101 protein-coding genes, 1 tRNA gene and 1 pseudogene (1 of these 103 cut by a window edge) are annotated in these 114127 nt (G+C 68.8%); 40 read left to right on the top strand and 63 right to left on the bottom strand.

Translation table 11 applies throughout. The features are described 5' to 3' along the window. The 14 genes from lpxB to rpsB form a co-directional block, all read right to left on the bottom strand. Positions 1-556, bottom strand: partial view of a lipid-A-disaccharide synthase gene (lpxB, locus tag ML01_RS07815; protein ID WP_058554842.1) — the start only. Its footprint begins 605 nt before the window's first position; only the first 556 of its 1161 coding nucleotides appear in the window; it begins with the start codon at positions 554-556; its stop codon lies off the left edge, out of view. Then, positions 553-1323 carry an acyl-ACP--UDP-N-acetylglucosamine O-acyltransferase gene (lpxA, locus tag ML01_RS07810; RefSeq protein ID WP_058554841.1) on the bottom strand — a complete coding sequence of 257 codons (771 nt, stop codon included), beginning with the start codon at positions 1321-1323 and terminating at the stop codon, positions 553-555. The genes lpxB and lpxA overlap by 4 nt, the downstream gene beginning before the upstream one ends. A gap of 3 nt (positions 1324-1326) precedes the next feature. Continuing rightward, complete coding sequence (gene fabZ, locus ML01_RS07805) at positions 1327-1821, bottom strand: 3-hydroxyacyl-ACP dehydratase FabZ (protein ID WP_058554840.1); 495 nt, start codon at positions 1819-1821, stop codon at positions 1327-1329. Positions 1822-2004: 183 nt separating this feature from the next. Further along, positions 2005-3051: a UDP-3-O-(3-hydroxymyristoyl)glucosamine N-acyltransferase gene (gene lpxD / locus ML01_RS07800; protein WP_058554839.1), complete on the bottom strand. Its 1047-nt coding sequence runs from the start codon at positions 3049-3051 to the stop codon at positions 2005-2007. Between the two features lie 36 nt (positions 3052-3087). Next, positions 3088-3633, bottom strand: a complete 546-nt coding sequence (locus tag ML01_RS07795) for an OmpH family outer membrane protein (RefSeq protein ID WP_058554838.1) — start codon at positions 3631-3633, stop codon at positions 3088-3090. After that, complete coding sequence (gene bamA / locus ML01_RS07790; protein WP_082674055.1) at positions 3633-5900, bottom strand: outer membrane protein assembly factor BamA; 2268 nt, start codon at positions 5898-5900, stop codon at positions 3633-3635. The genes ML01_RS07795 and bamA overlap by 1 nt, the downstream gene beginning before the upstream one ends. 298 nt (positions 5901-6198) lie before the next feature. After that, on the bottom strand, positions 6199-7572 hold the full coding sequence (gene rseP / locus ML01_RS07785; protein WP_058554836.1) for an RIP metalloprotease RseP: 1374 nt from the start codon (positions 7570-7572) through the stop codon (positions 6199-6201). A 3-nt stretch (positions 7573-7575) separates the two neighbouring features. After that, positions 7576-8763, bottom strand: a complete 1188-nt coding sequence (ispC, locus tag ML01_RS07780; RefSeq protein WP_058554835.1) for a 1-deoxy-D-xylulose-5-phosphate reductoisomerase — start codon at positions 8761-8763, stop codon at positions 7576-7578. Beyond that, positions 8760-9587, bottom strand: coding sequence for a phosphatidate cytidylyltransferase (locus ML01_RS07775; protein ID WP_058554834.1), 828 nt, complete (start codon positions 9585-9587; stop codon positions 8760-8762). The genes ispC and ML01_RS07775 overlap by 4 nt, the downstream gene beginning before the upstream one ends. Positions 9588-9592: 5 nt before the next feature. Next, positions 9593-10360 (bottom strand): polyprenyl diphosphate synthase, encoded by a 768-nt coding sequence (gene uppS, locus ML01_RS07770; protein WP_256363624.1) that lies wholly within the window; start codon positions 10358-10360, stop codon positions 9593-9595. A gap of 41 nt (positions 10361-10401) precedes the next feature. Next, the gene (frr, locus tag ML01_RS07765; RefSeq protein ID WP_058554833.1) at positions 10402-10959 is read right to left on the bottom strand and encodes a ribosome recycling factor; all 558 of its coding nucleotides are present in this window, start codon (positions 10957-10959) and stop codon (positions 10402-10404) included. Next, positions 10956-11693: a UMP kinase gene (gene pyrH / locus ML01_RS07760; RefSeq protein WP_058554832.1), complete on the bottom strand. Its 738-nt coding sequence runs from the start codon at positions 11691-11693 to the stop codon at positions 10956-10958. Before pyrH ends, frr begins: the two co-directional genes overlap by 4 nt. 266 nt (positions 11694-11959) lie before the next feature. After that, positions 11960-12853 (bottom strand): translation elongation factor Ts, encoded by an 894-nt coding sequence (gene tsf / locus ML01_RS07755; RefSeq protein WP_058554831.1) that lies wholly within the window; start codon positions 12851-12853, stop codon positions 11960-11962. Between the two features lie 96 nt (positions 12854-12949). Then, the gene (gene rpsB / locus ML01_RS07750; RefSeq protein WP_173865161.1) at positions 12950-13711 is read right to left on the bottom strand and encodes a 30S ribosomal protein S2; all 762 of its coding nucleotides are present in this window, start codon (positions 13709-13711) and stop codon (positions 12950-12952) included. A gap of 598 nt (positions 13712-14309) precedes the next feature. Between rpsB and map the strand changes: the two genes are divergently transcribed. The 3 genes from map (at position 14310) to ML01_RS07735 (ending at position 18616) form a co-directional block, all read left to right on the top strand. Beyond that, a complete protein-coding gene (gene map / locus ML01_RS07745; RefSeq protein ID WP_058554886.1) occupies positions 14310-15089 on the top strand; it encodes a type I methionyl aminopeptidase in 780 nt (259 codons plus the stop codon). Between the two features lie 95 nt (positions 15090-15184). Then, positions 15185-17821, top strand: a complete 2637-nt coding sequence (gene glnD, locus ML01_RS07740; protein WP_058554829.1) for a [protein-PII] uridylyltransferase — start codon at positions 15185-15187, stop codon at positions 17819-17821. A gap of 330 nt (positions 17822-18151) precedes the next feature. Further along, complete coding sequence (locus ML01_RS07735; RefSeq protein WP_058554828.1) at positions 18152-18616, top strand: hypothetical protein; 465 nt, start codon at positions 18152-18154, stop codon at positions 18614-18616. A 277-nt stretch (positions 18617-18893) separates the two neighbouring features. Here the strand turns inward: ML01_RS07735 and ML01_RS07730 are convergent, their stop codons facing one another. Together ML01_RS07730 and ML01_RS07725 are read right to left on the bottom strand one after the other, a co-directional pair. Further along, positions 18894-19484, bottom strand: coding sequence for a hypothetical protein (locus ML01_RS07730; RefSeq protein ID WP_058554827.1), 591 nt, complete (start codon positions 19482-19484; stop codon positions 18894-18896). A gap of 16 nt (positions 19485-19500) precedes the next feature. Continuing rightward, complete coding sequence (locus ML01_RS07725) at positions 19501-20865, bottom strand: hypothetical protein (RefSeq protein ID WP_058554826.1); 1365 nt, start codon at positions 20863-20865, stop codon at positions 19501-19503. 219 nt (positions 20866-21084) lie between these two features. On the opposite strand from ML01_RS07725, the gene ML01_RS07720 reads away from it, so the two are divergent. The 4 genes from ML01_RS07720 to ML01_RS07705 all read left to right on the top strand — a co-directional run bounded on the left by ML01_RS07720 (position 21085) and on the right by ML01_RS07705 (position 23728). Continuing rightward, entirely contained in the window at positions 21085-21702 is a 618-nt protein-coding gene (locus tag ML01_RS07720; protein ID WP_058554825.1) for a DUF938 domain-containing protein, read from the top strand. Positions 21703-21931: 229 nt separating this feature from the next. Continuing rightward, positions 21932-22483, top strand: coding sequence for a DUF427 domain-containing protein (locus ML01_RS07715; protein WP_058554824.1), 552 nt, complete (start codon positions 21932-21934; stop codon positions 22481-22483). A 164-nt stretch (positions 22484-22647) separates the two neighbouring features. Next, positions 22648-23199 carry an aminoacyl-tRNA deacylase gene (locus ML01_RS07710; protein WP_082674054.1) on the top strand — a complete coding sequence of 184 codons (552 nt, stop codon included), beginning with the start codon at positions 22648-22650 and terminating at the stop codon, positions 23197-23199. A gap of 139 nt (positions 23200-23338) precedes the next feature. Continuing rightward, complete coding sequence (locus tag ML01_RS07705) at positions 23339-23728, top strand: RT0821/Lpp0805 family surface protein (RefSeq protein WP_058554823.1); 390 nt, start codon at positions 23339-23341, stop codon at positions 23726-23728. 348 nt (positions 23729-24076) lie between these two features. Here ML01_RS07705 and ML01_RS07700 read toward each other — a convergent pair whose 3' ends face one another. Then, positions 24077-25075 (bottom strand): phosphoglycerate mutase, encoded by a 999-nt coding sequence (locus ML01_RS07700; protein WP_156427603.1) that lies wholly within the window; start codon positions 25073-25075, stop codon positions 24077-24079. Positions 25076-25335: 260 nt separating this feature from the next. Next, positions 25336-26916 carry a peptide chain release factor 3 gene (locus ML01_RS07695; RefSeq protein ID WP_058554821.1) on the bottom strand — a complete coding sequence of 527 codons (1581 nt, stop codon included), beginning with the start codon at positions 26914-26916 and terminating at the stop codon, positions 25336-25338. A gap of 116 nt (positions 26917-27032) precedes the next feature. Here ML01_RS07695 and dauA point away from each other — a divergent pair, with 116 nt between their 5' ends. Beyond that, positions 27033-28769, top strand: a complete 1737-nt coding sequence (gene dauA, locus ML01_RS07690) for a C4-dicarboxylic acid transporter DauA (protein WP_058554820.1) — start codon at positions 27033-27035, stop codon at positions 28767-28769. A gap of 22 nt (positions 28770-28791) precedes the next feature. Here the strand turns inward: dauA and ML01_RS07685 are convergent, their stop codons facing one another. The 7 genes from ML01_RS07685 to ML01_RS07655 all read right to left on the bottom strand — a co-directional run bounded on the left by ML01_RS07685 (position 28792) and on the right by ML01_RS07655 (position 34120). After that, positions 28792-29775: a phosphatidate cytidylyltransferase gene (locus tag ML01_RS07685; RefSeq protein WP_058554885.1), complete on the bottom strand. Its 984-nt coding sequence runs from the start codon at positions 29773-29775 to the stop codon at positions 28792-28794. Beyond that, a complete protein-coding gene (locus ML01_RS07680) occupies positions 29766-30446 on the bottom strand; it encodes a lysophospholipid acyltransferase family protein (protein WP_058554819.1) in 681 nt (226 codons plus the stop codon). The genes ML01_RS07685 and ML01_RS07680 overlap by 10 nt, the downstream gene beginning before the upstream one ends. After that, positions 30443-31099 carry a CDP-alcohol phosphatidyltransferase family protein gene (locus ML01_RS07675; protein WP_173865160.1) on the bottom strand — a complete coding sequence of 219 codons (657 nt, stop codon included), beginning with the start codon at positions 31097-31099 and terminating at the stop codon, positions 30443-30445. Before ML01_RS07675 ends, ML01_RS07680 begins: the two co-directional genes overlap by 4 nt. Positions 31100-31170: 71 nt before the next feature. Then, complete coding sequence (locus ML01_RS07670; RefSeq protein ID WP_058554817.1) at positions 31171-31434, bottom strand: hypothetical protein; 264 nt, start codon at positions 31432-31434, stop codon at positions 31171-31173. Positions 31435-31619: 185 nt separating this feature from the next. Continuing rightward, positions 31620-32405, bottom strand: coding sequence for a molecular chaperone DnaJ (locus ML01_RS07665; protein ID WP_058554816.1), 786 nt, complete (start codon positions 32403-32405; stop codon positions 31620-31622). A gap of 73 nt (positions 32406-32478) precedes the next feature. Continuing rightward, complete coding sequence (locus tag ML01_RS07660; protein ID WP_058554815.1) at positions 32479-33189, bottom strand: hypothetical protein; 711 nt, start codon at positions 33187-33189, stop codon at positions 32479-32481. 358 nt (positions 33190-33547) lie between these two features. Further along, entirely contained in the window at positions 33548-34120 is a 573-nt protein-coding gene (locus ML01_RS07655; protein WP_058554814.1) for an NTP transferase domain-containing protein, read from the bottom strand. A gap of 145 nt (positions 34121-34265) precedes the next feature. On the opposite strand from ML01_RS07655, the gene ML01_RS07650 reads away from it, so the two are divergent. Continuing rightward, the gene (locus ML01_RS07650; RefSeq protein WP_058554813.1) at positions 34266-34952 is read left to right on the top strand and encodes a tellurite resistance TerB family protein; all 687 of its coding nucleotides are present in this window, start codon (positions 34266-34268) and stop codon (positions 34950-34952) included. Between the two features lie 213 nt (positions 34953-35165). Here ML01_RS07650 and ML01_RS07645 read toward each other — a convergent pair whose 3' ends face one another. Then, positions 35166-35333, bottom strand: coding sequence for a hypothetical protein (locus ML01_RS07645; RefSeq protein WP_216819134.1), 168 nt, complete (start codon positions 35331-35333; stop codon positions 35166-35168). Between the two features lie 415 nt (positions 35334-35748). Between ML01_RS07645 and ML01_RS07640 the strand changes: the two genes are divergently transcribed. From ML01_RS07640 to ML01_RS07615, 6 genes are all read left to right on the top strand, one after another. Then, the gene (locus tag ML01_RS07640) at positions 35749-36255 is read left to right on the top strand and encodes a transposase zinc-binding domain-containing protein (protein ID WP_058554811.1); all 507 of its coding nucleotides are present in this window, start codon (positions 35749-35751) and stop codon (positions 36253-36255) included. A gap of 437 nt (positions 36256-36692) precedes the next feature. Then, complete coding sequence (locus ML01_RS07635) at positions 36693-36923, top strand: hypothetical protein (protein ID WP_058554810.1); 231 nt, start codon at positions 36693-36695, stop codon at positions 36921-36923. Positions 36924-36927: 4 nt separating this feature from the next. Next, positions 36928-37254 (top strand): type II toxin-antitoxin system RelE/ParE family toxin, encoded by a 327-nt coding sequence (locus ML01_RS07630; RefSeq protein WP_058554809.1) that lies wholly within the window; start codon positions 36928-36930, stop codon positions 37252-37254. A 29-nt stretch (positions 37255-37283) separates the two neighbouring features. Continuing rightward, positions 37284-37598, top strand: a complete 315-nt coding sequence (locus tag ML01_RS07625) for a hypothetical protein (protein WP_058554808.1) — start codon at positions 37284-37286, stop codon at positions 37596-37598. 509 nt (positions 37599-38107) lie between these two features. Next, positions 38108-38332: an addiction module protein gene (locus ML01_RS07620; protein WP_058554807.1), complete on the top strand. Its 225-nt coding sequence runs from the start codon at positions 38108-38110 to the stop codon at positions 38330-38332. Positions 38333-38530: 198 nt separating this feature from the next. Further along, complete coding sequence (locus tag ML01_RS07615) at positions 38531-38788, top strand: hypothetical protein (RefSeq protein ID WP_058554806.1); 258 nt, start codon at positions 38531-38533, stop codon at positions 38786-38788. A gap of 281 nt (positions 38789-39069) precedes the next feature. On the opposite strand, the gene ML01_RS07610 is transcribed toward ML01_RS07615, so the two are convergent. The 9 genes from ML01_RS07610 to ML01_RS07570 all read right to left on the bottom strand — a co-directional run bounded on the left by ML01_RS07610 (position 39070) and on the right by ML01_RS07570 (position 48851). Next, on the bottom strand, positions 39070-42165 hold the full coding sequence (locus tag ML01_RS07610) for an efflux RND transporter permease subunit (protein ID WP_058554805.1): 3096 nt from the start codon (positions 42163-42165) through the stop codon (positions 39070-39072). Continuing rightward, entirely contained in the window at positions 42162-43331 is a 1170-nt protein-coding gene (locus ML01_RS07605; protein WP_254045168.1) for an efflux RND transporter periplasmic adaptor subunit, read from the bottom strand. Before ML01_RS07605 ends, ML01_RS07610 begins: the two co-directional genes overlap by 4 nt. Before the next feature lie 292 nt (positions 43332-43623). Further along, the gene (locus ML01_RS07600; protein WP_058554804.1) at positions 43624-45417 is read right to left on the bottom strand and encodes a complex I subunit 5 family protein; all 1794 of its coding nucleotides are present in this window, start codon (positions 45415-45417) and stop codon (positions 43624-43626) included. Beyond that, positions 45414-45788: an NADH-quinone oxidoreductase subunit K gene (locus ML01_RS07595; RefSeq protein ID WP_058554803.1), complete on the bottom strand. Its 375-nt coding sequence runs from the start codon at positions 45786-45788 to the stop codon at positions 45414-45416. Before ML01_RS07595 ends, ML01_RS07600 begins: the two co-directional genes overlap by 4 nt. Continuing rightward, positions 45785-46726 carry a hydrogenase subunit MbhD domain-containing protein gene (locus tag ML01_RS07590; protein ID WP_058554802.1) on the bottom strand — a complete coding sequence of 314 codons (942 nt, stop codon included), beginning with the start codon at positions 46724-46726 and terminating at the stop codon, positions 45785-45787. The genes ML01_RS07595 and ML01_RS07590 overlap by 4 nt, the downstream gene beginning before the upstream one ends. Beyond that, positions 46726-47064 (bottom strand): monovalent cation/H(+) antiporter subunit G, encoded by a 339-nt coding sequence (locus ML01_RS07585; protein ID WP_058554801.1) that lies wholly within the window; start codon positions 47062-47064, stop codon positions 46726-46728. Before ML01_RS07585 ends, ML01_RS07590 begins: the two co-directional genes overlap by 1 nt. A gap of 152 nt (positions 47065-47216) precedes the next feature. Continuing rightward, a complete protein-coding gene (locus ML01_RS07580; RefSeq protein ID WP_058554800.1) occupies positions 47217-47513 on the bottom strand; it encodes a hypothetical protein in 297 nt (98 codons plus the stop codon). Next, complete coding sequence (locus tag ML01_RS07575) at positions 47510-48043, bottom strand: Na+/H+ antiporter subunit E (protein ID WP_058554799.1); 534 nt, start codon at positions 48041-48043, stop codon at positions 47510-47512. The genes ML01_RS07580 and ML01_RS07575 overlap by 4 nt, the downstream gene beginning before the upstream one ends. 211 nt (positions 48044-48254) lie before the next feature. Then, the gene (locus ML01_RS07570) at positions 48255-48851 is read right to left on the bottom strand and encodes a DUF3611 family protein (protein WP_058554798.1); all 597 of its coding nucleotides are present in this window, start codon (positions 48849-48851) and stop codon (positions 48255-48257) included. Between the two features lie 415 nt (positions 48852-49266). On the opposite strand from ML01_RS07570, the gene ML01_RS07565 reads away from it, so the two are divergent. Then, positions 49267-51642 (top strand): PAS domain-containing protein, encoded by a 2376-nt coding sequence (locus tag ML01_RS07565; RefSeq protein ID WP_156427601.1) that lies wholly within the window; start codon positions 49267-49269, stop codon positions 51640-51642. A 331-nt stretch (positions 51643-51973) separates the two neighbouring features. Here the strand turns inward: ML01_RS07565 and ML01_RS07560 are convergent, their stop codons facing one another. Further along, positions 51974-53476: an ATP-binding protein gene (locus ML01_RS07560; protein ID WP_156427600.1), complete on the bottom strand. Its 1503-nt coding sequence runs from the start codon at positions 53474-53476 to the stop codon at positions 51974-51976. A gap of 29 nt (positions 53477-53505) precedes the next feature. Beyond that, complete coding sequence (locus tag ML01_RS07555) at positions 53506-54948, bottom strand: ATPase domain-containing protein (RefSeq protein ID WP_058554795.1); 1443 nt, start codon at positions 54946-54948, stop codon at positions 53506-53508. A gap of 722 nt (positions 54949-55670) precedes the next feature. On the opposite strand from ML01_RS07555, the gene ppsA reads away from it, so the two are divergent. The 6 genes from ppsA to ML01_RS07525 all read left to right on the top strand — a co-directional run bounded on the left by ppsA (position 55671) and on the right by ML01_RS07525 (position 64481). Further along, positions 55671-58049 carry a phosphoenolpyruvate synthase gene (gene ppsA, locus ML01_RS07550; RefSeq protein ID WP_058554794.1) on the top strand — a complete coding sequence of 793 codons (2379 nt, stop codon included), beginning with the start codon at positions 55671-55673 and terminating at the stop codon, positions 58047-58049. A gap of 61 nt (positions 58050-58110) precedes the next feature. After that, positions 58111-58707: an EF-hand domain-containing protein gene (locus ML01_RS07545; protein WP_058554793.1), complete on the top strand. Its 597-nt coding sequence runs from the start codon at positions 58111-58113 to the stop codon at positions 58705-58707. A gap of 15 nt (positions 58708-58722) precedes the next feature. Beyond that, on the top strand, positions 58723-59502 hold the full coding sequence (locus tag ML01_RS07540) for an SDR family NAD(P)-dependent oxidoreductase (RefSeq protein WP_058554792.1): 780 nt from the start codon (positions 58723-58725) through the stop codon (positions 59500-59502). 73 nt (positions 59503-59575) lie between these two features. Next, positions 59576-60526 carry a 1-phosphofructokinase family hexose kinase gene (locus tag ML01_RS07535; RefSeq protein ID WP_058554791.1) on the top strand — a complete coding sequence of 317 codons (951 nt, stop codon included), beginning with the start codon at positions 59576-59578 and terminating at the stop codon, positions 60524-60526. A gap of 71 nt (positions 60527-60597) precedes the next feature. After that, entirely contained in the window at positions 60598-61587 is a 990-nt protein-coding gene (locus ML01_RS07530; RefSeq protein WP_058554790.1) for a type I glyceraldehyde-3-phosphate dehydrogenase, read from the top strand. Between the two features lie 215 nt (positions 61588-61802). Continuing rightward, the gene (locus tag ML01_RS07525; RefSeq protein ID WP_058554789.1) at positions 61803-64481 is read left to right on the top strand and encodes a cation-transporting P-type ATPase; all 2679 of its coding nucleotides are present in this window, start codon (positions 61803-61805) and stop codon (positions 64479-64481) included. A gap of 54 nt (positions 64482-64535) precedes the next feature. On the opposite strand, the gene ML01_RS31005 is transcribed toward ML01_RS07525, so the two are convergent. From ML01_RS31005 to ML01_RS07515, 3 genes are all read right to left on the bottom strand, one after another. Then, positions 64536-64658, bottom strand: a complete 123-nt coding sequence (locus tag ML01_RS31005; protein ID WP_256363622.1) for a hypothetical protein — start codon at positions 64656-64658, stop codon at positions 64536-64538. Between the two features lie 475 nt (positions 64659-65133). Next, positions 65134-66369, bottom strand: coding sequence for a type II toxin-antitoxin system HipA family toxin (locus ML01_RS07520; protein WP_058554788.1), 1236 nt, complete (start codon positions 66367-66369; stop codon positions 65134-65136). Continuing rightward, complete coding sequence (locus tag ML01_RS07515; RefSeq protein WP_156427599.1) at positions 66370-67980, bottom strand: DUF262 domain-containing protein; 1611 nt, start codon at positions 67978-67980, stop codon at positions 66370-66372. Positions 67981-68125: 145 nt separating this feature from the next. Here ML01_RS07515 and ML01_RS30465 point away from each other — a divergent pair. Continuing rightward, positions 68126-68338 (top strand): annotated as a pseudogene (locus ML01_RS30465) (transposase zinc-binding domain-containing protein); the annotation flags it as partial. Between the two features lie 258 nt (positions 68339-68596). Continuing rightward, on the top strand, positions 68597-68845 hold the full coding sequence (locus ML01_RS30460; protein WP_256363623.1) for a cation transporting ATPase C-terminal domain-containing protein: 249 nt from the start codon (positions 68597-68599) through the stop codon (positions 68843-68845). Positions 68846-68921: 76 nt separating this feature from the next. Here ML01_RS30460 and ML01_RS30125 read toward each other — a convergent pair whose 3' ends face one another. Genes ML01_RS30125 through ML01_RS07500 form a run of 3 tightly spaced genes read right to left on the bottom strand, consistent with a single transcriptional unit; the run spans position 68922 to position 72128 of the window. Continuing rightward, entirely contained in the window at positions 68922-69299 is a 378-nt protein-coding gene (locus ML01_RS30125; protein WP_216819133.1) for a hypothetical protein, read from the bottom strand. Further along, a complete protein-coding gene (locus ML01_RS30120; protein WP_216819132.1) occupies positions 69293-69928 on the bottom strand; it encodes a hypothetical protein in 636 nt (211 codons plus the stop codon). The genes ML01_RS30125 and ML01_RS30120 overlap by 7 nt, the downstream gene beginning before the upstream one ends. Continuing rightward, positions 69912-72128: a DUF1156 domain-containing protein gene (locus tag ML01_RS07500; RefSeq protein ID WP_058554785.1), complete on the bottom strand. Its 2217-nt coding sequence runs from the start codon at positions 72126-72128 to the stop codon at positions 69912-69914. Before ML01_RS07500 ends, ML01_RS30120 begins: the two co-directional genes overlap by 17 nt. 544 nt (positions 72129-72672) lie before the next feature. On the opposite strand from ML01_RS07500, the gene ML01_RS07495 reads away from it, so the two are divergent. Then, on the top strand, positions 72673-73593 hold the full coding sequence (locus ML01_RS07495; protein WP_058554784.1) for a hypothetical protein: 921 nt from the start codon (positions 72673-72675) through the stop codon (positions 73591-73593). A gap of 405 nt (positions 73594-73998) precedes the next feature. Continuing rightward, positions 73999-74766, top strand: coding sequence for a VIT1/CCC1 transporter family protein (locus ML01_RS07490; RefSeq protein WP_058554884.1), 768 nt, complete (start codon positions 73999-74001; stop codon positions 74764-74766). A gap of 103 nt (positions 74767-74869) precedes the next feature. Here ML01_RS07490 and ML01_RS07485 read toward each other — a convergent pair whose 3' ends face one another. The 5 genes from ML01_RS07485 to ML01_RS07465 form a co-directional block, all read right to left on the bottom strand. Beyond that, positions 74870-77713, bottom strand: a complete 2844-nt coding sequence (locus tag ML01_RS07485; protein WP_082674050.1) for an AMP-binding protein — start codon at positions 77711-77713, stop codon at positions 74870-74872. A gap of 99 nt (positions 77714-77812) precedes the next feature. Further along, on the bottom strand, positions 77813-78010 hold the full coding sequence (locus tag ML01_RS07480) for a dodecin family protein (protein WP_058554782.1): 198 nt from the start codon (positions 78008-78010) through the stop codon (positions 77813-77815). A 94-nt stretch (positions 78011-78104) separates the two neighbouring features. Then, positions 78105-78302 carry a hypothetical protein gene (locus ML01_RS07475; protein ID WP_058554781.1) on the bottom strand — a complete coding sequence of 66 codons (198 nt, stop codon included), beginning with the start codon at positions 78300-78302 and terminating at the stop codon, positions 78105-78107. 57 nt (positions 78303-78359) lie between these two features. Beyond that, positions 78360-79847 (bottom strand): multiheme c-type cytochrome, encoded by a 1488-nt coding sequence (locus ML01_RS07470; RefSeq protein ID WP_254045167.1) that lies wholly within the window; start codon positions 79845-79847, stop codon positions 78360-78362. Continuing rightward, a complete protein-coding gene (locus ML01_RS07465; RefSeq protein WP_254045166.1) occupies positions 79844-80386 on the bottom strand; it encodes a NapC/NirT family cytochrome c in 543 nt (180 codons plus the stop codon). Before ML01_RS07465 ends, ML01_RS07470 begins: the two co-directional genes overlap by 4 nt. A gap of 290 nt (positions 80387-80676) precedes the next feature. Between ML01_RS07465 and ML01_RS07460 the strand changes: the two genes are divergently transcribed. Further along, positions 80677-81522: an FAD-dependent oxidoreductase gene (locus ML01_RS07460; protein ID WP_058554780.1), complete on the top strand. Its 846-nt coding sequence runs from the start codon at positions 80677-80679 to the stop codon at positions 81520-81522. Positions 81523-81626: 104 nt separating this feature from the next. On the opposite strand, the gene ML01_RS07455 is transcribed toward ML01_RS07460, so the two are convergent. The 5 genes from ML01_RS07455 to ML01_RS07435 all read right to left on the bottom strand — a co-directional run bounded on the left by ML01_RS07455 (position 81627) and on the right by ML01_RS07435 (position 87421). Continuing rightward, a complete protein-coding gene (locus ML01_RS07455) occupies positions 81627-82160 on the bottom strand; it encodes an acyl-CoA thioesterase (RefSeq protein ID WP_058554779.1) in 534 nt (177 codons plus the stop codon). Positions 82161-82287: 127 nt separating this feature from the next. After that, the gene (locus ML01_RS07450) at positions 82288-84756 is read right to left on the bottom strand and encodes a bifunctional diguanylate cyclase/phosphodiesterase (protein ID WP_058554778.1); all 2469 of its coding nucleotides are present in this window, start codon (positions 84754-84756) and stop codon (positions 82288-82290) included. A 3-nt stretch (positions 84757-84759) separates the two neighbouring features. Next, positions 84760-85857 (bottom strand): spermidine/putrescine ABC transporter substrate-binding protein, encoded by a 1098-nt coding sequence (locus tag ML01_RS07445; RefSeq protein WP_162267984.1) that lies wholly within the window; start codon positions 85855-85857, stop codon positions 84760-84762. A 225-nt stretch (positions 85858-86082) separates the two neighbouring features. Further along, the gene (locus tag ML01_RS07440; protein WP_058554776.1) at positions 86083-86517 is read right to left on the bottom strand and encodes a host attachment protein; all 435 of its coding nucleotides are present in this window, start codon (positions 86515-86517) and stop codon (positions 86083-86085) included. Between the two features lie 238 nt (positions 86518-86755). Next, positions 86756-87421, bottom strand: a complete 666-nt coding sequence (locus ML01_RS07435; RefSeq protein WP_058554775.1) for an exopolysaccharide biosynthesis protein — start codon at positions 87419-87421, stop codon at positions 86756-86758. A 391-nt stretch (positions 87422-87812) separates the two neighbouring features. Between ML01_RS07435 and ML01_RS07430 the strand changes: the two genes are divergently transcribed. Then, a complete protein-coding gene (locus ML01_RS07430) occupies positions 87813-88826 on the top strand; it encodes a CHAD domain-containing protein (protein ID WP_058554774.1) in 1014 nt (337 codons plus the stop codon). Positions 88827-89263: 437 nt separating this feature from the next. Here ML01_RS07430 and ML01_RS07425 read toward each other — a convergent pair whose 3' ends face one another. The 5 genes from ML01_RS07425 to ML01_RS29550 form a co-directional block, all read right to left on the bottom strand. Then, positions 89264-89521, bottom strand: a complete 258-nt coding sequence (locus tag ML01_RS07425; RefSeq protein WP_058554773.1) for a glutaredoxin domain-containing protein — start codon at positions 89519-89521, stop codon at positions 89264-89266. Between the two features lie 53 nt (positions 89522-89574). Then, on the bottom strand, positions 89575-90147 hold the full coding sequence (locus ML01_RS07420; RefSeq protein ID WP_058554772.1) for a hypothetical protein: 573 nt from the start codon (positions 90145-90147) through the stop codon (positions 89575-89577). A gap of 300 nt (positions 90148-90447) precedes the next feature. After that, positions 90448-91047: a hypothetical protein gene (locus ML01_RS07415; RefSeq protein ID WP_058554771.1), complete on the bottom strand. Its 600-nt coding sequence runs from the start codon at positions 91045-91047 to the stop codon at positions 90448-90450. After that, positions 91048-91404, bottom strand: a complete 357-nt coding sequence (locus ML01_RS07410) for a PIN domain-containing protein (protein ID WP_058554770.1) — start codon at positions 91402-91404, stop codon at positions 91048-91050. A 51-nt stretch (positions 91405-91455) separates the two neighbouring features. Next, complete coding sequence (locus ML01_RS29550) at positions 91456-91683, bottom strand: hypothetical protein (RefSeq protein ID WP_216819131.1); 228 nt, start codon at positions 91681-91683, stop codon at positions 91456-91458. 89 nt (positions 91684-91772) lie between these two features. Here ML01_RS29550 and ML01_RS29545 point away from each other — a divergent pair, with 89 nt between their 5' ends. The 8 genes from ML01_RS29545 to ML01_RS07370 all read left to right on the top strand — a co-directional run bounded on the left by ML01_RS29545 (position 91773) and on the right by ML01_RS07370 (position 103199). Beyond that, a complete protein-coding gene (locus tag ML01_RS29545) occupies positions 91773-92369 on the top strand; it encodes a CHAD domain-containing protein (protein ID WP_058554768.1) in 597 nt (198 codons plus the stop codon). Between the two features lie 560 nt (positions 92370-92929). After that, positions 92930-93253 (top strand): HGGxSTG domain-containing protein, encoded by a 324-nt coding sequence (locus tag ML01_RS31280; protein ID WP_082674046.1) that lies wholly within the window; start codon positions 92930-92932, stop codon positions 93251-93253. Between the two features lie 413 nt (positions 93254-93666). Beyond that, positions 93667-94572: an ImmA/IrrE family metallo-endopeptidase gene (locus ML01_RS07395; protein ID WP_162267983.1), complete on the top strand. Its 906-nt coding sequence runs from the start codon at positions 93667-93669 to the stop codon at positions 94570-94572. 358 nt (positions 94573-94930) lie between these two features. Then, positions 94931-96970 carry a class I SAM-dependent DNA methyltransferase gene (locus tag ML01_RS07390; protein WP_058554766.1) on the top strand — a complete coding sequence of 680 codons (2040 nt, stop codon included), beginning with the start codon at positions 94931-94933 and terminating at the stop codon, positions 96968-96970. Between the two features lie 4 nt (positions 96971-96974). Continuing rightward, a complete protein-coding gene (locus ML01_RS07385; RefSeq protein WP_058554765.1) occupies positions 96975-98246 on the top strand; it encodes a restriction endonuclease subunit S in 1272 nt (423 codons plus the stop codon). Positions 98247-98250: 4 nt separating this feature from the next. Beyond that, complete coding sequence (locus ML01_RS07380) at positions 98251-101403, top strand: type I restriction endonuclease subunit R (RefSeq protein ID WP_058554764.1); 3153 nt, start codon at positions 98251-98253, stop codon at positions 101401-101403. A 7-nt stretch (positions 101404-101410) separates the two neighbouring features. Next, the gene (locus ML01_RS07375; protein WP_058554763.1) at positions 101411-102196 is read left to right on the top strand and encodes a M48 family metallopeptidase; all 786 of its coding nucleotides are present in this window, start codon (positions 101411-101413) and stop codon (positions 102194-102196) included. Further along, on the top strand, positions 102186-103199 hold the full coding sequence (locus ML01_RS07370) for an Abi family protein (protein ID WP_058554762.1): 1014 nt from the start codon (positions 102186-102188) through the stop codon (positions 103197-103199). Before ML01_RS07375 ends, ML01_RS07370 begins: the two co-directional genes overlap by 11 nt. Positions 103200-103676: 477 nt before the next feature. On the opposite strand, the gene ML01_RS07365 is transcribed toward ML01_RS07370, so the two are convergent. The 3 genes from ML01_RS07365 to queC all read right to left on the bottom strand — a co-directional run bounded on the left by ML01_RS07365 (position 103677) and on the right by queC (position 105343). Next, on the bottom strand, positions 103677-104177 hold the full coding sequence (locus ML01_RS07365) for a thermonuclease family protein (RefSeq protein WP_156427596.1): 501 nt from the start codon (positions 104175-104177) through the stop codon (positions 103677-103679). 243 nt (positions 104178-104420) lie between these two features. Next, positions 104421-104496, bottom strand: a tRNA-Lys gene (locus ML01_RS07360). A 148-nt stretch (positions 104497-104644) separates the two neighbouring features. Further along, the gene (queC, locus tag ML01_RS07355) at positions 104645-105343 is read right to left on the bottom strand and encodes a 7-cyano-7-deazaguanine synthase QueC (RefSeq protein WP_058554760.1); all 699 of its coding nucleotides are present in this window, start codon (positions 105341-105343) and stop codon (positions 104645-104647) included. 347 nt (positions 105344-105690) lie between these two features. Here queC and ML01_RS07350 point away from each other — a divergent pair, with 347 nt between their 5' ends. The 3 genes from ML01_RS07350 to ML01_RS07340 all read left to right on the top strand — a co-directional run bounded on the left by ML01_RS07350 (position 105691) and on the right by ML01_RS07340 (position 109636). Next, positions 105691-106854, top strand: coding sequence for a hypothetical protein (locus ML01_RS07350; protein ID WP_058554759.1), 1164 nt, complete (start codon positions 105691-105693; stop codon positions 106852-106854). A gap of 300 nt (positions 106855-107154) precedes the next feature. After that, positions 107155-108456 carry a diguanylate cyclase gene (locus ML01_RS07345; RefSeq protein WP_058554758.1) on the top strand — a complete coding sequence of 434 codons (1302 nt, stop codon included), beginning with the start codon at positions 107155-107157 and terminating at the stop codon, positions 108454-108456. 328 nt (positions 108457-108784) lie between these two features. After that, positions 108785-109636 (top strand): hypothetical protein, encoded by an 852-nt coding sequence (locus ML01_RS07340; RefSeq protein ID WP_058554757.1) that lies wholly within the window; start codon positions 108785-108787, stop codon positions 109634-109636. A 16-nt stretch (positions 109637-109652) separates the two neighbouring features. Here the strand turns inward: ML01_RS07340 and ML01_RS29895 are convergent, their stop codons facing one another. Together ML01_RS29895 and ML01_RS07330 are read right to left on the bottom strand one after the other, a co-directional pair. After that, positions 109653-110549 (bottom strand): AEC family transporter, encoded by an 897-nt coding sequence (locus tag ML01_RS29895; RefSeq protein ID WP_058554756.1) that lies wholly within the window; start codon positions 110547-110549, stop codon positions 109653-109655. 131 nt (positions 110550-110680) lie between these two features. Then, entirely contained in the window at positions 110681-111697 is a 1017-nt protein-coding gene (locus tag ML01_RS07330) for a class 1 fructose-bisphosphatase (protein WP_058554755.1), read from the bottom strand. 302 nt (positions 111698-111999) lie between these two features. Between ML01_RS07330 and ML01_RS07325 the strand changes: the two genes are divergently transcribed. Further along, the gene (locus ML01_RS07325; RefSeq protein ID WP_058554882.1) at positions 112000-113979 is read left to right on the top strand and encodes an acetoacetate--CoA ligase; all 1980 of its coding nucleotides are present in this window, start codon (positions 112000-112002) and stop codon (positions 113977-113979) included. The last annotated feature ends 148 nt before the right edge of the window (positions 113980-114127 follow it).

The raw sequence follows: 114127 nt of genomic DNA, 5'->3' as shown, positions 1-114127 counted from the left end.
CGGCAGCGAAGCCCAGCTCCGCGCGTGCCGCCTGCCCCTGATCTTCGAGCGGGATCTCGTCGGCGAGCGGGTGGCCGATGTAGTGCGCGGCAACGCCATGCTCACGCAAGAAACCCTCCTCAAACGGGAAGATGCAGAGCATCAGGTCCACGGCGCGGCGGATGGCGGCAACCCGCCCCGGCCGCCACGCCCAGACCGTCGGGCTCACGAGGTGCACCGTCGGGATGCCGTGCGCCCGCAGGCGCCGCTCCAGGCCGAGGTTGAAGTCCGGCGCATCGACGCCGATGAAGACATCGGGCGGCTCGGCGGCGAAGTGCCGGACCAGCTCGGCGCGGGCGCGCAACAGGTCCGGCAGCACCGACAGCACCTCCACCAGCCCCATGACGGACAGGCGCTCCTGCGGCATCAGCGTGCGACAGCCCGCGGCCTGCATGCGCGGGCCGGCGACGCCGACCAGCTTGGCCGCCGGCATGAGCTCCCGCAGTGCCCGCACCAGCGCGGCGCCGAGGAGGTCGCCGGAGGGCTCGTTGGCGACGATGCCGATGCGGACCGTCACCGCACGATGCTGCGGTTGCTGTCGGCGAGGAAGTCCGCGAACCGCGTGAGCTCCGGCTCGGACTCGGCGAGCTCACGGATACTGGCGACCGCGTCCACCAGGCTCAGATTCCCGAGATACAGCAGCCGGTACGCCCGGCGCAGCGCGGCGATGGTCTCGGGCGAGAACTGCCGGCGTTTTAGCCCCTCGGTGTTGATCCCGCGGGGCACCGCCGGGTGTCCGCCGATGGTGACGTAGGGCGGCACGTCCTTGGCGATGACGCTGCCCATGGCGCTGAAGCTGTGGGCGCCGATCTGGCAGAACTGGTGCACGATGCTGAAGCCGCCGAGGATGGCCCAGTCCTGCACCTCGACATGGCCGCCGAGGGAGGCCGCATTCGCCATGATCACGTGATTGCCGATGACGCAGTCATGGGCGACATGGGTATAGGCCATCAGCAGGTTGTCGTCGCCGATACGCGTCTCGCCCTTGTCCTGCGCCGTACCGCGATGCACGGTGGCATACTCGCGAATGACGTTGCGCTGTCCGATGACGAGTGCGGTCTCCTCCCCTGCGTACTTCTTGTCCTGCGGGTCCTCGCCGACGGATGCGAACTGAAAGATCCGCGTACCGGCGCCGATGCGGGTCTGTCCGCGCAGCACCGCGTGCGGGCCGATGACACAGCCCGCCTCAATGACCACGCCGGGGCCGATGATCGTATAGGGACCAATCTTGACGTCGGCCGCGATCTCCGCCGCGGCATCGACGATGGCAGTGGGATGGATCAAGGGTCAGAAGTCCCGCGCCGTGCACATGATCTCGGCCGTGGCCACGATCTTGCCGTCCACCCTCGCCTCGCCGGCGAACTTCCAGATGCCGCGCTTGACGTGCAGGACGTTCACCTCAAGCAATAGCTGATCGCCTGGCTCCACGGGGTGTTTGAAGCGTGCCTTATCGATGCCGACGAAGTAATAGAGCGCCTTCTCGCCGACCTCCTCGGGGCGCGATTCCATGGCCAGCAGGCCCGTCGCCTGGGCCATGGCCTCGACAATCAGCACGCCCGGCATCACCGGCCGCGCCGGGAAATGGCCGGTGAAGAACGGCTCGTTGATGCTGACGTTCTTGAGCCCGAGCAGACGCCGGTTCGCCTCGAACTCGAGCACCCGATCGACCAACAGAAACGGATAGCGATGCGGCAGTCGCCGCAGCACCTTGTGGATGTCCATCGTCGTCAAAAGTGCCTCCGGCGGCTCCTGCCGCGCCAATAGCGTCGCATCACCCTCCATGTGCGTGGCCTCCGTTCGGCGATTGAACAGAATGAGGTCCGCGCAACGGCGCGGCGACGCAGGGCGAAGGCGACATGGTCCGGGTCTCGGTTCGTGTGATGGGCTCAGGCGGGGTCGGCGCCTAGCAGGCGGCCGGAGCAGAGGGCGGGCGATAGATAAGCGTGCGCGGCGCGGCCACAGTCGTCAACCACATTCAGTACTTTCAGCGTCGTCGGCGGCATCACCGAGCGCCCGTTCTAGGCGCTGCACGCGCTCGGCCAATCCATGGAGCCGGCGCAGCCGGACGATGGCACGGCGCCACTCGGCATTCGGCATGGCGGGAATGCCGCTGCTGTAGACACCGGGGTCGGTCTGGGAGCGGGTCACCATGGCCATGCCCGTGAAGTGCACGTCATCGCCGATCTCGAGATGCCCCGCCACCCCCACCGCGCCGGCGAAGGTGCAGCGCCGGCCAATGTGCGTCGAGCCGGCGATGCCAGAGCAGGCGGCCATGGCCGTGTGCTCGCCCACGACGACGTTGTGGCCGATCTGAACCAGGTTGTCGATCTTGACGCCGTCGGCAATCACGGTGTCTTCGATGGCGCCGCGATCCACCGTTGTATTGGCGCCGATCTCCACGTCATTGCCGATGCGCACGCGGCCCACCTGCGGAATGCGGACCCAACGCTCGCCGTCCTTCGCGAAGCCGAAACCGTCGCGACCGATCACCGCCCCCGGGTGCAGCAAAACCCGCTCACCGATGATGCTGCCCGCGGCGAGCACGACGCGCGCAACGAGCCGGCTGTCGCGACCGATGGACGCGCCGCTGCCGACCACAGAGTGTGGGCCGATCTCGACCCCGGCCGCAACGTTGGCGCCCGCCTCGATGACGCAGAGCGGACCGACGGACACGCTCGGATGGATGTGGGCATCGGCATGGACCACCGCGCTCGGATCGATGCCGGGTGCGCGGGGCGGGCGCGGATGGAGCCGTGCCGCAGCCGCGGCGAAGGCGAGCTCCGGGTTGTCTGACAGCAATCCGGTGCAGGGGAGTCGGGGGGCGTCCTCCGGGAGCACGATGACCGCGGCGGCGCCGGTTGCGGCCAGCGCAGACCGGTAGCGCCGGTCGGCGAGGTAGCTGAGGCTCGACGCGTCGGCGGCCCCGAGCGGGGCGACCCGCCGCAGCACGACATCCTGCCCCACCAAGCGCAGGCCCAGTTCAGCCGCAAGCTCGCTCGCCGCAACAGCCACGGGATCAGCGCCCGCCGGGGTGAAACGAGGCCCCGATCATCGCTTGCTGAACTCCTCCTTGAGTCGATCGACGACCTGGGCTGAGATATCGATCCGCTCGCTGAAGTAGACCACGCCTTCGCTGACGATGAGGTCGATGTCTTGCTCCTTGGCGATCTGTCGGACGACCTCCTCGACCTGCTTGACGAGCTTCGTGCGCAGCTCGCTCTGCCGCAGCGCGAAGTCCTCCTGCAGCTCGGCGCGCGCATAACGCAGCCGCCGCTTGCGGGCGCGGATGTCGGTCTGCAGGAGCTTGATCTCGTCTTCGCTCATCAAGGGGCCGTCGCGATCGAGCTTCACGGTCAGTTGATCGACGCTGTCCTGCTGATCGAGGAGCTCGGCCTCCCGTTCAGCGACCTCCGTGCTGAGGGTCCGGCGCGCCTCCTCGTACTGCGGCGATTCCTCAACGATGCGGTTCGGATCGATCACGGCGATCTTTAGTCCCTCGGCTCCTGCCGCAGCTACGGCCGGCAACAGGACCGGCAACAGGACCGGCAACAGGGCCAGCGCGAACAACAAGAAGCGGAGCCTGCGCGGGCGCATCAGAAGCTCTGGCCGAAGCTGAACTGAAAGATCTCCTCCTCGTCGAGATCTTTCTTGTTGAGTGGCTGCGCGACGCTCAGCGTCAGCGCCCCGACCGGGGACAGCCAAGCGAAGGACAGACCGGTGGAATAGCGAAGCTCGCTCAGGTCGAAACCGGTGGGGGCGACGAGCGGTGTCTCTTCTGTCCACCAGACGTTACCAAAATCAAAGAACGCGCCGATCCGCACGGTGTTCTCGAAGTTGCCGCCCACCGGGGGCGGTGCGTAGATCTCCAAACCGCCGGTGAGCTCCATGTTGCCGCCCACCGGGTCCCGAAACAGCGTTGTCTCGCGTGGACCCAGGGTATTCGCCCTAAAGCCGCGGACGCTGCGCGGACCACCGGCATAGAAGTTCTGGAAGAAGGGCATCGCCTCGGTGCTGCCGAAGCCGCCGCCGTAGCCCAGGTCGCCCTGAAGGGCCAGCGTGACGCGCTCGGTGAGCGGGATGTACTGGCGCGCCCGGGCCATCAGCCGGTAGTACTGAAGGTCGCTGCCAGGGATCGCGATCTCGCCGAAGAGGCTCTGCAACGCGCCCTCGCTCGGGAACACGGCGGAATTGCGCGTATCGTTAACGTAGCTCGCGGTCAGGAAAAAGTCGTTGAAGACATCGCCGTTCTGCGCGACGAAATCCTGCGCCAGAAACGACTGGCCGGCAAAGAACTTGGTGTACTGGTAGTAGGCGCCGAAGCCCGCCGTCGCGCTGTCGGAGATCGGCAGCCCGAAATTGATCGCGGCCCGCCCGACGTCGGTGGAGTAGTCGGCCCCGAGCAACTGGTCGAAGTCGGTGGTGCGGTAACTCAGGTCGAAGCCGCGACTGATGCCGTCCACCGTGAAATACGGATTCGTATAGGCGAGCCGGTAGAGCTGGGTCACCCGGCTGGTGTTCGCGGCGAGGGCGACGCGCTTGCCGGTGCCGAGGAAGTTGGACTGCGAAATACTCGCATTCAGGATCAAGCCCTGGGACTGCGAAAACCCGACACCCGCCATCAGATTGCCCGACGCGCGCTCCTTGACAGTCACGTCCACGTCCACCTGATCCGCGGTGCCCGGCACGGCCGGGGTTTCGATGTTGACCGTTTCGAAGTAGCCCAGGCGCTGCAAACGCTCCCGCGAGCGCTTCACCAGCTCGGTGGAGAACCAGGCGGTTTCGAGCTGCCGCATCTCGCGCCGCAGCACCTCGTCGCGGGTGCGCACATTGCCCTGCATGTTGATGCGGCGCACGTACACTCGCTTGCCGGGATCGATGAAGAAGGTCACCGCGACGGTGTTGGTATCATCGTCCACTTCGGGCACGGCGTTGACGTTGGCGAAGGCATAGCCCTGCTCCCCCAGAAGCTGGGAGACGCGATCCGCGCTTTCGGTGGCCGTCTTGCGCGAATACACCTCGCCGCGGCGCATCTGGATCAGCGGGAACAGTTGGGCGGCGGGCACCGACGGCTCCCCGGCGAGCTGGATGTCGCTGACCCGATAGACATCGCCCTCGCGCACGGCAACGGTGAGATAGATGTCCTTCTTGTCCGGGCTGATGGACACCTGCGTCGAGGTGATCTCAAACCCAATGTAGCCGCGGTCGAGATAGAACGAGCGCAAGGATTCCAGGTCACCCGAGAGCTGCTGCTTCGAGTAGCGGTTGTTCTTGGTGTAGAAGGACAGCCAGTTCGTGGTGCCGAGCTTGAATTCTTTCAGCAGTTCCTTGTCGGTGAAGGCCTCGTTGCCGACGATGTTGATCTGCTTCAGGCGGGCGGTCAGGCCCTCGTCGATCTCGATGCGCACCGCCACGCGATTGCGCTCCAGCGGCGACACAGTGGACTCGATGCCGACACCGTACTTGCCGGAGGCGAAATACTGACGCTCCAGCTCCTGTTCGATGCGGTCGAGCACCGAGGGGTCGAAGACGCGGCCTTCCGCGAGCCCGACCTCGGTGAGTCCCTGCTTCAGGACGTCGGTGTTGAGCGACTTGTTGCCCGTAATCTCGATCTCCGCCACCGCCGGGCGCTCACGCACCGCGATGACGAGGACGTCGCCGTCCCGCTCCACCACCACGTCATCGAAGAATCCGGTGCCGTAGAGGGTGCGGATGATTTGCGCCGTGATGCCGTCGCCGACGGTGTCCCCCACCTGCACGGGCAGGTAGTTGAACACAGTTCCGGCGGCGACGCGCTGGAGGCCCTCGACGCGGATGTCCGCGATCTGGAAGGTCTCTGCGATGGCTGCCATGGAGAACAGCATCAGCGCCAGGGCAGCGCCGCAAGCGGGCCGGCGAGCGCCGCCAGCGAAGACAATGGTCTTGGTCACTCTACCCCCGGACGCCTTGACCGCGATGCGGAACCGCCGACCACCATGGCCGTGTCCGAGGCGAGGGGTGCAGGCAGCCGCACCCGGTAACAAGGGTTACACGCCAACCTGCTCGGTTAGTCGCGGCATCCCGCATCGCCTGTGCGGCGCCGCGGTCCTTGTGTGGTCTCGCCAGGGACAGCGACTGATCGCCCGATTCCCCGATCCGGCAAGTATAGGGCAAGCGGTCACGCTAGCCAAAGAACCTAGCAAGATCCACGTAAAAGGCCAGAGTCATCAAGCAAAGTATCAAGAACAGGCCGAGCCGCTGTCCGTAGGCCTGCACCGCCTCGGGCAAGGGCCGCCGGAGCACCGCCTCCGCCGCGAAGTACAGCAGGTGACCGCCGTCGAGCACCGGGATCGGCAGCAGGTTCAGCAGTCCAAGGCTGACGCTCAGCAGCGCCAGGAACTCCAGATAGGGCTCGATGCCGAAGCTCGCGGTCTTGCCCGCCGCATCGGCGATGCCGATGGGGCTGCTCAGATTCTGCACCGATGCGGTGCCGATGAGCATGCGCCAGGCGATGCGCAACGTCATCACCGACAGGTCGCCGACCCGGCGCAGCGCCTCCACCATCGCCGTGCCGGGCCCGTAGTGCACGACGACCTCGTAGTCGGCGTAGAGATCGTCCGGGACGGCCGGGCCGGCACCGATGCGCCCCACCACGCTGCCGTCTTCCAGCGTCACGGCGCGCGGCGTCAGCACGACATCGAAGCGGCCGCCGTCGCGCTCGATGTGCACGGTCGCGGGCTCGTCCGGGCGCGCCTGGATGGCGGCGACGAAGTCCGCCCAGCTTGCGACGGCGACTCCATCGACGGCCAGTATGACATCGTCCGCGCGCAGGCCCGCCGCGGCGGCAGGCTCGTCCGGGACGACCTCGGCGAGCACCGGCGGGATCGCCGGCACGGCGCTTCGGAGCCCCACCCCGGACAGGAAGCCGCGCCCGGGGTCGAGCGGCGCCAGCTCGTCCGACGGCAGGGTACGGACCTCGAGCACGCCATCGGCAGCCGTGACGCGCACCTCGACGTCGCCGCCGCCCAGCGACGACGACAACAGCGCGAGCCAGAAATTGCCCCAGGTCGCGATGGGGCGCCCGTCCACCGCCTCCACGAGGTCGCCGGCGACGAAGCCGGCCTCGGCGGCGATGGAGTCCGGCTCGACGCTGCCGACCTCGGGCCGCACCCCGCTCTGCCCCGCCATGAGCAGGCCCCAGTAGAGCAGGATCGCGAGCAGGAAGTTTGCGATCGGCCCCGCCGCGACGATGGCGCTGCGCTTCCACAACGGCTGGTTGTTGAAGGCGAAGGGGCGATCCTCCGGCGCGATCTCCTCGTCCGTCTCGCGCTCGTCGAGCATCTTGACGTAGCCGCCGAGCGGCAGCGCGGCGATGACGTATTCGGTTTCGTCGCCGCGCCGGCGCCAGGTGTAGAGCGACCGGCCGAAGCCGATGGAGAACCGCAGCACACGCACGCCGAGTCGGCGCGCGACCCAGAAATGCCCGAACTCGTGGATGGTCACAAGCACGAGGATGGCCACCAGGAAGGCGGCGATATTGATGAGAATGTTGAGCATGCGCTATGCGACCAGTGCGGCGACGCGTTGTTCCGCTGTCCGCCGCGCGGCGGCATCGACCCCGAGCACATGATCCAGCCCGCTCAAGTCCACCGGCTCCGCCGGCAGCAGGTCCATGGTCTGCTCGACGACGCGGGCGATGTCGGTGAAGCCGATGTGCCGCTCAAGGAAGGCGCCGACGGCGATCTCGTTCGCGGCATTCAGCACCACCGGTGCGGTGCCGCCCTCGGCGGCGGCGCGATAGGCCAGGCGCAGGCACGGGAAGCGCTCCGGTGCCGGCGGCTCGAAGTCCAGCCGCGCGATCGCGAACAGATCGAGCGGTGCGACGCCGGCCTCGATGCGCCCGGGCCAGCCCATGGCGTGGGCGATGGGCGTGCGCATGTCGGGGTTGCCGAGCTGCGCCAGCACGGAGCCATCGGTGTACTGCACCATCGAGTGAATGACGCTCTGGCGGTGCACAACCACTTGGATGCGCTCGGGGCTGGTGTTGAACAGCCAGCAGGCCTCGATGATCTCGAGGCCCTTGTTCATCATGGTCGCGGAATCCACCGAGATCTTGCGGCCCATGCTCCAGTTCGGGTGCGCGACGGCCTGCTCCGGCGTCACGTTCACCAGGGTCTCCGGCGGGGCGTCGCGGAAAGGGCCGCCGGATGCGGTGAGCAGGATGCGCTCGACGCCGACCGCGGGCAGGCCCTGCTCGTGGGTCGGCGGCAGGCACTGGAAGATGGCGTTGTGCTCGCTGTCGATGGGCAGGAGCGTCGCACCGTTCTCCCGGGCCGCATCGATCAAGAGCGCACCGGCCACGACCAGCGCCTCTTTGTTCGCGAGCATCAGCCGCTTGCCGGCGCGCGCGGCCGCAAGGCTCGACATCAGCCCCGCCGCACCGACGATGGCCGCCATCACGTAGTCCACGTCTTCGTGCGCGGCGACGCCGACGAGCGCCTCCGCCCCGCGCAGCACCTCCGGCGCATCCGGCATGTCGGCAAGCAGACGCGACAACCGATCCGCGGCATCGGCATCCACCATCACCGCGTAGGCGGGCCGAAAGCGCCGGCACTGCTCGGCGAGCCGCTCGGCGTTGCGATGCGCCGTCAGCGCGACGACGCGGAAGCGCTCCGGGTGCCGGCCCACCACGTCGAGCGTGCTCACGCCGATGGACCCCGTCGAACCCAGCACCGCAATGCCTTTCATGTCGCCACCCCCAACCAGATCAAACCAAGCGCAAACAGCGGCGCCGCCGCGGTCATGCTGTCGATGCGGTCCAGCATGCCACCGTGACCGGGGAGCAGCGCCCCGGAATCCTTCAGCCCACGCCTGCGCTTGAGCCAACTCTCGAACAGGTCGCCGACCACCGACAACGCCAGCGTCAGGGCACCGAGCAGGGTCAGTTGCCCGAGCGCGGCACCATCGAGCCCGAGCAGAAGCCCCGTGACGAGCGCCACCGTACTCGCCGCGACGAGCGCGGCATAGAGCCCGGCCCAGGTCTTGCCGGGGCTGAGCCGCGGCGCGAGCTTGCGCCGGCCGAAGCGCCCGCCGACAAAATAGGCCGCCGAATCGCCGGCCCAGATCATGACCATCAGCCCGAGCACCAGGAACGGGCCGTGCTCCGGTTCGCCGTGCAGCCGGACCAGCGCGAGCCATGGCGCCGCGAGGACCAGCAGACCGAGCGGCAGCAGCAGAGCATCCGCGCCGCCCCCGACGGCCCTCGGGCGCAGCTTCGGCAGCATCAGCGTGAAGCCGATCCACCACAGCGTCGCGGCCACGAGCGGCACCGACGACACCGGCGCAAAGGCCCACAACAGCGCCAGCGTCAGCGCGAGGGTGATCATCATAGCCAAGCGCACCCGCCCGCCCGTCATGCCGACGAGCGGACCCCACTCCCACGCGGCGAGCAGCACGATGACGGCCATCGCCAGCGCGAACAGCGGCGTCGGCAGCAGCAGCACCGCGCCGATGATGACGGGCAGGAGCCAGGCTGTCGTCAGCAGCCGCTCGCGTAATGCCTCGCTCAGCACCCGGCTCAGCCGCCCACGACGCTGACGCTGGCCGCCACCTGCTCGCCGGTCAGGCCGAAGCGGCGCTGGCGGCGGGCGAAGTCGTTGAGTGCGGCAGCGTAAGCGGCGGCATCGAACTCGGGCCACATCAGGTCGGAGAAGTAGAGCTCCGCGTACGCGGATTGCCAGAGCAGGAAGTTGCTGATGCGCTTCTCGCCGCCGGTGCGGATGAAGAGGTCCGGGTCCGGCACGCCCGGGAATGAGAGCCGCGCGGCCACCGCAGCCTCGTTGATGTCATCGGGCGTGAGGCGCCCGGCCAGCACGTCCCGCGCCATGGTGCGCGCCGCCTGCGTGATGTCCCAGCGCCCGCCGTAATTGGCAGCAATCTGCAAAACCAGGCGGTCGTTGTCCTGGGTCAGGGCCTCGGCGTGCGCGAACTGGGCCTGCAAGCGCGTGGAAAAGGCGGACAAATCGCCGATGATCCGCAGCCGGATGCCGTGCTCCACGAGGCGCTGCACCTCGACCTGCAGCGTGCTCATGAAGAGCTCCATCAGCACCATCACCTCGCCCGGCGGACGACGCCAATTCTCGCTGCTGAAGGCGAACAAGGTCAGCACGCCGACGCCATGACGAACGCTCTCTTCGACGACGGCGCGCACGCTCTTCGCGCCGGCCCGATGCCCGGCCGTGCGCGGGAGGCCACGCTGCTTCGCCCAGCGCCCGTTGCCGTCCATGATGATGGCAACGTGCTCGGGCACGCGTCTGTGGTTGTCGCCGGGGTTGATGCCCGTGATCTGGCTGGTCACTTGCAACGCATCCCGCTCCTGCGCGGCGCTCAGATGGACATCAGGTCGGCTTCCTTCTCCTCCAGAATCCGATCCACCTCTTTGACGTATTGATCGGTCAGCTTCTGCACGATCTCCTCCCCCCGGTGCTCGTCGTCCTCGGAGATGAGCTTCTCCTTGACCAGTTCCTTGAGTTGCTGGTTCGCATCGCGCCGGATGTTGCGTACGGCGACGCGGGCATGCTCGGCCTCGGCGCGGGCAACCTTCTGCAGGTCACGCCGACGCTCTTCGGTCAGCGGCGGCATCGGCACGCGGATGACGGTGCCGGCGGTGTTCGGATTCACGCCCAGGTCGGACTGGATGATGGCCTTCTCGACCGCCTGCACCATGTTGCGGTCCCACGGCGTGACGGTCAGCGTCCGCGCATCCTCCACCGAGACACTGGCGACTTGGTTGATGGGCATCTCGCTACCGTAGTACGAGACACGCAGGTGGTCCAGCAGCGACGGGTGGGCGCGGCCGGTGCGGATCTTGGCGAGCTCATGGGTCAAGGCCTCGGCGCTCTTGGCCATGCGCTCGGCAGCGTCTTTCTTGATGTCGTCGATCATGATTCGGTTCCAGGCTCGACCAGGGAGCCGATGTCCTCGCCAGCAGCGACGCGGAGCAACGCCTCGGGTTCGAAAATGCTCATGACCCGCAGCGGAATGCCATTGTCGCGGCACAGCACGATTGCGGTGAGATCCATGACGGCCAAGCGCTCACGCAGCGCCCGGTCATAAGTGATGCGCGGGTAAAAGACCGCGTCCGGATGGAGCTTCGGGTCTGCGGAGTAAATGCCGTCCACCATGGTCGCCTTGACCAACAGGTCGGCACCGACCTCCACCGCCCGCAGGCTCGCGGCGGAATCCGTGGTGAAAAAGGGATTGCCGGTGCCGCCCGCGAGCATCACCACCCGCCCCTGCGCCAAATGCGCCAGAGCGCCGCGGCGCGTGTAATCCTCGCAGACCTGGTTCATCGCCAGCGCAGACAGCACCCGCGCCGGCTGGCCCAAGCGCTCCAGCGCATCCTGCATCGCCAGGGCATTGATCACCGTCGCCAGCATGCCGATGTGGTCACCGGTGACCCGATCCATGCCGCGGGCCGCGAGCTTGGCGCCGCGAAAGATGTTGCCGCCGCCAATGACCAGCGCAAGCTCGGTACCGGCGCGGGCACAGGCGGCGATGTCCTCGGCCAGCCGGGCGAGCAGGTCGGCATCGATGCCGCACTCCGCGCCGCCAAGCAGCGCCTCGCCGCTCAGCTTCAGCAGGATTCGGCGCGGACGGGAGGGCGCTGTGTCGGTCATGCTTGCGATGAACCCCGGCTTCGGTATCGACGGTTGCTGCGCAGGTGGCGAGTCCAGGCACGTTGCGGATGATACCCGAGGCAGGCCTGGTTGGGTTCCCGACGGCGGCTCGGCGCGTCAGTGATTTGCCGGCATGGCGGCGCATCCAACGCACGCGGGCGGCAGCCGCCCGGCGCCGCCCCACAGCCGTTGGCTCGAGCCGGACCGCGCCACCCGCGGCACGGTCCGTCGTCGGCTTGCGGCCCCGCGCCCGCGCCGAGCCGTGGTCAATCGTCGGTCCGCTTGGCCTGCGCCTGCACTTCCTCGGCGAAGTTCTCGGTCTTCTTCTCGATACCCTCGCCCACCTCGACGCGCGCGAAGGCGGCGACCCGTGCGCCGGCCTGCTGCAACAGCTTCTCGATGCTGACGTCCGGGTCCTTGACGAAGGGCTGCCCGAGCAGCGTGACCTCCTCGGTGAACTTGCGCATGCGCCCGCCAATGATCTTGTCGACGATCTCGGCCGGCTTGCCGCTCTCGAGCGCCTGGGCGCGGAAGATCTCCCGCTCCTTGGCGATGGCCTCGGCCGGCACCTCGTCGGCGCTGATGCACATCGGGTTGGTGGCCGCGATGTGCATGGCGATGTCGCGCCCCAGGGCCTCATCGCCGCCCACCAAGTCGACGATGACGCCGATGCGCACGCCATGGCGGTAGCTGTGGAGCGTACCTTCGGCGTTGTCGAAGCGCACGATGCGGCGCACCTGCACGTTCTCGCCGACCTTGGAGATCAGCGCCTCGCGGGCGCCGTCCACGGTGGTGTCGGCAGCGCCGGCCAGCGGCGTTGCGGCGAGCACCTCGACCGCGGTTGCGCCGCTCGCGAGCGCCGTCTCGCCGACGGCGCCGGCGAAGCCGACGAAGTTCTCGTCCTTCGCCACAAAGTCGGTTTCGCTGTTGATCTCGACCATCACGCCACGCTTGCCGTCCTCGGCGATGCGCAGCTCCACGACGCCGTCGGCGGCGATGCGGCCCGCCTTCTTTGCCGCCTTCGCCTGTCCGGACTTGCGCATGGCCTCGATGGCCGCGTCGATGTCGCCGGCGGCCTCTTCCAGCGCGCGCTTGCACTCCATCATGCCGGCGCCGGTGCGCTCGCGTAGCTCCTTAACCAAGCTGGCTGCAATTGCCATGACCCACTCCAAATGCTCAACACGAAAGGGATTCAATGAACAGGCGGCGCAGCGGACCGGCCGCGGCCGGCCCCTGCGTCATGGGCAAGACCTGTCTCAGGCCGCAGGCGCCTCGGCAGCGGCAGCTTCGGGCGCGGGCTCGGCGGGCGGCGGCTCGAAGGCATCGTCGCGGCGGCCGGCCATCGCGGCTGCGGTCTGGCGACCATCGAGCACCGCATCGGCGGCGCCTTCGATGTAGAGCCGCACGGCGCGGATGGCGTCGTCGTTGCCCGGAATCACGTAGTCGACCTTGCTCGGATCGTTGTTGGTATCGACGACGCCGACCACCGGAATGCCGAGCTTGTTGGCCTCGGCGATGGCGATCTTCTCGTGGCCGACGTCGATGACGAACATCGCGTCCGGCAGGCCCTCCATGTGCTTGATGCCGCCTAGGCTCCGCTCGAGCTTGTCGCGCTCGCGGCTCAGCGTCAGCGCCTCCTTCTTGCCGAAGCGCTCGATGGAGCCGTCCTCGAACATCCCCTCCAGCTCCTTCAATCGCTGGATCGATTGGCGCACGGTCTTGAAGTTGGTCAACATGCCGCCGAGCCAGCGATGATTGACGTAGGGCATGCCGCAGCGGGTGGCCTGCTCGCGGACGGCCTCCTGGGCGGCACGCTTGGTGCCGACGAACAGGATGCGCCCGCCGTTGGCGGCGAGCTTGCCGAGATAACTCATCGCCTCCTGGTACAGCGGCAGGGTCTTTTCCAGGTTGACGATGTGGATCTTGTTGCGCTGACCGAAGATGTACGACGCCATCTTCGGGTTCCAGTAACGTGTCTGGTGGCCGAAATGCACACCGGCCTGCAGCATCTCTCGCATGGAGACGTTGCTCATAGTCGATTCCTCTATATTGGGTTGGACCTCCACCTGCCCCATGCTGTAACCCGACGCGGCGGGCACCCGACAGCATGTGTCGACAGATGTGTGGTGTCGTGGCCTCCGCTGCGGCAGATCGCGACGGCGATGCAGCGCCCAAGCGGGACCGTTCTTGGGCAGCGCCGCACGGCGACGCTTCCCGCCGGGCATGCAGCCCAGCCATGCTCAGCACCTATGCTCAGCACCTTCGGGGTACTGAAACCGTTCCGCTCTTGGGCCGATGCTGGTCAGCGCGGCGAAATCACATCGTCGCCCCGGGCTTTGGCCCGAGCGGCGTCGAATTCTGACACTGGTGACAAACAACGGGCTAGTCTCACCTAGGCTCACCTGGACTGGGCTCACCGCGACGCCGCCGCAGGGCGGTCGATGGAAGCTTCCGCAGCGACTGCAAGCATCCTGCACCGGCTGAGGCGGCTTCTGGTTGAAGTTTGCCCGAGTTCGCCGGGTTTTATAACATGGTCGGTCTTTCCCGGGCAAACCTGCGCACCGTCGCCGGCTCGGGCCCCAGGAGGCACTAGACGTGGATGCCGCACAACAGAAGATGGCCGTAAGTATCAAGACCGACGACGAGATCGCCAAGATGCGCGTCGCCGGGCGGCTTGCGGCCGAGGTGCTGGAGATGATCGGGGCCTACGTGGAACCCGGCATCACCACCGGCGAGCTCGACCGGATCTGCCACGAGCACATCCTGAACGTGCAGCACGCGATTCCGGCCCCGCTGAACTACCGGGGCTTCCCGCGCTCCATCTGCACCTCGGTCAACAACCAGGTCTGCCATGGCATTCCAGGCAACAAGCGGCTCAAGAAGGGCGACATCGTCAACATTGACGTTACCGTGATCAAGGACGGCTACCACGGCGACACCAGCAAGATGTTCTTCGTCGGCGAGCCCTCGGTGCTGGCGAAACGGCTCGTGTCCGTGACCCGGGAGGCGATGTACATCGGCATCGCGGCGGTCAAGCCGGGCGCGACGCTCGGCGACATCGGGCATGCGATCCAGACCTTCGTTGAAGGGCACAACTATGCCATTGTGCGCGAGTACTGCGGTCACGGCATCGGCCGGGAGTTCCACGAGGACCCGCAGGTGCTGCACTACGGCAATCCCGCTGAGGGCCTGACGCTCGCCGCCGGCATGTGCTTCACCATCGAGCCGATGGTCAACGCCGGCAAGCGCCAAGTGAAGCTGCTGCCGGACGGCTGGACGGTCGTGACCAAGGACCGGAGCCTGTCGGCACAATGGGAGCACACGATCCTGGTCACACCGGACGGCTGCGAGATCCTGACCCTCAGGGACGAAGAGCGCGCGGCCGCAGCCGCTTGAGTCGGCACGACGCGTTTCCCGGGCTCGATGCACCCGCCGCCAGCGCTGCATCGGCCTCTACCGACCCGGAGCCCGGCGCACGCCGGGACACAGGCATGGCCCAGGTCCGCCCCAGTCCCGATTCCGTGCTCGGCACCGTTGCCGCGTACAAGGCCGAGCTGGCCGCAGCCCGCACATCGCTGTTCGCGCGCTATGACCGCGGCGAGCCCGTCACCGATCTGGTCAGCGGCTGGAGCCGCGACATCGACCGGCTGGTCGCGGCGGCCTGGCGGCGCTTCGTGCCCGCTGCGGAGTCCGCCGCCGTCGTCGCGGTGGGCGGTTACGGACGCGAGGAGCTGCACCCCAAGTCCGACATCGACCTGCTGATCCTGGTCGCCGACGATGCGGTCAAGCCGCTCGCCGAGACCATCGGCGCGCTGGTGATCTTCCTGTGGGACATCGGCCTCGAGATCGGCCATTCCGTGCGCACCGTCGACGACTGCCGGCGCGAGGCGGCCGACGACATCACCGTCGTCACCAACCTGCTGGAGGCGCGGCTCATCGATGGCGATGCGGCGCTCTTCGAGCGCATGCGCACGGTGGTGGGGCCGAACAGCATCTGGCCGAGCGACGCCTTCTTCGCCGCGAAGCGCGAGGAGCAGCGCAAGCGCCGCCGGAAGTACGGCGACACCGCCTACAACCTGGAGCCGAACATCAAGGAGAACCCGGGCGGGCTGCGCGACATCCAGATGATCGCCTGGGTCACGAAGCGCCATTTCGGGGCCGATTCCCTGCATCAGCTCGTGGAGCAGGGCTTCTTGACCGAGACCGAGTATCTGGCGCTGTGCGACGACCAAGCGCTGCTCTGGCGCATCCGCTTCGCACTGCACCGGCTCACGGGCCGGCGTGAGGACCGCCTGCTGTTTGACTACCAGCGCACGCTCGCCGACGAGTTCGGCTTTACCGACCAGGGCGACAACCTGGCGGTGGAGCAGTTCATGCAGCAGTACTATCGCGCCGTGATGGAGCTGAATCGGCTGAACGAGATGCTGATGCAGCTATTCCAGGAGGCAATCCTGCTGCATGACCAGATCGGCCCGCCGGAGCCGCTCAACAAACGCTTTCAGGTGCGCAGCGGCTACCTGGAGGTGACCCATTCGCAGGTCTTCGCCCGCACCCCGTTCGCGCTGCTGGAGATCTTCCTGCTGCTGCAGCAGCACCCGGAGCTGATGGGCGTGCGCGCCAGCACCATTCGGCTCATCCGCGAGCATCGCCACCGCATCGACGACGCGTTCCGCGAGGACGTGCGCGCGCGCAGCCTGTTCATGGAGATCCTGCGCCAGCCGCGGGGCGTCACCGCCGCACTGCGGCGCATGAACAGCTACGGCGTGCTCGCCGCGTACGTGCCGGCCTTCGCGAACATCGTCGGGCGCATGCAGTACGACCTGTTCCACGTCTACACCGTGGATGAGCACACGCTGCGCCTGTTGCGCAACCTGCGCCGCTTCTCGATCCCGGAGCACAACGGCGAGTTTCCGCTCTGCAGCGCCATCGCTCAAGGTATTCCGAAGCTGGAGCTGCTATACCTTGCCGGACTCTTCCACGACATCGCCAAGGGCCGCGGCGGCGATCATTCCGCGCTTGGCGCCCGCGAGGCCTGGGACTTCTGCCAGCTCCATTACCTGAGCGAGTATGACAGCCGGCTCGTCGCCTGGCTGGTGGAGCATCATCTGCTGATGTCCATGACCGCCCAGCGCAAGGACATCTCGGACGCGGTGGTGGTGCAGGCCTTCGCCGAGCAGGTGGGGGATGCGAACCGGCTGGATTATCTCTATCTGCTCACCGTCGCCGACTCGCGCGCCACGAACCCCAAGCGCTGGAGCTCTTGGAAGAACGCGCTGCTGCGCGACCTCTACCAGTCCGCGCGCCGCGCACTATCGCGCGGGCTCGAGAACCCCCAGGCCCAGGACGAGATGATCGAGCAGAAGCAGCGCGAGGCCATGCGCCTGCTCGCCTTCGAGCGCATCGACGCCGACGCCTGCCGCGACCTCTGGAGCCGGTTCGGCATGGACTTCTTCACGCCGAGCTCGCCGGAGGAAATCGCCTGGCAGACGCAGCAGATCCTCGCCGCCGGGCCGGAGGGGCTGCCGCTGGTGCTAATCCGCCCGGTGGTGTCGCGCGGCTGCACCGAGGTGTTCCTGTTCACGCGCGACGAGAAGAACCTGTTCGTGCGCATCACGGCGCTGCTCGATCAGCGCGCGCTCAGCATCATGGACGCCCGCATCACCACCACCGACGACGGCTATGCGGTCAACGCCTTCCAGGTGCTCGGGCCCGATCATCGGCCCATCGACCAGGGCGAAGAAACAGACGAGCTGCGCGAGCTCCTACTCGTGACGCTGCGCCGCCGCGACGACGAGCAACCGGTGGTGAACCGCCGCCTGCCGCGCCAGCATCGGCACTTCCCGGTGGAGACGCGGGTCAGCTTCGCCGAGGACCCCCGCAACCGGCGCACCATGATGCGGCTGACGACACTCGACCGCCCGGGTCTCTTGGCCGAGATCGGCGCCGTCTTCGAGGCCTGCGACATTCGCCTGCAGAGCGCCAAGATCGCCACCATCGGCGCGGAGGTGGACGACGTCTTCTTCATCTCCACCCAGGACGCCGCGCCCATCACCTGCGAGACCGTGCTCACCTGCCTGCGCCAGCAGATTCACGAGCGGTTGGAAACGCCGGCCAGTGCAACCCGCTGACCCACCACCCCCGGCCCGCCGCTGGAACCCTCATGAGGCCATGCCATTGCAGCCATCCGATCTTTCCCGAGCAGAACCGCGGCGTCCAGCGGCGGTCCATTGACGCGCCCCGCGCGCTGTCCTAAAAGCAAGCCAGTAGTCGCTCAGCCAGGGCCCCAGGGCGTTATGAGTCGAATAGCCTCAGCGTACCGATCGACAATCGGTGCCGTTCCCGACTCCGCTCGGGGCCTGCGCCTCGCATCGTGCTGCCTCGCGGCGGCGGTTGCGGCATGGCTCGGTGTCGTGTCGCCGGCCAGCGCGGAGCCGACGGGTCCAGGCCGCAACCCGGCCATGGCGGCAACTGCCGGCGCCGCCGGGAACGCAGAGCGGGGCGACGCCGAGCCTTGGATCGCACCCGGTGACGCAGCGCAGGACCCATACCCCCGCTGGCTGGACGCCGTGCGTGCGCAGCGCCGCGCATTGCAGGAGCACCGCCGGGTCGAGCATCAGGCTCGGCGCCGCGCCATGGACCCCGTCGGCAGCGCCCGGCACGAGGCACTGGAACAGACCATCGAGCGCCGCCGGCAGGAGCTGCGGGACCTGCGGGACCGGCGCGAAATGATGGCGGAAGAACGGCGCCTGTTCATGAACATGGGCCCCTGGGTCACGCCCTGGCCGCCCCCTCCCGGCACCGCACAGCCCGCGCCGGCCATGCCCGACGCCAAGCCGGCAGCCCCGCCGGACTGGCCAAAGCAGTCGCCGCCGGCCACTGAGCTGCCGGAATGGGACAACGGCTGGTACTTTCGAGGGTGGTGAACTCAGCTCCGAGACTGACGTTCCGCCGGCCGTTCGTCGGGATCGAAATCGAAATCGAAATCTTACCCCTAGCCGCATTTGGCTCAAGCGGCACCGAAGTGCTAAACCCTTGTGTCGTGCGATGTCGCTCACCGTCGACAGCGATAGCGATCGCCCAACTTGGGTTCCGCTGCGACGGGTGAACCGGTTATTTTTGACTCTTCACGAAGCTCAGCCCCACCGGCCTGCGCTCGCGGCGAAAAACGCGACGCCCCCGCTGGGAAGCCGCCAACCCGCCCTACTCCACCGGCAGCTTGCGCGGCCGGCGCTTGTCGGGCTGGGGCTCGCTGTCTGCGGTGAGAAGCGGCAGATCCTGCTCGGCGAAGAGGAGCTTCTCGGCTTGTTTCTGCTCGCGGGCGCGAATCATCTTTTCCTGCCGCGACCGGATGCCGTAGCCGAGCGCCGCGCCGCCGGCGGCGGAGATGGTCAGCAGCCCGAGCGTCATGAGCTGCGCGAGCATCAGGGCCACACCGACGCCGACGGTGCCGCCGACGGCGAGCCCGGTCTTCAGCGTCGCGCCGCCGGAGCTCCGCCGGCGCTGCTTGGCGAGCTTGAGCTTGTCCTTTTCGGCCTGCATGCGGATCTTCTCGCGCTCGCGGGAGTGGCGCTTCTGCTGCCGCGCCATGGCGTGCTCCTTGACGCTGCCGATCACGGAGTCGAACCACAGCGCCACCATCACGCCCAGCGTCGCGCCCAGGGCGGCGAACAGATAGGCGGTCTGCTTGAGGTCCGTCATCAGCGCCGTGTAGGTCAACAGCGCCGTGGCCACCTGCAGCAGCAGGATGCCGATCAGGAACTTGAAGATGCCACCGATGCGTGGTCCGAGCATGCGTTGCCCCTGCCGCTCAGCGGCGCTGATCCGTCATGGCGAGCGCACCGCCGGTCGCGGCGCGGATCTGGGCCGTCGTGCGCCGGCCGAGCAGGAACACCCAGTCGCCGGCCGCCGGCGATGACGCATTGGCATCGAGCACGCCATCGGGGAACATGCCGATGAGCCGCTCGCGCACCGCGAGCAGGCTGTCGACGCGCCCCGACAGATCGGGCGGAATCTGCTGGTCATAGGCGTCTACGACGCTGTACATGTACTCGGGGCCGACGCCGCTCAGGTCCACGATCATCCGCGGCGCCTGTGCGCTGCCGGGCACGAGCCTGGGCTCCAGGCTGGAGACGAGGAAGGGCCCGGGCGAGGTCGCGAGCCGCGCCGCAAGCGCCGGCTGCCCGCCCCGACGCAGATGGCTCGCGAGCTCGTCGCGCATCGCCGCGGACAGCTCCGGGCCGGTGCGCTCCTCCAGCGGGGCGCCGTCGCGACCGGCGTACACAGGAACAAGGAAAGTGTGCGCGCTCGGGTCCGCTTGCAGATTGCCGGCGCCCGCCACGAGGACGTAGGTCTCGATGACGCGCAACAGCTCGCGATAGGCGGCGAGCCGCTCGCCCGCCGCCCCGGCGTCCCCGCCGTAGACGATGTAGGTGTAGATGCCATAGCCCGGCTCACCGTGGCCGAAGAGCTGCGCGAGGCTCATCGGCCCGGTCTCGCCGGCCGCGGCATCGCCGCCGAGCGGGAAATACAGCATGGCGTAGTCGCCATCGGCACCGGCGAGGGGCGACGGCGCGCTCGCCGACCAATTGACGCGCTCCCGCCCGGCGAGCAGCAGGCCCGCCGCGGCGGCTCGCTCCACCACCGGCGCAGCGGCGCCGCCGGTGAGGGCGACGGCGCGCTCAATGACCGGCACCGCCGCGTCCGCGCCGCCCCGCGCGACGACCTCCGTGACGATGTCCGCCAGGTCACCGCAGCGGCCGATAATGAGCGCATCCGCGGCCAAGGCGGGCGGCACACCTTGGGTGTTCAGGTCCACCACCAGGCTACGCAGCAGCGATTCCTCGGTGATGCTGGCCGGGCGGTCCGCACAGCGCTCGGCGACCGCCTGGCGCACCACGGGGTCCCCATCCGGCAGCGCCGTGCCGGGGTCCGGGCCGGGCTGCTCGCCCGCATCGGGCAAGTCGGTGACCGGCTCCTCGGCGGAGCGCGAGCGCGGCGGCTGGCGCAGATCAATGCCGAGGTCCGCGCCCGCGCCCGAAGCGGCACCCGCTTGGGCGGTAACGGCGGCCATCTGCGGCCCCGGCGGCGGCTCGACGGCGCCCCGGTCCGGCCCCGCGCAGCCGATGGGCAGCAGCGCGGCCGCGGTGAGCAAGGCGGTGGCGAGTGGATACATGGCGACGACGGCTTCGGGGGCGGGCTTCGGGGGCGGGCTTCGGGCGCGTAAGGGCGGCTCTAAAGTGCAGCTCTGAAATGTGGCTTCGCCCCCGATGATAGCGGAATCCCATCGGCATCCGCAGCGCCGCCATCGTGCGGCGGCTCCCGGTCAGGCGTTGAAATACCGCACCGATGCGCAAAATGACGGCCTTTGTCGCTATTCTCGCAGCCAGAGCCGATGTCATTCGCCCAAGTGGACAAGCCGTTCTCCCCCGCCTGCGAGGAGAACAAAGCACCGATCCTTGCAGTGCTCGCGCCGTTGCTCGCGCAGCGCCGCCACGTGCTGGAGATCGGCAGCGGCACCGGTCAGCACGCGGTGCATTTCGCACCTGCACTGCGGCACCTCGTCTGGCAGTGCAGCGACGTGCCGGCGTACCTGCCCGGCATCAACGGCTGGATCACCGAGGCCGCCCTGGCAAACCTGCCGCCGGCGCTGGCGCTCGACGTCGACGGCGCCTGGCCGGCCATCGAACCGGCGCTGCCCTTCGACGCCGCCTACAGCGCGAACACCGCACACATCATGTCCTGGCCGCAGGTGGAGCGCATGTTCGCGGGCGTCGGCGCACTGCTGCCGGCGGGCGCACCCTTCGCGCTCTACGGCCCGTTCAGCTACGGCGGCCGTCACACGAGCCAGAGCAACGCGGACTTCGACCACGCGCTCCGGCTACGCGATCCGCACTCCGGCGTGCGCGACCTCAACGACCTGACCCGCGTCGCCGACGCCGCGGGGCTCGCCCTTGAAGACGACATCGCGATGCCTGTCAACAATCGCACGCTGATTTGGAGGAAGACGTAGCGACATGAAGGGCCGAGGGCCGAGGGCCGAGGAGTGCTCCCTTCGCCCTTCGCTCAGGTGCCGTTCGACAAGTCGTGCTCATCGCTATCGAAATCGCTATCGAAATCGAACCGAGTGGCGACCGAGCTCATTTCGATTTCGACGCACTTGGCCGGTCCGACGCCGTTCGGAACTTGACTCATCTGCAAGTATTTTGAAGCAAATCCAGGTCGATCCACCGAGTAAGCCGATGACCATCGACAAGCAGTTGGAACAGGCCCGCGCCGCCTGGCGCTGGCGCGGCCAGCAGCGCCCGGACTTCGCCGTCGCGCCCGGCCCGGGACAGGAATCGGTCTGGGACTACCCGCGCCCGCCGGCCTATGTGCCGGACACGCGGCTGGTGGAGGTCTATGCCGGCGAGCGGCGCCTCGCGCGCACCGAGGGCGCGATCCGGGTGCTCGAAACCGGCAGCCCGCCCACCTTCTACCTGCCGCCCGCGGCCTGGGACATGACGCCGCTGGTGCCGTCCGCGCGCCGGAGCTTCTGCGAGTGGAAAGGCCGCGCCGAATACTTCCACGTCGCGCTCGACGACGGGCGCATCGACAACGCCGTGTGGCGCTATCCGGACGCCTTCGACGACGCCGCCGGCATCGCCGGCTGGCTCGCCTGCTATCCGGCACCGCTGCGGTGCTTCGTCGCCGGCGACCAGGCGCGCGCACAGGCCGGCGGCTTCTACGGCGGCTGGATCACGTCGGACATCGTGGGGCCATGGAAGGGCGAGGCGGGCACGGGGCATTGGTAGATTGCTTGGTGCACCGAATGTTGAGGGCCGAGGGCCGAGGGCCGAGGGCCGAGGCGGGCTTCCTCCTCGGCCCCCGGTCCTCGCCCCTCGGTTCAAAGACAACCAGCGGGTTGCGCAACACGCGCTCCTGCCCTGGTCGGTCTGACGCTCTGCCTCGCTAGCGCATGGCCAAGCAGAAGGAACCGGTGACCCAGGCGGTACGCGTGCTGCGCTCGGCCGGGGTCGCCTTCGACGGCTATCCGTACGACTACCAGCACGGCGGCACGGCGGAGTTTGCGACGCAGCTCGGCGTCGATGAGCACCTTGTCATCAAGACGCTGATCATGGAGGACGAGGCGAAGCAGCCGCTGGTGGTCCTGATGCACGGCGACCGCGAGGTCGCCACCGGCGTGCTCGCCAAGGCCATCGGCGCGAAGCGCGTTGCGCCCTGTCTGCCGGCGGTAGCAGACAAGCATTCCGGCTACCAGGTGGGCGGCACCTCACCCTTCGGCACCCGCGCCCGCATGCCGGTGTACTGCGAGCGTTCCATTGCGGCGCTGCCGCGCATCTACATCAACGGCGGCAAGCGCGGCTACATCATCGGGCTCGCGAGCGCGGAGCTGTTGCGGGTGCTGAAGCCGACGCTGGTGGAGGCGGCACAGCCCGGGGAGGCCGAGCGTCAGACCGACCAGGGCACTGCGCGCTTTCTTGCGCAATCCGGTCGTCGCCGCAGGTGAACCAAGGGCCAAGGGCCAAGGGCCGAGGAGGGCTCCCTTGGCCCTTGGCCCTTGGCCCTTGGCCCTTTTCGGTGCCGTCAAGCAATCTAGGGCCGCGAGCTATACTCAAGCGGCTGTTTGCTGCCAGACGAGGAGCCTCATGCCTGCCTTTGACCTGGACCGATCCGGCCCCGCCGGCCTGTGCACCGTTGCGCTTCTGCTGCTGTTCTGCAACGGCGCCGCGGCGTCGAGCTACAGCTTTCTGGACCAGGGCGCCATCCGCTATTTCCGCGGGGACGACGCCGCGTTGATGTCCGCGAACCTGAACGCGGTGCTCGCCGCACCCGAGGGCGCGCCGGCCCGCGACTGGGAGAACCCGGAGACGGGCAGCCAAGGCCGCGCCGAGGTGCTGATGCAGTTCGAGCACGAGGGCCTGTCCTGCCGGCGGGTGCGCATCATGAACCACGCCCGCGGCACCGACACCGTCACCACCGCGGATATGTGCGACGTTGACGGGAGTTGGAAGGTGCTGCGACTACCGCCGGAGTAAGCGCCGAGCCGCGTCGAGCCCCGGTCGGATACCGAAGCCAAGTCGTCCTGAATGTTCGGACTACCACTGGCTGAGCAAGGAACAATGCTATCTCATCTACGTCTATGCCAAGAACTAGGCATCGGACCTGACCGGCCAACCCGGACGCCTTGACCGCCCTGCACGATCGCTAAGTGAAGATTCAAGCATTACGGGTACAACCGTCGCAGCGGCAACGTGGGCTATCGCGATCGAGATCGACGGTGAGCGACATCGCGCGACACAAGGGTTTCGCACTTCGACGCCGCTTGAGCCAAATGCGTTAAGGGGGAGAATCTCGATCCCGATCCCGACACACCGGCAAGCCCATCAGGCCGACGCCTCCGGCGGCAGCGTCGCCCGCACCGCCAGGGTTTGCCGCCGCCGCCAGGGCCGCCGCGACAGCACCCTACGCAGCCCCGCCCGCTGCACGACGCGGCAAAACCCATCGCCGGCATAGAGCCGAAGCTCGGCCAAGGCACCCGAGCGCAGCGCCGCCGGCACGGCGGCGAGCCAGGCATCGAGCCGCTCGGCGGCGGCGGCCCAGGCGTCTGCATCTTGGTCGTGCAGCGCGTCGGCGAGGGCATCCTGCACCACCAGCACGCGGCTGGCGGGCGCCGCGAGCAGCGTCGCAAGCGGCGTCTCCGCGACCATGGCAACGCCTGCCGCCAGCGCGAGCCCCTGAAGCAGCGACCCAGTGCCGACCGCGAGGTCCGGTGGCGTCGCCGGCCGCGCCCAAGCGCCACCACCCCAGCACCAGAGGCCGTTCACGGCGGGCCTGCCGGCGGCCTCGCGGCGGCGGCTCACGTCGTGCTGGAAGAGCAGCATTTGCGCCTCGCTCATCAGCGCGGCGAAGCGCCCGGCGTCGGCGCCGGTGGGCAGGGAACCGTCGATGTGCCGGCCCACCACCGCGGCCAGCGGCGTGGTGGCGAGCGCGAGCGGCGGCTCGCAGCGAAGATACCAGCGATCCGCCACCGGCGCGTGCACACGCAGGCCGTCGGCGGCGAAGTGTGCGTTCAGCGCCGCCACCAGCGCGTCAGCCTCCGCTCGGCTGATGCCCAGATGGCGGGCGTCGAAGAGCCGCAGCAGGTCCCGGTCCGCGCGCAGGTGCACGGGGTCCGCGTGCAGCCACCAGCCCTGCCCGTCCCAGCCAGGGTCGTCGGCGGCGAGCGCATAGGGCGCACTGGCCTCGGCACCGAAGCAATCCAGCAGCAGCGTCGGTAGGTCCGCACCGGCGGGCTCAACCCGCGCGCGCTCCAGCAGCAGATCCAGCGTCGGCGTGCGCGGTGCCCGCTCCAGCGCCGGCACCGGACCCAGCAGGCCGGGCACCACTGCTTGAAGTGTGAAGCTCGAAGTTTGAAGTTTGAAACGGCCACGACCGCGTCGCACTGCATCCCCTCCCATCTCAAGCGTCCTCCCCTGTCACGATTCCCCCTTCACCCTTCAAGCTTTCCGCCCCTTCTTCCACTTCAAACTTCACCCTTCAAACTTCACCCTTCAAACTTCACCCTTCAAACTTCACCCTTCAAATTTCAAACTTCAAACTTTCTTTATCCTTCTCCCTTCAAACTTCAAACTTCAAACTTTCTTCAAAGCTCTCTGGTCGCCGAGAACCGAATATCCGGCCAGCGCTCCTCGGTGAGCGACAGGTTCACCCGCGTCGGGGCCAGGTAAACGAGCTGGTCGTCGCCGTCCAGCGCCAGGTTCTCATGGGCCTTGACCTTGAACTGTTCCAAGAGCTTCGGGTCCTTGCAATTCACCCAGCGCGCGGTCTGCACCGACACGGGCTCGACGATGGCCTCCACGCCGTACTCGTCCTTGAGCCGATACGCGGCCACGTCGAACTGCAGAATGCCGACGGCGCCCAGGATCAGGTCATTGTTCTTGAGCGGGCGAAACACCTGGGTTGCGCCCTCCTCGCAGAGCTGCAGCACGCCCTTCTGCAGCGCCTTGGTCTTGAGCGGGTCCTTCAGCACCACGCGACGGAACAGCTCCGGGGCAAAGTACGGGATACCGCCGTATTTCAGGTCCTCGCCCTCGGTGAAGGTGTCGCCGATCTGAATGGTGCCGTGGTTGTGCAGGCCAATGATGTCGCCCGGCCAGGCCTCCTCCACGCGCCGGCGCTCGTCGGCCTGGAAGGTGATGGCGTTGGCCACCTGGACCGTCTTGCCGATACGCGCGTGCTTGAGCTTCATGTTCTGCTTGTAGCTGCCGGAGCAGACGCGCAGGAAGGCGACGCGATCGCGGTGCGCCGGGTCCATGTTCGCCTGGATCTTGAACACGAAACCCGAGAACCGGTCCTCTTCCGGGTCCACAACACGGCTGCCGGCCTCCCGCGGGCGCGGCGGCGGCGCGTACTCGACGAAGGCATCGAGCAGCTCCTTGACGCCGAAATTATTGATCGCGGAGCCGAAGAACACCGGCGTCTGCTCGCCGCGGCGGTAGGCGTCGAGATCCAGCGGATGGCTCGCCCCCTGCACCAGCTCCAACTCGTCGCGCAGCTCCGCGGCCTGATCGCCGAGCAGCTCGTCCATGCGCGGGTTGGCAAGCCCCTCGATGACCTCGCCGGTCTGGATCTTGCCGCCGTGGGTGGCGCTGAACAGGTGCGTGCGGTCATGGCGCAGGTCGTAGACGCCCTTGAAGCGCTTGCCCATGCCGATGGGCCAGGTCACCGGCGCGCAGCGGATCCTCAGCACGTCCTCGATCTCGTCCAGGATCTCGACGGCGTCGCGCCCCTCGCGGTCCAACTTGTTCACGAAGGTGAGGATCGGCGTCGTGCGCAGTCGGCAGACCTCCATCAGCTTGATGGTCCGCTCCTCCACGCCCTTGGCCGCGTCGATGACCATCAGCGCCGAGTCCACCGCCGTTAAGACGCGATAGGTGTCCTCGGAGAAGTCCGCGTGCCCCGGCGTGTCGAGCAGATTCACGATGGACTCGCCGTAAGGGAACTGCATGACCGACGAGGTCACCGAGATGCCGCGCTGCTTTTCCAGCTCCATCCAGTCGGAGGTCGCATGCCGCGCCGCCTTGCGGCCCTTGACCGTGCCGGCCATCTGGATGGCGCCGCCGAACAAGAGCAGCTTCTCCGTCAGCGTCGTCTTGCCCGCGTCCGGGTGGGAAATGATCGCGAAGGTGCGCCGTCGCGCGACCTGCTCGTGAAGCTGGGACATGGATGCGTCGCCCGGGTGCGAAGCTGCAGAGAAAACCGGTTATCTTAGCGCGGCAGGGACGGCACAGCCAGCGACGCATCGTCATCGATCCTGCCAATCAACCGAGCCGCACTACCTTGTTCCATGCACTGAGGTCCAGCTTCGCCGAACGTCGCACCCTGGGGGATCTTCGCGCCGATGTGCTCGCGGGGCTTACCGTCGGCATCGTGGCACTGCCGCTGTCCATGGCGCTGGCCATCGCGGTGGGCCTGCCGCCGCAGCACGGGCTCTACACGGCCATCGTCGCGGGGGCGGTGATTGCGCTGACGGGCGGCTCGGCGGTGAACATCTCCGGGCCGACGGCGGCCTTCGTGGTGGTGCTGCTGCCCATCGTGCAGGCGCACGGGCTGGGCGGGCTGCTCATCGCCGGGCTGCTCGCGGGCATCTTGCTCGTGGGCATGGGTCTCGGGCGGCTGGGCGCGCTGATCGAATTGGTGCCCTACCCGGTGACAGTGGGGTTCACCGCGGGCATCGGCGTGGTCATCGCGGCCTTGCAGATCAAGGACCTGCTCGGGCTGGACCTGGCCCTGGCGGACGGCCACTTCACCGACCGGCTGGCGGCGACGCTCGGTGCACTGCCGACGCTGCGCTGGCAGGAGGCGCTGATCGGCGGCGCGACGCTGGCGGTGCTGATCCTGTGGCCGCGCATCGACAAGCGCGTGCCCGCGCACCTGGTGGCGGTGGTGGTGGGATCGGTGCTGGCGTGGACGGCCGGGCACCTGCTCGAGGGCTTCAGCGTCGCGACCATCGGCTCGCGCTTCCACTACGACATCGGCGGCCTCACCGGCAGCGGCATCCCGCCGCTGCTGCCCGCCTTCGCCTGGCCCTGGGAACAGCCGGGGCCGGACGGCCGGCCAGTCGGGCTGTCGTTTGAGCTGATCCGCGGCCTGTTCGGCTCGGCGCTCGCCATCGCCGTGCTTGGCGCGCTGGAGTCGCTGCTGTGCGCGGTGGTGGCAGACGGCATGTCCGGGCGCCGGCACGACCCCAATGACGAGCTGATCGGCCAGGGCATCGGCAACATCCTCGCGCCGCTGTTCGGCGGCATACCGGCCACGGCCGCCATCGCCCGCACCGCCACCAACGTGCGCGCCGGCGCGCGGTCGCCGCTGGCGGGCGTGGTGCACGCCTTGTTTCTGCTCGCAGCGGTGCTGGTGCTGGCGCCATGGCTCGCCTATGTGCCCATGGCGACCATGGCGGCGCTGCTCGTGATCGTGGCCTGGCACATGAGCGACGCGGACCACTTCGTGCGCACGCTGCGCATCGCGCCGAACGCGGACCGGGCGACGCTGCTCGCCTGCTTCACGCTGACGGTGCTGTTCGACATGGTGATCGCGGTGGGCGTCGGCATGGCGCTCGCGAGCGTCCTGTTCATCCGCGCCAGCATCGCACTCACCGACGTCAAGCTCATCGACGACACGCGGCCGGAGCACGCGCACCAAGCGGCGCTGCCGCCCGGCGTTGTTGTCTACGACATCAACGGGCCGCTCTTCTTCGGCTCCGCGCAGCGGGCGCTGAAGAGCATCGCGGTGGTGAACCCCGACATCCGCGTCGTCGTGCTGGACATGGGCGACGTGACCATGCTCGACATGACCGGCATCGTCGCCATGGAGTCCATCGTCAAGGACCTTGCCGGCCGCGGCGTGGCGCTGGTGGTCGCAAACCTCGCACCGCGCATGCTTCTGAAGCTGCGTCGCGCTGGCGTGCGCCCGAAGCAAGGGTCCGTGGAGCTGGCGCGGAACCTGTCCGAGGCGCTGGACATCGCCGGGCGGATGGCCGGCGCGCCGGCCGCGCGCGGGGACGGAACGGCGACATGAGCGCGTAGCGGCGCCTCTACGTTCAGGTATACAAGAAGCGCACGAGGTGAAAGTACAACGGCGCCGCGAAGCACAGGGAGTCGATGCGGTCCAGCACGCCGCCGTGGCCCTCGATGAGGCTGCCGAAGTCCTTCACGCCCAGGTCGCGCTTGATGGCGGAGAGCACCAGACCGCCCGCGAAGCCGGCGCAAGTGATGGCCAGCGCAATGGCCAAGGCCCCTAGCGGGCTAAAGGGCGTGATCCACCAGAGCCCCGCGCCCGCGAGCGATGCGGCACCGATGCCGTAGAGCGTGCCCTCAACGGTCTTATTGGGGCTCACCGTCGGTGCGACGGGCCGCCGGCCGAGGGTCTTGCCGAAGACGTACTGCAGCACGTCGCTGAGCTGCACGACCACCACCAGAAACAGCAGCAGCTTGGCGCCCTCGTGCTCGTAGCCCGGGATCTGCAGCATCAACAGCGCCGGCGCATGGCTCACGCAGTACACGGCGAGCATGAGCCCCCACTGGATCTTGGCGGTGCGGGCGAGAAAGTCCTGCGTGTCCCCGGCCAGCGCGCTGCGCAGCGGTATGAACAGGAAGGCATAGACGGGGATAAAGATCGCGAACATCCCGTACCAGCCGCCAGCGACGAAGCCGTACTGCACCGGGATGAACACGAAAAATGCCCAGAACAGCGCCCGATGGTCGCCGCGGCGCGTCGGCGTCAGCGTAATCAGCTCCCGCAGCGCCACAAACGACAACAGCGCGAACAGCACCACGGAGCCGATGCCGCCGGTGGCGAGCGCCGCGACGAAGACCGCGATCATCACCCACCAGGCGCGGATGCGGGCGTTGAGGTTCGCGATGACGGCGGCGCGCTTGCTCGGATCGACGTCCTGATCGACGCCCTGCCCGCTGCCGGCGCGCTCGCGCCGTTGCAGCCGCCAGCCGACGACGCTCGCCACCGACAGCAGCGCGATCACGCCGCCGATGAGCCACAGCGTCTCGGCGTCGAAGCTCACGGACATGGCGCGGCGCCCGCCTGCCGAGCGCCACCCGCGCACTGCGCGCGCAGCGCCAGCAGGCAATCCCGCGCGCGGCCGAGGAAGGCCTCGCGGCCCTCGCCCGGCTCAAGCCGGATCGCAACACCGAACAGCGCGCGGCCGATGAGCGGCACCGGCAGCACCTCGCCCTTGGGCAGGATGCGGCTCAGGTTCTCCAGATGCACGGGCACCAGATCAACGCCGGGGTGCCGCTCGGCAATGCGATGGAGCCCCGGCTTCAGCGTCGCGAGCGCGTCGCCGTCGCCGCGCGTGCCCTCCGGAAACAGGATCAGCGAGTCACCGGCACCGAGCGCAGCGTCCAGCCGGTGCAGGGCATCCCGCGCCGCCTGCGCACCCCGCGGGATACACAGCGCATTGAGCACATCGACGGCGACCCAGCGTCGCAGCCCCGGCCGATCCCAATAGTCCTGCGCCGCCACCGGGCGGGTGCGCACGCGCGCTGCCGGCGGCAGCGTGGACCAGATGACGAGCGCATCCAGGTGACTCGTGTGATTGGCGAAGTACACGCGCTGCCGCACGCCCGCGGCGGCCAGCTCCGCCACCCCCGGCCCATGCGCGCGAACGCCGGTCACCAGCCGGGTCAGCACCACCAGCAGGCCCGCGGCGAGCCGGGCGGATGCGCGCGGCGCCGTCATGCTCCCGGCCCGGCCCGTAGCGTGGCGATCAGGCGCCAGGCGCGGCGGGCGGCCGTCCAGGCCGTGCCGAGCACCAGCACCAGCAGCGTGAGCATGAGCACTTGGCCGTCCCAACCGGCCGGGATCAGCGCCGCCGCGAGCAACAGCCCCAGGGTCAGCGCAGCCATGCGGTGCGGCTTGGCCATGGGCCCGCGAAAGTCCTCGGCGACGCCGAGCGCCGCGCACTGGCAGCGGATATAGGCCGTGAGCAGCGCGAGCAGGCCGGCCGTCCAGGCCAGCTCCACGGACCACGCGAGCCCGCACGCGTAGCCGGCGGGCACGATCAGCAGCGGATCGGCGATGCGGTCCGGAAGCTCGTTGAACACGGGGCCATCCGGGCCGCCCAGGCCGCCCTCCAGCGCGACCATGCCGTCCAGCATGTTCGCCAGCAGCCGCAACTGAACACAAACGGCCGCGAGCACAAAGAGGCTGCCTCGCGCGCCAGGGCCGGCCGCCGCGGCGCCGAGCAGCGCGGCCGCACCGAGCGAGGCAAACAGCATGCTCGCGACGGAGATGGTGTTCGGCGCCACGCGCGCTCGCACCAGCGCGCGCGCGAGCGCGCCGGCCCAGGCGGTGCCGCGGGTCTTGAGCGGTCTGCGGGCAGGGGTCGGCATGGGCGCAAGTGTAGGCGAATCACCCATCCGGGGGTGCGCGCAATCGCCTGCTGAAGGTCAGCAGCCCGCACTCAGCCGCGCCCCTGCCGCCCCCCACGCAGCAACAGCGTCACGCCCAGATACAGGCCGCCGCCAATGAGCAGCGTAAGCTCGGCGGCGACGAACCAGGCCAGAAACAGCATGCCCACCTGCCCCGGGCCGAGGTCGCCGGCCGCGTTGGCAACCTCGCCCGGCGTCTGATGCAGAAAGGTGACGGCCGTCATGACGAAGGCGATGGCGGCGGACCAGGCGATGGAGATGGCCAGGAGCGATGGGGCTTTGCGGGGCGTCGGCATAACAAGCTCAGTCGATTGGGGTGGGGGTGGGTGCAGGTGCGGGAGCGGGAGAGGGAGCGGGATCGATAGACACTGGTGTCGTGCGAAGTCGCTCAGCGTCGATTGCGATATCGATATCGATAGCGATAGCGATAGCGATTGCGACGTCGATTTCGATACGGCTGGCACAAACTGAGCATCCTCCCTCACTCCCCCAACAGCAGATCCTTCGCGGCGTTGATCTGCGCGGCCAGGTAGTCACTGCCGCCGCGGTCCGGGTGCAGGCGCTGCATCAGGCGGCGATGCGCGGCGCGCACGTCCTCGGCAGTAGCGCCGGGCGTTAGACCCAGGATGGACCAGGCGTCCTCCTTACTCATGCCGCCGCGCGCCGGCGCCTGCCCGCTGCTGCTGCCGCCCGCACCAGCGGCCACGGCCTCGCGCCAGTCATCGCCGTGCTCGCGGTCCAGATACGCCGTGAGCACGGCGGCGGAGCGGGCGTCCGCCTCCTGGTATAGCTCCAGCATCCGTAAGAGCTGCGGCAGCGCCAGCGCAGACAGGCGCTGACCCGAGAACGGCCCCTCGCGCACGCGGCCGTCGAGGGTGCCGTTGGCATGCTCCAGCGTCATGTCCAGATAGCGGGTGCGGATGGACGACTGCCCGCCGGCCGAACCGGCGCCCGGGCCGCCGCCGGCCCCGCCGCCCGCTGCCGTGCCCGGTGCAACGAGCCCCAACGATTGCAACAGCCGTTGCAGCGCCGGCAGCATCCGCAGCAGGTTCAGCGCGCGAAACAGCACCGGCACTGCAGCGGCAACGGCCGCGAATATCGGGTTGAGCCGGCCGGACACGACGGCCAGGATCACCAGCGCCACGGCGCCCCAGATGAACGCCTTGCGCAGCACCGCCGCCACTTGATGCGCGGGCGTGCTGCGAAACCAATACAGAAACCACCAGACCGCGGCGACGAGCGCGAGCAGTACAATCAGCCGGCCCATCGGCACCCTCCCCGTTCAGAGACCAATTCCAGCCCCAAGCCCGACCCCAAGCCCAAGCCCAAGCCCAAGCCCATCACCGCTCCAACTGCCGCGTCAGCGCCAGCACCGCACCGCCGCGCTTGCGCCCGAAGTCCGTCAGCGCGCGCCGCCCGCCCGCTGCGAACACGGCAACGGCGCTGAGCAGGTCCTTCAGCGCCTGCGGACTATTGGTGTCCAGCGGGCACCAGGCACCGCCGGACAGCCGCGCAATGTCCCGCAGCACCCGCTCGGCACCCGGCTCGCGCCCCTCCTGGAACACGAACACGGGCACGCCGAGCAGGCCCAGCTCACCGGCGCGACCGGCCAGCGCGTCGTGATCCTCTTCCACGCAGTCGCCGATAAACACCAGCGCCTGCACCGGCCCGCGGCCGGCCTCGGCCTTGGCGTGGTCGAGCACGCGGGCGATCTGCGTGAGCCCGGCGGCGCAGAAGACGCGGGTCATACGCGGCAGCAGCTCCTCCGCGCTGGCGTACCAGGGCGAGGCCGAAAATTCCCGGAAGCCGCCGTAGTGCACGAGCTGCACCTCCAGCCCGCCCAGGTCACGGGTCTCCTGGAACATCGCGGCCTGGATGCTCGCGGCGCGGTCCCAGCTCGGCTCGCGACTCGCGGTGGCGTCCATCGCGAAGATCAGCCGCCCGCGCGGCCCGGCGGGCCGTCGCTGCGGCGTACTCGCCACCTGCGAGAGAAAGGCGTCAACGTCGCGGGACGACGCGGGGGTGTCCAGGTCTTTGCGGGGTGCACTCATCGTGGTCTCGTGGTCCGGTTTCCCTCGGCGGCGGGTCGGTCTCTGCGCCGGACCAGCCGCCGATGCGGGGCATGCTAACGGCCATGGCGACCAGCGCCACCCCGGAGGATGAAAGGCGCTGCTCGCCATGGCCGTTTCCCTCACCCCGGCCCTCTCCCAGGGGGAGAGGGGGACTAAGGAGCGCGCCGCGCGCGACTTTCATGGTAAAGCAACTTGCCATAGTTGGACCTGCAAGCAAGGCGCCGGTGCCGTGCCGCGTGGCAGGAACAGCGTGAAGAAGGGCCGAGGGCCGAGGGCCGAGGAGGGCCGCTTTGGACCTCGGCCATCGGCCCTCGGCCCTCGGCCCTGCTCCAGGCGTCTAGGCCCAAGCATCCAGGTCCGCCGGCACATCGACATCGCGCAGCACGCCCGGGTCGTCCACCGGCACGCCGACAATGCGGCCCGGATGCTCTGCCAGCAACGCCCGCGCGCCGGTGTCGCCGCGGAGCGCAAGCAACTGCTCGCGCCAACACCCCGCGAAGCCCACCGGATGGCCGCGTCGCCCCGCCAGCACCGGCGCCGCAAGTGCCGCACCGCCGGCCAGCGCGGCGGCCACCGCCGCGATGCTCGCGGGCTGCACCCGGGGCATGTCCGCCAGCGCCACCAGCCAGCCGTCGGCCTCGGGAGATGCCCGCACCCCGCAGGCCAGGCTGTGCCCCATGCCCAGCTCGGCCTCGGCACAGCCGACCACGCGCACGCCGAGCGCCGCCAGCAGCGGCCCGATGCCGTCCTCCGCGGCGCGCACCACGGCCAGCACCTCGCGGCCAGCCGCCAGCAGATTCCGTGCGGCGGCGACGCCCACCGGCGTGCCGTCCGGGAGCCGCGCCGCGAGCTTGTCGGCGCCGAAGCGACGCCCCGCGCCGGCGGCGAGCAGCAGGGCCTGAATCTGCATCAGCCGATGTCGGCCTGCGGGCGACAAGCGCCGGTATCGTCTTGCAATTTCCTCATTGCTCGGTCACCAGTCCGCAAGCGAATGGCGCTAGACTCTGCCGGCCCGCAATGGCCGTCAAGATCACCACACTCAGAGGATATCCGCCATGGCCTTCAAAGACATGCTCGACCAGATGCTCGCCGCCGGCAAACAGCTCACGGCGCAGGGATCGAGCCTCGCCGACCAACACCTCAAGCTGCCGGAGGCCGGACCCGAGCGCGACGCTTTGCTCAACAACCTCGGCAAGGGCGCCCTCGCGGGCGGCGCACTGGTGGCGCTGCTCGGCACCAAAGCCGGGCGCAAGCTCTCCGGCAGCGCCGCCGCGCTGGGCGGCCTCGGGCTGCTCGGCAAGGTCGCGTTCGACGCCTTCAAGACCTGGCAGGCAGACCAGGGCGACACCGCGAACCCGGGCACGCCGGTGGCCGAGCTGCCGGGCGCGCAACAGGAGGAGCGCAGTCATCTGCTGTTCAGGGCCATGATCGCCGCCGCCAAGGCCGACGGCCATATCGACGACGCAGAGCGCGCCGCCATCCAGGGCTCACTCGCCAGCCTCGGCCTCGACGACGACACTCGCCTCATGATGGAGGCCGAGCTCGCCCGCCCGCTGGACGTGCAGGAGATCGCCGCCGGCGCCGACTCCCCGGAGGCCGCCGCCGAGGTCTACCTCGCATCGCTCTTCGTCATCGACACGGCCAACCCCGACGAGCAGGCCTATTTGGATACGCTCGCCGGCGCGCTCAACCTGCACCCGGAGCTTGCCGCGCAACTGCGCAGCCAAGCGCAGGCCGCCTAAGCCCGCTGCCTGACCAAACCCGCCCGCACGGCCGGCAACCGCTGGCCCGCCGGGCTTCGAGCTGCGCCACGGATAACCTGCGCACCGCAGCGAGTCCGGCACCCCATCCCCGCCCGGCGCCGGCCCGCCCGGCAGCGACGGCGCGGGCGCACCGTCCCGCGCCACGGTTGGATGGCTCGACGCCAAACCCTTCGCCGAGCCGCGCCACTGCGCCTACTCCACGCGCACCGCCCAAGCCGCCTCCGCGGTCTGCCCGAGCATCTGCATAGCATCAACGATCTGCACGAGCTGCCAGGGCCTAAGCCCGGTGTTGCGGCCCTGCGCGGCGAGGTAGCAGTCGATATCCGCGGGCGTCAGCTCCGCCAGCCGCCGTGGCTGCATGGCCTTCACAAATCCCTCCGCGCGAACCACCGACCAGGGATGCGCGTCCTCCCGCATACCCTATTCGTGACCAGCGTCAAAAACTGGGTCCAGAAGGCACCGATTGTCTGCTGGACGGTTGTCGCGGGCTCCGACATGGGCTAGCTTCGTTCTCGTAGGACCGGATCAGGGAGCAGAGGATGCCGGCGGGTCGCCGGCGACGGCCGACAGTTCACTGACTGGCTACAGTGTGTCTAGCTCAAGAGCGGCACATTGTGGATAGTCTGATATTTCTGATTCTGTCCATTACACGTTGAACTAAGTAAATAAACAGTCCCCGCCAAGGACGCGCGCGCAAGCGACTGATTCACTTATAGATCATTCGCACATAACCACCCGAAGCGACGCGCTCCGCCGAGCGGACTATACTGCATGGATGAGCAGCCGCCTCGAATCGGCCGAGATTCGCCGCGAATTCCCGGCCGACTACGACCCGCCCGCGTTCGAGCTGGCCGAAGTAGTTCGGCTGTACGGCAACGACTACCGCGCCCGCTACCACCAGAGCTTCGAGCAAGGCCGCGCCCTGCACGCCATCGAGACCTGCCGCACCAACGCCCTCGGCGGCCATGTCGATCAGTGCGACCGGTGCGGCCACACCGAGATCAGCTACAACTCCTGCCGCAATCGCCACTGCCCCAAGTGCCGCGCCTCCCAGCGCGCCGCCTGGGTCGATGCGCGAGAGCTGGAACTGCTGCCGATCCAGTACTTCCACCTCGTCTTCACCCTGCCCGACGCCCTCGACCGCCTGGTGCAGTACCACCCGAGCGCGGTCTACGCGGCGCTCATGCGCGCCGCCGCCGAAACACTGCAGACCTTCGCCCGCAAGCGCTGGGATGGGGATCTCGGCATAGAGGGAAAAGGGGTCAGAGCCGAATGGCGCTAACTTAAGAACCGACTATTAAGAATCAGTAACTTATAGTCCTCCTGCGTCGCGAAATCGCGAGATTGCAGGACGCTCAGGGAGCGGAATCGGGCGGAAACCCTGCCGGGGCCGGCCTGCCGCTAGAGTTTCCTACCCCGCAAGCATCTGATTGGTATGGACAAGAGGCTTAAGTTAGCGCCATTCGGGTCAGAGCCCTTATTAAAAGGAAACCGGGTCAAAGGAAACCCGGCCAGGTCTTGCAATCATGTTCCGGGCGATGCACTCGTGGCCCGGCGATCGCTCGCGATGACACGGCGGCAATGCCCGCTCGGTGCATCGTCCGAGGTGCTGCGCCGCGCGACATCTGCGCCGGTCGCCGCCTACAATCCGAGGGCACACCCCACAACCCGAGGCCCGACGGCACGACGGTACCCGTTACACAACAGAGGGCCTGCGCCATGAGACAGCCCACCGAAGACATCACCGAGCGCCTACACGCCGAGATCGACTTGACGCCCGCGCGTTACCGGCCACTGCTGCTGCGGCTGGTGCACTCGTTCCGCGAGGGCATCGAGGCAGACGAGCCCTGGCCGAGCGCTGCCGACTCCCTCCGTGACGGTTGGCGGGATGTCAGCGCCGGACGGACGCAGCCACTCGATAGCATCTGGGACGGTATCGACGCGGATTGAGCTGATGATCATCCGGTATTCGGATGCCTTCAAAGGTCAGCTCAAGCGCCTCAGCCATCGCTACCGGCGCATCCGCAGCGATCTGCAGCCATTGCTGGATCGGCTCAGCGCCGGGGAGACCCCGGGTGATCGCATCCAGGTGCCGAACGATGTGCTCTATAAGGTCCGCGTCAGGAACACTGATGCAGCGCGCGGCAAGCGCGGTGGTTACCGGATCATCTACTACGTCCAAGCGGAGTGCGAGATTCTGCTGGTGGCGATCTACTCCAAATCCGACCAAGGGGACATTGCTCACGCGGAGTTGCTGGACATCATTGATCCGCACGACTGAGCGCTTTCCTCGAGCTCAGCTTCCGCGACATGAAGAGCCAGCACTTCGGCGCAGGCCTGGAGTGCAGCGCCTCCAAGGGCGCGGGCCGCTTCACCGTGCTGGTGCTGATCGCCTCGCTGGCGGCGATCCTGCTGTGGCTGATCGGCACCGCGGCGGAGCGCAGCGGGCTGCACGAGCGGCTGCGGCCGAACACGCGCAAGCGGCGCGCGTACTCGCGGGTGTTCCTCGCCAGGCTGCTGTTGACGTTGGCGCACTGCCAGGCGGCCGTCGCCTCGCTCGCCGATGCCATCGGGCCGCTGGATCAATGGGTCGCCAGTCATCACGACGCGTTACTGTCCCGATAAACAGTTGGACGAGGGGATTCTGTGGGGACACCTCAGGGTCAGTGCGGCCTGGCAAAGGCCGCGTGTTCTATCGGGTGATAGTCCCGCCTGGGTCATCGTGAGCCGCGAGCCCAGTATCGAGCCTTGCGGCGTGACTGGTAACAGGCGCGTCGATGCGTAGGCGCGAACGCAGGCAAGGTGGGAGGAGGATGGGGTCCGGTCTCCCGCGTAACGCCGCGGACAACCGAGCGCCTGAACAGAACATGGGCCACGCGAGACGTGAACCCACGCCCTACACGTAATGTGATCCCACGCCCTGGTTTGACCCGAAGCCCAGGTTCTAGGCCAAGGCCGCGCGCCTGCTCGGCAAGACGCAGCGTCAGATCGCCTACCGGGCTCAGGCCATGAGGATCCGGGTGAAACAGTTTTGAGCGGCGCTGGACGGGGAGCGCATCTTGTGATGCGATGCTCCGCAACGGCATAGGCTTCCGTGCCGACCGCTTGGCCATACGCATCGCTGGAGCACCGTCATGCAGACCAGACAACTGATCGACGAAGCACGAAGCCTATCCTTGAAAGAGAAACTGCTTTTCGTCGAGAAAATCTGGGGCAGTAGCGCCGCCGAGGGAGACGCACCGCCGCTCAGCTCATGGCAGGAAGCCGAGCTCGACAGGAGGGAGCAACTCTTTGGTGAAGGTACTGAGCAGTTGCATGCCGCAGACGAGGTTCACGCGAAGTTGCGAAAGCGCCGGTAAAGGCCTTCTATACCGGCCGTGCCGTCACCGAGCTGGAGGCTGCGCAAAACTGGTACGAGCAACAGCGAGCATGTGCACTGTGAGACCGTGACCCCCTGCGTTTTCTGACCCCCTGCGTTTGCTATGCAGAGACCGATACGGCAATTCACGTATGACCTGGGGAAGCCAAAGATTGGCTTTTAACTGAGGTTCAACCAGATGACAGACAATATCGAACACTTGGTGCTTGAGCAGTTTCGCGCTCTTCGGAACCAGATTGCAGCGATGCAAACTGAAATACACTCCGAATTCTCGGATGTAAAGCACCGGATCAGCCGAGTGGAAACGGCGATTGCAGGGGTTCGCCGCGACGAAGCCGGAACGGCGGAGGATATCGCACGCCAGCAGGTATCTATCGATCAACTGAACGAGCGGATTGTCCGCATTGAAAGGCGCCTCGAACTGCGCGATGGGTAGAAGAACGGAATTACGGTGACCGTGCGGCCCGGCAAGGCCGCGTGTTCTAGGCCGCCACTTCTTCGTCCAGCGCGAAGCCATCACCGCTGCCGGGCCGCGCTGTTTCAATCCTTGCTACGCTGATTCGGCTTCTCGGTAGCGCCGAAGCTCACGCTTGATGGCCTCGGACAGCTCAAGGTCTGCGAACATCGCGGCGCTATAGAGATAGCCGTCGCATAGCAACGGCCCTGCCCTGCCAACGACGGCGGCGCATCCCGCACCGCAACCAGGCTCAGCCGGGCTCAACCGGGCGCAGGTGGTGCCGCGGGCGCCGGCGCTGCCCTGGGGCTGCGCAGGTCGGTGCCCCGCAGCGACTCCCAAGTCACGTACAGCGTCGGGATGACGATCAGCGTCAGCAGCGACGCCACCGCGAGCCCGCCCATGATCGCAAAGGCCATGGGCCCCCAGAACACCGTCGGCGCGATGGGGATGAGCCCGAACACCGTGGACAGGGCCGTCAGCAGGATCGGGCGCACGCGCGAGGTGCTCGCGTCCACAACCGCGTCCCAAATCGGCCGCCCGGTGGCGCGCTCCTGCTCGATCTGCGAGATCAGAATCACCGAGTTCTTCGCGATCATGCCGATGAGCGCGAGGATGCCCAGGATGGCGACGAAGCCGAGCGGCCGCCCGGACACCAACAGCGCCGCCACCACGCCGATGAGCCCGAGCGGCACGACGGCGAGCACCATCACCATGAGCGGGAAGCTCCTGAGCTCGAACATCAAGAGCGTCAGCATCAGGAACAGCATCAAGGGCACCACCGCGAGCACCGAGGCGCGGGACTTCGCGCTCTCCTCCACCGTGCCGCCCACCTCGATGCGGTAGCCCACGGCCAGGGCCTCGGACAGGGCGTCGATGGACTCGGCGAGCCCCTCGACGACGGTCTCCGGCAACACGCCGGGCGCGGTGTCGGCCTGGACGGTCAGCGTCGGCACCCGGTCGCGGCGCCAGATGAGCGGCAGCTCCTGGCCGAAGTCGAAGGTCGCGATCTGGTTCAGCGGCACGGTGCGCCCATCGGCGAGGGCCACCGGCAGCGTCTGCAGGCTGCGGGTGGAGAGCATCTGCCCGCCCACCTCGCGGGCGACGACGTCGATGAGGAAGATGTCGTCGCGCACCTGCGTCACGGTGCTACCGGAGATGTTGGTGTTCAGCACCGCCGACACAGCCTGCGATGACAGCCCCAAGCGCCGCGCCTCGTCCTGGTCGATGCGGATGCGAACCTCGCGGGCGGGCTCCATCCAGTCGAAGTTGATCTGCCGGGCGAGCCCGGAGTCCGCCATGACCTTAGCGAGCTCAAGCGCAATGCCGCGCAGCACGTCCGGGTCGTCGCCGGTGACGCGGTACTGCACGGGCCAGCCGACGGGCGGCCCCAGCTCCAGCGGGTAGACGCGGGTCACGGCCTCCGGGAAGGTCTCCGGCAGCAGCTCCGCAAGCCGCTCCTCGATGCGCAGGCGCCCCTCGAAGTCCTTCGCCACCAGCACCGCCTGCGCGTAGAAGGGGTTCGGCAGTTGCACGTTGAGCGGCAGATAGAAGCGGATCGCGCCCTGACCGACATAGGCGCTCCAGTGCGCGAGGTCCGGATCCTCCGCCAGAATCGCGTCCAGCTCCTCCACCGCCGCGGCAGTGGCATGGATCGAGGCGTTCTGCGGCAGCGTCAGGTCCACCAGCAGGTCGGTGCGATCGGACGCCGGAAAGAACTGCTGCGGGATCAGCCGCACGCCGGCCAGGGCCACCGCAAACACCGCCACCGTCAGCAAGATGGTCAGCCAGCGCAGCCGCATAGCGCCGTTCAGGAGCCCGCGGTAGAGCTTGAGCGCTGCACCGGGCTCATCGCCGTCCGCTGCGTTCTGCTTCGGCGCCTTCAGCAAGGCCATGCCGAGCAGCGGCGCGAACACCGTTGCGACGAACCAGGACACCAGGAGCGCGATGGCCACCACGGCGAAGATCGAGAAGGTGTACTCGCCGGCGCTGCTCTGCGCGAAACCGATGGGCACGAAGCCGGCGATGGTCACCAGCGTGCCGGTCAGCATCGCAAAGGCCAGCGTCTTGTAGGCGTAGGTCGCGGCCAGCGCCTTCGGCTCGCCGAGCGCGAGGCGGCGGGTCATGGCATCGATGGTGGTCATTGCATCGTCCACCAGGAGCGCCAGCGCGATGATCAGGGCGCCCAAGGAGATGCGGTGCAGGTCGATGTTCGCGATGTCCATGACCGCGAACACCAGCGCCAGCGTCAGCGGGATGGTCAGCGCCACCACGGTGCCGGCGCGCACGCCGAGCGCGATGAAGCCGATGGCCAGGATAATCGCGATGGCCTGCCACAGCGAGGTCGTGAAGTCCGAGATGGCCTCGTCCACCGTCACCGGCTGGTCGGCGACGCGGATCACGTCGATGCCGAGCGGCAGCTCGCCGAGGATGGCGGCCATCTGCGCCTTCACCTCGTCGCCGAGCTGAAGGATGTCCCCGCCCTCGCGCATCGCAATGGCAAGACCGATGGCGGGCGCGCCGTTGACGCGGAACATGGGCTGCGGCGGGTCCGCGTAGGCGCGGCGCACCTGCGCGATGTCGCCGAGCCTGAGCATGCGCCCGTTCACCGCAAAGGTGACGTCGAGCAGGTCCGCCGTCTCGCGGAAGGCCCCGGAGACGCGCAGCGAGATGGCCTCGTCGCCGGTTTGCAGCACGCCGGTGGGCGTGACCACGTTCTGCGCCCGCAGCGCCTCCACCAGCACCGCCGGGTTGAGACCGAGCCCGGCCAGCTCCTCCATCCAGAACTCGACGAAGAAGCGCTCGTCCTGGGCGCCCAAGATGTCGATCTTCGAGATGTCGGGCAGCCGCAGCAGTTGCGAGCGCACGTCCTCGACGTAATCGCGCAGCTCCCGATGGCTGAAGCCGTCGGCGGTGAAGCCGTAGATGATGCCGTAGGTGTCGCCGAACTCGTCGTCGAAGCGCGGCCCGATCAGCCCCTGCGGCAGGGTGTGGCGGATGTCGCCGATCTTCTTGCGCACCTGATACCAGACGTCGTCGATGACCTCCGGCGGCGCGCTGCCCTCCAGGTCCACGAAGATGGTCGTGCTGCCGGCGCGCGTGAAGCTGCGCAGCGTGTCCACGTGGGGCGCCTCCTGCAGCGTGCGCTCCAGGCGCTCGGTGACCTGATCGAGCGTGTCCTCAAGCGTCGCGCCGGGCCAGGCGGCGCCGACGACCATGGTGCGGATGGTGAAGGCCGGGTCCTCCGCGCGGCCGAGCTTGTAGAAGGCGAGGATGCCGGCGACGACGGCCACGATCATCAGGTACACCACCAGCGCGCGGTGGTTGATGGCCCATTCGGAGAGGTTGAACGGCTTCATTGGGCGGCCTCGTCCTCGGCCGTATCAGCCGCATCCGTGGTCTCGTCGGCGGGCGCGTCCTCGGCCGCGGCGGGCGCGGCCTCCGGGGTTGCCGGTGCCGGCGGCGCGACACCGAGCAGGCGCACCTGCTGCTCCGGGCGCAGCGTCTGCACGCCGGCCGTCACCACCAGCTCGCCGGGCACGAGGCCGTGCTCCACCAGCACGCTGTCTAGCTCATGACCGAGCACGGCGATGTTGCGCAGCGCCACGCGCTGCACGTCCGGGTCCACCACCCACACGGCCGGCTGGCCGTCGGCGCGGGTCAGCGCCGCCGCCGGGATCACGAGACCGGCCTCGGCGCCGCCGACGGCCACCTTGCCCGTCACGGTGGAGCCGAGCCGCAAGGTCGCCGGCGGGCTCGCCAGCCCGACCCGCACCTGGAAGGTCCGCGTGACGGGGTCCGCCTGCGGCGAGACCTCGCGCACGCGGCCCACCGCGCGCACGCCGGGGTCGGTCGCCGAGATCACCTCCACCTCTGTGTCGGCGGCGAGCGCATCCTTCACCCGCGGCGGAAAGTCGAACACCGCATCCCGCCCGCCCTTGCGCGCGAGCTGCACCACCATCTGGCCGGCGGCGACGACCTCCCCCGGCTCCGCGCCGCGGGCCGTCACGGTGCCGGCGGCGTCCGCCACCAGCTCGGTGAACGAGAGCTGGTTGTCCGCGGTGCGGAGCTTCGCCTCGGCCGCCTCGACCTGCGCCCGGGCGGCGTTGCGCGACTCCACGGCGCGGTCGAACTGCTGCCGGGCGACGAAGCCGCGCTCCACCATCGGCTGATAGCGGTCGATGGTGTTCTGCGCCTCCACCAGCCGCGCCATGGCGGCGGCGACGTTGGCGCGGGCGGCATCGACGGCGTTCTGCGCCGTCTCCGGATCGAGCCGCGCGACGATCTGTCCCGGCCGCACCTGGTCGCCGACATTCACCGCGCGCGAGATGAGCTGACCGCCGACGCGAAACGCCAAGTTGATGGTGTCCTCGGCCTCGATGGTACCGGTCAGCGTGATCGTCTCACCGCCGCCGACCTCGACGACCTCGGCGACGCGCACCGGCCGAATCGGCTCCGGCGCCGCCACCTCGGCGGCCGGGTCGAGCTCGCAGCCGCCGAGCAGCAACGCGGCAGTCAAGGGCACCAGGGGGAAGAGTCCGCGTCGAACCCCCGGCGAAAGCGATAACCCCACCTGATACATAACGCACTCCTCGGCTGGCGACGCTGCGCGTCGCGTGGATATTCGGTCAGTGACCACGTGGTCGAAGCTTCGTCGTGCGCGGTCCGATGACGACAACGCCAACGACAAGATTGCGCGACGGTCTTGTTCGATGGCTGCCGGCGCCGGAGACCAAGACATACCGGGCGCTCGCGCCGGGGCATTCTGCCAGTTTGCGGACAGCGGTTGCCCATGCCGCGGCGGGAATCGCGGGATCTCAGGTCAGCACCGCCAGCGCCTGCGCGAGCAGGATCGCGAGCAACAGAGCACCCGCGACCCGCCATTCCCGCAGCCGGCCCTCGACGCCCGCCAGCCCGCGCCCGAGCGCCCCGACGCGCCGCTGCCACGCCGACTGCCCCGCCGCGATGAACAGCACCACCGCCAGCGCCACCGTCAGCACCGGCCCCGTGCTGCTCCAGAAGCCGCCGGCCGCGAGCGCCCCGCGCATGGCGCCCGCCACCGCGGCAGCCGAGGCCATCTCCGCCCGGCCGACGTCGAGCAGCGCGAACCAGCCAGGGGGCAGGAGCCCGAGCAACAGCGCCGCGAGCGCGAGCAACCCCGGCACCAGCAGGCCGAAGCCGCCGGGGCGCTCCGCGAGGTGAGGCGCGGCCGTGCCGCCCGCCGCCGGTCGCACCGCCACCGCGAGAATCCGCGCCAGATAGGCCGCGCTCAAGAGCCCGCCAAGATCCAGCACCAGCCGCCACCCCCAGCCCTCGGCGCCCGCCGCGCTGCCGTAAAGGGACTTGACCAGATAGCCGCCGCTCGGCGGCAGCCCCGCCAGCGCGAGCCCGGCCAGCACGATAACAACAAGCGTCATGGGCAGCGCCCGGCCGAAGCCGCCCAGCTCCGCGAGCCGGTCGTGCCCGAAGGCCACCTGGACGCGCCCGGCGAGCAGAAACAGCGCGGCCTTGGCCAGCGCGTGCGACACCACTTGGAGCAGCGCCGCCGTTGCCGCCGGGCCGCCGCCGGGGCCGGCCGCCAGCGGGAACAGCAAGAACAGATACCCGAGCTGCGCCAGCGTCGAATAGGCCACCAGCAGCTTCAGCCGCGCCTGCATCAGCGCCATCAGGTTGCCGAGCAGGATTGCAAAGGCGCCGAGCGTGCCCAGCACGAGCCCGATGTGCAGCGCCCCGGGGTCCGGCACAAGATCCAGCCAGAGCCGAAACAGCAGAAAGAACGAGCCCTTCACCACCAGCGCCGACAGCACCGCGCTCGCCGGTGCCGGCGCCCCGCCGTGGGCCGGCGGCAGCCACAGATGCAGCGGCATCAGCGCCGTCTTCGCGAGCAGCCCGGTACTCATCAGCACCACCGCTGCGAGGGAGCCGCTCCGCACCGCGCCGGTCGCACTGCCATCCGCGCCGCCGCCGGCGAGGGCCGCCGCGATCTGACCGATGTCCAGCGTGCCGTGCAGCCCCAGCATGAGCCCCGCGCCCAGCAGGTACAGCGCGGAGCCGAGCAGCGCGAACAGCAGGTACCGAAACGCCGCCTCCAACTGCGCCGCCCCGCCCTTGAGGCACACCAAGGGCACCGCGGAGAAGGTGAGCACCTCGATGGCCACGTACAGGTTGAACAGATCGCGGCCAAGATAGAGCCCGTTCAGCCCCGCCCAAACCCCGAGCAGCAGGGTCCAGAACGCGAGCGTCACGCGCCGGCCCGCGGCACCGACGCGAAACTCCCCGGCCGCGTGCAGGCCGACCAGCACGAGCACGGCGGCCGTCAGCACCAGCATCAGCGCCGCGGGTCCGTCGAGCGCCAGCTCGACGCCGAGCGGCGCGGCCCAGCCGCCCAGCGCGTAGGTCAGCGGCGCACCCGCGGCGAGCAGCGCCGCCGCCGCGGCCAGCGCCAGCGCAAGCCCGAGCAGCAGGCTCCCGAGCGCGAGCAGCCGCGCGCCGCGGGCGCCCAACAGCGGTGCCAGCAGCGCCGCCAGCACCGGCACCGCCAACAGCGGGAACAGGAGCTCCGCCGCACGCGGCCCGGCAAGCCAGGGCTCCAGCACGGCGGCCAGCGTCATGCAGCGCCCGTCCCGTCGGATTCGGGGTGCGCCGCTGCGGCGGTGGCGCCCGCAGGCAGGGCGGCGCCGCGCGCAGCGCCGGCTTCCCGCCGCACCGCGGCCAGGCGCACCAGCAGCGCGACAGCGAGCGCCGTCGCCGCGAACGCGACGACGAGCCCGGTGATGACGAGCGCCTGCGGCACCGGGTCACTCGCCGAGCCGCCCGCGAGCCCACCACGGCGGGCGACGGCGCCGAAGATCAGAAACACGCCGCTGCCCATGAGGTTGAAGCCGAGCAGCCGGCGCAGCGCGCTCCGACCCAGGATCGCGCCATACAGGCCAACGCCGACCAAGCCGGCGCCGCAAAGACCGTATAGCTCGGCCGCGGTCACGGTCGCGCCCTCGGCAGCGCCGGCGGCCCCGCCACCAGCAGCGCGAGCGCGACGGCGACCGAGAGCGTCTTCGCGGCCTCGATGAGCAGGATCAGCGGCTTGGTGAGCGCCTCCGGATAGGCCAGATAGGCGTCGGCCGCGACGACCCCGGCGAGCCCGATGAGCAGGAACACCAGCGGGCCAAGCATCAGCCCGACGCGGGTCAGGCGGCTTCGCACCGGCGGCGGCGCGCCGAGCCGCGCGAGCCACACCAGCGCCACCATGGCCGCGAGCAGCGCGCCGGCTTGGAAGGGGCCGCCGGGATGGTCCGCGCCGGTCCAGAACAGGTGCACGCCAACGACGAGGCCGACCGGCGGCAGGAGCCGCGCCAAGAGCACCAGCGCCGGGTCAGGCGCATCGCTGTCGAGCGCCCGCGGGCGCTCGCCCCAGGCCGCATCGGCACCGACGGACCAGAGCCCGATCACGGCAAGCGCCAGCACGGCCGATTCGAGCAGCGTATCGACCGCACGGAAGGCGACCAGCACCGCGGCCACGGGGTTCTTGAGCGCGGTGGCGGACTGCTGCTCGGCCACCGCCGCCACCAGGTTCGGCGCCGGCTCCGGCAGCGTCAGCACCAAGACCGCGAGCCCGGCGGTGACCGCGCCGCACAGGAGCCCGACCAGCACGCGCAGCGGCCAGGTCGGCGGCGGCCCGTCCGGTGCATCGCCGAGCCGCGCCGCCGCCATCAGCAGCAGCAGGCCCATGATGCCGCCGAGCGCCGCTTCCGTGAGTGCGACGTCCAGCGCCCCCAGCCGCACCCAGACAATGGCGACAATCAGGCCATAGGCCGTGAAGCCGATGATGGCGGAGCGATCGTGCCGCGTCGCGATGAGCCAGAGCGCCAGCGCCAACAGCGCAACGACGAGCGGCAGGTCCGCCAAGCGGGGGTCCGGCAGCATCAGCGGGTGCCCCCTGCGTCGCGCGCCGCATCGCCTCGGCGATCCGGCTCCGGCGTCGGCCCGGCTGCATGCAGCGCGCCCGCCAGCATCTGCCCGGTGGCGCCGCCGACGAGGATCACCAAGAGCCACAGCGCGATGAGCTTGAGCACGCCGTAGGGCCAGCTCGCCTGCGCGAGGAGCCCGACGACGACGAGCCCGAGCCCCAGGTTGTCCGCCTTGCTCAGCGCATGCAGCCTGCTGAGCGAGTCCGGAAAGCGCATGAGACCGACCCAGCCGGCGAAGAAGAACAGCGCGCCCGCCGTCACCAGCACCACGGTAAAGACGTCCGCCCAGATCATCTAGCGAGGCTTCTCCTCAGCCACCAGGGCCAAGGGCCAAGGGCCGAGGGCCAAGGAGGGCTCCCTTGGCCCTCGGCCCTTTTGCCTGCAAGCGCCTTTTGTCGTCGTAAAACTTGATTCATCTGCAACCATTCGGCGCCCTCAAGCACCTCTTAGGTCTCTCCCGCCCCAGGCTCGGACGGCGACCCCGCGGGTGCGCCGGCGCGCAGGCCGGCAACGAAGGCCACCGCGACGAAGGCCGCAAGCAGCACCAGCACCAGCGCGAGGTCCGTCGCAGCCGTCAGGTCCACGGCGCTGCCGAGCAGCAGCAGCGCGGCGACGCCGCCGGTGCCGAGCAGTTGCGCCGCCATCAGGCGCTCGGCATCGCCGGGGCCGCGCAGCACGCGCAGGAGCCCGAGCAGGACCGTCAGCAGAATGAAGGCACCGGCACCGAGCAGGAAGGCGGTCATCGCGCCGCCGGCTCCCCGCCGGCGCCGCCATGGTCGCCGAGCATCCGGCGGAACAGCGCCTCATCCACGGCGTATGCCCCGGCGACGTCCTGATCGCGATGGAGGCAGTGGATCAGCAGGTGATCGTGCTCGCCGGCGCCCACCGTCATGGTGCCGGGGACCTGGCCCATCAGGACACCGAACAGCGCCCGGCTGGTGCCGTCGGGCAGCGTCGTCGGCTGCCGCAACAGGCCGGGCGCCAGCGGCAGGCGGGGGTCCAGCGCCAAGCGGGCGACATCGACACCGGATCTCATCGACTGCACCACGAAGCGCAGCAGGAATCTGAGCATGGGCCAAGGCCGCGGCCTCCGGCGCGTCGGCGGCAGCAGCCGCAGACTCAGCAGCGTGGCCGCCACGGCGGCAAGCGCGCCGACGCCCAGGCCCGCGCCGACCTCGGCCGGGGCCAGCGAGCCCGGCTCCAGCAGCAGGAGCCAGAAGCCGAAGAACAGCATCAGGCGGGCGAAGAAGGCCCGTATTCGGTAGGGCGGCATGAGCGCGCTCCGCAGCGTCGTCTTCTCGATCGTCGTCGTCTCTATCGTCGCTTTCCTATTGACGCTCATCCCGACCCGGCCGGACGCCGTCGGCGAGCGGTGCGGCTCGCGGCATCCGGGGGCGGCACGGTGCCAAGCCCCCGGCGCCGAAGGCCAGCCGATCATTGGCCGGCTTGGCCAAGATCGGCAGGACGGCCGCGCCTTTCGGGGCTCAGGCCTTCGCGGCCTTACCGCTCAACGGCGTCGCGGTGCGGTACATGAGCCAGAGCGACAGCCCCAGCACCACCAGCTCCGCCGTCAGCAGGATCAACAGCGTGATCAGGCTGATGCCGTCCAGCGCCGAGATCGACTGGTTGGGATTGGAACCGATGTTCGGCGAGATCATGAGCCCGGTCTGCGGGTTCGCCAACATCACGAACAGGATGCGGCTCGACTCGGAGAACAGCAGCAGCATCGAGAACACGATGCCTATGCCTGAGGCCCAGACGCCGATCCAGACGGTCTTGAGCACGCTGGCACCGCTGAGGCGCGTGTCCCCCTCCGCGATGCGCCGCCCCAGGCCCGGATAGCGGAAGAACCAGACCGCCGTGAACACCGCCACGAGCAGGCTGCCCCAGGACAGAAGGTTGCTCAGATCGATGCCCCGGCGCGCGGGGGAGTCCGGCGTAAAGCCGAAGAACATGTACATGGCGAGCACCAGCGGCAGGCTCAGCAGCACGAGCTGAATGACGAAGCCGATCCAGCCGAGCTTGGTGAACGTAGCGCCGAGTTGTTGTGGATTCGCAGGAGGCCAGGATGCGACAGGCATAGGAGTAACTCCTTAGAAGATTGGATATGGCCAGCATGTGGACGAGCCGCGCGTATCCTAGCACCGCAAGAGTGTTCTTAGCCGCCCGGAAAGCTGCCGGGCGCTCGGCCCAGCCACCGCCCGCCAACGCTACCCGCCCGCCGGTTAGCATTGATAGACGGGCGCGGCGGCAAGCACCTGCATCAGTGGACCGGCGTAGCGCAGCTTCCGCCGTCGTCCCAGCGCAGACCGACCGCGAAATCGACCGCGACGCACCAACGGCCCGATCTGCCGAACGGTCGGTGAGAATCTTTATCAACAGGGGCATACTCTAACCCCACAGAGATCGCCAGCATTGCCAACGGCAGGTCCGCGCGCCGGCCCAACCCGCATCGGCAAGCCCCCGGCGGACCTCCCACCCAATCTGGAGCCAAACTTGGAGACCATCGTCGCCGGAATCCCTATGGACCCTGCCGACACCGATACCACACGGCCCGACGCGCCCGCCCCGGCCGCCGCCGATGAGCCCTCCATCGCGGCAGGCCCCTGCGCCCGCGCCCTGCTCGACGCCCTGCCCTCGGCCGCCTACACCTGCGACGCCGACGGCCGCATTACCTATTTCAACGAGCAGGCCGCCGCGCTCTGGGGCCAACGGCCCGAGCTCGGCATGCCGGACCTGCGCTTCTGCGGCTCGTTCCGGCTGCGCCTGCCGGACGGCAGCCTGCTCCGGCATGAGGATTCGCCGATGGCGCGGACACTGCGCGAAGGCGTCGGCTGCCGCAACCAGGAGGTCGCCATCGAGCGCCCGGACGGCAGCGTCGTGGACGTGCTGGTCAACATCGACCCGTTGCGCGACAGCACCGGGCGGGTCGTCGGCGCCGTCAATGCCTTCGTCGACATCACCGACCGCCGCCGCACCGAGCAGGCGCTGCGCGCAAGCGAGCAGCGCCTGCACTGGGCGCTGGAGGGCGCCGGCGGCGGCGTCTGGGACTGGGACCTCGACGCCGGCGCTGGCTGGTGGTCGCCCGAGATGTACGCGCTCTGCGGCGTCCCGCCGGAGACGCCGCTCGGCTGGGACGACTTCCTCCAACAGGTGCATGCCGAGGACCGCGAGGCGCTCGTCGGCGCCGTGGCCGCCGCCATCGCCACGCAGCAGGATTTCAGTTGCGAGCTGCGCATCCGCCACCCGGAGCTGGGCGAGCGCTGGATGAGCTCCCGCGGGCGCGTCATCGCGCACGGCGGCCGCCCGCGGCGCCTGCTCGGGCTGACCATGGACATTACGGAGCGCAAGGCGGCGGAGGGCATGCTCGCCGAGAGCGTCGCGCGCTTCCGCCGCCTGGCCGACGCCATGCCGCAGTTGGTCTGGACCGCGGAACCGGACGGCACCGTGGATTACTATAACGACCGCTACCGCGAATACGCAGGCATCGAGCGAGCCGCCGACGGCGCCTTCGACTGGCAGCCGGTGCTGCACGCAGACGACCGCAAGCCGACCACGGACGCCTGGGCACGCGCGGTCGGCACCGGCACCACCTACGAGTGCGAGCACCGCATCCGCATGCGCAACGGCAGCACCCGCTGGCACCTGAGCCGCGCCGTGCCGGTGCGCGACGACGCCGGGCGTATCGTCAAATGGTTCGGCACGGCCACGGACATCCACGACGTCAAGCGGGCGCAGGAGGCGCTGAGGGACGCCGATCAACGCAAGAGCGAGTTTGTCGCCACCCTCGCCCACGAGCTGCGCAACCCCCTGGCGCCCATCCGCAACGCCATCGCGCTGCTCAAGCTCGCCGAAGGGCTCCCGGACAGCGCCGCCGCGGCGCGCGACATCATCGACCGCCAGTCGCGCCATCTCGTGCGGCTGGTCGATGACCTGCTGGACATGAGCCGCGTCACCCGCGGGCGCCTGCAGCTCAAGCGCGAGCGGGTGCGGCTTGAACAGATCGTGGCGCAGATGCAAGAGGCGATGGCGGCGCAGATCGAGGCGCGCGGCCAGACGCTGGAGCTGCTGTTGCCGACCGCCCCCATCGAGCTGGACGCCGACCCGGTGCGCCTGACCCAGGTGCTGGTCAATCTCGTGGACAACGCGAGCAAGTACAGCGACCCCGGCGGTCACATCTGCGTCAGCGCCCGGCGCGACGGCGACCGGGTCGAGATCGCGGTCAGCGACACCGGCGTCGGCATCGCCGCGACGGAGCTGCCGAAGCTGTTCGACATGTTCGCGCAGGTGGGCGAGCCCAGCGGGCGCGGCGCAACCGGATTAGGTATAGGCCTCGCGCTGACCCGGCGCCTGGTGCAGATGCACGGCGGCAACATCGAGGCGACGAGCGCCGGCCCCGGCTGCGGCAGCACGGTGACCCTGCGCCTGCCGCTGGCCGCCGCGCCGTCGGCACCCGCCGAGCCGACATCGGCGTCCGCGCCGGCGCCACGCGAGGACGCGTCCGCGGACCGCGGCAAGCCCCGGGTGCTGATTGCCGACGACAACCAGGACGTGGTGGAGTCGCTGGCGATGTTGCTCGAGCTGCGCGGCTACGACCCCATCACCGTGAGCGACGGCTTGCAGGCGGTGGCGGCGGCCGAGCAGCAGGCACCGGACATCGTGCTGCTCGACATCGGCATGCCGGGCCTGGACGGCCACACCGCCTGCCGGCGCATCCGCGAGCTGCCGGAGGGTCGGCACCTGCGCATCATCGCGCTCACCGGCTGGGGCGAGGCGCGCGACCGCCAGCGCTCCCGCGAGGCCGGCTTCGATGGCCACCTCGTGAAGCCCGTCGAGGCAACGACGCTGCTGGAGCTGCTCGACCAGGGCTGAGCGCGGCCCCTGCCGCGTCCGCCGCGGGAGCAGCGGCGCCGTGGCGCGTCGGCGTCTCGCCGACGACCGGGAGCAGCGGCGAGGCTAAGAAATCGGTATCGAAATCGAATTCGCGCCGCTCATCGCCGTCCCCAGTGTCATGTCCTATCGACTCCGATAGCGATTTCGATGCCCTGACTGGAGTGTTGACCTCCAGGTCAACACCCACAGAGCGCGATGCACTGATTATCGCGAATTGCGGAGCCGACCTGGAGGTCGGCTCTCCGGCCAAGTCCGGCCCGGCCCGGCCGGGCCGGGCCCGAGACGGCCTCGGAACTGACTCGCTGCCGCACTAACCCCCCAGCGCGCGCTCCAGCTCGGCCAGCGAGACCGGCTTGACCAGGTGCCGGTCGATACCGGCGCGGCGGCTGCGCTCGCGGTCGGCATCGCGGCCGAAGCCGGTGACGGCGATGATGCGCACGCCAGATAGGCCGTCGATGCGGCGCAGGCGGCGCGCGGTCTCACAGCCGTCGAGGCCGGGCAGGCCGATGTCGAGCACCACGGCGTCGGGCCGGCGCTCCGCTGCCGCGCGCAGGCCTGCCGGGCCGTCATGGGCCACGGCGACGCTGTGCCCGCGCGCCTCCAGCAGGTGTTGCAGCCCGTCGGCAAGCTCCTGGTTGTCCTCGATGAGCAGCAGGTGCCGGCCGCGCGGCGCAGCCTCCGCGCCGGTCGGCGCCGCCGTCGCTGCGGCGCGCGGCACCCCGCCTGCGCTGAGCGGCAGCGTGACGACGAATTCCGTCCCCCGGCCGGGGCCGTCGCTGTGCGCGCCGATGCTGCCGGCATGCATCTCCACCAGCGTGCGCGCGAGCGTCAGGCCGATGCCGAGGCCGACGTGCCGGCCGTGCTCGTCGCGCTCCTGGTAGAAGGGCTCGAAGATGCGCTCCAGCGCCTCGGCCCGCACGCCGGCGCCGTTGTCCTGAATCGCCACCTGCACGAGCCCGCGGCCGACGGACAGCGAGACACTGATCGCGCCGCCGTCCGGCGAGTAGCGGGTCGCATTGGTGAGCAGGTTCGCGAACACCTGCCGGAGCCGCAGCGGGTCGGCCAGCAGCGGCACCGGCGGCCCGTCGAGATCCAAGTGCAAGCACTGGTTGCGGCGCCGGATCTCGTCTTGGACTTGCGCGACGGCGTCACGCAGCACCTGGCGCAGGTCGGTGGGCTCGCGCTCCAACGCGAGCTTGCGCCGGTTGATGCGCGAGACATCGGCCAGGTCGTCCAGCAGGCGTTTGATCTGCCGGGCCTGGGTGCCGATCATGCCGCGGCAGCGGCCGGCCTGATCGCTGTCCGCGGGCAGGCTCGCGAGCACGTCGGCGGTGACCATCAGCGCGGCCAGCGGATTGCGCAGCTCGTGGCCGAGCATGGCCATGAACTCATCGCGCTGCTCAATGCGCTCGGCGCGCTCGGCCAGCAGGTCGCGGATGCGGTACTGCTGGCGGCGCTCCTCAAGCGCGAGCCGGAGCGTGCCGATAAAGGCGGCCATGCGCACGGGTCGCTCCAGCAGCGTGACGCGCCCGTAGGCGTCGTAGCGGTCCAGCGCGCCCAGCCGATGCGTGGCGTGGCGCCCGCCGAAGACGATGACCGGGATCGCCGACCACTCCGGCTGCTCGGCAACATGGTCGCGGATGCCATGGCCGGCCGGCCCGGCGAGGGCCTCTTCCGCGATCACAAGCACGGCGGCGGGCTCGCGCAGCGCGGCGCAGAAGGCGGCCACGTCCGTGTGAACCTCGCCGCTGAACTCGCCGGCGGCCAGAAAGCGGCGGCAGACCTCGGCATCGCCGCGGGTGGGCGCCAGCATCAGCACCCGCTCGGGCGCGGACGCACCCTTCACAGCAGCGGCTGCCGCGCGCCGACGTACTCGGGCACGCCGGAGAGCACGCCGCGGAACTCCGACAGCGGCTCGCCGACGATGATGCCCTTGGGGCCGATGCGGAACTCGCGGATGGTCCGCTCGTGGTCGCCGTAGCGCTTTTTGATCACGGACATGGCGTAGCGCATGCTGCCGTAGGCCTCGAAGTAGCGCTGGGCGATGACGGCATCGGTGATATACGACAAGTCCAGATCCAGCCCCGCCTTCTGACTCAACGGGCTCGGCAGCGCCAAGGTCACCAGGGTCAGCACGCGATGCCTGCCGAGCCACGACAGCAGATGGTGCACGTGCAGGCTCATGAAGCGCTCGTCCGGCATCGCCTGTAGATAGCCGTTCAGGCTGTCGATGGCGATGATGCGGGTGCCGCGCTCTAGGACTTCCGTGCGCAGCTCCTGCGCCAGCTCGCCGGGTGCAAGCTCGGCGGGGTCGATCTGGCGCAGCTCCAGCAGCCCGGAGGCGAGCGCCGCCTCGATGTCCAACTGCTGGGATTTGGATCGGAGCTTCAGCGTCTCCTCGGCCTCATCGAACAGATAGAGCGCGGCGCGCTCGCCCCGCGCCACCGCGGCGAGCGCGAACAGGCACACCAGCGTGGACTTGCCGCAGCCGGGCGGCCCCAGTATGCCTAGGCTCGTGCCGCGTTCCAGGCCGCCACCGAGCAGCGTGTCCAGCTCGGCGACGCCGCTTTGCACCTGGCCGCCGGCCGCGGGCTCGGTCGGCGCCGGGGTCTCCAGCCGCGGGAACACCTGCACGCCGCCGGTGGCGATGCGCATGTCATGGCAGCCGCCGCTGTACGGCTGCCCGCGCAGCTTGGGCAGCCAGAGCCGGCGCCGCGGCGGACCGTAGTCGCCGATGCGCTGCTCCAATTGGATCAGGCCCCAGGCGAGGCTGCGCGGGCGAAGCTGCTCGCCGCCGGTGAGGTCGTCGGTAAACAGCATGGTGGTGCCGAGCGCCTGCGCCTTGTCGCGGAACTGCTCCAGGCGGCGGCGGAACTGCCAGGGCTGGGTGCAGAAGTCCCGCAGCGCGCCGAGGGTGTCGAGCACGAGTCGCGCGGGCCTCAGTGCGTCCATCTCGGCGAGCACCGCATCGACCCGCTCATCGAGCTCCACCTCGGACAGCTCGAACAGCGCCGTCGAGCGCACCGCGTCCGGTGCGGCGAGGTCGCGCAACGCCAGACCCGAGAGGTCCCAGCCGTGGGAGGCCGCAGAGGTGCAGAGCTCATCGGCGCACTCGGCCATGGAGATGACCAGCGTCGCCTCGCCGCGGCGCACGCCCTCCAAGGCGAACTGCAGCGCGAGCGTGGTCTTGCCGGTGCCGGGGGCGCCTTCGACGAAATAGATGTGGCCCGCGCGCAGGCCGCCGCCGAGCACCTCGTCCAGCCCGGGGACGCCCGATGCAATCAATGCCGATGACCTAGCAGATGAGCTAATCAAGCTTATTTCCCTCCAAACAGTGATCGAGTTCCCCCCGACCCCGCCGATCGCCGGGTACTGGGAGCGCCGGCTTTCCAGCCGGCTCGCCGCCGCCCCGGACTGGGAGCGCCGGCTTTCCAGCCGGCTCGATGCCGGCCCGGACTGGGAGCGCCGGCTTTCCAGCCGGCTCGATGCCGGCCCGGCGGCGTCTGGGCGACGGCGCTTGCGCGGCCGCTCGATCAGCATAGGCGATGGTTTGGCGCCAGCGCCGCAGATCGCGCGCCGGGGGCGTCGAGCCCCCGGCGCGCGAAGCCGGCTGAAAGCCGGCGCTCCCAGGTCACAACGGACTGTAACTTAGGACTTTTACTGATGCCATAGGGCAACCACCGAGGCGGGCGATAGCATCGCATGGGGTGGCCGCCGAGCCAACTGGGGCGCGCAGCCGCGCCAGCCGCGTACCCCGGTCGCCAAGCCGCCGCCGGTGCATTTGCACCAGCGCATGGGGCATTTCACCCATCTGCGACCACGCAGGCGCGGCCTCGTGAATCCCCGATGAGCGCAGATCCTCGGTTGGCACGCGAGCATGCGCCCAGGGCGCCTGCCATGCCCGCGGTCGGCACGAGCCATGCTTAGCTGCTGACCGAGCCACCGTGCCCGCGCCCCGCTATCAGCGCCGGCGCGGCCCACCGGAAACCGCCGCCGGACCCCTTGCCATGCCCAAAGCCCTCGTGTTGCCGCTCGCGGACCTGAGCAACGCCGACGTGCCCCGCGTCGGCGGCAAGAACGCATCCCTCGGCGAGATGATCGCCGCACTCGCCGGCGAGGGCGTGCGGGTGCCGGACGGCTTTGCGACCACCGCCGACGCCTACCGCCGCTTCCTCCGCGAGAACGCGCTGGAGGACCGCATCCGCGCGCAGGTCAACGCCCATCGACACGGCGAGCAATCGCTGCGCGAGACCGGCGAGGCCATCCGCGGGCTGCTCCTCGACGGCCGGCTGCCGGAGGATCTCACGGACGCCCTCCGCGGCGCCTACCGCAAGCTGGCCGAGCAGCTCGGCCGCGCCGAGCCCGACGTCGCCGTGCGCTCCAGCGCCACCGCCGAGGACCTGCCGGAGGCGAGCTTCGCGGGGCAGCTCGAAACCTTTCTGAACATCCGCGGCGAGGACGCCCTGCTCCGCGCCGTGCTGCGCTGCTACGCCTCGCTCTTCACCGACCGCGCCATCGCTTACCGCGACGACCACGGCTTCGATCAGCTCAAAGTCGCGCTCTCCGTCGGCGTGCAGCAGATGGTGCGCAGCGACACCGGCGCCGCCGGCGTCATGTTCAGCCTGGACACGGACACCGGCTTCCCGCGCACGGTGCTGATCAACGGCGCCTGGGGGCTCGGCGAGACCGTGGTGCAGGGCAGCGTGGACCCGGACGAGTTTCTGGTGTTCAAGCCGCTGCTCGATGACCGCGCGCTCACGCCCATCGTCGCGCGCAGCATCGGCGCCAAGGAGGCGAAGCTCGTCTACGCCGACGACCCCGACACGCCCACGCGCCGGGTCCAGACCGGCGACGAGGAGCGCCGCCAGCCCGTGCTCGGCGACGACGAGGTGCTGACCCTTGCCCGCTGGGCGGTGCAGATCGAGCGCCACTACGACAAGCCCATGGACATGGAGTGGGCCAAGGACGGCGAGACGGGCGAGCTCTTCATCGTGCAGGCGCGGCCCGAGACCGTGCACTCGCAGCGCCAGCCCGACACGCTCAAGACCTATCGGCTGAACGCGCACGGCGAGGAGCTGGCGCGCGGCTACGCCATCGGCGACGCCATCGCCGCCGGGCCGGTACGCCGGCTCGCAAGCCCGGACGACAGCGACCGCTTCGAGCCGGGCGACGTGCTGGTCACGGGCATGACGGACCCGGACTGGGTGCCGATCATGCGCCGCGCCGCGGCCATCGTGACGGACCACGGTGGGCGCACGTCGCATGCGGCCATCGTCAGCCGGGAGCTCGGCCTGCCCGCCATCGTCGGCACCGGCGACGGCACCGAGCGGCTGGAGGACGGCACGGAGGTGACGGTGTCCTGCGCCCAGGGCGAGATGGGCTTCGTCTACGCCGGCACGGCGGACTTCGAGGCCGAAGACATCGATCTCGACGCGATCCCCGAGACCCGAACCAAGATCATGCTGAACCTCGCGAACCCGTCGGCGGCCATGCGCTGGTGGCGACTGCCGAACGATGGGGTCGGGCTCGCTCGGATGGAGTTCATCATCAACCAGCACATCAAGATCCATCCGCTCGCGCTGCTGCACCCGGAGCGCGTGGACGACGCTGCACGCGCCGAGATCGACCGGCTTACCCGCGGCTACGAAGACAAGGCGGAGTACTTCGTGGACCGCCTCGCCCGCGGCATCGCGCGCATCGCCGCCGGCAGCCATCCGCACCCGGTCATCGTGCGCCTGAGCGACTTCAAGACCAACGAATACGCGGACCTCATCGGCGGGCGCGCCTTCGAGCCCGCCGAGGCCAACCCGATGCTCGGCTGGCGCGGTGCGAGCCGCTACTACAGCGACGATTATCGCGACGGCTTCGCGCTGGAGTGCGCGGCCATCCGCCGGGCCCGGCTGGAGATCGGCCTCGACAACATCGTCGTCATGGTGCCCTTCTGCCGCACGCCGAAGGAGGCGGACCAGGTGCTCGCCGTGATGGCCGAGTACGGGCTGGAGCGCGGCGAGCACGGCCTTCTGGTCTACGTGATGTGCGAGGTGCCGTCCAACGTCATCCTGGCGGCGGACTTCGCCGCGCGCTTCGACGGCTTCTCCATCGGCAGCAATGACTTGACGCAGCTCGTGCTCGGCGTGGACCGGGACTCCGACCGGCTCGCGCACCTGTTCGACGAGCGCAACGACGCGGTGCGCCAGATGATCACGACCGTCATCCAGAGCGCGCATGAGCACGAGCGCAAGGTTGGCCTGTGCGGCCAGGCGCCGAGCGATCACCCGGACTTCGCGGCCTTTCTGGTGCGCGCCGGCATCGATTCCATCTCCGTGAACCCGGACAGCTTCCTCGCCGTGAAGCAATCCGTCGCCGAGGTGGAACGCACCGGCTGAGCGGCACAAGCGCACGCGCACCCTTCCGAATCCACCGAGAGCACAACTGCCGGAGCATGACATGCAATACACGACCAGAAGCTTCTGGATTCTGCTGACCCTGTTGATTGCCGGCATCACCACCAGCGTCGGCGGCGCCGGGGCACAGAGCGGCTCGGCAGCCGACGCCCCAAGCGATGCCCAGAGCGGCGCGGGGGCCGGCTCCCAAAGCAATGCCCAGACAGGCGCCCAGAGCAGCCCTGGACCGGGCTACGGCGCCGGCCCGCAGAACGGCGGGCGGGGCATGGGGCAGGGCTACGGCCCCGGCCCTTATGGTCGCGGCGACGGTATGGGGCCAGGTATGGGTCCCGGCATGGGTCCCGGCATGGGTCCCGGCATGGGGCCAGGCATGATGGGTCCGGGCATGGGCCGCGGGAGCTGGGCGCCGCCCTCCTTCGAGCGCTTCGACACCGACGGTGACGGGCGCCTCAGCGAGTCGGAGCTGAACGCGGCCCGCGCCGAGCGCCGCAGCCAGCGCGCCCAGCAGGGCTACCGGCTGCAGGGCGCCCCCGACGCGCCCGGCTTCGACGACCTCGACGCCGACGGCGACGGCAGCATCAGCCGCGGGGAATTCGACGCGTTCCCGCACGGCCAGCAGCGCGGCATGGGCTGGCGCTGAGCGGAGGCCTGGCGCATGCAGCGCTTGCAGCACAAGGTCGCGGTGGTCACCGGCGGTGCCGCCGGCATCGGCCGCGCCGCCTGCCGGCTGCTCGCGCGCGAGGGCGCCCGGGTCGCCGTCACCGACGTGCAGGACGCGGCCGGCGCGGCACTGGTGGCCGAGCTGCTGGAGACCGGCGCCCATGCCCGCTACTGGCACCTGGACGTCGCCAACGAAGCCCAAGTGCAGGACGTCTTTCGCCAGGTGGCGGACCACCTGGGCGGCATCGACGTGCTGGTGAACAACGCCGGCAGCAGCGGGGCGGACAGGCCCGGCCGCGCGCTCACCGAGGCCGAGTGGCAGCGGACCATCGACCTCAACGTGAAAGGGGTCTTTCTGTGCACTAGGCACGCGGTGCCTTACATGCGCCGCGGCCGCGAGGGCCGCGGCGGCAGCATCATCAACCTGTCCTCGGTGTGCGGCATCGTCAGCGCGCAGGACATCCCGCCGGATCACGCCTCCAAGGGCGCCGTGGGCCTGATGACCAAGACCGACGCGCTGCTCTACGCCGCCGACGGCATCCGCGTCAATTCCGTGCACGCCGGCTTCATCTGGACGCCGCGGGTGGAGGCCATGGGCGAGCGCTTCGAGCGCGGTGTCGAGGGCTATCGCCGGCACCTCGAGCGCCTGCATCCCATCGGCCGTGTCGGTGAGCCGGAGGACGTCGCCCACGGCATCGTTTATCTCGCGAGCGACGAGTCCCGCTTCGTCACCGGCAGCGCGCTGGTCATCGACGGCGGCTACTCCGCGCGCTGACGCGCGACGCCAACGCCAGAGAACCAACGCCAGAGAACCAACGCCAGAGAACCAACGCCCGAGCACCAACGCCATGGCCGCCATCGTCACCTTGACCATGAATCCGGCGCTCGATCTCAGCACCGAGACCGAGGGCCTCGAACCCGGCCACAAGAGCCGCTGCCGGTCGCCGCGGCGAAGCCCCGGCGGCGGCGGCATCAACGTCGCGCGCGGGCTCAGGGTGCTCGGTGCCGACGTGCTCGCGATCTATCCGAGCGGCGGCCCCACCGGCGCCGTCTGCGACCGGCTTTTGGCCGAGCTCTCGGTGCCGATGCAGACGCTGCCCATCGGCGGCGACGTGCGCCAGAACATCGCGCTGCACGTGCAGGACACCGACGAGGTGCTGCACCTGGTGTTTCCCGGGCCGGAGCTCGACGCGGGCGAATGGCAGGCCTGCCTCGACGCCGTCGGCACGCTGGAGCCGGCACCCGATCTGCTGGTGCTGAGCGGCAGCCTGCCGCCCGGGGTTCCGGAAGACTTCTACGCCCGCGCCGCCGAGCGCGCCGCCCACCGCGGCAGCCGCGTGCTGCTCGACACCAAGGGGCCAGCGCTGCGTGCGGCGCTCGATGCCCGCGCCCCGCTCTACCTCGTGAAGCCGAACCACCGCGAGTGCCGGCAGCTCTTCGACGTGCCGGGGGATGCGCCCGAGGACTATCTCGCGACGCTCGACCGGCTGATTGCGGACGGCGTCGCCCGGGCCTTCGTCGTCACGCTCGGCGCCCGCGGGGCCGTGCTCGCGAGCGCCGAGCACCGCGCGCATCTGCGCCCGCCGTCGGTGGCCGGCCGCGCCCCGGTGGGCGCGGGCGACAGCTTCGTCGCCGGGCTCGCGCACCGGCTCGCGCAGGGCGGCGACCTGGTGCAGGCGGCCCGCGACGGCGTCGCCACGGCCGCGGCGGCGGTGCAGCACCACAACGGCGACCTGTTTCGCCCGCAGGACCTCCAAAGACTGCGGGAGCGCGTCGAGGTGCGCCACCTGCGCGCTTGAGCGCCGACGGATTCTTGTCTGCGGCTCAGCCGCGGGCCGACACGAACCACGCAGCATGAGGAGCTAAGCCCATGGCAAAGATCGCAATCAACGGCTTGGGCCGCATCGGGCGCACCGCGCTGAGGCTCGTGATGGACGAGCCGGCGCTGACGCTCGCCGCCGTCAATGACCTGGCCACGCCAGCGCAGCTCGCCTACCTGCTCCGCTACGACACGGCCTACGGCCGCAACCTGCGCGAGATCACGAGCGATGGCGATGATCTGGTCATCGACAGCCTGCGCGTGCCGGTGCTGAACCAGAAAGACCCGTCCCGGCTGCCCTGGCAGCAGCTCGGCATCGATCTGGTGATGGAATGCACGGGCGTGTTCCGCGACCAAGCGTCGCTGCGCGCGCACCTGGAGGCCGGCGCCAAACGCGTGCTGCTCTCCGCGCCGAGCAAAAGCGACGAGGTGCCAATGGTGGTGCCCGGCGTCAACGACCCCGGCGATGCGCCGATCTTCTCCTGCGCCAGTTGCACGACCAATTGCATCACGCCCGTCACGGAGATCATGGACCGGCGCATCGGCGTCGCCAAGGCGATGCTCACCACGGTGCACGCCTACACCACGAGCCAAGGCATCGTGGACGGCCCGGCCAAGAAGATGGAGCGCGGCCGTGCCGGCGCCGCGAACCTGGTACCCACCAGCACCGGCGCCGCAAACGCCACCACGGCGGTGCTGACGGAGCTGGCCGGTCGCTTCGACGGGCTCGCGATCCGGGCGCCGGTGGTGGTCGGCTCGGTGGCGGATCTCACCTACGTCACCAAGCGCGAAACCTCCGTGGACGAGGTCAACAAGATCTTCCTGGAGGAGACCCTGAACCCCCGCTACAACGCCGTGGTGGGCATCGTGGAGGAGCCGGTCGTGTCCGCCGACATCATCGGCGACAAGCACGCGGCGGTGGTGGATCTGGGCCTGACGCGCGTCGTCGGCGGCGACCTCGTGAAGATCATGGCCTGGTACGACAACGAGACGGGCTACGCGGCGCAGATGGTGCGCGCGGCGATGCAAGTGGTCGGTTAGTGCAGCGGCGCGTAAGCCCCGAGACCGGCCGGAGCCGGGCCGGAGCCGGGCCGGAGAGCCGACCTCCAGGTCGGCTACGCACTCGCGTTTCAGTGCATCCCGCTCGGTCGGTGTTGACCTGGAGGTCAACACTCCACCAGTCAACGCCCGGCAACGAATCGAATTCGATTACGACAACGAAACAATCGCGACAACCACCCCAGAGCGACGGCCCCATGGACCAACGGACCAGAACAACACCCCACCGGGAGAGCGCCGACGCGCTGCTCGACGGCCTGGAAAGCAGCCTCGAGCGCGGCCTCGACGCGGCCGAGGTCCGCCGCCGACGCGAGGAATACGGCCCCAACCGCCTGGAGGAGGCCCGCGCGCGGCCGACCTGGCGCATCCTCATCGACCAGCTCGCGAGCCTCATCGTGCTGCTGCTGATCGCCGCCGCGGTGGCGGCGGCGGTGTTCGGCCGCCATGTGGAGGCCATCGCCATCGGCGCCGCGGTGCTGGTGAACACCGTCATCGGCTTCACGATGGAGCTGCGCGCCACCCGCGCCATGGAGGCCCTGCAGCGCATGGGCAAGACCCGTGCGCGCGTGCGCCGCGGCGGCCGGGAGCGCACCGTCGCCGCCGACGAGTTGGTGCCCGGCGACATCGTGCTGCTGGAGGCGGGCGACATGGTCGGCGCCGACCTGCGCCTGCTGGAGGCGAACCGGCTGCAGTGCGACGAGGCGGCGCTCACCGGCGAGTCCGTGCCCGTCACCAAGGGCACCGGTGCGCTCGATCGCGATGATCCGCCGTTGGGCGAGCGCGAGAACATGGCCTTCAAGGGCACCGCCGTCACGGACGGCTCGGGCTTAGGCATCGTCGTCGCCACCGGCATGGACACGGAGCTCGGCAACATCTCGCGGCTGGTGGAAGAGGCCGAGCAGTCCGCCACGCCCCTGGAACAGCGCCTGGAGAAGCTCGGCCGGCGGCTCATCTGGCTCACCTTCGCCATCGCCGCCGTCGTCGCCGCGGCCGGGCTCTTGGCCGGCAAGGACATGCTGGTGATGCTGGAGACGGCCATCGCGCTCGCGATTGCCGCGGTGCCGGAGGGCCTGCCCGTGGTGGCGACGCTCGCGCTCGCCCGCGGCATGCAGAAGATGGCCAAGCGCAACGCCGTGGTGAAGCGGCTGTCCGCCGTCGAGACGCTCGGCACCGCGAGCCTGATCTTCACGGACAAGACCGGCACCCTCACCGAAAACCACATGACGCTCGCGCGCATCGCGCTGGCCGCGGAGACGCTGGAGCTGGAGCGCGACGGCGACGGCGTGCGCTTCCTGCGCGAGGACGACACCGAGGTCCGCGTGGACGAGGTCGCCGGGCTTGAGGGCGCGCTGATCATGGCCGCGCTCTGCAACAACGCGAGTCTGGGCGAGGACGGCAGCGTCGGCGACCCCACCGAGGTGGCCCTGCTGGAGGGCGCCGCCGCCGCCGGCCTGCATCGCGAGAAGCTGCTTGAGCGCCTGCCGGAGGAGCGCGAGATCAGCTTCGACCCGGACCTGAAGATGATGGCGACGGTGCACGCCAGCGACGACGGCTACGGCTACGCCGTCAAGGGCGCCCCGGAGGCGGTGCTGCCCCACTGCACCCATGTCCGCACCGCGGACGGCGATGTCGAGCTGACCGCGGACGCCCGCGAGGACTGGCAGAGCCGGAGCGAGAACCTCGCTGCCGACGGCCTGCGCATGCTCGCCGTCGCCGAGAAGGTCGCGGATAGCCCGGACGCGGAGCCCTACGACGGCCTGACCCTGCTCGCGCTCACCGGCCTCTACGACCCGCCGCGGGCCGGCATCGAGACCACCATCGCCGCCTGCCAGGACGCCGGCATCCGCGTCGTCATGGGCACCGGCGACCATGCCGCGACGGCGCAGGCCATCGCCGCCGAGATCGGCTTGGCACCGCCGGACACGGAGCCCGTGGACGCCTCCGGCCTCGGCGATTTGGGCGAGCTGTCCCCCACCGAGCGCGAGCGGCTGCTGGAGAGCGATGTGTTTGCGCGCATCAGTCCAGAGCAGAAGCTGCGGCTCATCGACCTGTATCAGGACGCCGACTGGGTGGTGGGCATGACCGGCGACGGCGTCAACGACGCCCCGGCGCTCAAACAGGCGGACATCGGCATCGCCATGGGTCGGCGCGGCACCGAGGTGGCCCGCCAGGCGGCGGACATCGTGCTCAAGGACGACGCCTTCGAGACCCTGGTGCACGCCATCGAGCACGGCCGGACCATCTTTCGGAACATCCGCCGCTTCATCATCTACCTGCTCTCCGGCAACCTCGCCGAGATCATGGCCGTGTCCGCGGCGGCCGTCGTCGGCGCGCCGCTGCCGCTGTTGCCGCTGCAGATCCTCTACATCAACTTTGTCTCCGACGTGCTGCCGGCGCTGGCGCTGGGCCTGAGCCCGAGCCCCGCCGGCGTCATGGACGCGCCGCCGCGCCCGAAGCACGAGCCCATCCTCAAGCGCGAGCATTGGCTCGCCATCACCGGCTACGGCGCGCTCATCGCCGCCACGGTGCTCATCGCGTTCACGCTCGCGTTCCAGTGGCTCAAGCTCGACACGGCGCAGGCCGTGACCATCGGCTTTCTGACCTTCGGCTTCGGGCGCCTCGTGCACGTGCTCAATATGCGCAGCGCCGACTCGCCGATCTTCGTCAACGAGATCACCAAGAACCCCATGGTCTGGGCCGCCATGGCCATCGGCGTCGGCCTGCTCGCGCTCGCCGTCTGGGTGCCTCCGGCCGCCGACGTGCTCGGCATCGCGCCGCTGCCCCTCGCCGGCTGGCTCCTGGTCGCCGGCTTCTCGCTGCTGCCGCTATTGGTGGTGCAGGTGACGAAGATCGTGATTGCGGCGAGTCGCGGCTGAGCCACCGCATTCGCGATCGCTCCGTTGCGCTCCGCGTCGCTACGCGGCGTCGGACTAGCCGGGTAAGTCGGGATCGGGATCGGGATCGGGATCGGGATCGGGATCGGGATCGGGATCGGGATCGGGATCGAGTTCGGGTTCGGGTCCGGGAAAAGGGATCCCGATAGCGATGAGCACGGCTCGTGGGTCTGAGGCGCAGCCTCGCTAGGTCGTTTGATCAGCGCCGCTAAACATGGCTTGGATCTCCTATCCGCCGTCGTCTCCGGTGAGCCAAGGCTGCCCGTGCCTCTGCGTTTGCGCTCTGCAGCCGTTCCTGACGGAGACGCTATCTCTGGCCATGCCTGGCCAAGATCAGCAAGCACCCCGAGAGGCGCGACACTCGGGGTGCTTCACAATCGACGGCTTGTCGCCGTCGATCCTGGCGGCACATCACTGTGCCGCGGGAAACGCCGAATGCTTCAGCGTTTCGCTAAGTGACGGTTCAAAAACAACTCAAACACCTGTGTCGCCAAAGCCGAGGGCATCGACGACTGAAAAGGAACTACGAAACACGCGAAAAGCGCGAAAAATGCTCGGCCACCCGCCGACCTTTTCGTATGTTTCGTGTTTTTCGTAGTTAGAAGAAGTTGTACACCTTATTTCTGAGTCTTCACTAAGCCGCCGCCCCCAACACCCCGGCCGAGAGCAGCGGAACCCGTCTCATGTGCCGGACCAGCGCCTCCCGCGCACCCGCGTCGTAGCCGAATTCGCCGGCTGAGGATTCCCACGCGCCGAGGATGTCTTGGACGGCGGACCGAACGACGCCGTCCATCCAACCCGGGTCGATCCCAAGCCGTTCCGAGAGCTGCCGGAAGGAGCCGAGACGCACGTCTTCCCAGCGCTTGGAGCCGGCAAGGTTGAGCGCCAGGGTGTCGTCGGGATTGTAGACGACCGTGGCAACCAGGTCGTAGGCGGGCGAGAGGGCCGCGTGCATCCCATCGGGATAGAGCAGGCTCCAGTTCTTGTGGTGCGCGTCGCCGTTGCCGGCGGCCACCACGAAGACCAGACGGCGAATGAAATCCCCGAGGCCGTCCAGCCCGGTGAGGGCAAGGAGCAGGTTGGCAATGGTCGCGTAGTTGTACTTCCGGTACTTGTCAGCGGGATAAAGCCCCAGGATCTGGGCGAAGTCCTCCATGTGGACCCGGCTGCCATCGTCGTTGCGATCGAAACGGCGGACGGCAAAAGCGACCCTCTCCCCGGTGGGCGGCAGTGCATTGGGAGGCCCGTGGACATCCGCCAGATCGACCAGCTCCAGCGGTGAAACCGGGATGCCGCTCTGCTCGGCCCAGCGCATGGTCGCGTGCTCGTTTTCGGGGACGCGAGGATAGCGGGCGTCCGGGAGCTTGAGGATCCAGTCCCCGCCGCGGCCGCTGACCGGAATGGTGAGGCCCCGCTCGGCCTTCATTGCCGAGAACTTGAGCTGGACACCGGCCAGCGAGAAGCGCCATTGCGCCTCGCCCGGGAGGGCGGCGGGCTCCGGTCCTTCGTCCGCCGCGGGTGCGTAGGTCATGTCCGCCTCCGCCGGGTCAGGCACGACCCGCACCGCCCCGGGGAGGTCCTCGCCGAGACGCGCGAGCAGCTTGAGCTCCCGGGTCTCCGACACGCCCGCTCGCCTCGCAACCAGCTCGCGCAGGGGCCCCTCCGGGAGGAGGTTCGAGAACCAGGGGGGGAGCCGGGCCCGGGTGCTGTGGACCCGGGTCAGGTCATCGAGGAAGGTCTGGCCGAGCACGGGGCGGGGGTAACGCTCCCGGTAGGACTCGAGTAGCTGGAAGCGGCTCCCATCACTGTCGTTTCGAGTCAGGACCCCGACCGGCAGATCCTCGAGCAGGACGATGAACCGGTCACGCACTCAGGCATCCTCTTCGATCAGGAGCGCCCGGATGGGCGGGCGGTCCGGCTCGTCCCAACGGGCCCGGCGCGCGAAGAAGCCCTCGTAGTGCGCACTCAGCAGGGCTGCGCGCAAGCGCCAAAACGCCTCTTCGTTGCCCTGCCGGAGCGCCGCCAGGGCCGCCGGCGGGATGCCGTGGGAGGCGAGGATGTCCGGATCCGTTACGGCCTCGACCAGGCGCACCAGGCCCGCCCGTTTCGGGTGCAGGATGCGGTTGGCCGCCGAGTGCGCAAGACCGGAGGAACCGCCGGCGACGATTGCGGGCAATGCAGCTCCGCCCGCGCCCGCGTCGAACAGCCGGGCCGTCGGGAGGCGCTCGCCGGTTTCCAGGTCTCGCGGCCCCAGGTCAAGCAGGGCCAGCGCCTGCAGCTTGGCCGCGGCGTGGCGGAAGTTGAAGGGGGCCGCCGCATCCGGCAGCGCGGCGGGTCTTTGGTCCACCGCGGAGAGCAGCCGCTGAACGGCCACGGATTCGTCACCCGCGCCTATGCCTTCCAGGCTTGCGCGGGTGAAGACGGCATCGCCTCGGTGTGCGCCGCTCAACGCGCCCCGCCAAAGCCAGCGAGACAGCAGGTCGAGGGAGCGCGGGTCGGGGTCCGGATACAGCGAAAAGAACCGCCCCAGCAGGACGAAGGGCTGCTTGTAGGGGAGGAGCTCGAATCGCGGCATCGCGGCCGTGGTCTTGAGGAATTGGACCACCCGGGCCGCCGCCGCGGCGGTGCGGCCATAGGCGGTGCCCGGGTCCTCCAGGCGCAGCGGACCACCGGTGCGCTCGAAGACATCGAGCCCCGAAAGCGCCCGCAGCAGCCGATACAGGAGCTTGTCGTCCACCCGCCCGAAGTCGAGTTGCTCCAGGTCGTCGGCAATCTCAGAGAGGGTCGCGGGCCGACTCTCGGCGCGTCCCCCGTGGAGCGCATCGAAGACCTCCTCGTTGTTCAGGCGCTTTCCTGTCGAGTTGATGCGGCCGAGCACCTCCCGGAGGATGCGCTCATCGTCGGTGCGTACCAGGTACGCGGGAATCTCGTACTCACGAATGCGCTTGCCGACGGCGAAGGCCATTCCCCGTCGTGCCTCCGAGCCCTTGGCGTATCGAAACACCCACTGCATCAGGCGCTCGGAGTCCAGCACCTCGGTCATCGGCAGCCAGCGCGAGCCATCGGCCCCCTGTTCCCGGGACGGGCGACCAAGCTTCTCCTCGTCCAGGTCGAACCAGAGGGCAAACTCGTCCTCATCGGGTGCTGCCGGGAGCAGCACTCGGGCGAGGGACGCCAGGCGCTGCTGACCGTCCACGACCCACCAGGCATCGCCGCGCGCGGGCGCGCTGATCCGCAGCGATCCGAACCTCACGTCTGCGCTTGGAGCGCCGGTCTCCCAAAACAGGAGCGTACCGACCGGATAGCCCCGATACAGGCTGTCGATCAGCTTGGCCGCGTCGTCCCGTTGCCAACGCAGACCCCGTTGGAACGTCGGGATACGGATGCGCCCGCGGCGAAGCTCTGCCATCAGGTCGTCGACCTTGAGGCTGCGTGCTTCCGGGCGGCGCTCCAACGCGTCGGGTTCCGTCTCGTCGTCCATCGTGCCCATCCACGTGACCGGGATAAGCCCGAACGATACCCGAACTGCAAATACAATGCGGGTTAGACGCCGAGCCCTGGCAGGCTCACGACGTAACAGACTTCGACGGCGAGTTGGAGGAAGTGCCGTAGGGATGTCGACTCCGGATTGCGGGCATGACTTCCTGGTCGCCTTCTCGTGCAAGGGGCGCGGGCTGTGCCCCTCGTGCAACGCCCGGCGCATGGCACAGACCGCGGCGCTCCTGGTCGATCACGTCATCCCGCCAGTGCCGGTGCGTCAGTGGGTCCTCTCGGTGCCCAAACGCCTGTGCCGGTACCTCGAGCGAGAGCCGCAGGCCGTGAGCGCCGTACTGCACGTCTTGCCTGCTGGTGGCCCTATACCTGCAATCGCCTCATGGCGTGTACGCGGCCGGCTCCACCTACGCGGTCTTCGGCATCGACCGCCCCGAGGGCGGCAGCTTCCCGGCCAGCTTCAACCTGGCGAGCCTCTGCCCTGGACGACCTGCGCTGGAGCGCCGCACCGAGCGGCGTGCCGCTGCCGCCGACCGCGCTGCTGCTGCTCGGCGGGCTCGCGCTGCTGCGCCGGCGCCGCTGAGCCCTTCGGGCGCCGCGTGCACGTGCTCAACATGCGCGGCGCCGACTCGCCGGTCTTCGTCAACGAGATCACGCGCAATCCGATGGTCTGGGTGGCGATTGCCGTCGGTGTCGGCCTGCTCGCGCTGGCCGTCTGGGTGCCGGTGGCCGCGGACGTGCTCGGCATCGCGCCGCTGCCGCTCGCCGGCTGGCTCCTGGTCGCAGGTTTCTCGCTGCTGCCGCTCGTGATCGTGCAGCTGACCAAGATCGTGATTGAGGCGCGCAGCGGCTGAGCCAGCGGGGCGCTGCCCGGTTGCCGTGCAGGATGCGCGAAACACAACGGGCGGCCGGGCTTAGGCGCAAGCCGCGTCAGGTTGCCCGAAAATCCCGCAGCCTCGTCATCTCCACAAGCTGATCCATGTTCCGAAGCGTGAACACCTTGCCACGAGTCGCGCGGAGCAATTTTTTCATGTCCTCCCGCCGCACGCCGAAGCCGCGCCCTGCAATGCAAGCGATGACCTCGAACTTGGGCTCACCCGCCGGCTGGCCACGCATGCTCAGGTTGCCGAGATGCTGTATGCGCGTGACTTTATCGCGTGCTGTCCCATCGTCTTCTGTCAGCTTTGCCTCGATGATCGCCTTTGGGTTGATCTCGTTCGGCACCACGAAGTCCGGCGCCTGATCGAAACCCGGCAGGCGCTCGGCACGCTTTGTCTTGCGGAAGCTGATGCCGTTCTGGCTCAGCACATCTTCAATGGCGTTCTCGACGAGATTCCCGACAATCTCGCTGATCGAGTCACGGAGCGCTCGTAGAGCAATACCGAGTAGGGGGCGCCCAATTCGGCGAAGCTGCGGAGGCTGGTCAATCCTGCCGCCGTATCCGCCTTGTTGAGGCGGTGCAGGCGGTCCGCCGCGATCTCGGGAGCCCCAGTGGCAAGCGCGATGCACGCCGCATCGACGAGTGCGGCAATCCGGTCATGCGTGAGTGCGCCGTTGCGCCGCAGCGGCGTTTCCGGGTCCATCCGGATCTTGCGGTCGATGGTTCGAGCGGCACCCTGGGTGATTTGGACGCCCGTTCCCTGTGACGTGAAGTAGGCCCACTCGGAGGGCGTGAACCCCAGCATGCAGCGCAGCACAATCAGCGTGATCGGCTTGTCGTACACCAAGGGCAGCACCCTGTCCGGTGTGACCCGATGGAAGTTGCCGGTGGCGCGCTTCAGTGCCTCGTAGCCGTCATCGAAGGCCGAGAACTCGATAAAGCCCGTCCCTTTCGGCATGTCCAGGAATTCGGAGGTCAGGCATGCGAACACTTGGTCTACGTAATGATCCAGGTTGGCCTCAACGTCCTCGAACGGAACCTCAAAAGGGTACGGCATCGTCGTCTTCCTGCTGGTCGGGCCATGCCGTCAGGTACGGCAGCGGTGGGGGCTCGGCAATGGCTTGCGTCTTCAGGTCCGCAACGATGGCATCCTGCGCGCCCCACTGCGCGGTCGCTTCGGCGACGCGCGCGAGCTTCTCAGGCATGGCCAGCGAGCGGTCCCAGCCGTGGCGCAGGTGCCAGATCGCCATCCGCGTCAGGTGGCCGAAGGCGATGCACCGGGAGTCGCCGAGGGTTGGCTTGCGGCCCGCCGCGGTGAGATCGGCGATGTCCGCGGCAATGACCCCGGCCAGCTCGTCGGGCGTCTCGAACAACCAGCGCCGGCGGGTCGCCCCGGTGCTGCGGCAGACGAAGACGGTGTCGATGATGGACGAGCCGGTGCCGTGGATATGAATGGAGCCGCTCATCTCGGCCGGACAGGGCAGCGACGCCGAGCAAACGAGCCCGGCATCGAGGATTGCCGCGGCGACGGCGTAGTACGCCTCGATGCGATTGTGGTGATAGGTGAAGGCCAAGGGTGCGCCGGGTTTCAATGCATCGGCCATGCGCGAATAGACGCTGGCCAGACCGACCGCGAAGCTCGCAAGGCCCCGCTGCTGCGTGACATTGCCGGTCAATTCCATCGGCGAATGGGTGGATGCACGGTCGAAGCCTTCCGCCGCATGCCCCACCAGCCGGCGCAGCCACATGTAGCAGAAGTCCATGAGCTCTGCGTATTGCACGTTACCGAAGTACGGCGGGTCGGTGAGCACGGCGTCCAGGCTCGCCGGCGGCAAATCCGCCAGCGTCGCGCTGGAACAGCTTAGCCGAACGGCGCGGCGCGGGGCGCCCTTGCGCTGCTCGCCGATCCATTCGCCCGGCATGGCCACTTGGACCTTGCGGGTGCCGTGATGGCGAATCTCGAAGGGTGCGTCGCACCAGCGCTTCGCCTTCGCGTACTTGTCGATGATGTTGATCCAACCGCCCGAGCCCACCGCGGGCGCGTCCAAGCGCCCTTCCGCGCCGTGGCCGTTGCGGATGCCGAGCACGTTGGATTCGCACTGCACCAGACCGACCGGAAAGCCGTGCACGGAGAAGATGTCCAGGGACTTGAGCGCCATGGTGTCGTAGCGGCACAGCATGTTCTGGTAGCGCAGCAGGTCCGACAGGTTGGTGGCCAGGGCATGGCGGACACGCTCATCGCCGATTGCGGCGATCTCCCGGCAGCTCAGCTCCAGCGCCAGCAATTGGCGCGCATTGAACAGGTCGCGGTAATCCCGATAGCCCCAGCGATGCAGGCGATCGGTCTCGTCGCCCGGCGGAATGGGCTCCGGGGGCACGAAGTCCGGGCAGAGAGCCTCGAATCGCGCGGCGGCTTCCGCGACCCGCGCCAAGTCGCTCGCGTCCGGTTTTTTGAAGAAGCGCCCGCGGTGCCGGGCCTTCCGTGCCGGGTTGTAGTACTCGATCGCGAACAGGCGATGCGGCGGCGGGCCGGCCTGCGGGCGCGGATAGCTGTTGGCGTGGCCGCAATCAGGGCAGTCGATGCGGTTGCGACGCGCCGGGCCGACGCTGGTGAGGGCCGTGCCGCAACTGGCGCAGCAGCCGGGATGTTTGCGGTCATCGACCTCGTTCAGATCGCCGCAGCCGGGGCAGATGAGCACGTTCTTCGGGTGCCGCTTGTTCTCGGCCAGCAGGTAGCCGGGGAACAGGTCGATGCTCCCGCCGCAACCCGCGCAGGCGAGCGTCTTGACCCACAGGAAGTACTTCACCGGCACATCCCGGTCGCCGTAGAGCGGACAGTCCGTTCGATACAGGCGGCCGACGCTCGCGGTCAGCGCCTCCGTCAGCGCGAGTGCCGCCGTTGCGTAGGCGCCCAGATCGAGGTGCTCGATCTCCTCGCGCACGATCCAGGCGGACATCGGGTTGATGTCGAAGCCCTGCACGTCGCAGCCGATGCGGTTGGCCTCGATGAGCGGCGTCCCGCCACCCATGAAGGGGTCCGCAATCTGCACGCCAGGGAACGCCTGCGGTCGATAAAACGCGTCCGCAAGCCGCTCTTGGCCGAGCTCCGACAACAGCAGCGCGCGAAACAGCGTACCCGGCCGCCGTGCAAACCACTTGTGCACGGCGATGATCGGCCGATAGTTCTGCTGGATCTGTTTCTCTTTCAGGGCCAGGGCGGCGACGAAGGGGACGTCGAAGGCGTGCTCGATGGGCATCTTGTGGTCCGAGACTCCTTTCCCAAAGAAAGGCAGGCGCGCTGCGGAAGGCGGATGCCGAAGTGTATGGCATCGGCACCTCAGGCGGGGCTTCGGTTCGCTGCGCGCGACTTTCATGGTAAGCGCGTCGAAATCGGGATCGGGATCGGGATCGGCCGCCACTCGGTTCGATTTCGATTTCGATACCGATTTCGATAGCACGATGGGCACAATCCCTCTGAGGCGAAGCCTCGCTGGCTTCTAGCCCCTAGCCCCTAGCCCCTAGCCCTGTTCTTCGGAAACCTTTCTGTTTCAGCCGGATAGCTTGACATCGCCTGGGGCGCTGGGTACCGTCCGTTGAAGCTTCGGCGTTAGCCGTGGCAAGGCCTAGACCTGAGCGGCCCCGAGTCCGGCGCCGTCCGGCGCACGCGCAGCCGCTGGAGCGCAGCCACCGCCACGCGCTCTCGGCGGCACTTCCCGTCGGAGCGTGCGGCACCGCCCAAAACAAGACCGGGAGAATCTGGTGTTAACGCAGTCCCTCACACCGTCTCAGTTGCCCGACAGGGTGTTCAAGCGACAGGGCTCCTTCCGCGGCGCGCCGCGCTACGTCCAGATCGCGATCCCGCAGCCCGAGCAGCTCCCCTGCGAGGTCTTCGTCATCGACGGCGAGACCTATGTCCCGGTGCAGGTGGTCAACGAGCCCGACTGGGCGGGCGATGCCAACCTGCCGCCCATCGATGACGCGGTGGAGGCGAAGCGCGCGCGGCTCCTGGCCATGCAGTCCGCCACCTTTCACTACCTGGATGCCGCCGGGGTGCGCGAGGTCTACGCACAGGAGATGGCCGCAGTCGCGTCGGCGCCGGCGGCGAGCAGCAATCCGATGGACGAGCCCTGGCTGACCCAGCCGGACGCCGCGACGACGCCCACCGGCGAGCCCGCACCGACGGGCGAGCCCTCGCCGGAGGCCATGTTCCTCGCCTATCAGCGGCGGATCATTGCCAAGAACGAGGCCGTGCTCGACCTGGAGTTTGAGCACCGCAAGCCGGAGGCGCTGGTTCAGCTCGACCGCGTGCTGCGCTGGCTCAAGCACAAGCATCCCGCCGTGCTCGCGCCCGAGCCCGGCATCCGCAAGATACGTGAACGGATCGCACGCGAGGAGACGGGCAAGCAGATGGACCGGCTCAGGTCCGGCGGTCGCGCCATCATCCACGCCGCCTTCGCCATTTCGCATCCGCAGCCCGAGGTGGCGCGGCTGTCGCTGCTCTGTCCCGCGACCTACGCATTTCCGGAGACGGTGCGCATCGACGTCAACGTCAAGACCGAGCGCATCGCCGAGAGCTGGCGCGATCAGTACGCGATGGAGTCCAGCATCACCGCCCACGTCATGGGCACGCCGCTGAACTGGGACAAGCAGACCATCGGCGCGGACGACGCCAGGGAGGAGATCTGGGTCGTCTCGCTGAAGCCCTTCGCGATCTACAGCTAGCGAGGCAGAGCCTCAGACGAACCAGGGCGCGGAGCGTCTTCTTGGCGCCGCAACCGAAGGGCCGAGGGCCAAGGGCCGAGGAGGTCTTCCCTGGCCCTTTTGCCTTCAAGCGCCATGTCGCCATGCAACTTGACGCATCTGCAAATGTTCGGCGCCCCCAAGCAATCTAGCGAGACGTCGCCTCCAGGCCGACGAATCGTGCTCCTCGCTATCGGGATCGCTATCGAAATCGAACTGACTGGCGACCGATCCTGATTTCGATTTCGATCCCGATTTCGACTCTCCACTCCGCCGGCATAATGCTTGCGTGCTTTGCAGGCAGCATCGATCAACAGCTCGCACCCGCGCCGGCGCCTTGGTGACCGTCGGCGTCGCGTGCGACCGAGCAAGCCGCGCACCCTCGCCATGCCCCGCCAGCCAACCGAGAACCTTGCGCACGAGCACCATCCGCGCCGCATCCGCGCACGCCTGCGGGCCGGCGGCGAGGGCGGGCATCTGGGTGACGCGGTGCTCGGGGCCACCGACGGCGCCATCACGAGCTTCGCGGTGGTGGCCGGGGCGGTGGGCGGCGGCTTCGGCAGCCTCGTGGTCGTGGTGCTCGGCTTCGCGAGCCTGCTCGCGGACGGCTTCAGCATGGCCGCCAGCAACTACCTGGGCACCAAGAGCGATGCCGAGGCCGCGCACCGGGCCGAGCGCGAGGAGCAGCGCCATATCGACGCGGTGCCGGAAGGCCAGCGCGAGGAGCTGCGGCAGATCTTCGCGGCCAAGGGCTTCTCGGGCAGGACGCTCGACGGCATCGTCGCGACGCTCACCAGCGACCGGGATGCCTGGGCGCGCACCATCGTGCAGGAGGAGCTGGGCCTGCACCCGGGCTCCCGGTGGCGGGCGCTGCAGGCGGGCGCTGCCACCTTCGTCGCCTTCCTCGCCGCGGGGCTGGTGCCCCTGCTGCCCTTCGTCGTCCCGCTGCTGACGCCGATGCAGGCGTTTCAGTTGAGCATTGCCGCGACCTGCGTCGCCTTCATCGCCATCGGTGCGGTGAAGGGCCGCGTGCTGCGTCAGCCGCTGTTGCGCGCCGCGTCGGAGACCCTGCTGATCGGCGGTGGCGCCGCGGCGCTGGCCTACGGGGTCGGCGCCGGGCTGCGCGCCTGGCTCGGGCAGGGAGCGGTGGCCTGACGCGCTCGCCGACGACGGCGCACCGCTCCCGCGCACGCCGGATTCATCGGGACCGGGGCCGAGCGGCTCCAGACCCGGAAGCGCGCGCGACCCTAGCCGCAGCTCAGCCCCGCAGCGCCAGCACGCGCCGCCGCGCCGCGTCGGCGATGCGCATGGCCGGCGTGTCGCCGCTGCCCTCCCGCTCCAGGGTCGGTGCATCCGCGGGCGGGCCAATGCGCAGCACCAGCCGCCGGCGCCGCGGCCACCAGTGCCCGGGCGGCAGTGCGGCGCCGCTGTGCTGCACCAGGCAGGGCACGATGGGCGTCCGCTGGGCGCGCGCCAGGGTACCGACGCCGGGTCGAAACGGCCCGATCTCGCCGCTCGGGTCGCGCCGGCCTTCCGGGAACCAGACCAGCATGCCGCCGCGGGCCAGGGCCGCTGCCGCAAAGGCGAGGCTCGTCAGCGGTCCCCGCGACGGCGCCACCGGCAGCACGCGGAAGGCGCGGCTCACCAGCCGCAGCACCGGGTTCCCGAACATCAGCCGGTCGAAGCCGGCCCAATAGGTCCGCCGCCGCTGCGCCGGGGACAGCACGGCGGCGATGGCAATGGGGTCGAGCGCGCTCTCGTGGTTCGGCGCGAGAATGCAAGGCCCCGGCGGCAGGTTCGCGACGCCCTCGGCATCCAGCCGGAACCACCAGCGCATCAACCCGCGCGCGAGCAGGTGCAGCGCAGCCGCGAGCATGGCCTGACCGCCGCCGCGCGGCGCCAAATACGCGATGTGCTCGCGCTCAAGCATCGCCTCCGGCTTGCCGAGGCGCGCCTCCAGGTCCTCGCCGCCGCCCCGGGGGTCTGCGGCGTCGGCATCGGCAGCCTCCCGCAGCAGGTCGCGGACGCTGTCGATGCGCGCACTCGCGGCCTCGTCCAGCGACACGCCCACCGCCTCTTCGAGCTCCATGCCGAGCATGACCCACTCCAGCGAGTCCACGCCCAGATCGAGCCGTAGGTCCGTGTCCGGCGTGATGCGCTGGCCCTCGAAGCGCTCGCCGAGCCAGTCCCAGACCCGCGCCGCGGTGGGCTCGTCGATGAGCGTGCGGTCGTCGGGGGCCATGTCCTCCGGCGCCATCGGCCCGGCGGCAGCGGGCGCCGCCTCGCCCCGCTGCAAGGCCGCGAAGCGCTCGGTGAGCCGGCGCCGACGCAGCTTGCCGAGGCGCGTGCGCGGCAGCGGCCGACGATCGATCAGGATGCGGGTCGGGCGCTGCCAGCTCGGCGCCGCGGCTAGCGCCGCCTCCGCGGCCTCGCGCAACCGCTGCCGCAAGGCCTCGTCGCCGTCGGCCGCGCGGGCGGCGTCGGGCTCCGGCACCAGCACGGCGGCCAGCGCCCCGTCGTGCTCCAGCACGCCGGACTCGGCGATGGCGGGCACGGCGTCGAGTTTGGCCTCCACCGACTCGGGATCGACGTTCTCGCCGCCGGCCAGCACGATGCGGCTCGACGCGCGGCCGGTAAGGTACAACCGGCCGTCCGCGTCGAGCCGCCCCAGATCGCCGGTGCGGAACCAGCCGTCGCCGGTGAAGGGATCGGCGCCGGTGCCGTCGAGATAGCCCGCGAAGACGCTGGGCCCGCGCGCCTGCACCTCGCCGCTGTCGGCATCGGCATCGGCGTCGGCGTCGGCGTCGGCGTCGCGCGCGGCGGTGCGCAGCTCCACACCGGGCAACGCCCGGCCGACGCTCTCGAAGCGCCGCTCTCCCGGACGCAGGATGGTCAGGATGGGCGCGGTCTCGGTGAGCCCGTAGCCCACCGCAACCGCCCAGCCGAGCCCCTCCAGCCGTGCCCCGAGGGCCGGATCGAGCGCCGCACCGCCCGCGATCAGGAGCCTGAGCCGCTTCGCCGCCCGCGCACGCAGCGGCGCGAACAGCGGCCTGCCGAACAGCAGGCCCGTGCGCCGACGCACCGCCGTCGAGAGCCGCAGCAGGCCCTCGAACAGCGCCCGGGCGGGCTTGCCGTAGGCGTCGACGCGCCGCTCCACCGCGCCGAGCAGCGCGCCGTAGAGCCGCGGGATGCCGAGGAGGACGGACACCTCGCCCGCCGCCAGGGCTTGACTCAGCGCGGGTCCGGTCAGCGCCTGCGGCAGCACCAGCGGCACGCCGCGCACGAGGGGGGCGATGAGCCCGACCGTGAAGGGATAGACATGGTGCAGCGGCAGCGGCAGCAACATCCGGTCGGCCGGCGTCACGATCTCCTCCGCCAGCAGCGCGGCGACGTTCGCGAGCAGGTTGCGGTGGCTGAGCGGCACCCCCTTCGGCGGGCCGGACGTGCCGGACGTGAAAAAGAGCACGGCCTCGGCGGTCGGGTCCGGCGGCGGTGGCAGCCGGGCGAGGTCGGCCGCCGGCGGCCCGGGCGCAGCGGGGTCGAGGGAGCCCGCGAGGCGGGCGAGCGTCAGGGCCGCGGCGGATGCGCCGCCAGCATCGGTCGCCGTGCCGGATTCCGGCCCGGCCGCGCCTTCATCGTCGAGCAACATGAGCGCCGGGGCATCGGCGCCCGCGGCGTCCGCCAACCGCTGCGACGTCTGCGCCGTCGCAAAGGCCCGGCACGCGCCGCTGCTGCGCAGGATGTGGCGCAGGTCCTCGGCATCCGCCTGGCTGTCCACCGGCACCGGGACGGCGCCGAGCCGAAGCAGCGCGAGGCAAGCGATGATCCAGCGCGGCGCGGCCGGCGCGAGCAGGAGCACCCGCTCCCCGGGCACGACGCCTTCGTCCGCGAGCCCGACGGCGGCGCGCGCGGCGGCATTCGCGAGGGCCACAGCGCTCCAAAGCTCCGTCTGCGCATCGGTGGATTTCCCCCTGTCGCGGTGGATCTGCACCAGGGCGGTGGCGCTTCGCCGCTCGGCGAGCAAGGGAATGAGCGACGGGAGTCTGTCAATGGAGGCGGTGGCGCACTGCGACGGGGATGCGGGAAGGTCGAGGGGCGGCATCGGGGTGGCTCGGCGGTGCCTGCATCACCTGTCCCGCCTGATCAGGCGGGAGCTACGGCCGGGCCGGCACCGGCCGGTGGTAATGGACCAGGCGCGCGCTCAATCCTGCACGCAAGTGAACTTCATATCGACGCGAAAGGTACTGACGCCGCCGTCGTTGACGAGCTGCTGATCCTTGATCCAGACGCCTTCGACCTTGGGTATGTCCCGCTTGGCATCCTCGATGCCGCGGCGGATTGCGGCCTCAAAGCTTTCCGGGGACTCGGCGCTGATCTCAATGACTCTGGCGATGGACATTGATGGACTCCAGTGGGTGATAAACCGGTCGCGACGGAAGGGGTCGCGCCGGCATAGAGAAAGCACACCCCGTGCCAGACGCCCGCCGAGCCCCCTACTCGGGCGGCAGCGCATCCTTGCCGCGCCAGGCGAGCTCCGCCCGCCGCTTGCGGTTGATGGCGCGCACGGTGCCGACCGAGGGCTTCAGCGCCGCTGCGGCGGCCATGGACTCCTCCACGGTCGCCGCCTTGCGGGCCTGGTTCGGGGCGGAGTCGAATTGCGGCTTGTGCGGTTCGAGCAGCGGGTCTGTCATCGTCTTATCTCCGGTGGGGTGGATCAGGCAGCAGCAACGGCGGCGCGCGTCCCCGCGCTACTGCTCGTCGATGACATGGCCCGTGGGCGGCCCGGGCTCGATGCGCCCCGACGCCATGCGCGCCTTGTGGATCTCCTCCAGCCGATAGAAGCTCTGCTGGAGCTGGAAGAAGCCGTGCCAGTGCGCCCAGTCCGGGCCGGCCATCATGGCGCCGTGGCGGGCGCGGCGGCCCTCGTGGTGCCAGAGGTAGTAGAAGGTGGTCTGGAAGTCGTCCTTCCAGGGGTTCTGCTTTAGCAGCCCGGCGGCCTCCAACTCGTCGTGCATCTGCTTCGCGGGCTCCCAGTAGGCCTCGTTGTAGAGGCGCACGGCGGCGTCCGCCTGGAAGAAGAAGCTGTTCGTATGCAGCTCGCCATGGCAGGCGATGCACACGCGTTTCATCTTCTCGCGCCCCGCCGGGCCGTCGCCGAGCAGCGGGCTCATGACGTCCTCGGAGCCGCGCACGTCGGAGCGCTTGGCCCAGAGGTTCCAATACAGCCGCTCGGTGACGTTGTGGGTGGTGCTGAGCTCGCCGATGCCGCTCATGTGGCAGGTGGCGCAGGTGGGGCCGCGGTAGTCTCCGGGCTCCCAGGCGTCCGGGGCGGAATCCCAGCGCCATTCGTCGCGCTCGGCCTCGTAGAGTTGGCCGTGCTTGCTGTTCTCGAACACCTCGATGTCCGGATGGTCCGGGCCCAGATGGCAGGACGCGCAGGCGTGCGGATGGCGCGCCTCCTCGATGGAGAATCGGTGACGCGTGTGGCAGGTGGTGCAGTTGCCGGTACTGCCGTCCGGGTAGATGTTGCCCATGCCGGAGTTGGGCCAGGTGCGCGGCGTCGGCCGGCCGTCGTCGTCCAGCGTGATCTCGGTGCCGTGGCACTGCATGCAGCCCGTCATGTCCGGCGCCGCGCTCAGCACCGGGTGGCCGCGGCCCTCGTGCATGTGCACCAGGGCGTGCAGATCGTCCTTCGGGATTTGCTGACGGTAGGCGCGAAAGTGGCCGCTGCGGTCGAACTGCTCCTGCTCCCGCGGATGGCAGCGCCCGCAGGTGTCCGGCGACACCAGCACGGATATGTAGGTGTCGGTGCCGACCAAGGACTCGTGTTGAGTCGCGTTCGGCGCGTCCGCCGGCACCTGATGGCAGTCGATGCAGGTCACGCCGACGTGGCCGTGGCGGCTGCGCTTCCAGTCGCTGATGATGCCCGGGTTGCTGTGCTTGTGGCATTCAACGCAGGTCCGCCCGAGCGCGGTCACGCCGCGGTCGATGACGATGGAACGGACTTGGCTCAGGTCGCCGAGCGTCTCGGTCGCGGCCCGCTGCCGGGCGGGGTCTGCGGTTGCTGCCGCCTGCTCGGGCGCCGGCGGCGGCGATGGCGCTTGTGCGCCCGGTTCCGCCTGGGCGGTTGCGGCGTCCGGAGACTGCTCTTGGGCCGGGCCCGGCGTGAAGACGGTGCCGCCCAGGAGCAGCAGGGTGAGGACAAGACCGGGGGCGAGGAACGCATAGCGGTTCATGGATCGGCTTCTCCAGTGGCGGACGGCGGCAGCGCCGCGGCGAGACCGCGGTGCCCCACGTGCGGATGGCAGGCCACACACTTGCGCTCGATCTCGCCCAGGAAGTACGGCCGGTGGGCGACGAAGGCGGGCTGATTGCCGCGGACATCCGCGAGCGCGCGGTGGCACTTGAGGCAGCCGGAATCGAAGGTGTACTCGGCCCGCCGTGCGAGCCCGGCGCGCCAGTCGATGGCCTCAAGGTCGTAGGTGAGCTGGGCCCAGACGTCGTGCGCGCCGAAGCGGGCCTTGGTCCAGAGGTAGGCCGCGACGTTGTCATGGCGCAGGTGGCAGTCGGTGCAGAGCGCGGCCGTGCCCTCGGGGTTGCTGCCGCCGTGCACGTCTGCTCGGAAGGTCCGCGCGAAGGGCGCCATGGTGTGGCAGGTGGTGCAGAACGCCGGACCCGAGGTGGCCACCAGCATCGTCTCCATCAGCATCCAGGCCGCCGCGGCGCCGGCGGGCATGGCGACGACCAGGACGATTGCGACGAGCACCGGCTTCACGGGGGACTCCTGCTGTGGCGTCTGTCCCTCTGGGCTGCGTGTTGCGCCGGCCGCCCTGCCGGCACTGCAGCGGGTGTTGCAGAGAATGGGCCAACGAGGAAGGGGCAAGGGATGAGGGCCGAGGGCGAGGGTTCGGGAGCTTGGCCTTCGATTGCCGGTTGATTTGCCCCGTTGTCGGCGCAAAGCGCCGGCTGGTGCGGAGCGAGCTGGGTGAGGCAGGCGGCGGGGCTGGATCGGGGCTGCGTTTGCTGGGTTCTGGGCTCTCACGCCAACCACGCAGGTCAGCCGCCATGCCCACGACCCAGACCCGTCCCGGCATTAGCGATCAAGACATCAGCGATCAAGACAAAGCACGCCTCCAGGCGTCGATCAGCGGCGCCGTGCTGGACCCCACCCATCCGGACTACGCGTCCGCGTGCCAGGTCTGGAACGGCAGCATCGACCGGCACCCGGCGCTCATCGCCCGCTGCAAGACGGCGGACGATGTGGTCGCGGCGGTGAGCTTTGCGCGGGAGCACGATCTGCTGGTGTCCGTGCGCGGCGGCGGTCACGGCGTCGCGGGCTACGCCGTGTGCGACGACGGGCTTGTGATCGACCTGTCCGCGATGCGCGAGGTCGAGGTGAACGCCGACGCCCGCAGGGTACGGGTCGGCCCCGGCGCGCGCTGGGCGGACGTGGACCAGGCCACGCAGCCGCACGGGCTCGCAACCCCGGGCGGCGAGGTCTCGGTCACCGGCGTCGCCGGGCTGACACTGGGCGGCGGCATGGGCTACCTGCGCCGCAAGCACGGGCTGAGCTGCGACAACCTCATCGCCGCCGAGGTGGTCACCGCCGACGGCCGGCAGGTGCGCGCGAGTGCGCAGGAGCACCCGGACTCGCGGCAGCGGGTGCATAGTTCGACTATGCACCCGCTGCCGCTCCTTGAAGGCGGACGAGAATCCTGCGCCATTCGGTACGTTTTTTTCCGGCAATCGCCTTATCTCAACTTCCCGGGCTACGGCGAGGACCAGTCGCGGCTCTGGCCGGCGAGCCATGGCGAGAATTTCGCGCGGCTCCAGGCCGTGAAGGAGCGCTACGACCCCAGCAACCTGTTCCGGATGAACCAGAACATCCCGCCGCGCCAAGCCGCGGCCTGAACCCCATGTCATGCCGTGGCGATCCCGATAGCGATTTCGATGGCGATTTCGAGGGCGATTTCGATAGCGACTTCGATGGCGACTTCGATGCCTTTGATGAACCGTTACTTATTAACGCCCTCCCCGCCCGCCCCGCCGTCCGCTGCCGCCGCGGCGCGCTTGATGTCCTGGATGCGCCGCTCGACCTCGCGGCGCAGCTCCCGGCGCAGGCGGGCCGCCTCGTGCCGGCGACGCTCCAGGGGCGTGTCGATCGCGAGCGGCGGCACAGGCAACGGGCGGCCCTCGTCGTCCATGGCGACCATGGTGAAATAGCAGGTCATCACGTGCCGGCTGGTCTTGTGGATGATGTCCTCGGCCAGCACGCGGATGCCGATTTCCATTGAGGTGGTGCCCGTGTAGTTCACTGACGCGAGCAGGGTCAGGAGCTCGCCGACGTGGATCGGCTGGCGAAAGAACACCTGGTCCACGAACAGCGTCACGACATAGCTGTTGCAGTAGCGCGCGGCGCAGGCGTAGGCGGCCTGATCGAGCAGGCGCAGCGTGGTGCCGCCGTGTACATGGCCGGCAAAGTTGGCCATGTCCGGCGTCATGAGCTGGGTCATGGTCAGGGTCTTGTGCTGTTGCTGCGGCTGGTTCATAGGCGTTGGCTCGGCGTCGGCGTTACGGGGTCAGCGACTAGCGAGGCAGAGCCTCCTTCGAAGGGCCAAGGGCCAAGGACCGAGGAGGACTCCCTTGGCCCTTGGCCCTTGGCCCTCGGCCCTGCCCTCAGGCCTCGGCGCACGCCGACTGCGCTGCGTCGCCCGTGCCGACGGCGGGCAGCCGCTGCCCGACCAGGCGCCCGGCGGCTTCGGGGGGCTGCGGCCGAGCATAGTAGAACCCCTGGCCAAGCCGGCAGCCAAGCTCCGCGAGGGCCGCGGCCTGCGCGGCGGTCTCGATGCCCTCGGCAATTACCTTGGTCTCCAGCGCGTGGGCCAGCGCGATGATGGCGGTCACCAGAATGCGGTCGTCGCCCGCGTCGGTGACGCCGCGGATGAAGCTCGCGTCGATCTTGACGCAGTCGAACTGGAACCGGCGCAGATACGACAGCGATGAATAGCCGGTGCCGAAGTCGTCGATGTGCACCGCGACACCGAGCCGGCGCAGCGCCATGAAGCGCGCCTCGCTGCGCGGGTCGAGCGCCATCAGCGCGGACTCCGTGACCTCCACCACCAAGTCCGCGGGGGTGAGCCCGTAGTCGGCGAGATGATAGGCGATCACCGGCGCCAGATCCTCGCGGTTCAACTGCACGGCCGAGACGTTCACGGCCACCGGCGGCGTCGCAATACCGGCGGCGCGCCAGGCCGCAATCTGCCGGCAGACCTCGCCGAGCGCCCAGCGGCCAATCGCGAGGATCATGCCGGTGTCTTCGGCGATGGGGATGAATTCCGTCGGCGACACGACGCCGAGCTCATCATCCTGCCAGCGCAGCAAGGCCTCGAAGCCCTCCGGCCGACCGCTCGCGACATCGACGATGGGCTGATAGTAGACGCGCAACTCGTTGCCTTCCAGCGCGCAGCGCAGCGCGTTCTCAAGCCGCATGCGCGCGGCGACGCGGGCGTTGAGCTCGCCCGAATAGAAGCGCATCGCGTTGCGGCCGTCGGCCTTGGCCGCGTACATCGCGAGGTCGGCGGCGCGGATCAGGCCTTCGGCGTCCGCCGCATCGCGCGGATACAGTGCGATGCCGATGCTTGCGGTGACCACCTGGCGCAGCTCGCCGAGCTCCACGGGCGCCGTCACCGCCGCCAGCACCCGCCCCGCGATGTCCCCCGCCACGTTCGGGTCCACGGTGCCCGCGAGCACCATCAGCAGCTCGTCGCCGCCCAGGCGCGCGAGGTGGCTGCGCCGGGGCCGGCCGATGCCGGCGGCGACCTCGCCCAGGCGCTGCGCCATCACGCGCAACAGCTCATCGCCGGCGGCATGCCCCAGCGCATCGTTGATGCGCTTGAAGTTGTCGATGTCCACGAACAGCACCGCGACATGGGCGCCGTCGTGCTGGGCCTTGCCGACCTCGTCGGCGAGCAGCTCGCGGATCAGGCGCCGGTTCGGCAGGTCCGTCAGGTGGTCGTGAAAGGCCTGGTGCTCCACCTGACTATGGGCCAGCGCCAGGCGCTCCCCCATGTCGCGCACCGCGCCGGCGAGGTCCCCCAGCTCATCGCGGGCGCTGACCGGGATGGCCGGGCGCAGGTCGCCGGCACCGATGCGCTCGGCGGCGTCGTGCAGCGCCCGCACCGGCGTCAGCACGAGCTTCCGCAGCAGTGCCCAAAGCACCGCCCAGAGCAGCCCGATCGCCCCCAGCGTGAGCCCGAGCATCTGCAGCTTGAGCGCCAGGAGCGGCTCCTTGAGCTCGGTGCGCGGCAGCGCCGCGATGACGAAGAGGCCGGGCTCCGCGAATTGGCTGCCGGCGAGCCAACACGGCGTCTGCACGAGCCGCGGGGCGGCGCCGGCCGCTGCCTCCGGCACCGCCAGCAGCAGCGCCAGGCCATCATTGAGGTGCTCCGGCCGCGTGCCGGCGCGCGTGTCGAACAGCACCCGGCCATCCGGCAGAACCAGTTGCACGAAACCCGCGAAGTCGAACGGCAGCTTGCGCAGGCCCTCGTAGACGGGCTCCAGCGACACGGTCATGCCGAGGTAGCCGCGGGTGCGGATATCGCCGCTCGCGGCGCTGCCGTAGGCGTCCGGCAGGCTGATCCGGTGCAGCAGCTCGAAGGCCGGCTCCGGGGCATCGGCAGCGAGCCACATGCTCGGCGCCGCGCCGCCCGGCGCATGCTCGGCAGCGCGCGCATCCAGGCTGCCGACCTCCGTGCCCGCCTCTCGGCCGCGGGCCACGGCACGTGCGTCTACGGTGGCGTCCGGGAGCAGAAAGCGCAGCTCCAGGTACTCGGGATAGGCCTCGCGAAAGCCATGCAGCAGGCGCAGGAGCCCGGGCTGGAAGAGGTAGTGCCGGTCCGGGTCGTCGCTAGCGCGGGCGTACTGCTCGACCCCGGGTGCCTTGGCGAACACGGCAAGGTCGGTCTGCGCGCGCGACGTGAGCTTGGCGACGGCGTCCTCGGCGATATGGAGCGCACCGCGCAGGTCCTCGGCGGCGTTCTGCTCGATGTCGGCCTTGAGCGAGCCGTAGCTGAGCCAGCCCAGCGCGAGCAGGGGCCCGGCCACCAACGGCGCCAGCGCCAGCGCCAGCTTGGCCTGCAGTCGCACGCGTCAACCCCCGTCCACGACTTGGGAGACGATCTGCGCCCGTGTGCGCTGGGCCTCCGGCGTGAGCCGCCGGTACGGCTCGCAGCGGGCAAGCGTGTCCGCGTCCGGGTACACCAGCGGGTCGGCCCGAAAGGCGGCCGGCAGCAGCGCCTCGGCGGCGCGGTTGGGCGTCGCGTAATAGATGCCCTGCGCGTTGCGCGCGGCCACCTCGGGCCGATTCAGATAGTCGATGAACGCGGTGGCCAGGGCCTTCTGCTCACTGGCGGCGGCCACGGCCAGAAAATCCACCCAGAGCGCGCCGCCTTCGCGCGGCACCACGTAGACGACCGAGGTGTTGTGCTCCATCAGCGCGGCGGCATCGCCGTTGAAGGTCATGCCGGCGACGACGTCCGGCCCGAGCAGCTCGGAGCCCTCGTCCACCGCGAGCGCCCCGTAGCGATGCACGGCCGGTGCCTGCTCCAGCAGCAGGTCGCGCGCGGCGGCGAGCGCCTGCGGGTCGGTGCTGTTCATCGAATGCCCGAGCGCCTTCAGCACCATGCCGACCAGATCCAGCGAGTCCGAGCTCATGAGGATGCGCCCAGCGAGGTCCGGCTCTGGGCGCAGCAGGTCCATCCAGGAGTCAAGCTCCCGCCCGAGTAGATCGCGACGATAGGCGATGCCGAGCGTACCCCAGACATAGGGCACGGCGGCGGCGCGCCCGGCCGCCCCTGCAGGCAGCCAGCGCGGGGCGATGTGCGCGAGATTCGGCGCGGCGGCGGCGTCGATGGGCGCGATCCAGCCCCGCCGCCGATAGGCCTCGACGCCGGTGCCGTCCACCAGCAACAGGTCGAAGCCTGCGCCGCCGGTCTCGGCCATGACCCGGTCGCGAACCTCGTCGTTCTCGAAGTGGACCTCGCGGACCCGCACGCCGTACTCGCGCTCAAAGTCCGCGACAACGCCGGGATCGATGAAATCGGCCCAGGTAAAGAAGACGAGCTCCTGCACGGGCGTTGCGGGCTCCGGTGCCGCGCCGGTGTCCTCGGCGCAAAGCGGCAGGGCCAGCGTGATCAGCGCGGCCCAGAGCAGGCCCAGGCGCAGCGGAAAGCGGTTTGTCGGCAGCACGGTGCGGCTCCGCGGGACGGACGGGAAGGTGCGCATGATCGCAGACGTGGCGTATCCGCGTCTCGCCTGCTGCCGGATCTCGCATCGATCGCCGCAGCGGCGACCCAAGCCGAAGCCCGCGAAATCCTCCACAGCGGCCCTCGCCCGCTGCGTCACGCCCTCATGCACCGGCCCGACGCCGGCGCGGCTGGCGTCTGCCGAACCTCCGCCGACGCCCCGGGGGCATCACAGCATCTCCCACAGCTCCGTGGCGATGCGATCCGTACCGGCGTGGGTCAGGTCCTTATTCAGCTCGCCGGCCACCGCCCCGCTGAGCGGCTTGCCGATCTCCCGGCGCAGCAGGCCCAGGAACGCCGGCGGCGCGATGACGCAGAGCTGGTCGAACTTGTGCTGCTTGTAGCTCGACTCGAGCTGGTCCGCGATCTCGTGCGCGAACCGCGCGGCCTCTTCCGCGCGCGGGTCCAGCGACGGCTCCATCGCGTGCCGGCCCGCACCGGCGGAGTCGAAGCTGCGGCCGGGCGCGTCCGCCTCCAGCTCGTGCCCCTTAAGCTGGCCCTCGGCCCAGATCAGGTCCTCGATCTCTTTCAGCGGCGCGCCGCGGCCTTCCAGTGCATAGAGCCGCGCGCGGGCGGCATTGGCGACAACGGCCCAGGTCGTCATGGCGATACCTCCAGTGCTTGGTTGGCTTCCGGGCGGGCGTGAGCGTTGCCGTCTGCCGCCCGCTCCGCTCCTACCTTCACTGTAGACGCCGATGCGTGCTGACAAGGTGCGCTGGCGCGGCCCGTAGGACCGGCCGGCAGGGGCGGCGGGCTTTGGGAGCGCCGCGGTGTTCGGGCCTCCCGGCGCGGGCATCGAGCCCGCGCCGGAGGCAGCCGACTGAAGTCGGCGTACCCGGGGCTCAGCCGACGCCGATGAGCGCCTTGATGGCGTCCTTGAACAGGTCGATGAAGGCGGGGCCGAAGATGCTGATGCCGACGACCAAGAGCACGATCCAACCGAGCCCGATGGCGATGCCGGCCAGCACCAGCAGCCCGTCGCGGGTAATGAGGCCGATGGAGGCGAGCGCGACGCCGATGCCAGGTACCGAGTTCGTCGCCGGAAACGGGATCAGGATGCTCGCGATGAACACCACGAAGATGGCGCCCACCAGCCGTTCCGCCGTGGGCCCGGACAGGAGCAGGAGCCGCGGCCGGGCGAGGCGCTCGATCCAGCCGAACCATTTGCGCGCGCCGCGGGCCATCTGCTCCAGCCCGGCCTTGCCGAGCTTGCGCTGGCGGAAGCGCTGCGGCATCCAGGGCTCGGAACGGCCCATGGCCATCTGCACCGCAATGGCCATCATGGGCAGCGAGACGATCTGCGGAATGCCGTAGAGCAGCGGGATGGTGACGGGCAACGCCAGCGCGAACAGCATCAGGCCGAAGGCGCGCTCGCCCAGCGCATGCGTGAAGTCGTGCAGGGTCATGCCCTCCGCCGGCGCGCCCGCGGCGATGATTTCCAGGGCGGCGACCAGGCCGCGGCGCGGTGCGGCCTCGTCGGATGCAGCGACGACGGGGCGATCGTTCATGGGAGAGATCCTATGCAAAAGTCAGGAGGCGGGAGCGCCGGCGCGGATGTTACAGCGACCGCCCGCGTCGCGCTCCTTTCCCGCGTCACCCCGGGCGAGGCAGAGTCTCAGAGCAACCAGGGCACGGAGCGTCTTTTTGCGCAGCGCGCTCGTTGCCGCAGGTTAGCCAAGGGCCAAGGGCCAAGGGCCGAGGGCCGAGGAGGTCGGCCTTGGCCCTTGGCCCTTTGCCCTCGGCCCTCGGCCCTCGGCCCTCGGCCCTTCCGCCATGCCGTCAACAGGCATCGCCCACGCCGGGGTCAGGGCGCCGCAGCCTTGCCCGCTGCCCGTCCAAGGGCGGGCTGGCACGGACGCTGCTTCAACTGTCGGGAGCACACCGACGCGGGACCCCGTTATGCGTTTCGAGCTGGCACCGACCGAGCATCCACAAGCAGGCCTGCAGCGCCTCGGCAGGGCGCTCATCGACGACGCCATCGGCCAAATCGAGAACCCCGACGTGCCGCCGGCGACAGCGCTGCACGAGGCGCGTAAGGACATGAAGAAACTGCGCGGCCTGCTGCGGCTCCTGCGCCGCGCCGCACCGGACCTGTATCAGGCCGAGAACCGCGCCTTCCGGGACGCCGCCGCACACCTCGCCGTCATGCGCGACGCGGACGCGGCCCTGGCAACCTTCGACCTCGTGCTGCGACGGGCGCAGCCGCAGTCGAAACAGGGTGCCGACTTCGCCGCCGAGGCGCACGTCGCCTGCGCACCGCCCCCGCGCGAACCTGTGCTGTTTGAGGAGGTGGAGCCCTCGGCGATCACCGGCCTGCGCGAAACCCTGTCCGGCTACCGCGAAGAGGCCCATGCCGGCATCGGCGACCTACCGGAACGGCTCGCGACGTTCCGCGGCTGGATGCTGGAGGCACGCGAGCGCATCCCGGATTGGCGACTCGCGGCAAAGCAGGATACGGCGCATGCCTTCGCGCTGCTCGGACCCGGCCTCAAGAAGACCTACCGGCGCGGGCGCAAGGCCATGCAACGCGCCTACGCGCAACCGCACGCCGACGCCTTTCACGACTGGCGCAAGCGCACCAAGTACCTCGGCTACCAGCTACGCCTGTTGCAGCCGGGCTGGCCCAAGCTCATCAAGGCGCAGCGCCGCGCGGTCAAGGCGCTCCAGGGCCTGCTCGGGGAGGACCACGACCTCGCCGTGCTCACCGACTTGCTGGCCGAACTGCGCCCGCAGGGGCCGACCGCGGACGAGCCGCTCGCCGGGGAGCTCGCGCTGAACCGCGAGATGCGCCGCCAGAGTGAGCTGCTGCGCCGGCGGGCGCGGCACCTGGGGGAAATCGTTTACGCGGAGCAGCCGAAGGCCCTCGGCAAGCGCCTAGGCGTGTACTGGACCGAGGCGCAGCGCGCGGCCTGAGCGCCGCACGCGCCTGCCGGCACCGGTCGGCGATGATGTCCGGCCGCGTAGCGCAAGCGCCAAGTCCGCCGCTGTTCCGGCGACGCCAAGCCGGCCGCAGGGCCATTTCCCGGCCCGTTGGGGGATCTGAGCCGCCGGGTGCAGTGGTCGCGCCGGCCTCGGCCAGGGTACCGTGGGCGCCGCGCTCGATCGTCGTGGTGCAGCCGAAGGGCCCGTGGATGGCGATCAGTTGTCCGTCGGCGTCGTAGCTGCTTTCTCGCGGACCGCATCGAAGTCACCACCACGCTGCCGAAGCCTGGAGACCCACGTTGCCGGGGGGCACGTCGGGTCGGCGGCGGAGCAAAACGCCCGCATTTCGGCATGATCGCCCCGAACGGTTGGCGAACCTGGCACGCCTCGTATTTCTGCGGCCTCGTGCCACGGGCGCAGCTCGTGTCTTACACACCCAGTAGCTTCTGCAACCGGCCGTCAGCCTCCAGCATCATCAACTCTTCTTCTCCCCCGATATGTTCATCGTTAATGAATATCTGGGGGTAGTACTTGAGCCCACAGCGCCGGAGCATCTCGTCTTTCTCAAGCGGCATCAAATCGATCAGATAGTCAACATACTCGATGCCATATCGGTCCAACAACGCCCGGACATCAACGCATTTCCTGCAATTGGTTGTGCCGTAGAGCTCGACTTTTGCCGTCATTCTGATCTCGAATTAAAGAAGTGATCGTGTCGCGAAAGGACATGTCGATTCCGCTACTTCTCGTTGTCTGACCGGTCACTCTCCGCACCGGCACCTGACAACAGAAAGTTGATGTAGGGCGCATAGAGCAGCACCTGGCCTTGCGCAAAACCAAGCTCATTGAACGCTTCAGCGACACGTTTCAGGCATTGCGAGCTCTCCGGCTTCTGCTTGAGCTCCTCCAACGCAGCAAGCAAGCTCTCAATCTCCTGCGGGTCCACGTATCTCCGCAGCATATCAATCGATTCAGTGATTCCGTCGACGTTTACATCGACGCCTTTATCCAGGACGCGAAGTCGGCCGAAATCCTCCTCGATAATCCGTCGCTGCATCGTGCTCACGAACTGAGCGAAGGTCTCCCGATCCGGCTTATCGAGAAACAACTCAACCAGTGGCTCTCTGTTCACCTGGCTGACGAACGAAAGCGTCGACCCCGAAAACACAGGCTCAGGGTCCAAGACGTTCAAGACTACGCTCAAAGATTCCGTTCTGAGCGGCAACTTGATGATGTACCGAACCTCGTCATCGACAAGCTCAAATTCCCGGGAACCTTTGATCGGATGCTTTTGCGCGAGCCTTGTAATCATGGTGTACAGTAATGTCCGGTTTACTAGCTCTGTACGGAGCTAGGTTGAGGGGAAGGGCCAAATGGATCTTGACTTTGGTCAAGGTTGGTTCTTGCCTGCCGAAATTCACCAGCAGACCCCTTGCTTTGCTCACCATACCTGAGCTTGGCCCGAAATTGCGCATATGTCAGCGGCCTCGCCGGTGCCGGTTCCGCGTTAGGAGCGGCCTCCCGGAAGCCCCACCGTCAGAGGCAGCCATCAGCGTAGGCAGGTCGCTGGGGCAGCGCCGGTGCCGTTCCAGCGCCGAGGGCGGCGGCACGCTCAGGGGCAGCTCGCTGCTGCCATCGATCTCAAGCGGACGCGCAACGCCCGCCGCGTATTGCACCAAGCGTTGGCACCGCATCCGGCAGCGTCAGCACCGCGAGGCTCGGGTTCTTGTTCTCCCAGGTGCGCTCGAAACGCGCCTCGGCGGCATCCGCGCGCTCGCGGTTTTCGTCGCCGGTCCAGTCGCGATGGACGTCGATGTTCTCGGCGTTGACTCATCCAGGCCAGCAGCGCGACGCCGCGCCGCTCGGCCTCCGGCCATTGCTCCGAGGCGACCAATTCGGCGGTCAAACGCGCCGCGAGTCGTGCCTCGTCGCCCGCGAGGACCGCCGCCACGTCGTCCGGGTGCAGATCGGCGCCCACCACCATGCGCGCCTTGCCGCCGTTGCCGACGAAGGCGGAGAACCCCTGCGAGGCCGCCGCCAGCGAGGACGAGCGGAAGTAGCCCGCCACGCGGTCGTAGCGCACCGCGCGGCGCAGCGCCGGGAGGTAGAAGTCGTGCAGGATGTCCACCGGCTTGCCGCCGACAGCATCGCTGGAGGTGCTGTAGGCCAGCCGCCAGGGGGGGGGCGCGCAGGCGGGGGCATCGCCGGGCATCTAGGCGCGGCCGAGATCGATCCAGCGCGGCTCCATGCAGCGCAGGCGCCGAAAGTGCGGGTCCGTGGTCAGGAACCGTTCGCAGCCATGGGCGCGTGCAATGGACACGTGCACCGCGTCCATTGCCTTGAGGCCCTCGTCCACGGCGACCGCGCGCGCGTCGCTGAACACGGTGCGGGTGACCGGCAGCGCGTCGCGGGCGGCGAGCAGGCCCTCATAGGCTCGGACGATCTCGGCGCGACCTGTCCGCTGCGGCTGCACCAAGACTTCCAACCGAACGGCATCGGACGTCCAAAGGCGCCATCCATCGGCGGCCAGCTCCGCAATCGCGCTGCGGATGGGCCCTCGATAGGCCATCAGCCCCCTCCAACAGGGTGATCCAGATGCAGCTATCGGCGTACGCCCGCTTCATCCCGTCTCGCGAAAGTCGCGCAGCGCTTTCAGGATCTTTGCGTGTGTCCGCTTCGGCTCGGTCAAGGCGTCCAGCTCATCAATCCGTCGCGACAGGATGTCCCACTGCGTGGGAAGCGCCTCCTCAACGGCCTGAACGTCAACACGCACCCGCTTGCCTCGCAATTCCGCCGGCAACTCGGCCTGAAGCACTCCGCGGGCGTCAACCAGGGCTTCGATCTGCATCCACGTCACCTCGCCAGTCGCTTGAATCTCGTGGGAATCTCTTGCGGAGATCAGAGCATAGTCCACCGGTTATCTCGGCGCCTGCGGCCATGGCTCGCCGCTACCCCGACCGCAGCCCGAACAGCAGCCCCTCGGCCTCGGCGCGGGCCTGGTCGCTGTCCATCTGCCGCGCCCAGACCGCGAGCAGGTCGGCGATGCGCTCGGTGCGGTCGGCGGCGTGGGTCGCGCTCCTCCGGCAGCGCGAGGCGCAGCCTCGATCCCTTGCGCAACAGCGGCGCGGCGAAGCCCTGCGCCTCGGCGCCGGCGCCGCGGGCGCGCCCGCCGGCGCCTTCCACGACTGGCGCAAGCGCACCAAGTACCTCGGCTACCAGCTACGCCTGTTGCAGCCGGGCTGGCCCAAGCTCATCAAGGCGCAGCGCCGCGCGGTCAAGGCGCTCCAGGGCCTGCTCGGGGAGGACCACGACCTCGCCGTGCTCACCGACTTGCTGGCCGAACTGCGCCCGCAGGGGCCGACCGCGGACGAGCCGCTCGCCGGGGAGCTCGCGCTGAACCGCGAGATGCGCCGCCAGAGTGAGCTGCTGCGCCGGCGGGCGCGGCACCTGGGGGAAATCGTTTACGCGGAGCACCCGAAGGCCCTCGGCAAGCGCCTAGGCGTGTACTGGACCGAGGCGCAGCGCGCGGCCTGAGCGCCGCACGCCCCGGCCCGGACTGCTCGGCGATGTCCGACCGCGCCGGGCAAGCACCAAGTCCGCCGCCATGCCGCCGACGCCAAGCCGGCCGCAAGGGCCATTTCCCGACCCGCTGGGGGATCTCAACCGCCAGGTGCACCAGTTGCAGCCGTCACGCCAGCCTCGGCGATGGCCGGCCGGTCGTGCCGACATTGCCGCGGGCGTGGCCGGCGAGACCCGGAGCGCGTGAAGGGGTCCAGCACCGCGTCCTCGACGAACTAAACACGCCCAATCATTCGGGCCGAACTCTAGCCGATTAAGGAGAGAAGGCAACCCGCGCCTGACACATGAAGCCGTCGAGCGGCTCGACAAGCTCGTCCAGCGCAACGGCTGGACAGGCCAGGCTGAGGCCGTCGAGCGGCTACTGACTGCCGATGCAGGACCGGCGCCTGAATGGATCGCTCACGAGGCAATTCGGCAGGCGCGAGCATTTTTCCAAGCGACTGGCCGCTCGTCGCTGTCGTTGCGTGTCGAGCACGCGGTCTACACGATAACGCGGCGCCTTGAGTGGTGACGACATGGCGGGACGACGACACACCCGCGCGCGCTGCGGCGCTCGCACGCGCAAAGGCACGCCATGCCAGGCTATGGCGCTGGCGAACGGCCGCTGCCGGTTTCATGGCGGCCTGAGTTGCGGCCCGACGACGGAAGCCGGCAAGCAACGGTCGCGACGAAACCTTGAGAAAGCACGCGCAGCACTAGCCCGGCCCGAACACGCCTCAACGCGCGCAGCGGCGGCAAAAAAAGGCTGGGCCACGCGCCGCCGCATTCAGCGCCGACTTCAGCTTGCGCGTCTCGCCGCTGAAGGCGACCCGATGGCACTGTTGCTGCTGGGTATGTAGACGCTTGTCAACGGCAGATCAGGCGCCCCTGCGCATCAAGCCGGAAAACGCTCGTCGGCACCAACCCCAACCCGCGCCCGCGCGTACCTGTAGGTTTCCCTAGCAAGTCTGTAGGTTGCCTCCCCGGTGTCAGGGCTTTGGCTGCGCCTCGGCTTGGCTGGCCGCGACCGGGCATCGTCAACTCCGAGCGGGGCACGGCCCCGACGCATCGCCCAAAGACTATGTGTTTTGGGTTTTTCAATCGCATCACTCGCTGAATTAGCGTCTGGCTCCGCCACCGATCAGGGCTAGGAGGGCACCAGGCGCAGAAACTGCACCCCTCGGGTCCTGGCTGTCGTGTATCTTGTTGCCCGCAAATCGCAAATCGCAAATCGCAAATGCCCCTTTCTGTGTTCGGCCCGCGGAGCATGGAGATGAACGATCCAGCCACGCCCACAACGCCGCAGACGGCGCCCGCCGCAGAGGAGCTGGAGCGGTCCCTGCTGGCCGACCTGCTGGAAAGCTCCAAGCTCTACCACAGCACCGAGGACTACCTGGCGCTGATGGCCTTCGTGTCGAAGCTGCGCAACTTCGCCCCGTTCAACGCCCTGTTGCTGCAGATCCAGAAGCCCGGACTAGCCTACGCCGCATCGGAATACGATTGGCGCACCCGCTTCAACCGCACCATCAAGCCGCACGCCCGACCGCTGCTGATCCTCTGGCCCTTCGGCCCCGTGGCCCTGGTCTACGACGTGCAGGACACCGAAGGCGACCCCCTGCCTGAGGATGTGACCCAGACCTTCCACGCCACCGGCCCCATGGACGAGGATGCACTGGACGCCGCCATCAAGGCCGTACGAAAGTACGAGGTCTACGTCACGGCGGTGGACCTGGGGGACCAGTGGGCCGGCGAGATCAAGATCGAGCGCCGGTCCACCGACAAGAAAGAACGCCCCGACTACCGGGTAGCGATCAACCAGAACCACGAGGTCAACGTCCGCTTCGTCACCCTGGTGCACGAGCTGGGCCACCTGTTTCTCGGCCATCTCGGGCCGGACAAGTACCTGCGTATCGAGCAGCGGCCCCGGCCGAAACCGAACATCGAGGAGCTTGAGGCCGAGTCCTTGGCCTACCTGGTCTGCAAGCGCCGGGGCATCGCGTCGAAGTCCGAGAGCTACCTGGCCGAGTTCGCAAAGCCCGATACGACGATCGACAGCCTGGACCTCTACCAGCTCACCAAGGCCGCGGGCCAAGTCGAGGCCGCGCTCGACATTGCCGCGCATACCCTGTTCGAGCCACGCAAGAAAGACGCATTGCCGCCGTCGGGGCTCAAGGGCTGAGCGACCGATTGCCAGACATCCGAACCCGCAACCCGACACTCATGGCATCCAGCAAAGAAAAGTTCCTGCACCTGCTTCGCAACGACCTGCTGAAGGTCGACCTGGCCGACCTGGACTTCAGTTTCTCCCCCATCCTTGAATGCCGCTGCGCCACCCGAATCCGATGCCTATCAGTTCCTTAGCAACTGTGGGGATGTCGAAGTACCGTGAACGTCTGATGCCCTGCGCCGGGAGCGTTGCCGGACGCGAATCGTATTTGCCGGGCCAACGGTTTGGGCGCGCCCAGCCGGACCGTACCGCCTGATGGTGCCAGAAGCACGGCACCTGTGAACACTAACCGCAACTCCCCGTTAAGCACGTGAAGCTCACCCAACAACAACTGGAGGCCCACCTGTGGGGTGCGGCCAACATCCTGCGCGGCAAGACGGCCGGGCAGGACTACAAGAACTACATCCTGTCCCTGATGTTCTACAAACGCCTCTGCGATCAGTGGGAGCACGAGGCGGACGACGCCATCGTCGAGTTGGAACGACAGCAGGGGCGGACCTTCACCGACGCGCAGAAGGCCGTCTTCCGCGCCCGTGGCGAGCATCGGTTCCGGATTCCGGAAGGCAACCGCTGGGGCGACATCCTGGCATCGTCCATCGACCTGGGCCGGAAGCTCACCGCAGCGATGCGGGCGGTCTCCAGCGCCAACGAGGAGCTGCGCGGGGTCTTCACCGTGGACTGGAACGCCCCGGCGCCGGATGGCAGCGGCAAGCCATTGATCGCCAACGAGGTGGTGCACGCGCTGGTGCAGCACTTCAACACCTACGACCTCTCCAACGCCAGCGTGTCGCCGGACGTGCTGGGCCGTGCCTACGAGTATCTGATCAAGAAGTTTGCCGACGACGCCGGGGCCAAGGCCGGCGAGTTCTTCACCCCGCCGGAGGTGGTGGACACCCTGGTGCGCATCCTGGAGCCCCAGCCCGGCGACACCGTCTATGACCCCACCTGCGGCAGCGGCGGCATGCTGGTGCACTGTGCCGACTACCTGCGCGAGGGCGGCCACAACGCCAACGACGCCCGCTTCTTCGGCCAGGAGATGAACTGGGGCAACGCCGCCATCGGCAAGATCAACTCGGTGCTGCACCGGCTGGAGGCCGAGATCGCCGCCGGCGCCAGCACCATCACCGACCCGTTCTTTCGCGACGACCAGGGCAAGGTCCGCCGCTTCTCCCTGGTGCTGGCCAATTTCCCGTTCTCCGACGACTTCTGGTGGCTCAAGCCCGAGCAGCAGACGGACGACAAGAAGAAGAAGACCAAGCTCAAGCAGCAGGTCTTCGGCAAGGAGGGCTACAAGGACCCGTTCGGTCGCTTCGGTCGCGGCACGCCGTTCCGCGCCCCGCCGGCCAGCACCGGCGACTATGCCTTCATTCTGCACATCCTGGCGTCGCTTACGGCCAATGGCCGCGCCGGCGTGGTCTGCCCCCAAGGCGTGCTGTTTCGCGGCCAGCCGGCCATCGAGGAAGAGACCGGCGAATTCGATGCCGACGGCAACCCCAAGATCAAGCGCCGCAAGGCCGACGACGAGCACCTGATCCGCAAGGCGCTGATCGACGCCCGGCTGGTCGATGCGGTGATCTCGCTGCCGCTCAATGTGTTCTACGGCGCCGGCGTGCCGGCCTGTCTGCTGATCCTGCGCAAGCAGCGCCCGCCCGAGCGCCACGAGCAGGTGCTGCTGGTCTATGCCGCCCGCCACTATCGCGAGCTGTCCAACCAGAACGAGCTACGCCCCCAGGACGTCATGCGCATGCTGGTGCACGTCCACGCCTACGGCGACGCGGCCAGGGTGCCCGCGTTGGTGGCGCAGCACAGCCGGCGCATCCACGACCAAATCGACGCCCGTGAGCACGATGAGGTGCAGCGGCTGATGGCCGAGTACGCGGGCCATGTGGAGCGGCTGGCAATGCTCAAGCCACGCATCGCGGAGCAGGAGACCAAGCTCGCCGCCCTCTCGACCAAAGCCGAGCGGGCCAAGATCGAGAAGGCCCTGTCCCAGCTACGCGGCCAGCGCGACCGCGCCACGGCCAAGCTGGCGGAGCGCGACGAGAAGATTGCCGAATCCCGCCGCCGCGCCGAAGACGACCGGCACGCCGTGACCGAAGTCGGCGCGGAGCTTGAGGCGCTCTATCAGGATCCGGACGAGTTGCTGAAGCACGCGCGGGTCGTCGGCGTCGATGAGATCGAGGAGAACGAGTTCAATCTGAACATTCCGCGTTATGTAGATACGTTTGAGCCGGAGCCGCGGGTGTCGGTGGACGAAGCTCTGAGAGAGCTCAAGTCGGCAAGACAATCTCTGGTCGCCGCTGAACATGATCTGTCTTCTCTGCTAAAGACCATCGGATACACCTGCTAGCGCCATGCTTACCCTGAAAGAGTCAACGATGCTCGGCGATGTGCCCGACGATTGGGACATCAAGCCACTTAAGGCAGTGTTGTCTGACCAGATGCCAGGAGACTGGGGGGATGAGAGCGGCCCAAATATGTTCTCCGTTTTGCGCTCGACGAATCTGACGAACGAGCGCCGACTGGACTTTTCGGATGTCGCATCGCGGGCGCTTGACCGGGAAAAGGTCGAGCGCTTGACCCCAAAGAAGGGGGACATCCTGCTGGAGCGCTCCGGAGGCGGACCCGATCAGCCAGTCGGGAGAGTCGGTGTTGTGCCTGAGGACCTCCCAGGCTTCGCGTTCTCGAACTTTCTTCATCTGCTGCGGCCTGACGCCGATCAAATCGATGCCAGCTTCCTGAGTTGGGTCCTGTTCCGAATCAATCGGACGAGGCGAGTCCTCCGCTTGGAACAGCAAACGACACAGATGCGGAACCTCAACTTCCGCGACTATCTCACGATGCCCCTTCCAGTGCCGTCGGCCGATGAGCAAGCCGCCATCGCCCGCGTTCTCGATGCGGTGGATACTGCGATAGCGAAAGCTCGCGCGTTTGCCAACGAATCTCAAAGATTCGAGCGAGCCGTTATCGCGTCGGAGTTTCAGCGTCTTCCCGGCATGGATCAACGCTTGAGAGACTTCATCACCGATGTCCGATACGGAACATCTGTCGCGGCCAGCGGTCGTGGTTGGGGAAACCCTGTTTTGCGGATTCCCAACGTTGTTGGGAATCGGTTGACCTTGAATGATTTGGCTTACGTAGAGCTACCGGAGATAGAAGTCGACCGGTTGCAACTGCGAGATGGTGATCTTCTGCTCGTTCGAACGAATGGAAATCCGAGCTACGTGGGACGGTCCGTTGTCTTCAACGCGCCCGACGACCGAACGTGGGTTTACGCCTCCTACTTGATTCGCGTCCGACTGAGCGCGGAGCTTCTGCCAGATTACGTCAACATTTTTTTAGGCACAGAACAAGGGCGTCGTGAGCTTTTGCGACGCGTGACAACCTCTGCCGGGAACAACAACATCAACGCCAACAACATCAAGTTGGTTTCCATTCCTGTTCCGCGTACCCAGAAAGAGCAAGAGCGCATTGTCGAGCTTGCCCGCGCATGCCGAGAAAGAACTGACGCACTAGAACGCAAACTTGTTGCGCTCCATAAATTGAAGAAATCACTGATGCAGGACCTCCTCTCCGGCACCAAACGCATCGACCCCGCCCTGTTCCCCCAACTGCTGAAGGAGTAGCCCCATGACCGAGCTTGGCTATGTCGAGCTGCCCGTCATCCAGTGGCTTTCAGGCCATGGCAGCACGACGCCGAAGGATCAGGGCCTCGGCTGGACCTACCGCGGCGAGGCGGCCATGGCCGCCTTCGAGCGCCCACTGGAGGACCCGCTGGTGGAGTCGGTCCTCATAGATGCCATCCTGCGCATCAACGACAAGGTCGCGACGGTCGAGCAGGCCCGGCGGGCCATCAACGCGCTGCGACAGGCCATGGCCATGCCGGACCGGCTCACGGCGAACCGCGAGACGCTGGATCGGCTGCGCGACGGGGTGCGGGTGGAGCTGACGCCGGGCGAGGACGCCGACACCGTCCTGTTCATCGCCTTCGAGCCCGAGCGCCAGCACCTCAACGACTTCACGGCCACCAACCAGTATCGCGTCCAGGGCGTGAAGCAGTGCCGGGACGACACGGTGCTGTTGGTCAACGGCATCCCGCTGGTGATCGCCGAGTACAAGAGCTACATCACCAGCGGCAAGGACTGGACCGAGGGCGTGCACCAACTGCACCGCTACCAGCGCCAGGCACCGCTGATGCTGGCACCCAACGTGTTCTGCGTGGCGGCGGACGAGGACGTGTTCCGCTACGGCACAGTGCTGTTCCACGGCGCCTCCAAGGACGACATCGAGCGCCACCTGGACACCTGGGGACCCTGGCTGTCGCAGTATCCGGAGACCAAGGGCTGGTGGAACGATGCCGCGGCCGATGACCCGGATGATCCGCTGGAGGTGCCGGTAAAGGGTCTGCTGCGGCTGAAGCCCTGCCATGTGCTCGACTTCCTCCAGCACTTCATGGCCTTCGAGACCAAGAAGGGCCGCACGGTGAAGAAGGTGGCGCGCTATCAGCAGTTCGAGGCCGCCAACGACATGGTGGACCGCACGCTGGCGCTGATCGGCAAGGATGTCCCGGCCCAGGACCGCACCGGTCTGGTCTGGCACACCCAGGGCTCGGGCAAGTCCCTGACCATGGTCTTCGCGGCCTACAAGCTGCGCCGACAGGCCGCGCTGGAAAACCCGACCGTGCTGATCGTCGTGGACCGGCGCGACCTCAAGACCCAGCTTGCCGACGACTTCGACGCCTGCGACTACCCGAACGTGGTCAAAGCGATGGGGGTCGAGGACCTGAAGTCGCGGCTCAGGACCGGCTGGCGCGGCACGCTGGTGACCACGCTCCAAGCCTTCCAGCGCATGGAAGACTTGGCACCGGTGGAGCGGGACAACGTCATCCTGCTGGTGGACGAGTGCCATCGCTCGCAAAGCAGCAAGGGCGCCGACAGCTACGCCATGACCATGCGCACGAAGCTGCCGAAGGCGTTCCGCTACGGGCTCACGGGCACGCCCATCGACCGCACGATGACCAATACCCATCGGGACTTCGGGCCGATCCAGGACGGTCAGCAGGAGCGTTATCTGAGCTATTACGGCATCAAGCGCGCGATCAAGGACGGCGCGACGCTGGAGGTGCACTACATTCGGGACAAGGTCGCCTTCGTCGTCGACGAGAAGCAACTGAACGTGAGCTTCGAGCAGATGTGCGACGACGCGGATTTGACCGACGAGGAGGCCAAGGACCTGCTCCAGCGCCAGCGCTCCCAGTGGAAGGAGCTGGCCCGGCACCCGGACCGGGTCGAGACCGTCGTCCGCAAGATGCTGGAGCACTTCCTGGCCTATCCGGACCCGAGCGGCTTCAAGGCGCAGTTGGTGGGCGTGGACCGCACGGCCTGTGCGCGGTTCAAGGACGAGCTGGATAAGCAGATCACGGCCAAGGGGCTGCCGACGGCATGGTCGGATGTCATCATCTCCGAGAGCCAGAACGACGACGACGATCTTGCGCGCTTCCACTACGGCAAGCAGAAGCAGGACGACTTGATCGACTGGTTCAAGCTGACGCCGGCGCAGTGGGAGGAGGCCAATCGCGAGGTCCATGGGAATAATCGCGCCAAGTGGCGCCCGCCGCTCAAGGTCCTGATCGTCTGCGACCGGCTGCTGACCGGCTTCGATGCGCCCATCGAGCAGGTGATGTATCTCGACAAGCCGCTGCGCGATCACAACCTGTTGCAGGCCATCGCCCGCACCAACCGGCCGCTGCCGGCCATGAACAAGCGTACGGGCCTGGTCGTGGACTACTTCGGCGTGTTCGCCGATCTCTCCAAGGCGCTGAACTTCGACGAGAGCGTCCGCGAGGAGGCGCTGATCGACTGGGACGCGCTCAAGGCCACGGTCCCCGGCGAGGTGGCCCGCTGCATGGCCAGCTTCCCGGACATCCAGATCAGCGGTACCCGCGCCTGCCTGTTGGCCGCCCTGCGCGCCATAAAGGACCCTGACGCAGCAAAGACCTTCGAGCAGAATTTCAAGAGCCTGGAACGGCTGTGGGAGGCCGTCTCGCCGGACCCGTGCCTGTATGACCACCGGCGCGTTTACAACTGGCTGTGCGGCATCTACATCGCCCATCGGCGTCGCCGGCGCGGCAACACGTCCGCGACCTACGGCGAGCTGTCCGCGAAAACCCGGGAGCTGATCGAGCAGAACACGGCGTTTCTCGATGCCGCGCAGGCACTGCCGGCGTTCAAGATCGACAAGGACTACATTGCCAAGCTCGACGATCTGCCGAGCGCGGCCGACAAGGCCGCGGCGTTGGAAGCGATGCTGACGGCGGAGTTGTCGGAGGACGAGGCCGGCTTCACCTATCGGCAACTCGGCGAACGGCTGGCGCGGATCAAGCAACGGAAAGATGCGGCAGATGAGGCCGCGGAGAAGCGACTGCGGGAGCTTCACGAGATTGCCGACGAGATCGTCAAACAGGTGAGCGAGCCCGAAGGGCTTTACCTGACTCAGCCGGGCGAGTATCCGGTCTTCACCGTATTGCAGACGTTTGCGAGTACGGACGACAAAGAGTATCTGGCCGGCTGTGCTCGCAAGATGGTCGCGCATCTACGCGACAACGGTCTCCTTGCCGCCGGCTGGAGTACGTCCAAGGGTGGCCGCATGCGCGTTGAAAACTCCTTGCTTGCCGAGTCGTGGAATCCGCACTACGCAAAGCTGGGCTTCGATCCGAACGACCCGCATCCGCCGTTCCTGGAGGCGGCGGTGGCCGAGTTGGTGAAGGCCGATGGCACAGGCTGAAACTCCCGTGGGCACGCTGCCCGAGCGCCTGCACGCCGGCGGACGGGATGTGGAATGCCGGCTGACCCGCTCACGCTCGGCGCGCAAGCTGCGCATTCGCGTCAAACCGGAACGCATCGACGTAGTATTGCCCCTTGGGCGCAGCGAGGCGGACGCAGCCGATTTTCTACTGCGCAACCTGGGCTGGGTAACCCGCCAGATCGAGCGGGCCGCGCGTATCCGGTCCGCTCGGTTGGTGCCGAAACGGCGGGCCGGGGCGATACCCTTTCGTGGTGCAGAGATTCCCGTAGAGATCCAATCCGTCCTGCACTGGCGGGCGGCAAGCCGGATCGCGTTCGACGGCAAGACCGTCCGCATCGTGACCTCGCAGGATAACCCCGCTCGCTTGGGCAAGACGCTGGAAGGCTGGCTTCGGCGTCAGTCGAAGGCACGCATCGAGGAGTTGATCATCGGCATTGGCGAGCGGATCAATCGGACGCCGAACCAAGTCTATGTCATGGACCAGCGCACCAAGTGGGGCAACTGCTCGCACCTCGGCAATCTGTCCTTCAGCTGGCGCCTGATCATGGCGCCCGACGACGTGCTCCGCTACATGGTCACCCACGAGATGGTGCATCTGGCAATCCCTGACCACTCCCACCGCTTCTGGCTGACGGTACAAAGCCTGTGCCCGGACTCGGAGCGGGCGCGGCAATGGCTGGTCGCGAACGCCGACCAGCTGATGCAGATCGATTGCGTTGCCATCTGTTCCGAAACATCGCCCCGCTCCACGATCGCCCGAGATGCCGCCTGAGATCGGCTACAGCAAGCCTTGGCTGAGCTACGAGGACCAACTCGCGAAGCTCACGGAGCGCGGCCTGCTGGTGACGGACCGCGCCAAGGCGCTGGAGTACCTCGAACGTATCGGCTACTACCGCCTGAGCGGCTACTGGTTTCCGTTTCGGGAGCGCTCCGGCCCCCTGGTCCTGCTTGATGGACCGGGCGGAAGGCCCCGAGACCGAAAGCGGGTCGAGACGATCGCCCTTGACGACTTCAAGCCCGGCGCGACGTTCGAGCAAGCGGTCCGACTCTATGTCTTCGACAAGCAGTTGCGACTGCTGGCGATGGATGCGCTGGAGCGGATCGAGATCGCGCTGCGGGTGGACATCTCCCATACCCTCGGTCGACTGGACGCCTTCGCCTACCTGCGCCCCGAGCTTTTTCACGAATCCTTCAGCCGCCGGCTCGACCCCAAGACCGGCCTGACTGGACATCATGCGTGGCTGGACAAGCAGGCGCAGCTCATTGTTCGCTCCAAGGAAGAGTTCGTCCGCCACAACAAGGCCAAGTACGGTCTGCCGCTGGCGGTTTGGGTATCGTGCGAGGTCTGGGACTTCGGCGCGATGTCCAAGCTTTACGCCGGCATGCGCGTGCAGGAGCAGAACGCCATCGCTGCCAAATACGGCGTTGCGGACGGAAGGGTCTTTGCCAGTTGGCTACGCAGTCTGAACTATCTGCGTAACGTGTGCGCCCACCACAGCCGCTTGTGGAACAGGAACATCGTCGATCAGCCGAAGCTCCCGCCCGCGTCGGAGGTACCCTGGGTTGTCCACTTCGAGCAGCATAAGCATGCCAGGGCCAGGTGTTTCCTTCTGTTGCGGATCGCTCGGCACGTTCTGCAACGCGCAAATCCGGGATCGACGTGGCCGGCACGCTTGCACGAGCACCTTCAATGCTTCCCAGACCTAAGCCACCTGGGGTTGGGTCTGACCGATCTTGGCACCCCGCTGGGCTGGGAGGCCATCTGGCGAGGTTAAGAGCGTTGGCAGGTGCCGGCAAAAAAAACCCCTCCGCGATCTCCCCGCCGAAGCGGCTTGACCGGGAGGGGCCGTGTTGCTAACGAGGTTAGGGCATCTTGCCCTAGACATCAACCAGCGAGCCCAAAATTCGCCAACTGTGCGATGAGCGCGGGATTTTCGCCCTCGGACGCCAACCGGGCTCCCAACCGCTGCCAGATACCTCGCAGTGCGGCCTTACAGCCCGCCCCGCGGGTGCATCCGCCCGAGCCTGGTCGGCTGCACGCGGTTCACGCAGTGCCCGAGCGCATCCCCCTGACGCCCAGCTCGGCATTCAGGGTCGCATGTTGTTCCGCTGCGAGACCGGCAGCAACGCGGGGTCTCTCTCGAATCGCGCCTCTCGCCCGCCGCCGTATCAGCCCGCCGGGCGCACTTTCGATCTTGTGCCAAGGACACGCCCCCGACATCGCCCTTCGCCTTCAAGGGATGTTGGCACTTTCAGTGCGGGCGACAGTATCGAGGCAACAGTAGGTTGCGCGACCGATCGGTTTCGTCGTCGGCATACCGCCCGTCGCTGTATCGCGGGCAATCCCGCCCGATCCCCTCACTGACGAGGATGGCTGCGATGTCCCTCCCGTCATCGAGACGGCAGACCCCGATGCTGCGGTCGTAGGACCGTTCCCCGTTCAGACCGCAGAGGAGCCGTTCACCGGCAACGATGCGCTGCATCGCGTCGCGTGAGGCGCGGCCCCACGTCTGGCCGAGCTCTGGCGCCGCTAATCCTTGAAGCCGGATCGGCACACCAGACACCACGAGGGTGTCGCCGTCGCGTACATGATCCGCGTGCCCGATCAGGGTTTCGGCGCTGGCGAGCGTCGGCACGATGGCCGCGAGAAGGACTAGGACGCGAGACATGGCGAGATGATAACGCCAGCGCCGACCCGGTACCGATCCACCTGCTGCCCGTTGCCACCACCAACCGGCCTGATCACCGGTCAACGACCTGTGCTCCATAGACCAAATGTAATGGAACAGGGAATGCTGAGAGCGATTTCCGCCTATAGGCTCCCGAGTCGTGTAACAGGCATCGGGCCACGCCCTGGCTGACGAGCCCCCGACCGGCGGTCGGCACAGGGTCGGCATCCTTCGCCTAGCCCCCTGCCAAACCGGGGACAGAGCGGGGACGAAAGAGCCGGAAAAGCAGAAGGGGCTAGTCGGAGATTCCGCTAACCCCCTGATTTATGGTGCGCCCTGTGCGACTCGAACGCACGACCACCTGATTAAAAGTCAGATGCTCTACCAACTGAGCTAAGGGCGCGGTGCGCTTGGACTGCCCGCTTGGACTGCCGCTGGGGCGGCGAGCGGTGCGCAGCCTATTATGATAGCCGCTGCGGCGCCGGCTGAGAAGGCGCGGATCGGATTTCTGCTCGCGCGGCGGCGTTGGCGTGTCGGGTCAGCGTGGCGGGTCAGCGTGGCGGTGCGTCGGCGTAGCGAGTGGGGTCCGGGATACCGGCGGCGCGAAAGCCCTCGGCACGGAGCAGGCAGGAATCGCAGCGGGCGCAGGCGCGGCCGTGTGCGTCGGCTTGGTAACAGGACACGGTCAGGCTATAGTCAACACCAAGCTCGATGCCGCGGCGGATGATGTCGGCCTTGCTGAGATCGATGAGCGGCGCGTGTATCGCCGGTGCCCGCCCCTCGACGCCGGCCTTGGTAGCGACCCGGGCAAGCGCGCGAAAGGCCTCGATGAAGGCCGGCCGGCAATCGGGGTAGCCGGAGTAATCGACGGCGTTGACGCCGATGAAGATGTCGCCGGCACCGACGACCTCGGCGGTGCCGAGCGCCAGCGCTAGGAGCAGCGTGTTGCGCGCGGGCACGTAGGTGGCCGGGATGCCGCTGCTCGGTGCCTCCGGCACGGCGATGGCCGGATCGGTGAGCGCGGAGCCGCCGATGACGGTGAGGTCCACGGGCACAACGGTGTGCGCGACGGCGCCGAGCTGCGCCGCAACGTCGCGGGCGGCGGCGAGCTCGGCACGGTGCCGCTGCCCATAGTCGACGCTGAGCGCATGGCAGTGCAGGCCCTGCTGTCGTGCCATGGCCATGACCGTGGCGGAGTCTAGGCCACCGGACAGAAGGACGACGGCGATGCGGGCGGTGGCGTCGGACATGGGGGCGGCGGCTCCTGTGGCAGTGGGCGCCTCGGCAGTCTAGCGGCGCGGCGCCGGTGGGCCAACACGACGGCACGATGAGTCGCGGCACCCGGCCTAGGCCGCAGCCGGGCCTGAGCGCCGGATCATGCGTATTATTCTGCGCTAGACCTTGGCAAACGCTGATTGACTGGCAATCGCGGCCCGGTAAGTCCGCACGCAACCCGCGGGGCGGCCTCCGCTTGCTCCCTTCTCGGCCCGGGTCGTGAACGGGACGGCCTTTGCGGCGAGAGGATGACGATGGCCACGCCAGGGGTCGGGCTCCGCGGCCCGTTGACGCACGAACAGATTTGCATCGACGCACGCACATGTCCTTATCCATCGCCGCAATCCTGGGCGAATTGAGCCGGATCGAGCAACAGAGCCCCGAAGACGTGGCGGTGTTGATGACGCCGCTGCTGCGGGCGCTGGAGGCGGTGCGCGACGGCCGCGAGTCGCCGCTTGATCATGCCCAGATCATCGCCATCACCAACAGTCTGGCGCAGACGGCGGCGCAGGCGGACGATATCGATGCGGCGGTGGCCATCGCCACGGTCGCGGCAGAGCTTGAGCAACTGCCCCGCGAGGCCTTTGCCGCCCGCCCGGCAGCCCTGCCGACGCTCCCCCCGGTCGCCGGGGCCGGCCGCACGTCCAAGCATCCATTTCGGCACCCCTATCGGCAGCTCCTCGGCATCCTCGGCATCTTTGCGCTGAGCTACGCGGGCTATCTGGAGATACAGGCGCACTTCGCGCCGGGCTCGGTGACAAGCTGGCTGCTGACAGGCTCCGAGAGCCTGTTGGCGCTCGCGCTGGTGCTCGGCTGGCGCCGCCACGTGCTCCGCAACGCGGGCGGGCGGAGGCTGACGGTGCTGGCCCTGGTGTTCGCGCTGCTGGCGGGGGCCTGGGCTGTACGAGCGAACCTGACGCTGCGCCCGCAGATCGCGGCTGCGCGCGACGCCCCGCCCACCGCGCTGTCAGACGCGGCCACGGCGAGCGCGGCAGCAACAGCAGCCCGCGCGACCCCGGAGCGGACACCGCAGGCGCGGACACCGTTGCCGGCGGAGGATCAACCAATCGTGTTCTGGTGGCTGGGCGAGACGCCCGAGCAACCCGGCACCCGCATTCCGGCACCGAGCACCCATGCCAACGCCTCGGCCCAACCGGAGCCCGAGCCCGCGCGGGCGCCAACTCGGCCACAGCAACCCGACGCGGCCCCGCCGCTGGAGATGCCGGTGCCGCCGGCGGACAATGCTCGCGGCGCCGACGCAACGGCATCGGCGCCCGCGCCCGCTACGCCCATGGCGGTCTATCAGTCCCTGCTCGAGCGCGATGTGGTGGTCACCGATGTCAAGGGCGGCCGGCACGTCGGCAAGCTCACGGGCATCAGCAAGCACGGCGTGACGCTGCAGATGGAGGTACGCATGCTGGATCAGCCCATCCTCGCGAGCCGGTTCTATCTGTTCGACAATATCGTGAACCTGCGCGCAAAATGACACTGGACTTCGCTGCATGCTGGCAGGAGCCTGGCGACGGCGGCGGAAACGCCCATACCGGCCGATCATCAGAATAATCAACAAGAGCCTCGGACGAGGCGGTGAGCCTCCGGGGCTTGATGACAGCGACCGCCGCAGATGACGAGCAGAACGTCCGCCCGGGACGGGGCGCGCCCAGGTTTACGGCAGTCACATAGGGTTGCGGCGGTAGCCGCGGGTGAGCCCCACCGGCGCGCCGGATGATTCCGGTGTGTGCGGCAAGAGACGGGGCCACGCCATCATAGGACGAGCGTCGGACGCATGTACCCCTTTTCCGTCATCGACCCGAAAACGCTGATGCTGACGGCCGTCGGTGTGTTCGTGGTCACCGGCCTGTTCATGGCATTGGCGCACCGCATCCGCCACGAGCACGCCTACGCTTGGCTCGCCCTCGGCAATCTGGCCTTCGCCGCCGGCTGGGCGCTGACGCTGGCCGAGCACGTGATCGGCGTCAACTGGATTACGGTGCCGCTGTCGAACCTATTCCTGCTGCTGCTGCCGGTGATGCTGATCTGCGCGTCGCTGGACTTCCTGCGCCTGCCCGGCATCGGCTTTGCTCTCATCGTCACCTCGCCCATCGTCGTGACGCTGTTTTTCGTGCTCGCGCAGACCATGCACGACCCGACCATTCCGGGTGCGCTCACCTCCAGCCTAAACGGTGCGATGTATCTGGGCACGGCCTGGATCTTCAGCCGCTACAGCTACCCGCGCGGCAGTGTGGTGCATGCCATCATCGGCGCGAACACCATCATCGGAGCCGTGTTCATTGCGCGCACGGCGGTGCTCCTGTACGCCAGCGTCGCGCCGTCCGAGGTGCCGCATGGGTTCCTGGAGCAGCTCGTCTACACGGCGCTCTTGGTGAACCTGGTCTGTGCGCTGGCGCAGGCGCTGTGCTTTCCGCTCCTGGACTTCATGCGCGCCGAAACGGACCACTCGCGGGTCAGCCGCAGGCTCAGCAACTTGGGCGACCGCGACAGCCTGACCGGCACCTACAACCGCCGCGCCTTCACGGTGCGGCTCGAGGTGGAGCTCCAGTTCCACAAGCCGAACCGGCTGCCGCTCAGCGTGATCCTGCTGGACATCGATCATTTGGGCGCCATCAACGACAGCTACGGCCGCGGCGCCGGCGATGCGGCGCTGCTGGCGGTGGCCGAGATCGTCGAGTCCTGCTCGCGCAGCAACGACACCTTCGCCCGCTACGGCGATGATGAGTTCGCGCTGTTGCTGCCCGAAACGCCCCAGGGCCAAGCCTCGGCGATGGCCGAGTCCATCCGTGCCGCGGTGGCCAACCTCGACCGCGGCGAGCAGCCGGACATCGCCGCCCCCATGACCTGCTCGGCCGGCGTCGCCGCGCTGAATCACCGCGGCGACACCCAGGCGACGCTAATGTCCCAGGCGGATGTGGCGTTGTTCGAGGCCAAGCGCAGCGGCGGCAACTGCGTCTTCCCGCCGCCGAACGTCGGCATGCCGGGCAAGAGCGCCCCCGGGGGCGATGCGGACCACGGCGGCGCGGACCTGAGCCTGGTCGCGGCCATGCTCGATCCCGACGACCTGCGGGACTAAGGCGATTTCTGTCACCAAACATACCGCCTGGCTTGTCTGCTCGCCCGCCTTCTTTGTCGCGGCAACGCGCACATAGAACGACTATGCGCACGCTGCCGCTTCGCGAAGGCGGACGAGAATCCTGCGCCATTCGGTATGTTTGTTTCCGGCAAATCGCCTAACCCGCCGGCGGCTCGCTCGCGCATCGCCCGGCAGCGGCTTGCGGGAGCAGCCAACTGGGTCGCATTTGTCGAGCCGGCGGATGGCTAGAATCGAGAAAAACAGCACAGCAACGGCCGCGAACCGCACGAAAGCGCCCTCGCGCGCCGCACAACAGGGGAAAGCCGCCATGCCGAGACCGAGCCGCCTCATCGCCTACGCGGTCATCATGCGGCTGCTGACCATGTCCATTGTCTGGCTGACCCTTGTGGTCTGGGTGCTGAACGCCCACCGCGCCGGCTGCATCCTGAGCGCGATGGTGCTCGCGCTGCTCGGCGGCGTCATCTTCATCGCTGGCAGCGAGCAGACGCATCTGTTGCGCCGGGCGCTGTTGAACGAAACCGTGCGCCAAGACGGACGGCTCTATCCCGTGCTGTACAACGGCCTGTTGCTGACGCTGCGCGATGTCATCGTCGCGGTGCTGCTCGCGGTGGTGCTGCTCGCGAGCGCGCTCACCTTCGCGCCGCAGCAGTGGTCCGTGCTGTTTGCGGACCTGCTCCTGCTCGCGCTCCTGATCCCCCGACTCGCGCGCGCGATGGGCAACGAGGTGCGGGCCGAGTATCGCTTCGCGGTGGCCCGCCAGTGGGCGGTGTGGATCAGCCTGCTCCTGCTCTGGGCCGAGGCGCTGATGTCCCTCGCCTGGTATCCGCCGGAGGACTTCACCGGCATGCGTTGGCAGGAGGTGGTCACCTACAACCTGCGGGTGCCGGAGGCGGCTTGCGGGCTGTTCCAGCACGTGACCGAGGTCTTCGCCACGGGCCAGGCCATCGCCATCTGGGCGGTGCAGAACGGCGCCCGCTTCGGGAACGATCCAACCCAATCCGTGATGCTGTGGGTCGGCTACACGACGCTGGTGGGCTTCACCTTCGTCACCGCCCTGGCCTACAGCCGGGCGCTGATTGGCGTCATGGGCAGGCCCTGGGAGATGTGGCGCCGGTCGCCGGAGGAAGCCGCGCCCGAGCATGCGGCCTCGGAGGCCTGAGCCCGCGGCAGGAGTGTCAGATCCCGAACGCCATCACCACCGGCAGCGCGACGAAGGTCAGCACCGTCGAGGCCATGATGAAGCCGGCGGCCTTGGGCGCCTGCTCCGGCTGGTACTGCTCCACGAAGAGATAGGTCGCCACGGACACCGGCATCATCGCCATCAGGATAAACACGCCACGCTCAGTGCCCGTAAAGCCGAAGGCCCAAGCCAGGCCGAAGCCGACGCCGGCCCCAATCGCCAGATGGCACAACGCGAGCAGCGTACCGATGCCGAGACCGCGGCGGTCCAGCCCGGCCAGGGTGTGCCCAAGCAACAGCAGCAACAGCGGCACCACAAGCCCGCCCAGGATGTCGAAGGCGGGCGCCAACGGCTGCGGCAGATGCAGACCAAGGCCCAGCATCGTGAGCGCGATCGCGATGGCATAGAGCACGGGCGAGGTCAGCACCGTGCGCAGGCTCACCTCCCCTCTCGGCACCCAGGAGCCGTAGGTGAAGATGCCGAGCAGCACGACCACCATGAACGCGAAGGCATAGCTCAAGCCGGCGTCGCCGTAGGCCAGCATCGCCACCGGCAGGCCGATGTTGCCGGTGTTGTTCAGCGACATCGGTGCGATGAAGGCCCGCAGAGGCAGCCGCACCAGCAGCAGAAAGGCACCGCCGATGAGCACGAAGGCGAGCACCGCGCTCGCCGCCGCGGCGGCCATCACCGCAAACGCCTGCACCGCGACGTGTCCTTCGCTGATGTGCGAGACGATGAGCGCCGGATAGCCGACGGTCTGCACCAGCTTCGAGAGGGATTTGCGATCGAAAGGCGCGTCGATCCGCGCCAACAGCACGCCAACGCCGATGCAGAGCAGCACCGGCAGGATGACGTTCAGCACATGGTGCAGCAGCTCGGGCAGCGGCTCCATCGGGTGGTGCTCCAGGGGCGATTGCGGGCGCCGCGAGCATACCCCCAATCGCAACCATCCGCCCGTAGCGTGTGCGCGAGCGCCGCAGACGAGCGGCGACGGTGCCGGCTGGCAGCCGGCACCATAGGGGGTCAGGCGTCGGCGTGATAGCCCTGGATGCGCTCGACCTCGTTGCGCGAGCCGAGGATCACCGGCACGCGCTGGTGCAGGGACTCGGGCTGCAGGTCCATGATGCGCTGGCGACCGGTGATGGAGCCGCCGCCGGCCTGCTCGACGATGAAGGACATCGGGTTGGCCTCGTACAGCAGGCGCAGCTTGCCGCCTAGGCCCTTCGTGGCCATCTTCGAGTCCATCGGATACATGAACACGCCGCCGCGGGTCAGGATGCGGTGCACCTCGGCGACCATGGAGGCGATCCAGCGCATGTTGAAGTCCTTCTCGCGCGGGCCTTCTTTACCGGCCAGGCACTCGTCCACATAGCGCTTCACCGGCGCCTCCCAGAAGCGGCCGTTGGAGGCGTTGATTGCGAACTCCGCCGTGTCCGCCGGGATGGTCATGTCCGGATGGGTCAGGATGAACTCGCCGATGTTCTGATCCAGCGTGAAGCCGTTGACGCCGTGGCCGGTCGTCAGGACCATCATCGTGGACGGGCCGTAGAGGGCATAGCCCGCGGCCACCTGCTGCGTGCCGGCCTGCAGGAAGTCGCGCTCCGTCGGCCGCTCCACGCCGCCCGGGCAGCGCAGGATGCTGAAGATGGTGCCGACGGACACATTCACGTCGATGTTCGAGGAGCCGTCGAGCGGGTCGAAGGTGATCAGGTACTTGCCGCGCGGGTACTGATCCGGGATCTGGTAGACATCGTCCATCTCCTCGGAGGCCATGGCGGCCAGGTGGCCGGCCCACTCGTTGCAGGAGATGAACATCTCGTTGGAGAGCACGTCCAGCTTTTTCTGCGTCTCGCCCTGCACGTTCTCGCTGCCGGCGCTGCCGAGCGCACCCACCAGCGCGCCGTGGTTGACCTGGTTGCTGATCATCTTGCAGGCGGTAACGATGTCGTTCAGCAGCGCCGTGAACTCGCCGGTGGCGCCGGGCGCCTTGCGCTGTTCCTCGCTGATGAACTGGGTAATGGTGGTGCCGTGATGATCCATTGGGGTAGAACCTCGTTTGCTGTGGAGAAAGATTTGCCCGCACGCGGGGCACGGGGCGACGCGGATGCGCAGCGGCTGCGAAAGCCGGACAACGCGGCAGTATAGGGCGTTGGCGGCAAGGCTTCGATGCGGATTGCGTCGCGGCGCGTCGGCCGGCCTCCTCAGCGTGCCGCCGGGGGGCGACCCGCATGACCACCTCTCGTGTTCTTGCAGCGCAACAAGCGGCGAGTGCGATCGCGCCACGGCCCCGCGATGCAATAATGTCCCGCGACAGTGACCAAATCCTCTCGCCCCCCCGCGCCATGCCCCCGTCCGCTCCGCCCTCACCCATCTGGACCCCGCCCCCCGAGCGCGCTGCCGCGAGCAACATGGCGGCCTTCATGGCCGCCGCGGAACAGGCCGCGGGCCGGCGCTTCGAGGACTACGCGGCGCTGCACCGCTGGTCGGTGCAGGACCCTGGGGGCTTCTGGGGGCTCCTCTGGTGCTTTCTGGACATCGACGCGACCACGCCCTGCAGCCGCGTGCTGGAGCAGCCGGAGCGCATGCCCGGCGCCGAGTGGTTCGCGGACGCACGGCTCAACTTCGCCGCGCATCTGCTGCGGCATGCCGAGGCCCGCGCCGACGACATCGCCATCGTGTTCCGCTGCGAGAACGGCGAGCGCGAGGCACTGACCTTCGCCGAGCTCACGGCCCAGGTGGGTGCGGCATCGGCCTGGCTGCGCTCGGTCGGCGTCGGCGCGGGCGATCGCGTCGCGGCAATCTTGCCGAATCGCCCCGAGGCCATCGTCGGCATGCTCGCGGCGGCGAGTATCGGCGCGGTGTGGTCGTCGGCATCGCCGGACTTCGGCGTCGACGGCGTGCTCGACCGCTTCGGCCAGATCGAGCCGAAGGTGCTGATCGGCGCAGACGGCTATCACTACGCCGGCAAGCGCATCGATGTGCGCGAGCGCCTGGCGGCCATCGTCCCGCGGCTGCCGACGCTCGCCGCCGTCGCGCTGGTGCCCTGGTTGTTTCCGGGCGAGCCGCCGCCGGCCGGCGCGCGCGCGACCGCTTGGCCCGAGCTGCTCGCCGCGCATCAGGGCGCGACGCTGGTGTTCGAGCCGCTGGCGTTCGCGCATCCGCTGTACATCCTGTTCTCGTCCGGCACCACCGGGAAGCCGAAGTGCATCGTGCACGGTGCCGGCGGCACGCTGCTCCAGCACCTGAAGGAGCTGGCGCTGCACACGGACTTGGGCGCCGAGGACCGGCTGTGCTACTTCACCACCTGCGGCTGGATGATGTGGAACTGGATGGCGAGCGCGCTCGCGCTCGGCACCCGGCTCGTGCTGTTCGACGGCTCGCCGTTCCACCCGGGGCCGGGCGTGCTCTGGGATCTGGTGGCCGAGGAAGGCGTCACGGTCTTCGGCACCAGCGCCAAGTACCTGTCCGCGCTGGAAAAGGCCGGCACGGCGCCGGTGCGCACCCATGACCTCGCCGCGCTGCGGACCATCCTGTCCACCGGCTCGCCGCTCGCACCGGAGTCCTTCGACTACGTCTACCGCGCCATCAAGCCGGACCTGCTGCTCGCGTCCATCTCCGGCGGCACCGACATCGTCTCCTGCTTCGCGCTCGGCAACCCGCTGCTGCCGGTGTATCGCGGCGAGCTGCAATGCCGCGGGCTCGGCCTCGCGGTGGCGGTCTTCGACGACGCCGGCGACCCGGTGATGGGCGAGCGCGGCGAGCTGGTCTGCACGCGGCCGTTTCCCTGCATGCCCGTCGGCTTCTGGAACGATCCGGACGACGTGCGCTATCGAGCGGCCTATTTCGAGCGGTTCGCTGGGCCGCATGGGGCCGTCTGGACTCATGGCGATTTCGCGGAGCTGACGCCCCGCGGCGGGCTCGTGATCTACGGCCGTTCCGATGCGGTGCTGAACCCGGGCGGCGTGCGCATCGGCACGGCGGAGATCTATCGCGTCGTCGAAGCCATGGACGCCGTGCTGGAGGCTATCGCCGTGGGCCAGGACTGGCAAGGCGACCAGCGCATCCTGCTCTTCGTCGTGCTGCGCGACGGCCTGACGCTGGACGCTGCGCTCACCGTCGAGATTCGCCAAGGCATCCGCGAGCGCCTGACACCGCGCCACGTGCCGGCGCAGATCCACCAAGTGCCGGCCATCCCGCGCACCAAGAGCGGCAAGATCGTCGAGCTCGCCGTCGCCGACGTCATCCACGGCCGCGAGGTCAAGAACCGCACCGCCCTCGCGAACCCGGAGGCGCTGGAGGCGTTTGCGGTGTTCAGGAACTAGCTTGCTTGACCGGCTTTCCAGCCGGCTCGCCGGCGGCGCGGCTCGATGCCGCGTCGGCGGCGTCTGGGCTGATCAGAGGGCACATGCGCGGTCGCCTACCCCGGCGGCTCGGCACGGCCAACCGCCCGGCTCCCGCGCCGCAGATCGC

Origin of the sequence: Thiohalocapsa sp. ML1, assembly GCF_001469165.1 — a bacterium.
Classification (GTDB): Bacteria; Pseudomonadota; Gammaproteobacteria; order Chromatiales; family Chromatiaceae; genus Thiohalocapsa.
This window is presented reverse-complemented; position numbering and strand designations above follow the sequence as displayed.

What these genes read in the sequence shown, in the direction of transcription:
- ML01_RS07580 (WP_058554800.1), bottom strand. Translation starts at nt 47,513, where the DNA reads ATGACCGCCTTCCTGCTCGGTGCCGGTGCCTTCATTCTGCTGACGGTC.
- ML01_RS07675 (WP_173865160.1), bottom strand. Translation starts at nt 31,099, where the DNA reads ATGCCGACCCCTGCCCGCAGACCGCTCAAGACCCGCGGCACCGCCTGG.
- ML01_RS07460 (WP_058554780.1), top strand. Translation starts at nt 80,677, where the DNA reads ATGCCCACGACCCAGACCCGTCCCGGCATTAGCGATCAAGACATCAGC.
- ML01_RS07500 (WP_058554785.1), bottom strand. Translation starts at nt 72,128, where the DNA reads ATGCCCATCGAGCACGCCTTCGACGTCCCCTTCGTCGCCGCCCTGGCC.
- glnD (WP_058554829.1), top strand. Translation starts at nt 15,185, where the DNA reads ATGGCCCAGGTCCGCCCCAGTCCCGATTCCGTGCTCGGCACCGTTGCC.
- frr (WP_058554833.1), bottom strand. Translation starts at nt 10,959, where the DNA reads ATGATCGACGACATCAAGAAAGACGCTGCCGAGCGCATGGCCAAGAGC.
- ML01_RS07645 (WP_216819134.1), bottom strand. Translation starts at nt 35,333, where the DNA reads ATGCAGCCACGGCGGCTGGCGGAGCTGACGCCCGCGGATATCGACTGC.
- ML01_RS07325 (WP_058554882.1), top strand. Translation starts at nt 112,000, where the DNA reads ATGCCCCCGTCCGCTCCGCCCTCACCCATCTGGACCCCGCCCCCCGAG.
- ML01_RS07620 (WP_058554807.1), top strand. Translation starts at nt 38,108, where the DNA reads ATGCAGACCAGACAACTGATCGACGAAGCACGAAGCCTATCCTTGAAA.
- ML01_RS07570 (WP_058554798.1), bottom strand. Translation starts at nt 48,851, where the DNA reads ATGCCTGTCGCATCCTGGCCTCCTGCGAATCCACAACAACTCGGCGCT.
- ML01_RS07610 (WP_058554805.1), bottom strand. Translation starts at nt 42,165, where the DNA reads ATGAAGCCGTTCAACCTCTCCGAATGGGCCATCAACCACCGCGCGCTG.
- map (WP_058554886.1), top strand. Translation starts at nt 14,310, where the DNA reads ATGGCCGTAAGTATCAAGACCGACGACGAGATCGCCAAGATGCGCGTC.
- queC (WP_058554760.1), bottom strand. Translation starts at nt 105,343, where the DNA reads ATGTCCGACGCCACCGCCCGCATCGCCGTCGTCCTTCTGTCCGGTGGC.
- ML01_RS07730 (WP_058554827.1), bottom strand. Translation starts at nt 19,484, where the DNA reads ATGCTCGGACCACGCATCGGTGGCATCTTCAAGTTCCTGATCGGCATC.
- ML01_RS07440 (WP_058554776.1), bottom strand. Translation starts at nt 86,517, where the DNA reads ATGACGACCTGGGCCGTTGTCGCCAATGCCGCCCGCGCGCGGCTCTAT.
- ML01_RS07540 (WP_058554792.1), top strand. Translation starts at nt 58,723, where the DNA reads ATGCAGCGCTTGCAGCACAAGGTCGCGGTGGTCACCGGCGGTGCCGCC.
- ML01_RS07725 (WP_058554826.1), bottom strand. Translation starts at nt 20,865, where the DNA reads ATGTATCCACTCGCCACCGCCTTGCTCACCGCGGCCGCGCTGCTGCCC.
- ML01_RS07665 (WP_058554816.1), bottom strand. Translation starts at nt 32,405, where the DNA reads ATGGGCCGGCTGATTGTACTGCTCGCGCTCGTCGCCGCGGTCTGGTGG.
- ML01_RS07585 (WP_058554801.1), bottom strand. Translation starts at nt 47,064, where the DNA reads ATGATCTGGGCGGACGTCTTTACCGTGGTGCTGGTGACGGCGGGCGCG.
- ML01_RS07410 (WP_058554770.1), bottom strand. Translation starts at nt 91,404, where the DNA reads ATGGCCTATCGAGGGCCCATCCGCAGCGCGATTGCGGAGCTGGCCGCC.
- ML01_RS07650 (WP_058554813.1), top strand. Translation starts at nt 34,266, where the DNA reads ATGGCCTTCAAAGACATGCTCGACCAGATGCTCGCCGCCGGCAAACAG.
- ML01_RS07345 (WP_058554758.1), top strand. Translation starts at nt 107,155, where the DNA reads ATGTACCCCTTTTCCGTCATCGACCCGAAAACGCTGATGCTGACGGCC.
- ML01_RS07330 (WP_058554755.1), bottom strand. Translation starts at nt 111,697, where the DNA reads ATGGATCATCACGGCACCACCATTACCCAGTTCATCAGCGAGGAACAG.
- ML01_RS07660 (WP_058554815.1), bottom strand. Translation starts at nt 33,189, where the DNA reads ATGAGTGCACCCCGCAAAGACCTGGACACCCCCGCGTCGTCCCGCGAC.
- tsf (WP_058554831.1), bottom strand. Translation starts at nt 12,853, where the DNA reads ATGGCAATTGCAGCCAGCTTGGTTAAGGAGCTACGCGAGCGCACCGGC.
- ML01_RS07470 (WP_254045167.1), bottom strand. Translation starts at nt 79,847, where the DNA reads ATGAACCGCTATGCGTTCCTCGCCCCCGGTCTTGTCCTCACCCTGCTG.
- ML01_RS07420 (WP_058554772.1), bottom strand. Translation starts at nt 90,147, where the DNA reads ATGATTACAAGGCTCGCGCAAAAGCATCCGATCAAAGGTTCCCGGGAA.
- ML01_RS07395 (WP_162267983.1), top strand. Translation starts at nt 93,667, where the DNA reads ATGAACGATCCAGCCACGCCCACAACGCCGCAGACGGCGCCCGCCGCA.
- ML01_RS07435 (WP_058554775.1), bottom strand. Translation starts at nt 87,421, where the DNA reads ATGAACGATCGCCCCGTCGTCGCTGCATCCGACGAGGCCGCACCGCGC.
- ML01_RS07455 (WP_058554779.1), bottom strand. Translation starts at nt 82,160, where the DNA reads ATGAACCAGCCGCAGCAACAGCACAAGACCCTGACCATGACCCAGCTC.
- ML01_RS07340 (WP_058554757.1), top strand. Translation starts at nt 108,785, where the DNA reads ATGCCGAGACCGAGCCGCCTCATCGCCTACGCGGTCATCATGCGGCTG.
- ML01_RS07680 (WP_058554819.1), bottom strand. Translation starts at nt 30,446, where the DNA reads ATGACGGCGCCGCGCGCATCCGCCCGGCTCGCCGCGGGCCTGCTGGTG.
- ppsA (WP_058554794.1), top strand. Translation starts at nt 55,671, where the DNA reads ATGCCCAAAGCCCTCGTGTTGCCGCTCGCGGACCTGAGCAACGCCGAC.
- ML01_RS30120 (WP_216819132.1), bottom strand. Translation starts at nt 69,928, where the DNA reads ATGCCGTACCCTTTTGAGGTTCCGTTCGAGGACGTTGAGGCCAACCTG.
- ML01_RS07430 (WP_058554774.1), top strand. Translation starts at nt 87,813, where the DNA reads ATGCGTTTCGAGCTGGCACCGACCGAGCATCCACAAGCAGGCCTGCAG.
- ML01_RS07385 (WP_058554765.1), top strand. Translation starts at nt 96,975, where the DNA reads ATGCTTACCCTGAAAGAGTCAACGATGCTCGGCGATGTGCCCGACGAT.
- pyrH (WP_058554832.1), bottom strand. Translation starts at nt 11,693, where the DNA reads ATGACCGACACAGCGCCCTCCCGTCCGCGCCGAATCCTGCTGAAGCTG.
- ML01_RS07735 (WP_058554828.1), top strand. Translation starts at nt 18,152, where the DNA reads ATGGCGGCAACTGCCGGCGCCGCCGGGAACGCAGAGCGGGGCGACGCC.
- ML01_RS07600 (WP_058554804.1), bottom strand. Translation starts at nt 45,417, where the DNA reads ATGACGCTGGCCGCCGTGCTGGAGCCCTGGCTTGCCGGGCCGCGTGCG.
- bamA (WP_082674055.1), bottom strand. Translation starts at nt 5,900, where the DNA reads ATGCTGTTCTCCATGGCAGCCATCGCAGAGACCTTCCAGATCGCGGAC.
- ML01_RS07625 (WP_058554808.1), top strand. Translation starts at nt 37,284, where the DNA reads ATGAAGAGCCAGCACTTCGGCGCAGGCCTGGAGTGCAGCGCCTCCAAG.
- ML01_RS07615 (WP_058554806.1), top strand. Translation starts at nt 38,531, where the DNA reads ATGACAGACAATATCGAACACTTGGTGCTTGAGCAGTTTCGCGCTCTT.
- ML01_RS07715 (WP_058554824.1), top strand. Translation starts at nt 21,932, where the DNA reads ATGACCATCGACAAGCAGTTGGAACAGGCCCGCGCCGCCTGGCGCTGG.
- ML01_RS07720 (WP_058554825.1), top strand. Translation starts at nt 21,085, where the DNA reads ATGTCATTCGCCCAAGTGGACAAGCCGTTCTCCCCCGCCTGCGAGGAG.
- ML01_RS07630 (WP_058554809.1), top strand. Translation starts at nt 36,928, where the DNA reads ATGATCATCCGGTATTCGGATGCCTTCAAAGGTCAGCTCAAGCGCCTC.
- ML01_RS07485 (WP_082674050.1), bottom strand. Translation starts at nt 77,713, where the DNA reads ATGCCGCCCCTCGACCTTCCCGCATCCCCGTCGCAGTGCGCCACCGCC.
- ML01_RS07515 (WP_156427599.1), bottom strand. Translation starts at nt 67,980, where the DNA reads ATGGACGACGAGACGGAACCCGACGCGTTGGAGCGCCGCCCGGAAGCA.
- ML01_RS07710 (WP_082674054.1), top strand. Translation starts at nt 22,648, where the DNA reads ATGGCCAAGCAGAAGGAACCGGTGACCCAGGCGGTACGCGTGCTGCGC.
- ispC (WP_058554835.1), bottom strand. Translation starts at nt 8,763, where the DNA reads ATGAAAGGCATTGCGGTGCTGGGTTCGACGGGGTCCATCGGCGTGAGC.
- ML01_RS07635 (WP_058554810.1), top strand. Translation starts at nt 36,693, where the DNA reads ATGAGACAGCCCACCGAAGACATCACCGAGCGCCTACACGCCGAGATC.
- ML01_RS07370 (WP_058554762.1), top strand. Translation starts at nt 102,186, where the DNA reads ATGCCGCCTGAGATCGGCTACAGCAAGCCTTGGCTGAGCTACGAGGAC.
- ML01_RS07685 (WP_058554885.1), bottom strand. Translation starts at nt 29,775, where the DNA reads ATGTCCGTGAGCTTCGACGCCGAGACGCTGTGGCTCATCGGCGGCGTG.
- ML01_RS07545 (WP_058554793.1), top strand. Translation starts at nt 58,111, where the DNA reads ATGCAATACACGACCAGAAGCTTCTGGATTCTGCTGACCCTGTTGATT.
- ML01_RS29545 (WP_058554768.1), top strand. Translation starts at nt 91,773, where the DNA reads ATGGCTCGCCGCTACCCCGACCGCAGCCCGAACAGCAGCCCCTCGGCC.
- ML01_RS07475 (WP_058554781.1), bottom strand. Translation starts at nt 78,302, where the DNA reads ATGACAGACCCGCTGCTCGAACCGCACAAGCCGCAATTCGACTCCGCC.
- ML01_RS31280 (WP_082674046.1), top strand. Translation starts at nt 92,930, where the DNA reads ATGGCGGGACGACGACACACCCGCGCGCGCTGCGGCGCTCGCACGCGC.
- ML01_RS07655 (WP_058554814.1), bottom strand. Translation starts at nt 34,120, where the DNA reads ATGCAGATTCAGGCCCTGCTGCTCGCCGCCGGCGCGGGGCGTCGCTTC.
- ML01_RS07490 (WP_058554884.1), top strand. Translation starts at nt 73,999, where the DNA reads ATGCCCCGCCAGCCAACCGAGAACCTTGCGCACGAGCACCATCCGCGC.
- ML01_RS07560 (WP_156427600.1), bottom strand. Translation starts at nt 53,476, where the DNA reads ATGCTGGCGCCCACCCGCGGCGATGCCGAGGTCTGCCGCCGCTTTCTG.
- ML01_RS07525 (WP_058554789.1), top strand. Translation starts at nt 61,803, where the DNA reads ATGGACCAACGGACCAGAACAACACCCCACCGGGAGAGCGCCGACGCG.
- ML01_RS07530 (WP_058554790.1), top strand. Translation starts at nt 60,598, where the DNA reads ATGGCAAAGATCGCAATCAACGGCTTGGGCCGCATCGGGCGCACCGCG.
- fabZ (WP_058554840.1), bottom strand. Translation starts at nt 1,821, where the DNA reads ATGGAGGGTGATGCGACGCTATTGGCGCGGCAGGAGCCGCCGGAGGCA.
- ML01_RS07350 (WP_058554759.1), top strand. Translation starts at nt 105,691, where the DNA reads ATGTCCTTATCCATCGCCGCAATCCTGGGCGAATTGAGCCGGATCGAG.
- rpsB (WP_173865161.1), bottom strand. Translation starts at nt 13,711, where the DNA reads ATGCGAGAGATGCTGCAGGCCGGTGTGCATTTCGGCCACCAGACACGT.
- ML01_RS07705 (WP_058554823.1), top strand. Translation starts at nt 23,339, where the DNA reads ATGCCTGCCTTTGACCTGGACCGATCCGGCCCCGCCGGCCTGTGCACC.
- ML01_RS07795 (WP_058554838.1), bottom strand. Translation starts at nt 3,633, where the DNA reads ATGCGCCCGCGCAGGCTCCGCTTCTTGTTGTTCGCGCTGGCCCTGTTG.
- ML01_RS07670 (WP_058554817.1), bottom strand. Translation starts at nt 31,434, where the DNA reads ATGCCGACGCCCCGCAAAGCCCCATCGCTCCTGGCCATCTCCATCGCC.
- ML01_RS07535 (WP_058554791.1), top strand. Translation starts at nt 59,576, where the DNA reads ATGGCCGCCATCGTCACCTTGACCATGAATCCGGCGCTCGATCTCAGC.
- ML01_RS07425 (WP_058554773.1), bottom strand. Translation starts at nt 89,521, where the DNA reads ATGACGGCAAAAGTCGAGCTCTACGGCACAACCAATTGCAGGAAATGC.
- rseP (WP_058554836.1), bottom strand. Translation starts at nt 7,572, where the DNA reads ATGCTCAACATTCTCATCAATATCGCCGCCTTCCTGGTGGCCATCCTC.
- ML01_RS07480 (WP_058554782.1), bottom strand. Translation starts at nt 78,010, where the DNA reads ATGTCCATCGCCAGAGTCATTGAGATCAGCGCCGAGTCCCCGGAAAGC.
- ML01_RS29895 (WP_058554756.1), bottom strand. Translation starts at nt 110,549, where the DNA reads ATGGAGCCGCTGCCCGAGCTGCTGCACCATGTGCTGAACGTCATCCTG.
- ML01_RS07590 (WP_058554802.1), bottom strand. Translation starts at nt 46,726, where the DNA reads ATGCTGCCGGACCCCCGCTTGGCGGACCTGCCGCTCGTCGTTGCGCTG.
- ML01_RS07640 (WP_058554811.1), top strand. Translation starts at nt 35,749, where the DNA reads ATGAGCAGCCGCCTCGAATCGGCCGAGATTCGCCGCGAATTCCCGGCC.
- ML01_RS07415 (WP_058554771.1), bottom strand. Translation starts at nt 91,047, where the DNA reads ATGCCCGGCGATGCCCCCGCCTGCGCGCCCCCCCCCTGGCGGCTGGCC.
- ML01_RS29550 (WP_216819131.1), bottom strand. Translation starts at nt 91,683, where the DNA reads ATGCAGATCGAAGCCCTGGTTGACGCCCGCGGAGTGCTTCAGGCCGAG.
- ML01_RS07695 (WP_058554821.1), bottom strand. Translation starts at nt 26,916, where the DNA reads ATGTCCCAGCTTCACGAGCAGGTCGCGCGACGGCGCACCTTCGCGATC.
- ML01_RS07575 (WP_058554799.1), bottom strand. Translation starts at nt 48,043, where the DNA reads ATGCCGCCCTACCGAATACGGGCCTTCTTCGCCCGCCTGATGCTGTTC.
- ML01_RS07380 (WP_058554764.1), top strand. Translation starts at nt 98,251, where the DNA reads ATGACCGAGCTTGGCTATGTCGAGCTGCCCGTCATCCAGTGGCTTTCA.